Genomic DNA, 115343 nt, shown 5'->3' with positions numbered 1-115343 from the left:
TCATGATCGGCTTCTATGCCATCGCGGGCGGCGACGCCGACCTGTCGCGCGTCACGATCTTCGAGACGCCCGGCGACAAGTCGCTGCTGCTCAGCGTGAGCACGGCCACCTCGCTGGCCTTCTTCGCGATGGTCGGCTTCGAGGACAGCGTCAACATGGCGGAGGAGACCAAGGACCCGAGCCGGATCTTCCCGCGCACCATGCTCACGGGCCTCGGCATCACCGCCGTCGTCTACGTGCTCGTCTCGATCTGCGCCGTCGCCGTCGTGCCGATCGGCGAGCTCGCCGACAACGAGACCCCGCTCGTCACGGTGGTGAACACGGCGGCTCCCGGGTTCCCGATAGGTCAGCTGCTGCCGTTCATCTCGATGTTCGCCGTCGCCAACAGCGCGCTGATCAACATGATGATGGCGAGCCGGCTGCTCTACGGCATGAGCAAGCAGGGCGTGCTGCCCGGGTTCCTGTCGAGGGTGCACCGCACCCGCCAGACCCCGTGGGCGTCGATCGTCTTCACGACGGCGCTCTCGCTGTTGCTGATCGGCTACGTGTCGCTCAGCCCGGAGTCGCCCGTCGTCGCCGTGCTCGGCGGCACGACGTCGCTGCTGCTGCTCGTCGTGTTCGCGATCGTCAACGTCACCGTGCTCGTGCTGCGCCGCGACGACGTCGGCCGGCACCACTTCCGGGCCGGGCGCGTGCTGCCCGTCGTCGGCGTCGTCGCCTGCCTCTGGCTGGTGCTGCCGTTCTCGTCCGGCCGGGGCGGCGAGCAGTACCAGATCGCCGGCATCCTGCTGGCGATCGGGGTCGTCCTGTGGGTCGTCACGATGATCTCGCGGCGCGGACGCGGCGGCGGAGGAGGCGTCGATCGGGGAGCCGGCGGCGGCGCCCGAGCCGAGGAGGCGCGGGTCGCGTCGACCGGCGACGCGGGCGACCCCGAGGCGGTGCCGCCCGCCCGCTGACCGAGGTGACGTGCAGGATGCCTGCCGGGATCGTCCAGGACAGGGCCCTATATTCGGTCGGGTCCACCCCGTCCGACCCCGTCACCGCCCCGGGAGCCCGCCGTGCGCCGTCTCGTGATCGCCGCCTCCGTCGTGTTCTGCGGCGGGGTCGTCGCCCTCGTCGTGGCGCTCGTGATGGTCGTGGCGTCGCTGGCCCGCACACCGGACGAGCCGTCCGAGCCGGTCGCCGTGGGCGTCACCTGCCCCGACGTCGAGCCCGTCGTGGTCGGCACGATCAGCGTGCCCGCCGGGCCGATCGCGGGCTACTGCCAGGACAGGCTGATCAACGCCGCCTGGATCATGGAGGCGGCGAAGGCCCAGGGCATCGGCACCCACACCCAGGCGATCGGGGTGATGACCGCGATGGGCGAGTCGAGCCTCCGCAACATCGACCACGGCGATGAGGTCGGTCCGGACAGCCGGGGGCTGTTCCAGCAGCGGGACAACGGCCAGTGGGGCACCTACGAGCAGCGCATGGACCCGTACACGGCGGCGACGAGCTTCTTCACGAAGCTGGTGCGGATGCCCGGCTGGAAGGATCTGACGCCGACCCAGGCCGCGCACGCGGTGCAGGTCAACGCGGATCCCGACCACTACACGAAGTGGTTCGACGACGCCGAGACGGTCGTGGCGGCGCTGACCGCGAGCCCCGCGCCGTAGCGCGACGCCTCGGCGCGGCTACCAGCCGAGGGTGCCGGGGGCTCCCTTGAACGGACCGACGACGCGCGACGTGATCCAGCCGCCGTAGAAGTCGCCGTCCTGTGCCTCGACGACCTCGCCGTCGACCTCGCACGAGTCGAACCGGCTCGGGTACAGCGCGACGTGGTCGGCGAGCATCTCGTAGCCGGGCCAGGGGCTCGGGTAGGTCCAGCCGGCCGAGGAGGCGGTGGTCCCGCCGCCCCGGACGTCGAGGTAGCGCGCCGTCCCCTTGAACTCGCACATGCTCCGGCCCTCGCCCGCCGACAGGGCGCCGTCGACGAACGCCTCGCGGGGCACGTACCAGACCGGCGGGTGGCTGGTCTCGAGGACGCGGTAGGCGCTCGTGGTGTCGGCGACGACCTCGCCGCCGAGCCGGACGACGACGCGCTCGGGGCGCGCCTCGACGCGGGGCGGCCTCGGGTAGTCCCAGACGGATTCCTGGCCGGGCCCGGGCTCGACGCGCTTCGCTCTCATGGAGCCATCCTGCTCCCGGCGGCTGGACGACCGACCGTGCCTCCGCCTCCTGCGCGACCGGCGGCGGTGCCCGCGGCGCCGGCGCCTGGCAGGATGGCGGCATGAAGCTCGCCGAGGCCCTCATGACCCGTGCCGACCTGCAGCGACGGATCGCGCAGGCGCAGGAGCGGATCCGCCAGAACGCCCGCTACCAGGAGGGCGAGGAGCCCGCCGAGGACGCCGCGGCCCTCGTCGACGAGGTGTCGCGGTCGCTTGACCGCCTCGAGGAGCTGGTCCTCGCGGTCAACCTGACGAACGCCTCCGTGCTGCTCGCCGACGGTCGCACCATGACCGCCGCCCTGGCCCGCCGCGAGACGCTCCGGGCGCGGCACGGCCTCCTGTCGAGCGCGGCCGACGCGGCCCAGGGCGCCGGCGGCGGCGGGTTCCGTCAGCTGCGCAGCGAGCTGCGACAGTTCGCGGCGCTGCCCGTCGCCGAGCTGCGCCGACGAGCCGACGACACGGCCCGCGAGCTGCGCGAGCTCGACGTCGAGATCCAGCGCAGCAACTGGGAGGCGGACCTCACGACCTGAGACGAGGCACCACCGCGCGCGGAGAGTCGGTAGACGCCTCCCGGAGCGAGCACGAGCCGTGGCCGGCGGTCAACCCGGCCCCTGTCGGCGCGAGGGCAGCGCCATCCCCGCATGATGCAGCCCTGCACGCCGCACAGGTGACGTCTCATCGACGACGTCTCATCACCGTGTGCTGGCCGGGCGACGTCGAGGGCGGGATCGGGGACCTCTCCGCGCAGTGTCGTCCGTGTGCTGTCAGGCGTCTCCTCGCGCGGGCGTCGCCGCACGACGACAGCGTCGTGCACGGAAAGGGACGTGGTGGGCCGGGGCCCCCGTCTGCGACGTCCCTTTGCCGTCCTCATCCACGTCGGATGCCGCCTCGCGGGCGCGGGCGTGGGCGCGGGTCAGTCGGCGAGGTCGGTGACGCGCGGCGCCCGGATCTGGCCGAGCGCCTCGTCGAGGCCGCCGCGGGCCGGCCGGACGACCGGCAGGGCCGCCCCCACGTGCACCGTGCCGGCGAGCGACCGCGTGTAGCGCAGGGTGCGGGTGCTCGGGCCGCGGTTCGCCCGGCGATCGCCGGTCTGCTCGATCCGGGCGGCGGCGCGTTCCGCACGGGCCGAGACGACCGCGATGCGTCGCTCGAGCCGGTCGAGCTCGAGGTGCAGCTTCCGGTCGCGTCGGTGGGCCTTCCGCAGGTGCCGCCCGAGGTGCAGGAGGCGGTCGGTCGCGCTCGTGCCGTCGCGCAGCTCCGTGCGGTAGATCAGGTGCCCGATGCCGGCCATGACCACGCCGATCGCGACGCCCAACAGCAGCGCCAGGGGCAGGGGCGCCCCCGAGACCAGGGCGTCGTCGACGATCCGCACGCCGATCAGCACGCCGGGCAGCACGGTCAGCACGTGCACGTAGACGAGCTGCAGGCGGAGCTGCACCGCGCCGTCGGGCACCACGACCTCGCCGGAGTCGTCCTTGTGCACCCGGTGCGCGTGCCCGAAGTGGTGCAGTGCGTAGGCGACGCCGAGGGTGAAGAGCAGCGCGAACACGATCGACGTCGTGAAGGCGATCGGGTCGGTCGCCGGCATGAACACGTCGACGTTGAGCACGCGGGACATGAAGTAGGCGAACAGCGCGAAGTCGGCGAGCACGAAGAACAGCAGGAGGAGCTTGCGGGCCCGCGACTCGGTGCGGTGCTTCTCCGAGCCCGAGTCGAGCGACGCCTCGATGGCCACGGACAGCCGGTCGGCGGTCGCCCGGGCCTCGTCCCGGGTCACCGTACGGCCCGTCGTGTCGAGGAGGGGCTCGTCGCCCGAGCGGTCGAGGCGTCGGAGCACCTCGCGGTGCCGGGAGCTGTGCGCGGTGAGGCGGCGCGCCGCAGGGTCGAGCACCTGCCGCGTGCGACGGGCCAGCCACCGCTCGGCCGCGACCTCGGTGCGGAGCCGGAACGCCGCCTCCAACGGGGTGTGGTCGTCCACGCCCTCGGGCAGGTCGGCGCGCAGGCGCTCGTCGTGCAGGCGCGGGGCCGTGGCGACGTGCCGTGCCGGGATCGGACCGACGCCGACGAGCGAGAGGACGAGGTCGCCGGCGGGGATCGCCTCGACGGCGCGGGCCCGCGGGAGCGTGCCGGCCGGGCGGGGAGCCGTGAGCGGGGCGGGCGCCGTCGCCGCCGGCGAGGTCGAGGCGGATGAGCTCGGGGCGACGGCAGCAGGGACGGAGGCTGGCGGCACGGAAGCGGTCGGGACGGCAGCAGGCGGGACGGCAGCAGCCGGAGGGGCGACTGCCGGCGGGGCAGCAGGTGGGACGACAGCGGTCGGGGCAGCAGCGGTCGCCTCGAGCACCGTCGGCGCAGCGGAGGTCGCCGGGACGACTCGGGTCGGGGCGGCGCTCCGCCCGGTCGGGTCGTGGTCGGGCCGACCGGTGAGGCGGTCCCGCACGCGGGCCTCCCGCCAGGCGTCCAGTCGATCCGTCGGGCGGGGGCCCGTCCGGCCGGGCAGGGGCTCGGTGACCTGCCCGTCGGGCCAGCCGTCGAGGCGCTCGGTCACCTGCCCGTCGGGCCAGCCGTCGAGCCGTTCGGTGACGTGCGCGTCGGGCCGGCCGTCGAGACGCTCGGTGACCTGAGCATCGGGCCAGCTGTCGAGGCGCTCGGTGACCTGCGCGTCCGGCCAGCCGTCGAGGCGCTCCGTGACCTGGTCGTCGGGACGGGAGTCAGGGCGGGAGCCGGGGCGGGTGTCGGTCATGACGCGGTGTCCTCACTGCGGAAGGTGATCTCGACGCGGCGGTTCTGCGCCGCGAGCTGGTCGTCGAAGACGCCGCCGGGCAGGTCGTCGACCACGGGGTCGGCGTCGCCGCGGCCGACGACGTCGCCGAGCGTGCCGGTGGGGGCGCCGAGGCGCACGAGGGCGTCGTGCACGGCCTGCGCGCGGTCGAGGCTGAGCTGCTCGCCGTCGACGACGCCGGCGCGGGTGTCGGCGGCGTGGCCCACGACGTCGGCCGCGACCCCGGACGGGCAGCGGCCGAGCTCGTCGGCGACGCCCTGCAGGGCCGTGTCCGCGGTCGACCCGAGGGCGGCGGAGTCGCCGCCGAAGAGCACGGCTGCCGAGAGCACGAGCGGAGCCGTGCACGGCGTCGCGTCGCTCGTCACGGGCACGACGGGCACCGCCGAGGAGGCGACGGGCGCCTCCTGGGACGCGCCCGCTCCCCCGTCGGCGCAGCTCGTCGCCCCGGCGGCGTCGCAGATCGCGAGCCAGAGCTCGGACAGGCGGCTCGTGGACGAGATCGACGGCGCGGGCTGCGAGCCGGCCGTGCGGCCGAGCCCGACGAAGGTGACGGCGTGCCCGCCCAGGTCGGGCAGGGCGCCCTGGTCGGCGAGGGTCGAGGCGACCGCCGCCGGGTCGAACGACCAGCCGAGCTGTCGGAGGTCGAGGGGGTCCGCGGTCTGCACGCCGCTCGACACGACGACGATCGAGCCGCCGTCGTGCAGGGCCGCCGCGGAGGCGAGCACCGAGAGCAGGTCGAGGCCCTCGTCGCCGGCGGTGAGGCCGGCCACGTCCGAGCCGAGCTCGTCCAGGGCGTCGGCGACCGCCGCCTCCCTCTTGTCGGGGACCTGCTGCACGCGGTCGGCGGTCAGCATCGGGGTCAGGTCGTGGGCCGACGCGGACGACGTGCCCTGCACGACGACGTCGACGCTGCCCTCGGCGGGCTGGTGCGCCGCGAGCGCGTGGGCGGAGACGGCGTCGGCGGCTCCGGCCCCGAGCGAGGGCAGCGGCTCGGCGGACGTGGCCGTGAAGCCGAGGACGAGCGGCTCGGGCGACTCGAGGGTGCAGCCGGCGAGGGCCGTGAGCGCGAGGGCTGCGGCTGCCGTGGCGGCGACCGCGCGCAGGGCGGATCGGCGGGGACGGCTCGCGGGCCGCGGGGAGGCGGAGGGTCGTGGGGTCATGGCGGGTCCTCTGGATCGCGCGGGGCAGGCCCGCTCGGGGACGACGAACGTCCGGACCTCGAGCGTAGGAACGGGCCGTGCCCCGCCGCAGCCTGCCCAGGGATGACCGGGCCCCTCCTCCGGGATGAACCGGGCTCCTCCTCAGGTCGCGACGGCCGGCCAGGCCGACGTCCACACCGTCGACTTGCCCCGAACGGCTGCCCGCACGCCCGCTGACCGACGATCCGGGGCAAGTCGACCGCGCGCGTGCCCTCTCGGCGAGAGGGGCGGCGACCCGCCCTCGATGCAGAAGACCCGCCCTCGGGAGACGTGAAGCGCGTGCGGGGCGGGTCAGGCGCCGAGGCGGCCGGGCGGGGCGGCCCGCACGTGCATGCGCTCGCCCTGGCGGCCGAAGAGGCTGAGGAACTCGACGGCTCCGGGCCCGACCCGGCCGAACCAGTGCGGCGTGCGCGTGTCGAACTCCGCGGCCTCCCCTGCGGGCAGCACGAGGTCGTGCTCGCCGAGCACGAGCCGCAGCCGCCCGCGCAGCACGTAGAGCCACTCGTAGCCCTCGTGCACGCGGGGGTCCGGCTCGCCCGGCGGCACGTCGGCCTCGATGAGGTGCTTGAACGCCTGCAGGCCTCCCCCGCCGCGCGACAGCGGGACGATCGTCTGGCCGTGCATCGTCACGGGCCGCAGGTGGATCCGCGGGTCGCCGGTCTCGGGTGCGCCGACGAGCTCGTCGAGCGGGACGCCGTGGGCGCGGGCGAGCGGCAGCAGCAGCTCGAGCGCGGGACGTCGCTGGCCCGACTCGAGCCGCGAGAGGGTGCTCACCGAGATGCCCGTCGTCTCGGCGAGCTGGGCGAGGGTACGGCCGCTCGTCGCCCGCAGCGCGCGCAGCCGAGGGCCGACGGCCGCGAGCACGTCGTCGGTCGAGGCGTCGGCTCCGGCGTCGGACCCGCCGAGAGGGCCGTGAGGACGAGCAGGATCATGAACCATGCCGCGATCTTGCCACATCGGCAACAGAGCTTGCAGATCGAGGAGGTGCCGGTCGAGCATGGTCCCAGGAGGTCATCCACCATGACGAACGCCCCGCAGCACCCACCCCGCCCGCTCGCCACCACGACCGCGACGACCGCGGCGACCTACGACGTGGTCGTCGTCGGCGGCGGCGCCGCCGGCCTCAGCGCCGGCCTCACCCTCGCCCGCGCCCGCCGTCGCGTGCTCGTCGTCGACGCCGGCGAGCCGCGCAACGCCCCCGCCGCGGCCGTGCACGGCTTCCTCACCCGGGACGGCATCGCCCCCGGCGAGCTGACGCGGCTCGGCCGCGCCGAGGTGGAGCAGGTCGGCGGCGAGGTCGTCGACGGGACCGTGACGCGGCTGGAGCGGAGCGACAGCGACCCTGTCGACGCCTCGGCCGACGCCTGGACGTCGACCGCGGGGGCCAGCGCAGGAGGCGCCTCCTCGTTCACCGTCTCGCTCACGACGCAGGGCGACGACGAGCGCGTCGTCCGGGCCCGACGCGTCGTCGTGACGACCGGCCTCACGGACGAGCTGCCCGACGTGGACGGGCTCGCCGAGCGCTGGGGCCGCGACGTCGTGCACTGCCCGTACTGCCACGGCTGGGAGATCCGCGACCAGGTGATCGGCGTGCTCGGCACGACCCCGTTCGCCGTGCACCAGGCGATGATGTTCCGGCAGTGGAGCGACCGCGTGACGCTCTTCGTGCACGAGGCGCCCGAGCCGACCGACGACGAGTGGGAACGGCTGGCCGCCCGCGGCGTGCAGGTCGTGACAGGTCGCGTCCGGTCGCTGCGGGTCGAGGGCGACGCGCTGACGGGCGTCGTCGTCGACGGGGCGCCCGTGGTGCCCGTCGACGCGCTCGCCGTCGCGGCGGCGGTGCGCCCGAACGGCGACCTGCTCGAGCCGCTCGGCCTGGTGCACGAGCCGCACCCGATGGGGCTGGGGACCGTGATCGCCTCGGACCCGCTGACGGGGGCGACGACCGTGCCCGGGCTGTACCTGGCCGGCAACGTCGCCGACGCGCGGATGCAGGTGGTCACGGCCGCCGCCTCCGGCGTGGGGATCGCCGTCGCCGTCAACATGGACCTCATCACCGAGGACACCGACCTCGCCGTGGAGGAGCGACGCCGGCCGTTCGGCGTCCGCGCCGAGGCGGAGAACACGACCAGGGTGCTCGGCGACCGCCGGCACGGACTCGAGGGAGCACGACGATGACGCAGACGACCGGGCAGCACCCGCACGACGAGGACCGACCGGAGCACGGCCACGGGCGCGAGGACGAGCATGGACACGAGCACGGCGGGGACCAGCACGGGCAGCACGCCTCGGAGGAGTGGGGCCGCGACTACTGGGAGGACCGCTACTCGGCCCCCGGCCTGCAGTGGAGCGGGCGCCCGAACCCCGTCCTCGTCGACGAGGTGAGCGGGCTCGAGCCGGGTCGTGTGCTCGACGTCGGCAGCGGCGAGGGCGGCGACGCGATCTGGCTCGCGGGCCGCGGCTGGCAGGTGACCGCGATCGACATCGCGCAGGCCGCGCTCGACAAGGCGGCGACCCGGGCGGCCGACGTCGACGCGGAGGCGGCTGCCCGGATCACCTGGGAGCAGCACGACCTCGCGGAGTGGGCTCCCGCACCGGGGTCGGTCGACCTCGTGTCGTCGCAGTTCATGCACCTCGCCGACCCGGTGCGCGCCGCGCTGTTCCGGTCGCTTACGGAGGCGGTGGCACCCGGCGGGACCCTGCTCGTCGTCGGCCACGACCTGTCCGACCTGGCCGCGGGGGCCGGTCGGCACGGCAAGGAGGAGCTGATGTTCACGATCGACGACGTGCTCGCGGCCGTCCCGGACGACGGCTGGACCGTCGAGGTGGCCGAGTCGCGCGCGCGGCAGGTCCCCGCGACGGACGGCGGGACCACCACGGTGCGCGACGTGGTCGTCAAGGCGACCCGCGCCTCCTAGTCCGCTGCCCCGCCGCCTCCGGCCCCGCACATGCCGACCGGAAGCCAGATCTGGGCAGCACAGCACTCGCATTTCCCACGATTGGAGGGCCCGCGGTCGGCATTTGCGAGAGAACAGCGCGGAAGGAGGGGCGGGAGACGCCAGGTTCAGCGGCGGCGGCGCAGGCGGTCGAGCACGACGCGGCGGTCGCGCCAGGCGCCCGTCGACCAGAGCGCGACGAACACGAGCAGCGGCTGGAACGGGAGGCGCAGCCAGCGCTTGGCGTCGGTGTCGAGGCCGAAGGCACTCGTCCGGGTCACGAGCTGCGAGATGTTCCCCGGGAAGATCGCGACGAAGAACGCCGCCGCGACGAGCCCGACGGCGACTCGCCAGCGACCGAGCGCGATCAGCGAGCTGCCGAGCGCGATCTCGACGACGCCCGACGCGAGCACGACCGCGTCGTCGTCGATCGGCAGCCACTCGGGCACCTGCGCCTGGAAGTCGTCGCGCGCGAAGCTGAGGTGGCTGGCACCCGCGAAGACGAGCACGGCTCCCAGCAGGAGGCGGGCGACGGTCCGCGGGACGGATGTGGGACGGGCTGTGGTGCGCTTCGACATCCGACCAGTCTGCTCCTGCCGGGGGCGCCGAGTGGTCGGTTCCGGTCGTTCCGTGCTGCACGGATGACCAGGACTGACCACTCGGCGGGCCCGGACGGAGCTGAGCCACGGCCGGGGCCCGGGCCGGGCGGCCCCCTAGCCGAGCGCGGTGAGCCGCAGCCGCATCGACCGAGCCGACGGCCGCAGCACGTGCGGCGCCGACACGTCGGGCCCGCAGGCCCGCGAGCCGAGCCCGTTCTGCGCCGCGTCGAGCCACAGGTAGGTGTGGTCCGGCTCGGGCAGCTCGTGCGGGTGGCGGGCGGCGTCGACCTGCTGCGCGGTGTGGCGGCGCAGCGTGAAGCCGGGCAGCCGGCCGAGCTCGTCGCCGACGGCGTCGACCCGCAGCCAGTCGCGGCCGTCGGCGCCGGTCAGGTCGAGGCTCCGCAGGTCGCTGCGGTGGCCGCTCTCCTGCGGGCGGGCGTAGTCGACGACGAGGTCGTCGACGGCCGCCGTGTAGCGCCCGACAACGGCGGCGTGGCGGCTGTCCGGGTACGACTCGTGCGGCCCCGTGCCGAACCACGACGCGGTGGCGACGTCGGTCGGCAGGTCGAGGCGGACTCCCACGCGGGGCCAGGAGGTGTCCCAGCCGGCCGTCGGCACGAGGTCGAGCGCCAGCCAGAGCTCGCCGCCGTCGAGCGACCAGCGCTCGTCGACGGTCACGGCCTGGCGGGCGTCGGCCGCGGCCCAGCGGGTGCGGACGTGCACCTGCGACTCCGTCGCCGTGATCTGCTCCACACGCGGCGTCATGCGGTCGAGCCCGAGCCGCAGCCAGGTCGTCTCGGCGCTCGGCAGCTCCGCCAGCAGGTACTGGTCGGCGCGGTGCCGGTCGCGCATCACGTCGACGTCACGGTCGCGCGGCACCCAGCCGCGCCCCTGGTCGTTGTCGGTGGGCGCGCGCCAGAGCTCGAGCCGCGGCCCGTCGACGGGACGACCGGCCAGCGAGACGAGACGCCCGTCGACGAACGACGCCGGCCCGAGGTCGAGCCGAGCGGAGGAGGCGCCCGCCAGTCGGTCGGCGGCGGCACCGGGCACGCCGGGTCGCAGCGTCGACGGCGTGCGTCGCACCGCCGCGGCAGGCGTGAGGTCGAGCTGGGCGGTCGCGAGCACGTGCCCCGCGGGCGCCCACTCGGCGTCGGCGGCGGTCACGACCCGCACCGTCGCCCAGGTCTCGCCCGAGGACGCGACCGGCAGGCCGGGGACGGCCAGGACGACCGTCTCCCCCGCGGCGAGGGCGTCGTCGCCGACGCCGGCCACGGGGAGGTCGGCGACCAGCGCCTCCTCGCCGTCGTGCTCGACCGTGAGCCGGACGACCACGTCGGAGGCGTCGGCCGAGTGCCGCAGGTTCGCGACGGTCACGAGCGCCTCGGCGCCCTCGTCGGCGCTCTGGGCGTCGGTCAGGCCGAGGTCCTCGCCTGCGGCCAGCGACACGCGGATCGGCGCGACGACCTGCGCCCACTCGTACAGGCCGGACGACGGGGTGTCGTCGCTGAGGACCATCCCGTCCATCACGAAGTTCGAGTCGTGCACGACCTCGCCGAAGTCGCCGCCGTAGGCGAAGAACTCGGTGCCGTCGGCGGTGCGGTGCCGCAGGCCGTGGTCGCGCCACTCCCAGACGAAGCCGCCGTGCAGCCGCGGGAACTCGTCGACCAGCGCCTCGTACTCGTCGATCGCGCCCGGGCCGTTGCCCATCGCGTGCACGTACTCGCAGAGCAGGAACGGCTTCGACCGCTGGCGCGCCGCCTCGGCGGGCGTGCAGCCGAGCAGCTGCACCGACTCGTCGCCGCTGCCGATGGCGCGCGTCTCGTCGACGAACGAGTACATCCGCGAGTAGACGTCGGTGTAGGCGCCGGTGTAGTCGCCCTCGTAGTGCACGGGGCGACCGGTGTCGCGGGCGTGCGTCCACGCGGCCATCGCCGCGAGGTTGCGGCCCGTGCCGGCCTCGTTGCCGAGCGACCACATCACGATCGACGGGTGGTTCTTGTCGCGCTCGACCGTGCGCACCATCCGGTCGACGTAGGCGTCGTGCCAGGCGGCGTCGTCGCTGGGGTTCTCGGTCCAGGCGTCGCGCTCGAAGCCGTGCGTCTCGAGGTCGCACTCGAGCACGACCCAGAAGCCGAGCTCGTCCGCGAGGTCGAGGAGGCGCGGGTGCGGCGGGTAGTGCGACGTGCGGATCGCGTTGACGTTGAACCGCTTCATCTGCAGCAGGTCGCGGCGCGCCCACTCCTCGTCGAAGACGCGGCCGCGGTCGGGGTGGGTCTCGTGCCGGTTGACGCCGTGGAACACGACGCGGCGGCCGTTGACGGTGAACAGGTCGCCGTCGATCCGCACGGTGCGGAAGCCGAGCCGGAGGCTGACGACCTCGGCGCCGAGCGCGCTCGACACCGTGGCGTCGTAGAGCCGGGGCGTCTCGGCCGACCACGGCTCGACGCCCTCCGCCAGCTCGACGGGCGCGACGTCGGCAGCCGTGGCCCAGGTCACGTCCACGCCGACCTCGGGCACCGCGAGGGTGACCGGGAACGCGTCCGGGCCGGCCGTGACCTCGGGGACGATCGTCGCGCCTCCCACGGTCTCGCCTGCCGTGCCGTGCCAGGAGGTGCGCAGCCAGACGTCGTCGAGGCCGCCGACCGGGCGGGCCTGCAGCGTGACGCTGCGGAAGATGCCGGGCAGCCACCACTGGTCCTGGTCCTCGACGTAGCTCGAGGCGGACCACTGGTGCACGCGCACCGCGACGACGTTCTCGCCGGGGCGCACGGCGTCGGTGACGTCGAATTCTTGCGCGAGACGGCTGCCGACGCCGACTCCGACGTGAACGCCGTTGACCCAGACCACGTAGCGCGACTCGACGCCGTCGAAGCGGAGCAGCACCCGCTCGGCGCCGTCGAACGAGGCCGGCAGGTCGAAGCGGCGGCGGTGGTCGCCGCTCGGGTTCGCGTCGGGCACGAAGGGCGGCTCGGTCGGGAAGGGGAACTGCACGTTCGTGTAGATCGGCGCGCCCCGCTCGCCGTCTCCGGTCAGCACCCAGTGCGACGGCACGGCGATCGACTGCCACGACGAGTCGTCGAGGGCGGGGTCGCCCACGCCGTCGACGGGCTCGCCCTCGGGCAGCACGCCGCGGCCCCCGGGGGTGCCGGGTGCGCCGGGCAGCAGACGGAAGGCCCACTCGCCGTCGAGCGACAGGGTCGGCGCGTCGGTGTGCAGCCACGACCGGGCGGGGCTGCGGCGGCCCGTGCCGGGACCGGTGTCGGCGAGGTAGTCGCCGGGCGCCGGTGCCGCCGAGCTCGGCGACGCGAGGATCTCCGAGCTGGGGGTCGAGGAGCCGGCGGACGAGGAGGCGGGGGTCGTCACTTGACGGATCCTTCCGTGAGGCCGCCGCGCCAGAAGCGCTGGAGGACGACCATGGCGATGACCAGCGGGATGATCGACAGCAGCACGCCGCCGGTCGTCAGCTGGTAGAACTCGGGCAGCCGGTCGGTCTGGCTGAGCCAGTTGTTGAGGCCGAGCGTGACGGGGAACTTGTCGACGTCGCTCAGCATCACGAGGGGCAGGAAGTAGTTGTTCCAGATGCCGACGAGCTGGAACAGGAACACCGTCACCAGGGCGGGCGTGAGGATGCGCAGTCCCAGCGTGTGGAAGATGCGCAGCTCGCTCGCGCCGTCGAGGCGGGCGGCCTCCATCAGCGACGTGTCGACGGTCGCCTGGGCGTAGATCCGGCAGAGGAAGAGGCCGAAGGGCGACACCAGCGACGGCAGCAGGACGCTCCAGTAGGTGTTGGCGAGGCCCATCTGGCTGAACAGCAGGAACAGGGGCAGCGCCGTGGCCGTGCCGGGAACCAGCACGCCGCCGAGGATCGTGCCGAAGACGGCGTTGCGCCCGCGGAACTCGTACTTGGCGAGGGCGTAGCCGCCGGCCGCGGCGAAGTACGTCGCGATCAGGGCGCCGACCCCGGCGTAGAGCACCGAGTTGCCGAGCCAGCGCAGGAAGATCCCGTCGCCGTAGGTGAGCACCTGGCCGAGGTTGTCCCACAGGGCGAAGGTCGGGGCGAACCAGAAGCCGAAGGTGCCGAAGAGGTCGCCGGTGGTCTTCGTCGCGGCGACCACGACCCAGTAGACCGGGATGAGGAAGTACAGCGCGACGACGACCAGCACGGCCGTGACGATGATGGTGGAGGCGCGGCTGCGGCCCGCGGACCTGTCCGGCCCGCTGTTCGCCGACCGGCGGGCGGCGGCTCGACCCTCGCCGCGCCTCCTGCCCTGGCCGGCCGTGACGATGGACTCGGTGTCGGTGGGCTGCTCGGCGACCGAGGCGCTCGTCGCGCTCGTCGCGGAGCCCGAGGCACGGGGGCTCATGCGGACTTCCTGTTCGTGATGGTGAGGAACACGATCGACAGCGTGAACGCGACGAGCGCGATCAGCACGGACTGAGCCGCGGCGACGTTGTAGTCGTTGTAGGCGAACGCCGTCGTGTAGGCGCTGAGGTTCGGCGTGTACTGGCTGTCGATGGCCGGTGCGACGCGCTGCAGCACCTGGGCCTCGGCGAAGAGCTGCAGGGTGCCGATGATCGAGAACACGGCGGTGAGCAGCAGGGCCGGGCGGATCAGCGGCAGCTGGATGCTCGTCGCGACCCGCAGGGCGGAGGCCCCGTCGACCTTGGCGGCCTCGTACAGCTCGACCGGGATCGACTTCAGCTGCGCGATGATGATCAGCATGTTGTAGCCGGTGTAGCTCCACGTGACGATGTTGGCGATCGACCAGAGCACGGTGTTCGCGCCGAGGAAGTCGGGCGAGACGCCGACGACCTCGGCCACGTCGATGATCGGGCTGAGTCCCGGCACGTAGAGGAACGACCAGAGGATGGTCGCGATGACGCCGGGCACGCCGTACGGCAGGAAGTACGCGGCACGGAACACGCCCGGCCACTTGGCCGACGCCGACTCGAGCAGCAGCGCGAGCACCGTGCAGAGGATCAGCATGACCGGCACCTGGACGATGCCGAAGAGGAACATCCGGCCGATCGAGGCGACGAAGTTCGGGTCGCCGATCACCTGGGCGTAGTTGTCGAAGCCGGCGAACTCGGTGACGACGCCGGCCTCGCCGAAGAGGCCGCCGCGGGTCACCTTCGTGAAGCTCGACACGAGCGCCATGAGGATCGGGACGATGAAGGTCAGCGCGAACAGCGCGAGGAACGGGAAGAGCAGCACCCAGGGGGCTCGCTTGACGGCGCCGGACGACGCGCTCTTCCTGCGGGTGGCGTCGCCGCCTCCGTCGCGACCCAGGCCGGGCGCCGTGGCGTCCGTCGCCGCTGCCGTCTCGGACCGCGTCTCCATCCCGGCGCTCATGCGCTCGCCTTGCGGATCGACAGGCCCTTGTTCTGCATCACCGAGATGATGTCCTTCTCGGCCTGCGCGACGGCGTCGACGAGCGTGCCGCCGGAGGCCTTGCCGCGGAAGCCGTCGCTGAGGATGTTGAACGACTGCTGCGTGACGGGCCACCAGCTCCAGTCCTGGTTCTGGCTGGACTCCTCCGTGGCGGGCACGAACACCTCCTGGTTGTAGTTCTGGCCGCTGAAGAAGGCGCTCGGCTTCTCGCGGAGCGTGCCGACCACGTCCACGGCCGGCGACCAGCCGATGCCGCAGAACTCGATCAGGGCGTTGACGCCCTCAGGGGTGGTGGTCATCCAGACGGCGAACTCGAGCGCCTCCTGCGGGTGCTGGCTGTTCGCGAGGATGGCGGCGGTCGAGCCGCCGAGGAAGCTCGAGGCGTAGCCCGTGCCCTCCCACGTCGGCATGGACGCGACGCGCCACTTGCCCTCGGCACCGCTGACGCCCTGGATCAGGGCGTCGCCCCAGGAGCCGGTCACGACGGAGGCGATCTTGCCGTCCGCGGCGGCCGAGAACCAGGCCGGCGTGTAGGCGCCGTACGCGGTCGTGACGATGCCGTCGTCGATCGCCTTGTCGAAGAACGCCGCGACCTTGAGGGTGGCGTCGTCGGTCATGTCGATGACCCAGCCGTCGTCCTCCGCGGTGAACCAGGAGGCGCCGGCCTGCGTCGCGTAGGCGGCGAAGAGCGAGGCGTCGGCGAGCGGGAACGAGTCCATCAGCACGCCGGCGCCCTTGAGCTCGGAGCCGACGGCCGCCCACTCGTCCCAGGTCGCGGGCACGGCCGCGCCGACCTGGTCGAAGACGGCAGGCTGGTAGAACATGCCCATCGGGCCGCTGTCCTGCGGCACGGCGTAGATGCCGCCCGTGTAGCTCACCTGGTTCCAGAGCGTGGGGTCGTAGAGCTCCTCGTACTTCTCGGCGCCGTAGCGCTTGAGGTCGACGACGCCGTTGGCGAGCAGGAACTCGGGCAACGAGCGCATCTCGACCTGGGCGATGTCGGGCCCGGCTCCCGCGGCGAGCGCCGAGTAGAGCTTCTGGTACCCGCCCGCGTTGCCGCCGGGGATGAAGACGGTCTCGACCTGGACGCGGTCCTGGCTCTTGTTGTAGAGGTCGGTCACCTGGTCGAGGCCCTTGAGCCAGGCCCAGTACTCGAGGCGGACCTTGCCGGCGGCCGGCGGGATGGTCGGCAGGGTGTTGACCGAGGTCGTGCCGGGCGTGGCGCAGCCGGCGAGGACGGCGGCGGCGGACGCGCCGAGGCCGAGGCTCAGCAGCTGCCGACGACTGAGAGGACTCATCAGGACTCACTTCGTTGTGGACGGGACGAGACCGACCGTAACACGGTTTTTCGAGTGGTCGCTCGAATTTGAGACCCGGATGCGCACCGAGGAGGCGCGGGTCGTCGTAGGCTCCCGGTCATGACCGAAGGCGCTCCCGTGACGACCCGTGGCCGCGGTGCCCGCGGCGGCCGACGCGGCCCGTACGCGAAGTCCGCCGAGCGGCGGTCCGCCATCGTCGAGGCGGCGTTCGAGGTGTTCACCGCCCACGGGTACCAGGGCGGCTCGCTGCAGCGCGTCGCCGACGTGGTGGGCATGAGCCAGACGAGCCTGCTGCACTACTTCCCGTCGAAGAGCGACCTGCTGCTCGAGGTGCTCCGCCGCCGCGACCAGATGTCGAGCGGCGAGTTCGTGCGGGGGGACGGCGTGCAGCTCGCGGGCGACGTCGAGCGCCAGGCGCGGTACAACGAGGGCGTGCCCGGGCTCATCGGCCTCTACACGGTGCTGTCGGGCGAGGCGGTGACGGAGGGCAACCCCGGCCGCCGCTACGTCACGGAGCGGCTCGCCGGCCTGCGACGGGACTACGGCGCGGACTTCCGCGCCCTGGCCGAGGTCGGCCGGCTGCGCGAGGGCGTGGACCCCGACCGCGCTGCCGCCGGGCTCGTCGGGCTGTGGGACGGCGTGCAGCTGCAGTGGCTGCTCGCCCCGGACGAGGTCGACGTGCCGCGGCTGCTGCGCGACTACCTCGACCTGGTGATCCTGCCGGCCGCGGCCGATGAAGAGGCCGAGCCCGCGCCTCCTTCGGCCTGACCTACCTGACCGACCTGACGGTGTGGACGGGCCGGGGTCACTCGGGGAGCGCGGCCTGCCCCTCGCGCTCGTCGCCGGCGACGCCGGCCCGGAGCCCCTCGCCGCGGAAGAACGCGGGACGCAGCCGGGCGTTGACCAGCATCACCACGACGCCGCCCACCAGGATCGTGACGCCGAGCAGGAACACCAGCCCGACCCCGCCGATCTGCGAGCCGCTGCCGTAGTCGGGGTCCATGCTGTCGATCAGCGTGGTGACGAAGAGCACGGCGAGGATGAGCCCGCCGACGCCGGGAGCGACGATCTGGAAGAACAGGTTGCGGGCCCCGGTGCGCCACTGGTGCCGGAAGTACCAGACGCACGCGAAGGCCGTGAGCCCGTAGTAGAAGCAGATCATCATGCCGAGGGTCGTGATCGTGTCCCAGAGGACGTCCTCGCTGATGAAGCGCATCACCGCGTAGAAGACGCTCGCGACGACCGCGGAGGCGAGGGTCGCGTACCCGGGGGTGAAGAAGCGCGGCGAGACCCGGGCGAACTTCGGCGACAGCGCACCGTAGTGCCCCATGGCGAGCAGGGTGCGCGCCGGCGACACGAAGGTCGACTGGAGGGAGGCGGCGGAGCTGCTCAGCACCGCCAGCGACATGAGGATCGCGAGCGGCCCGAGCACGGGCCCGGCGAGCGCCGAGAACGCGTTGCCCTGGATGTCGGGGTTGCCGAGCCCGACCCCCTCGTCGCCGAGGCCGGCGAACGTCATGGAGGCGAGGGAGACGAGCAGGTACACGAGCACGATGATGACGACGGTGAGGGTGGCGGCGCGGCCGGGGGTCGTCCGCGAGCCGCTCGTCTCCTCGGACATCGTCAGGGTGACGTCCCAGCCCCAGAAGATGAAGATCGACAGCGAGAGCCCCGCGGCGAAGGCCGAGAAGGTCGGCACGGTCAGCGGGTTGAACCAGTCGAGCGAGATGGCCGTCGCGTCGAACGCCGAGCCTCCGCCGACCCGGACGAAGGCGACGATCGCGAAGCCGACCAGCACGAGCAGCTGGAACCCGACGAGCCAGTACTGCACCTTCTGGGTGGTCTGCATGTCGCGGTACGAGATGACGGTCGCCCCGGCCATGAAGGCCAGACAGGTGACGACGTTGATCAGCGGGTTCGCCGCCAGGTCGGCGATCGACGGATCCGAGAACACCTGCCCGAGCAGCAGGTAGAAGAAGTCGACGGCGATCCCCGCGAGGTTGCTCAGCACCACGATCGTCGCCACCACCAGGCCCCAGCCGGCCATCCAGCCGACCCACGGGCCGAAGGCGCGGACGCCCCAGGTGAACGAGGTGCCGCTGTCGGGCATCGCGCTGTTCAGCTCGCGGTAGCCGAACGCGACGAGCAGCATCGGGATGAACCCGACCAGGAAGATCGCGGGCAGGTGCGTGCCGACCTGCGCGATGGTCGGGCCGAGCGCCCCTGTCAGCGTGTAGGCGGGCGCGATGCACGAGATGCCGATGACGACGGCGCCGATCAGGCCGACGCTGCCGGCGCTGAGGCCCTTGGACGACAGGGTCTGGTCGGCGGCGACGCCGGACTTCTTGAGGATGCTCACGGGGTGGTCCCTTCGGGGTGGGCGCCGCCCGGGGCGACGCCGGTCCAGGTCGTGCGGGCATCGTGGTCACGAGGAACCACCACGAGGGGGACGGGGACGCCGCGCACGATCTTCGCGGCGACGCTCCCGAGGAACAGCCGACGGGGCTGGGCGAGACGACTCGAGCCGACGAGGGCGAGCTCGTCGTCGCTCCAGGTGAGGGCGTCGATCGCGTCGGCGATCCTCGGGCCCGGAGCGATCTCGACCGTGACGTCGAGGTCGGCGGGGACGCCGTCGAGGGCGATGTCGCGCATCCGCTCCGCGTGCTCTCGCGCCTCGTCGTTCAGGGCGCGCTCACGCTCGTCGCGGTCGCGGCGCTCGCCGTCCCCGACGGAATCGAGCGGCACGAGCGAGACGAGCCTCAGCGGGACGCGGGCGGCGGCGGCCGTGGCCACCGCGGTGTCGACGACCGCGCGGGCACCGGCCCGGGTGCCGACGGCGGCCGTCACGCTGCCGAAGCTGCGGACGCCGCGCTCGGCGAACCCGGCGGGCGCGATCGCCACGGGCACGGGCGCGGAGTGCACGAGGACTCCCCCGACGCTGCCGAGGTGCAGCCGGCCGAGGGTGCCCTCCTTTCCGGCGCCGATCACGATCGCGTCGGCCTCGAGGTCGGCGGCGGCCGCGACCAGGCCCTCCGCGAAGGTCTCCGCCCTGACCAGGTGCGTCGTGGACGTGACGCCGGCCGGGACCTCGGCCGCCGCCTCCTGCAGCCAGCCCTCGGCGAGGTCGTCGAGGTGCCGCTCGTAGCTGGGGGCGGTGGGGACGAGGGAGGCGCGGCCCTGGTCGTGCAGGACCATCACGAGGTCGAGGCGCACGCCGAGCGTGTGCGCGAGGGCCGTGCCGAGGGCCAGGGCGTCGTGCCCCGCGGGGGTGTCCAGGTACCCGACGACCACGCTCCTCACGAGACGGCCGCTCCGGCGTCGGCGTGCTCGGGCTGGCCCGCGGACGCGGCCTGCTCGGACGCGTCGGCGTGTGCGTCCCGCTCGGCGAGGATCTCGGCCGCGACGTCGTGACCGACGCGGATCGCGCCGTCGACGTGCTGGAACCCCTCCGCCGCGATGTCGCTCGACGAGAACCGGATCGGCCCGACGGGCACGCGCTGGTCGTGGCCCCAGCGCGAGAGGCCGCCGAGGTCGAAGCTCGTCGCGTACGCGCCGCCCGTCCACTCGTCGCTGGCCCAGTCGCTCTCGAAGTACACGACCGGCTCGGTCGCCTGCTCGCCGTAGTACGAGGCCAGCGACGCGAGGATCGCCGCGCGTCGCTCGTCGGCGGGCAGGGCGAGGAGGCGGTCGGCCTTCTCGTCGCTCACGAAGCCGACCAGGGTGCCCCGCGGGTCGTCGTGGTTCGAGTTGTCGTACGCCTCGTGCACCACCTGGTAGGGGCTGAACGCCGTGCCCGAGAGACCGGCGTCGCGCCAGAACGGCGTCTCGTAGACGGCGTGCACCTTGATGACGAGGCCGAGCGAGACGTGCTGGTGCCACTGCTGGCGCAGGGCGGGCAGAGCGGGCAGGTACTCGATGCGCGAGTAGAGGTTGGGCGGCACGGCGACGACGGCCCAGCGGGCCGCCACGCGCAGCTCGGGCGTCGACGCGACGACCCCGTCGGCCGACCACTCGAGCGTCTCGACCGGCTGGCCGAGGCGCACGGCGTCGCCGAGCTGCTCCGCGAGCGTCAGCGGCACCCGCTGCAGGCCGCCCACGACGCGCTTGTCGAGGATGAAGTCGGCGTCGACGAGGTTGCTGAAGCTGCCGGCGCTCGACGCCATCTGCAGCGCCTGGAGCAGCGAGAACGAGTGGGCGGGCTTCGTGAGCATCGCGTCGGCGATGAAGAGCGCGATGTTGGCCCGCGCCTCCGCGTCGTCGCTCTGCTGCTCGAGCCAGGCCGAGAACGAGACGTGGTCGAGCTCGGCGGCGCGTGGGTGCTCCCACGGTGCGGCGACGTCGGTCTCGGCGACGAGCTCGTCCATCACGACGATGAGCCGCTCGATCTCGGCCTGCGTGTGCTCGGAGGCAGGGAAGATGTCGCCCGTGAAGCGCGACGCCGTACCGTCGGCCGAGACGTAGACGCTCTCGCCCTCGCGCCACCGGGAGTACGTCTCGAGGCCGAGCTCGCCGAGCGTGGCGATCAGGGCCGTCTGGTCGGGCGACACCCACTGGCCGCCGAGCTCGAGCATCGCCCCGTCGATCGTCTCGGTGCGCAGCCGGCCGCCGACGCGGTCACGTGCCTCGAGCACGACCACGTCGAGGCCCGCCGCGCGCAGGTCGGCGGCCGCGGTCAGGCCGCTGGCCCCCGCGCCGATGACGACGACGTCGCAGGTGGTGGTGTCGGTCATGGGGTGGTCTCCGTCGCTGGTGCGGGCACCGGGTGGTGCCGGGTGAGTGTGGGGTCGGGCTCGGCCGGGGCGGTCAGGACGAGGCGCGCGGCGAGGCGTGCGCGCTCATCACGTGCTTGACCCGGGTGTAGTCCTCGAGGCCGTAGGCGCTGAGGTCCTTGCCGTAGCCGGAGCGCTTGAAGCCGCCGTGCGGCATCTCGGCGGCGAGCGGGATGTGCGTGTTGATCCAGACGCAGCCGAAGTCGAGGTCGCGGGCGAAGCGCTCGGCCATGGTGTGGCTGTCGGTCCAGACGCTCGAGGCCAGGGCGTAGGGCACGCCGTTGGCCAGCTCGAGCGCCTCGTCGGCCGTGCCGAACGACTGCACGGTGAGGACCGGGCCGAACACCTCGGCCTGCACGACGTCGTCGTCCTGCCGCACGCCCGTGACGATCGTCGGCGCGAAGTGGAAGCCAGTCGCGCCGACGCGGTGCCCGCCCGTCGCCACGGTCGCGTGCGGGGGCAGCGAGTCGACGACGGCCTGGACCGCGGCGAAGTGCCGCGCGTTGTTGAGGGGCCCGTAGGAGGCGCCCTCCCCGGCGTCGGGACCGGTCGTCGTCGCCTCCGCGGCGCGCACCAGGGCGGCGACGAGGTCGTCGTGGATCGACTCGTGCACGAGGACGCGGGTGACCGCGGTGCAGTCCTGGCCGGCGTTGAAGAAGGCCGCCTCCGCGATCTGGGGGGCCACCACGTCGACGTCGACGTCGGGGAACACGACGGCGGGCGCCTTGCCGCCGAGCTCGAGGTGCACCCGGGCCACGCGGTCGGCGGCGGAGGTCGCAACCGCGACGCCGGCCCGCACGGAGCCCGTGATGGCGACGAGCCCGGGCACGGGGTGCTCGACGAGGGCCCGGCCCGTGCTCGCGTCGCCGAGCACGACGTTGAGCACGCCGTCCGGCAGGATCCCCTTCGTCAGGGAGGCGAGCACGAGCGTCGACTCCGGCGTCGTGTCGCTCGGCTTCAGCACGATCGTGTTGCCCGCGGCGAGGGCAGGGGCGATCTTCCAGATCGCCATCATCAGGGGGTAGTTCCACGGCGTGACCTGCGCGACGACGCCGATGGGCTCGCGGCGCACCGACGAGGTGAGCCCGTCGAGGTACTCCCCCGAGGCGATGCCGTCGAGCCGGCGGGCGGCCCCGGCGAAGAAGCGCACCTGGTCGGCGCCGACCGCGACCTCCTCCGCGGCGATGATCGCCTTCGGCTGCCCCGTGTCGCGGTGCTGCGCCTCGACGAGCTCGTCGCTGTGCGCGTCGAGGGCGTCGGCGAGCGCGAGCAGCGCGGCCTGGCGCACCGACGGCGTGCTGCGGCTCCAGCCGGGGAACGCCCGGGCCGCGGCCTGCACCGCCGCGTCGACGTCGGCCGCGTCGCTCACGGGCGAGACGGCGACGACCTGCTCGGTGACGGGCGAGACCACGTCGATCGTCGCGGTGCCGTGGGCGACGACGTGCCGGCCGTCGACGAAGTTCTGCAGGGTCGCCATGGTGTCCTCTCGGTGGTGCTCGGTGCTGGTGCCGTGGTGCTCGGGGCCGTGCTGGTCGGGTCGCGTCGGGCGGTGCTGGTCGGCTCGGGCTCAGCCGTCGGGCTGGAGCGCGTAGGTCGTGTCGAGGTACTCGTGGATGCCCTCGCTGCCGCCCTCGCGCCCGAGGCCCGAGTGCCCCACCCCGCCGAACGGGGCCGCGGCGTTCGAGACCAGCCCGGTGTTGACGCCCAGCATGCCGGTGCGGAGCCGTCCGAGCATGCGTCGTCCACAGGCCAGGTCGGTCGTGAACAGGTAAGCGACCAGGCCGTACGGGGTGTCGTTGGCGAGCCGGACGGCGTCGTCCTCGTCGCGGAACGTCGTGACGGCGGCGACCGGGCCGAAGATCTCCTGGTGCATCAGGTCGGCGTCGCGGGGCACGTCGGCGAGCACGGTCGGCGCGAAGAACGAGCCGGGGCCGTCGATCGCCGAGCCGCCCGTGACGACGCGCGCGCCCCGGGCCACGGCGTCGGCGACGAGCCGCTCGCAGGTCGCGACGGCGCGGTCGTCGATCAGCGGGCCGAGGGTCGTCCCGTCGGCGGTGCCGGGCCCGACCACCATCGCCTCGACGCGCTCGGCGAGGCGACGCGTGAACTCGTCGGCGACCCGTTCGTGCACCAGCAGGCGGTTCGCGGCCGTGCAGGCCTGACCGCCGTTGCGGAACTTCGCCAGCATCGCCCCGTCGACGGCGGCGTCGAGGTCGGCGTCGGCCATCACGACGAAGGGGGCGTTCCCGCCGAGCTCCATCGAGGTGCGCAGCACGTTCTCCGCGGCCTGCGCGATCAGCACCCGGCCGACGGCGGTCGAGCCGGTGAACGAGAGCTTCCGGAGGCGCGGGTCGGCGAGGAGGGGCCCGGTCACCCCGGCCGCGTCCGTCGTGGTCAGCACGGTGACGACGCCGTCGGGGACGCCGGCTTCGCGCAGCAGCTCCGCGAACGCGATGGTCGTGAGCGGCGTGAGCTCGGCCGGCTTGACGACGACCGTGCAGCCGGCCGCCAGGGCAGGCGCGATCTTGCGGGTCGCCATGGCGAGCGGGAAGTTCCACGGGGTGACGAGGTAGCTCGGCCCGACGGGACGGTGCGTGACGATCATGGTGCCGGTGCCCTCGGGGACGGGACCGTACCGGCCCTGGACGCGCACCGCCTCCTCCGAGAACCAGCGGAGGAACTCGCCGCCGTAGGCGACCTCGCCGCGCGCCTCGGCCAGGGGCTTGCCCATCTCGAGCGACATGAGCAGGGCGAACGACTCCCGTCGCTCGACGAGGAGGTCGAAGGCCCGGCGCAGGGTCTCCCCGCGGACGCGCGGCGGCGTGGCGGCCCACTCGTCGGCGGCGGCCACCGCCCGGTCGAGGGCGCAGAGCGCGTCGTCGGGTCCCTGGTCGGCGACGAGCGCGAGGACCTCGCCCGTGGCCGGGTCGTGCACGGGGAAGGCGGGGACACTGCCGAGCTCGGAGGCTGCGGCAGCGGCGCCGCCTGCACCGTCGTCGCCGCCCTCTCGGACGAGCGCGACCAGGTGCGCGGGGAACCCGGGCAGCGCTGCGGCGTCGGGCCGCGTCGTCCGTGCGACCGTCGACACGTCGGTCATCAGGCCGACCCGAGTGCGGCGGCGACGACGTCGAGGCCGTCGTGCAGCAGCGCGTCGTCGATGGCGAGCGGCGGCAGGAACCGGATCACGTTGCCGAACGTGCCGCAGGTGAGGACGATGACGCCCTGGGCGTGGCAGGCGGCGGCGACCCGGCCGGTGAGCGCGGCGTCGGGCTCGCCGGTGAGCGGGTCGACGAGCTCGACCGCGATCATCGCGCCGCGGCCCCGGACGTCGCCGATGCGCGGGTCGCCCTGCTGCAGCTCGTTCAGGCGGCCGAGCAGCAGGTCGCCGATCGCAGTCGCGCGCTCGAGGAGGCCGTCGTGCTCGAACGACTCGATGGCCGCGAGGGCCGCGGCGCAGGCGATCGGGTTGCCCCCGTAGGTGCCGCCGAGGCCGCCGACGTGCGGCGCGTCCATGATCTCGGCCCGGCCGGTGACGGCCGAGAGCGGCAGCCCGCCCGCGATGCCCTTCGCCGTGACGACCAGGTCGGGCACGATGCCCTCGTGCTCGCTGGCGAACATGCGGCCGGTCCGGGCGAAGCCGGTCTGCACCTCGTCGGCGATGAAGACGACGTCGTTCTCGCGGCACCAGGCGACGATCGCGGGGAGGAAGCCGGGCGCCGGCACGATGAAGCCGCCCTCGCCCTGGATCGGCTCGATGACGACGGCGGCGAGGTTGGCGGCGCCGACCTGCTTCTCGATCTGCGAGATCGCGCGCGCCGCGGCCTGCGGCCCGTCGAGCCCGGCGTCCCGGTACGGGTACGACAGCGGGGCGCGGTAGATCTCGGGGGCGAAGGGCCCGAAGCCGCTCTTGTAGGGCATCGACTTGGCGGTGAGCGCCATCGTCAGGTTCGTGCGGCCGTGGTAGGCGTGGTCGAAGGCCACGACGGCGGACTTCCGCGTGTACGACCGCGCGATCTTGACGGCGTTCTCGACCGCCTCCGCGCCGGTGTTGAAGAGCGCCGAGCGCTTGTCCTGGTCGCCGGGGGTGAGCCGGTTGAGGGCTTCGCAGACCTCGACGTAGCCGTCGTAGGCCGTGATCATGAAGCAGGAGTGCGTGAAGCGCTGCACCTGCTCGACGACCGCCTCCACGACGCCGGGGGCCGAGTTGCCGACGCCCGTCACGGCGATGCCCGAGCCCAGGTCGATCAGGGTGTTGCCGTCGACGTCGACGAGCACTCCCCCGCCGGCCGCCTCCGTGAAGACGGGCAGCGAGACGCCGACGCCGGCGGCGACCGCGCCGCGCTTGCGCTCCATCAGCTCGCGGCTGCGCGGGCCGGGCACCTCGGTGACGAGACGGCGGCGCTGCTCGAGGCTGGGACCTCCGCGCGGGGTGGTGACTGTGGTGCTCGACATGCAGGCGCTCCTTCGACGTTGCGGCGACTCTAGGGAGCCGGGGCGCACCTCCTCGACTGACAGTTCGTCGCATGTTCACCTCGTGCCTGCCAGATCGGCAGGCCGGTGCTAGGTTCGGCGCGTGCGCCCCACCGTCCGAGCCCTCGTCCGCCAGGCTCCCCTCGGGCTGCGCCTCCTCGACCCGACCACGCGCACCGACGAGCCGCTCTCGTGGGTGCACAGCTCGGACCTGGTCGACCCGTCGCCCTTCGTCGCCGCCTCGACCATGCTGCTCACGACCGGCAGCCAGTTCCGGACCGACGCGACGCGGGACGACTACGACGCCTGGGTCGGGCGGGTCGTCGGCGCCGGCGTGGTCGCCCTCGGGTTCGGCGCCGGCGTGCACCGGCCCGACACGCCCGTCGAGCTCGTGCTCGCCGCCTCCGCCCGCGGGGTGCCCGTCGTCGAGGTCCCCTGGCGCACCCCCTTCATCGCCGTCGCCCGCTGGGCGGCCGACCAGCTGGCCGAGGAGGCGCGCGACCGCGACCGCTGGACGCTGCGGGCCCAGCGCGCCGTCTCCGTGGCGGCCATCGGCGACGGCGGGCTCGACGCCGTGCTGCGGGTGCTCGGCGAGCAGCTCGGCGGGTCGGTCGTGCTGCACGGGACGGACGCCGCGGCCGACCAGGGGCAGGGCGACCAGCGGCAGGTCGAGGCCGAGGTCGCGCGGCTCCTGCGCCGCGGGGCCCGGGCCGGCAGCACCGTGACCGTCCCCGGCGCCGTGGTGTCGCTGCAGACCCTCGGGCGACGCGACGGCCTCCGCGGCGTCCTCGCCGTCCGCACCCCCGCCGAGCTCGACACGGCGGCCCGGGCCGTCCTCACCAGCGTCGTCGCCCTCGCCGAGGTCACCCTCGAGCGCGACGTCGCCCGGCTGCGCGGGCAGCGCGAGCTCTGGCGGCAGGTGTGGTCGCTGCTGGTCGCCGGGCAGGTCGAGGTGGCACGGTCCATCACGCGGTCGGTCGGGGTGGGCATCGCGGCGGGACCGGTCGTCGTGGCCCTCGCCACGCCTCCTCGTGACTCGCCCGACCACGCGACCGAGGCCGTCGAGCGGCTCGCCGCCGGCCGCCCCGACGTGTTCGTCGCCCTCGTCGACGGGAGGATCGCCGTGCTCGCCGCCGAGGGCGCCGTCGACCTGCCCGCGCTTGCCGTAGACCACGGCCTGCGGATCGGCGTCTCGGACGTCACCGACCTCGACCACCTCGCCGGCGCCGCGGCACAGGCCGAGCGCGCCCTCGCCGTCGCGACGACGTCGGCCGAGGAGGCGGTGGTCACCTGGGCGAGCCTCGCGGCCGGCGGCCTCGTGGCCGCGCTCTGGTCGGAGGGGGCCGCCGAGCTCGCGTCGTCCCGTCTCGCCCCCGTGGTCGCCCTGCCCGACGGCCACGAGCTGCTGGCCTGCTGCCGGACGTGGCTCGAGCACAACGGCGCCTGGGACCCGGCCGCCCGCCGACTCGGCCTGCACCGCCACAGCCTCCGCGCACGGGTGGCCAAGGTCGAGTCCGCCCTGGGGCTGCCGCTCGACGGCTTCGCCGGGCGGGCCGAGCTGTGGGCGCTGCTGCAGGCCGCGGGCGCGGGGCCGGCGTCGGGGCGCCGGGCGCAGGCGTCGGCGCCGGGCCTCGCTGACGGTGGCCCGTGACAGCATGGCGGGATGACGACGAGCAGCACGGCCAGCACCGCGACCGAGATCGACGCCGAGGCCCTCGAGCTGCTGCGGGCCCTGACGGGCCGTGACGACGCCGTGTTCCACGACGGCCAGCTCGAGGCGATCCGGGCGCTCGTCGCCGACCGCCGCCGCGCCCTCGTGGTGCAGCGCACCGGCTGGGGCAAGTCGGCCGTCTACTTCATCGCGACGCTGCTGCTCCGACGCCGGGGCGGCGGGCCGACCCTGCTGGTCTCGCCCCTCCTCGCGCTGATGCGCGACCAGGTGGCGGCGGCGAGCCGTGCCGGCGTGCGCGCCGTCGCGGTCAACTCCGCGAACGCGCACGAGTGGTCCGACGTGCAGCAGGCCCTCGCCGCCGACGAGGTCGACGTGCTGCTCGTCTCGCCCGAGCGCCTGAACAACCCGCGGTTCCGTGACGAGCAGCTGCCGGTGCTGGTCGCCCGCCTCGGCATGCTCGTCGTCGACGAGGCGCACTGCATCAGCGACTGGGGCCACGACTTCCGGCCCGACTACCGTCGGCTCGCCGACCTCATCCGCACCCTGCCGACGACGGTGCCCGTGCTGGCGACGACGGCGACCGCGAACGAGCGGGTCGTCGCCGACGTCGAGGAGCAGCTGACGGCAGGGCCGGACGACCAGGTGCTGACGATCCGCGGCTCGCTGGCCCGCGCCTCCCTGCGTCTCGGGGTGCTCACGCTGTCGACGTCGCGCGACCGGCTCGGCTGGCTGCTCAGCCACCTCGACGACCTGCCGGGCAGCGGCATCATCTACACGCTCACCGTCTCGGCGGCCGACGACACGGCGCGCCTGCTCCGCGAGGCCGGGCACGCGGTGCGTTCGTACTCGGGCCGCACCGACAACGAAGAGAGGGAGGCGCTCGAGGGCCAGCTCAAGCGCAACGAGCTCAAGGCGCTCGTCGCGACCAGCGCCCTCGGCATGGGCTTCGACAAGCCCGACCTCGGCTTCGTGGTGCACCTCGGGGCGCCGTCGTCGCCCGTCGCCTACTACCAGCAGATCGGCCGCGCGGGGCGCGCGACCGACAACGCCGACGTGCTGCTGCTGCCGGGCACGGAGGACGCCGAGATCTGGCAGTACTTCGCGACCGCCTCGATGCCGTCCGAGGCCCGCGCGTCGGCGGTCCTCGCCGAGCTCGGCGACACGCCGCTGTCGACGCCGGCCCTCGAGGCCCGCGTCGACGTCAAGCGCTCGCCGCTCGAGCTGATGCTCAAGGTGCTCGACGTCGACGGCGCCGTCTCGCGCGTGCAGGGCGGCTGGGTCAGCACCGGGCGGCCGTGGGTCTACGACGCCGAGCGCTACGGGCGCATCGGCGAGGCCCGGGTCGCCGAGCAGCAGTCGATGATCGCCTACGAGCGAGCCACGACCTGCCGCATGCAGATGCTCCAGCTCGACCTCGACGACCCCGCTGCCGCGCCCTGCGGGCGGTGCGACGTCTGCGCCGGCGCCTGGTACCCGAGCGAGATCGGCGGCGAGGCCGCCGCGTCGGCCTCGACCTCTCTCGACCGGGTCGGCGTCGAGATCGAGCCCCGGGCCCAGTGGCCGACGGGCGCCGACCGGGCCGGCGTGCCCGCGAAGGGCAAGATCGCCGAGGGCGAGCGCGTCGAGACCGGCCGCGCCCTGGCCCGCCTCACCGACCTCGGCTGGGGCACGACGCTGCGCCAGGTCTTCGCGGCCGGTGCCGAGGACGCCCCGCTGACCAAGGCTCTGCTCGACGGGGTGGTCCGCGTGCTCAAGGAGTGGCCGTGGGCCGAACGCCCGGTCGGCGTCGTGTCGATGCCGTCCTCGTCACGCCCTCAGCTCGTCGGCTCGCTCGCCGAGGCCATCAGCACCGTGGGGCGCCTCCCCCTGCTCGGCTCGCTCACCCCGACGCGACCGTCAGCCGGTCGAGGCAGCGGAGGAGGCGGCAACAGCGTCTACCGGCTCGCCGACGTGTGGCAGGCGGTCGAGGTCGGTCCCGAGCTGGCCGCCGCGCTGGCGCAGGTGTCCGGGCCCGTGCTGCTCGTCGACGACCTCGTCGACAGCCGCTGGACGATGACGACCGCCGGGCGCGAGCTGCGCCGCGCGGGGGCGTCGGCCGTGCTGCCGTTCTCGCTGGGCGTCGTGGGCTGAGGGTCGTCCGTCGAGGGCCGTGAGGGCCGGGCGGGGCCCGTCGGCTAGCGGGCTCAGCGCACCGACACCGCGTGCTCGTCCCAGCCCTCCGCGCCGTTGGGCGCGGGCGGCAGCTCGGTCTCCGACTGGACGGTCCCGTCGGCGCTCGTCGCCCGCACGCGCAGCGTGTGCCCGCCCGACGACGCCGACCAGCGGTAGACCCACTGCACCCAGGTGTCGGGCGAGATCGACTCCGCCAGCTCGGCCTCGTCCCACGCGCCTCCGTCGACCTGCACCTCGACGCGCGAGACGCCGGTGTGCGGGTGCCAGGCCACTCCGGCGACGGCGACCGTGCCGGCGTCGACGGTCGTCCCGGCGGCGGGCACGTCGATGCGCGACTCGAGCTTGACCGGGCCGAGGGCGTCCCAGCCGCGGGGGGTCCAGTAGCCCTCGGCGTCGGCGAAGCGGGTCACCTCGAGCTCGGTCACCCACTTGGTCGCCGAGACGTAGCCGAAGAGGCCGGGCACGACGAGGCGGGCGGGGAACCCGTGCTCCTGGGGCAGGGGCTGGCCGTTCATGCCGATCGCGAGCAGCGCCTCCGTGTCGTCGTCCTGCAGCACCTCGAGCGGCGTGCCGGCGGTGAAGCCGTCGATGCTGCGGGAGAGCACCATGTCGGCGCCGGCCTGCGGCCGGGCCCGCGCGAGCAGCTCGCGGAGCGGGTAGCCGAGCCAGAGCGCGGTGCCGATCAGCGTGCCCCCGACCTCGTTCGAGACGCAGCTGAGCGTGGCCGTGTGCTCGACGAGGGGCAGGGCGAGCACGTCCTCGAACGTGAGCACCACCTCCTCGTCGACCAGGCCGTGGATGCGCAGCGACCAGTCCGCCGGGTCGATGCCGGGCACCCGCAGGGCGGTGTCGATGCGGTAGAACTCGTCGTTCGGCGTGATGTACGACGTGAGGCCGTCGACGTCGAGCGAGGCGCCCGCGGGCACCGCCTCCTCGGCGGTCGCCGCGGCGGGCAGGCGCAGGGCCGCGCGCAGCTGCGTCACGTTCGCCCGCGTCGCGTTCCAGGCACGGGCACCCGTGCCGAGCAGCACCGAGGCCGCACCGGCGGCGCCCACGAGCAGCACGAAGCTGCGGCGCTCCAGGCCGGGGCCGCGGAGGGGCGGCGCAGGCACCGAGGCCTCGGACCAGCCGGCGCGGGTGGTCGCCTGCCAGCGGGAGAGCCTCCGGACGAGCGCCGTGAGGAGGAGCAGGGCGACGAGCGTGCCCACGGCCGTGGGCACCCCGTTGATGCTCGACGAGTCGGCACGCGTGAGCACGGCGATCATCGCGAGCACTCCCCCGAGGCCGAAGACGACCTTGCCGGCCGGGGGCCGACGGAGCTCGGCGATGCCCGCGCCCGCCGTGATGACGGCGAGCAGCACGCCCATCAGGGTGAAGAGCGCGATCTTGTCGCCGGTGCCGAAGAGGGCGACCATCGTGTCCTTGGCCACGGGAGGCGCCAGGTCGATCACCGCGGAGCCGACCGCGTAGAGCGGGCTGCCGCCGGGGCCGGTCACGACGGCGGCGAGCTCGGCCGAGGCGAGGAAGGCCGCCGCCGAGACGACGCCGGCGACCGCGGCCCAACCCGAGGAGGCGCGGGTCGTCATGCCCTCGGCCTCTCGGCTCGAGGCTGCGGGTGACTCGAGGCGCACGGACATCTCGTCAGGCTAGGCGGCGCCGCTCGGGATCCGCTGGGGCCGGACGAGGCGACCGGGCATGCGTCGTCGGCCGGCTGCCGGCCGCCGTCAGCCGGCGGTCACGTGCGGTCGTCGGTCACTCAACGGTCACTCGTCGTCGTCGACGAGGCTCTCCATCAGCTCGACGATGAACGCGACGGACGACTCGGACCCGGCGGCCGGCTCGACGTCGTCGTCCGCGTCGACGACGAGCAGCGGGATGCCGGGGCCGACCACGAGCTGCGCCATGTGGGCCACGCCACCGAGGCGCGCGGCGACCGGCACGCGGAAGGTGCGGTCGTCGTCGCTGAACTCCATGGCGGCGGCGAGCAGCACCTCGGCCAGCTCGTCGGTCACGATCAGTTCCTGGCCTGCGTAGAACAGCGTCTTCATGGCTGCCACCCTACGGGCGCGGCGCGCACGTGCCGTAGCCTCGGGCGCATGGCAGAGAAGCGAGCACCCCAGGTCGAGACCGGCGACGCAGACGTGACCCGCGCCTCCTTGGAGCTATCGCTTCCGGTGTCGCTGCTGGCGGGCGTCGTGCGCCGCGCGGTGCAGTCGACTCCCGCGTTCTCGTTCACGTCGGCCGACGAGCAGGGCGCGCGGCTGATCCGCCGCTCGGCGACGGCGAGCGACGCCGACACCGTCCACCTCGTCTTCGAGGAGGCGGGCGCGGGCAGCCGCGTCTCCGGCGAGGTGCACGCGCCGGCCGGCACCATCGGCGTCAGCGTCAAGAAGCGCGACGCGGACACGATCGCGCTGTTCGACGCCATCGCCTCGGCGGCCGGGCCCTTCTAGCCCCTCGCCCTTGTCAGCGGAGCCGAGCCGCCCCAAGCCCGACCCCGAGACCGAGAACGGCCGGCCCCTCCCAAAAGGTGCCGGCCGCGTTCCCGAGGACGTCGAGCGCCGGGTGGTGGGCTACGACGCGGCCTCGTCGTCGTCGTGCCGGTCGGCGCTGATCGTCGGGATCGACGCCGTGATGACCGAGCCGTCGGCCCGGACCAGCCCGCGCAGGTCGCTCGTCGTCGGCACCCTCGTCGTGATGCGGGGCCCCTGGTCGTCGAGCGCGACGCGCACCGGGCGATCGCTCGGCACCTCGACGGTCTCGCCTCGGACGCTGACCGTCAGGCCCTCGCCGTCCTCGACGGTGAACACGATCTCGTCGGCGGCCAGCTCGACGCGGAGGCGGCTGCCCTTGACCGTGAGGCGGAACGTGAGCTCCTCCCAGTCGGCGGGCAGGCGCGGGTCGAAGCTGATGCCGCCGAGGTAGTCGCGCATGCCGCCGTAGCCGTTGACCAGGGCGCTCCAGATGCCGCCGGTCGACGCGACGTGGACGCCGTCGGCCGTGTTGCGGTGCAGGTCGGCGAGGTCGACGTAGAGCGACGACAGGAAGTACTGCATCGAGAGCTGGTGGTGCCCCACCTCGGCCGCGATGATCGACTGGACGACGCCCGAGAGGGTCGAGTCGCCCGTCGTCAGGGCGTCGTAGTACTCGAAGTCGCGCAGCTTCTGCTCGGCCGTGAACTCGTCGCCCTGGAGGAACAGCGCGAGCACGACGTCGGCCTGCTTGAGCACCTGGAACCGGTAGATCACCAGCGGGTGGTAGTGCAGCAGCAGGGGGCGCTTGTTGGCGGGCGTGGCGTCGAGGTCCCACAGCTCCTTGTCGAGGAACTGCGCGTCCTGCGGGTGGATGCCGCGGTGCTCGTCGTAGGGGATCTCCATCGCCTCGGCCGCGAGCTGCCACCCGACGATCTCGTCGTCGTCGAGCCCGAGTCGGGCGACCATCCGCTCGTGGGCGACCGGCGACTCCTCGGCGAGCCTCGCCACGTAGCGGACCGCGGCCCGGAGGTTCGCTCGCGCCATCACGTTCGTGTAGAGGTTGTCGTCGACGACCGTCGTGTACTCGTCGGGGCCCGTGACGCCGTCGATGTGGAACCGCTGGTCGCCGTTGGAGCGCCAGAAGCCGAGGTCGGCCCAGAGGCGGGCGGTCTCGACGAGGATGTCGACCCCGCCGCGCTCCATGAAGTCGAGGTCGCCCGTGGCCTGCACGTACTGGCTCAGGGCGTGGCTGATGTCCGCGTCGATGTGGTACTGCGCGGTGCCCGCCGCGTAGTAGGCCGACGACTCCAGGCCGTTGATGGTCCGCCACGGGAAGAGCGCCCCGCGCTGGTTCAGCTCGCCCGCCCGGTCCCGGGCCGCGTCGAGCATGCCCAGGCGGAAGCGCAGCGCGTTCCGAGCGACGTTCGGGGCCGTGTAGGTGAGGAACGGGAGCACGTAGATCTCGGTGTCCCAGAAGTAGTGGCCGCCGTAGCCGGAACCGGTCACGCCCTTGGCCGCGATGCCCTGGCCGTCGGTGCGCGCCGTGGCCTGGGCGAGCTGGAACAGGTTCCAGCGCACGGCCTGCTGGATCTCGGGCTGGCCCCCGACGACGACGTCGGTCCGGGCCCAGTAGTCGTCGAGCCAGGCGCGCTGCTTGTCGAACATCGCCTGGGGCGGCTCCTCCGCGGCGCGGTCGAGCGTGCGGTCGCAGCGGTCGGCGAGCTCGCGCGGGGGCACGCCGCGGCTCGTGTGGTACGTCACCGTCTTGATCATCCGCACGGGCACGCCGGCCTTGGCCCGCACCCGGTAGACGTGCTTCGAGAGGTCGTCGTCGATCGACGACGACTCGTCCCACTCGTTGTCCGTCTCCATCAGGTGGTCGGCGCCGACCGCGATGGTCATGCCCGAGTTCGTCGTGCGGTAGCCGAGCACCGCGCGGGCACCGCCGTTGCGGGCCACCACGGGCTGAAGCACGCGCTCCTCGAACGACTCGGCCCGGCGCGGGTCGAAGGCGTCGGCCGCCGCGCGCATGCCCGCGTGGTACTCGTCGCCCATGTCCTGGCGGTTGAGGATCTGGCTCGAGATCAGCAGCGACGCGTCGGCGTCGAGCACGGTGACCTCGTAGTCGATGACCGCGAGGTGGCGGTCCTCGAGGCTGACGAGCCGGCGGCTCGTCACGAGCACGCGCTTGCCCGACGGCGTGCGCCACTCGACCTCACGGCTGAGGACGCCGTCCTGGAAGTCGAGCCGGCGGCAGTGCCGCAGGATGTCGGCCTCGAACAGCACGAAGGGCTCGTCGTCGACGTAGAGCCGGATGACCTTCGCGTCGGGCACGTTGACGATCGTCTGGCCGACCCGGGCGAAGCCGAACGCCTCCTCGGCGTGGCGGATGGGCCACGTCTCGTGGAACCCGTTCACGTAGGTGCCGAACGAGTGGCCGCCCCGGCCCTCGTCGGGGTTGCCGCGCAGGCCGAGGTAGCCGTTGCCGACGGCGAAGATCGTCTCGGTGACGCCTTCGTCGCCCTGGGCGTACTCGTCCTCGACGAGCGCCCATTCGTCGACGGGGAACCGGTGGCGGTCGAGCGGGTCGGAGGTGATGTGGTTCACGGCTGTGCCTCGGGGGTCTCGGTGCTGGTCGTGTCGGTGGTGCTGGTCGTGTCGGTGGTGCTGTTCGTGCCCGTGCGGGCCGGGTCGGGCGTCGAGGAGGCGCGGGCCGAGCCGAGCGCGGCCACCACCTCCTGCAGGTCGTCGACGACCACGTCGGCGCCGGAGCGGAGCAGGGCGTCGCGGCCCGTGCCCCGGTCGACCCCGAGCACGAGGCCGAACGAGCCGGCACGGCCGGCCTCGACCCCGCTCGTCGCGTCCTCGACGACGACGCAGTCCGCGGCCGTGAGGCCGAGTCGGCGTGCGCCCTCGAGGTAGGTGTCGGGGGCGGGCTTGCCCGTGATGCCCTCAGCCGCGGCCACCGCGCCGTCGACGATGACGTCGAAGCGGTCGCGAAGGCCCGCGGCCACGAGCACCGGCACGGCGTTGCGCGAGCTGGACACGACGGCGACCCTCACGCCCAGGGCGATCGCGCGGTCGAGGAACTCGACGCTGCCCGGGTAGGGCTCGACGCCGTTCTCGTCCAGCTCGGCCGCGAAGACGGCGTTCTTGCGGTTGCCGAGGCCGCGCACGGTCTCGGCGTCCGGGCTGTCGTCGTCCGTGCCCTCGGGCAGCTCGACGCCGCGTGCGGCGAGCATCGCGCGGACGCCGTCGTAGCGGGGGCGCCCGTCGACGTGCTCGAAGTAGTCGGCGTCGGTGTACGGGTCCAGCCCGTGCGCCGAGAACCAGTCGTTGAAGAGGCGGGACCAGGCGCGCATGTGCACCTCGGCCGTGGGCGTGAGCACGCCGTCGAGGTCGAAGAGGAGCGCGCCGAGCTCGCCGAGGCGGGACGCGTCGCGCGGGAGGGTGGAGGCCATGCACAGATCCTTGGAGGAGGGGGTCGGTCAGAGGCGTTCGGAGCGCCCCGGGGCGACGACGGCCCGTGGTGCGTCACAAGTCTGGCACCAGGGCGAGCTCGTCGGCGACGAGGCGCGCAGGGCACCGCCGACCGGGCGCGCCGAGGCCTGGACGAGGACGGCGTCGATGTCGTCGGCACCTGACAGCATGGGGTCATGAACGCGTCCCCGGAGCCCGGTGCACCCGCGCCCCTGGTCGACGCCGTCGACGTCATCCGCCTGGTCGGGCCTCGCGCTTTCTCCCGCGCCAAGGAGTACGCGAGGGACGACCACGTCCTCTCCTCCTCGTGGGACGTCGAGGGGCAGGCGCTCACGGCCGAGGTGCGCGGCAGCGTTGCCGCGCCCTACCGGTGCCGCGTCGTCCTCGCCCCGGGCCGGGGCGAGCACGGTCGCCCCACGAGCAGCGAGTGCAGCTGCCCGCTCGGCGGCGACTGCAAGCACGTCGCCGCCGCACTGCTGGCCAACAACGCCAGGGTGCTGACGCCCGGGGCCGGGCTCGTGCAGACGGCCTCGACCGCAGGAGGCGCGGGCTGGTCGACGGGCGTCGCCGGCGGCGACGAGACGGTCGCCTCCCCCGGCGCTGCCGCAGGGGCCGCGATCTCGACCGCGGCCGGCCCCGGCACGGGTCTAGCCTCCACTTCCTCTTCCTCCTCCTCTGACTGGCGTTCGCGCCTGTCGCAGCTCACCGATCCGCCGCGGCCGGTCGACGCCCGCACCACCCGGATGGGCCTCCTCTTCGAGCGTCGACCGCGGGCACGGCCCTCGCGCAGCCGGTGGGACGCCCCCTCGCCCGCACCGCTCGTCGACGCGCACGACCGGGCCTCGGGCGGGCTGGGCCGGGGCGGACCGAGCGCGGGCGGGCTGGCGACGGGCGCCTCCCTCAGTGGGCCGGCGGGCGCCTCCTGGCGTCTCGGGGTGCGACCGGTCAGCCTCAGCCGCACGGGCAACTGGGTGCGGGGCGACCTCACCTGGACGTCGCTGCCTTACCAGATGAACCGGTTGCAGATCGCGGCCGACGTGCACGCCTGGTTCGGCCAGTTCGCGGCCCTGCACCGCTCGGTGCACGCGGCCTACGTGCCGGGCGAGAGCGACTGGTTGATGCTCGACGACTTCTCCAGTCCGCTGCTCTGGCCCCTGCTCGACGAGGCCGACCGGCTCGGGATCGCCCTGGTGACGGGCAAGCGGAGCACCGACGTCGCCGTCGCCGCGAGCGCCCGCGTGAGCGTCGACGCTCGACGCGACGACGACGGGGGCCTCGTCCTCGTGGCGGGCGTGACGGTCGACGGCGCGCTGCGCACGAGCGACGACACAGGCACGGTGGCCGACCACGGCGTCTACCTCGTGACGCCCGGCCCCTCCTTGTCGATCGTGCTCGCCCCGACGCCGGTGCCGCTCGGCGACGAGCAACGACGGCTGCTGACGTCGGCGCGCGAGGTCGTCGTGCCCGCCGCCGACGCGGACGAGTTCCTCCGCGACTTCTATCCCTCGCTGCAGCAGGCCGTGGCGGTGACGAGCAGCGACGACTCGGTCGTGTTCCCCGAGGTGCTGCCGCCGCAGCTCGTGCTGACGGCCACGTTCGGCACGGGCGACAGCCTCACTCTCGCCTGGCACTGGGAGGTCGCAGGCCGCGTCGTGCCCCTCGGCTCGGCGGCGCCGGCGCCCGGGGTCGTCGTGCCCGACGTCGAGTCGTGGGGCGTCCCCGCCCGGGGAACGAGGCTCCGCGGGGTCGCGGCGGCCGAGTTCGCGCACGCGCGCCTCCCCGACCTCGAGGCTCGACGCGACGTCCGCGTCGACGTCGTCGGGGAGCGCCCCGACTACCGCGAGCTCACGGAGGCGCCGCACCTGACCGTGACGACGATCGAGACCGACAAGCGCGACTGGTTCGACCTCGGCGTGCTCGTCACGATCGAGGGGCGCACCGTGCCGTTCGTCCCGCTGCTCACGGCGCTGGCCAAGCGGCAGCGCAAGATGCTGCTCGTCGACAAGTCGTACCTCTCGCTGACGCACCCGGCCTTCGACGAGCTCAAGCGCCTGATCGACGAGGCGACCTCGCTCCACGAGTGGGAGGTGGAGACGCCGCGCATCAGCCGTTACCAGGCCGGGCTCTGGGCCGAGTTCGACGACCTCGCCGACGCGACCGTGCAGGCCGAGAGCTGGCGGCGGACGGTGGGCGGGCTGCTCGCGCTGGCCGATGCGGCCGAGGGTGCCGACGGCGCTGAGGGCGCCGACCACGGTGACCGTGGCTCTGCCGGCGTCGTGGCCGCTGCCTCCTCGGTGTCGGTCCCCGCATCGGTGACGGCCACGCTCCGGCCCTACCAGCTCGAGGGCTTCCGCTGGCTGGCGTTCCTGTACGAGCACGGGCTCGGCGGCGTCCTCGCCGACGACATGGGGCTCGGCAAGACGCTGCAGACGCTCGCGCTGGTCGCGCACGTCCGCGAGACCGAGGCGGCGGCAGCGGCAGCGGCAGCGTCAGCGGCAGCGAGGATCGGCTCCTCCGGCGGCGACTCCCCCGGCGACGACTCGCCCGACGCCCCGACACCTGCCCCGTTCCTCGTCGTCGCCCCCACCTCCGTCGTGTCGGGCTGGGCGTCCGAGGCTGCTCGCTTCACCCCGGGCCTCACGGTCCACACGATCACCGAGACCGAGGCGAAGAGCCGCGGGGGCCTGCGGGGGGCGGCGGCCGAGGCCGACGTCGTGGTCACCTCCTACGCGTTGTTCCGTCTCGACTTCGCGGCGTACTCCGCGCACTCCTGGGCGGCGCTGGTGCTCGACGAGGCCCAGAACGTGAAGAACCCGCAGTCGCAGGCGCACCGCTGCGCCGTCGACCTCGACGTGCCGGTGACGATCGCCATCACGGGCACCCCGCTCGAGAACGGCCTGATGGACCTCTGGGCGCTGTTCCGCATCGTCGCGCCCGGGCTGCTCTCGACGAGCGTCCGCTTCTCGGACGACTGGCTGAAGCCCATCGCGACGGGTGAGCGTCCCGAGCTGCTGCAGGCGCTGCGGCGTCGGATCCGGCCGCTCATGCTGAGGCGCACGAAGGAGCTCGTGGCACCCGAGCTGCCCGAGAAGCAGGAACAGGTGCTCCGCGTCGACCTGGCGCCGGCGCACCGAGAGCTGTACGACGCGTTCCTGCAGCGGGAGCGCCTCAAGCTGCTCGACCTCATCGACGACCTCGACCGCAACCGGTTCATCGTGTTCCGCTCGCTGACCCTGCTGCGGATGCTCGCGCTCGACGCGGTGCTGATCGACCCTGCCTACGACGACGTGCCCTCGGCGAAGCTCGACCAGCTGCTCGACGAGATCGACGACGTCGTCGCCGGCGGCCATCGTGCGCTCGTGTTCAGCCAGTTCACGTCGTTCCTGTCGCGCGTCGCCGACCGACTCGCCGAGAGGGGGGTCACCCACGAGTACCTCGACGGGTCGACGAGGCGCCGGGCCGACGTGATCGAGCGGTTCCGCTCGGGCGGGTCGCCGGTGTTCCTCATCAGCCTCAAGGCCGGCGGGGTCGGCCTCAACCTGACCGAGGCCGACTACGTCTTCGTGCTCGACCCGTGGTGGAACCCCGCCGCCGAGTCGCAGGCGGTCGACCGTGCCCACCGCATCGGCCAGACGAAGCGGGTGATGGTCTACCGGATGATCGCGAACGACACGATCGAGGAGAAGGTCCTCGCGCTCAGCCGCAAGAAGGCCGCCCTCTTCGACGCGGTCGTCGACGACGACGCCGTCTTCAGCTCGTCGCTCACCGCGGACGACATCCGCGGCCTGCTCGACGCCTGACACGCGCTGCCTCCGAGACGCCGGACGCGCGCTGCCTCCGAGCTGCCTGACGATCGCTCGCGAGTGCGGCGTACGGTCGCCGCATGGACGACACGACACCGACCGACCGCACGCCCGAGCGCGACGCCGCAGAGCTCGCACTCGCGATCGTGTCCCAGGCCGCCGCCATCACGCAGGGCGACGACGAGGCGCTCGACGCCAGCGACGACAACCTGCGCGAGGTCATCGCCGAGCAGGCCGACGAGCCGCTGACCGAGCAGCAGGAGGCGGTCGTCTCGACCCTGGGAGCCGCCGGAGGCAGCCTCGCGGCCGGCCTCAGCGCCGCCCTTGCCGAGGCGCGCGGAGTCGACGCCACCGTGGTGCTCGGCGCCACGGCACAGTCGATCCTCGCCCACGCGGACGACGTGCCCCTCGCGGAAGGTGCCCCCCGCGTCGACGACGCGTCCGACGGCCCGGCGGACGACCCGCGCCTCCCCTAGCTCGCGACCCGCGCCTCCTCGATCCAGCCCCGTCTTCCGCAAATGCCGACCCTCGGCACCGCATCTGGCTTCACACACCCGGAAGAACCACTATTGCGGGCCGCGTGGTCGGCATTTGCTGTCCTCCAGCGGGCTAGCGGCCTGGGCCGATGTCCCGTACGGGAGTCTGCGGGCGCGGCGCAGCCGCGCTACGGCACCAGGCGTGCGGCGCGGTACCGGTCGAAGAGCTCGGTGAACGCGCGCTCCGTGCGGCGGAACCCGACGAAACCGGCCTCGCGGCTCTTGCCCATGTCGGTGACGACCTCCATCTCGCGGCCGAGGTCGGCGTCGGTGTGCCACCACGACGCGACGCGTGCCAGGTCGGGCTCGACGAGGCCGTGACGTGCAGCGAGCGCCGCCCAGTCGTCCTCGCGACCGGTCATCTGCACCTCGAGCGGCTGCGGTGCGCCGGAAGGCCCGGAGACCAGCGCCGCGTCCACGCCGAGGTGCGCGGCGAGGCGGGGCCACATCCAGCGCCAGCGGAACACGTCGCCGTTGACGACGTTGAACGGCTCGTCCGCGCCGGCGGGGTCGGTCGACGCCCAGACCATGTGGTCGGCGAGCAGGCCGGCGTCGGTCATGTCGGTGAGGGAGTTCCACTGCGTCTCGCTGCCCGGGAACACGAACGGCAGCCCGTGCTCGCGGCTCAGCGCGGCGGCGGCGGCGATGGTGAGGCCCATGTTCATCGCGTTGCCGACGGCGTAGCCGATCACCGTGTGCGAACGGTGCACCGACCAGGTGAAGCCCTGACGCGCGGCGGCGACGAAGACCTCGTCCTCCTGCGCGTAGTAGAAGTTCGGGGTGTCGAGGCGCGGCTCCTCCTCGTGGAAGGGCGTGTCGGGCATCTCGCCCGCGGCGTAGGACTCGAACGGGCCGAGGTAGTGCTTCAGGCCGGTGACCAGCGCGACGTGCTGCACCGGCGCGTGCGCCAGGGCGGCGAGCAGGTCGCGGACCATGCCCGCGTTGACCGCGATGTTCTCGGCCTCGGTCTCCTGGCGCGACCAGGCCGTGAAGAAGACGTGGGTGGGGCGTTCGCCGGCCAGCGCCTCCTGCAGGCTTTCAGCGCTGCGCAGGTCGGCCGCGATGCCGCGGACGCCGGGAGCCGAGGAGGCGCGGCGCGACAGCGCGAGGACGTCCCAGCCGTCCGCCGTGAGGCGCTCGACCAACGCGGTGCCGGTGATGCCGCTGGCGCCGACCACGAGCGCGGTGCGCGGAGCGGCGTCGGTCGGGGAGGCCGAGGGGAGACCAGAGGAGTCGGCGGTCGGGTCGGACGGGCGGGCTGTGTCGGCAGAGCTCATCCGTGGTGCAACCGCGACGGCGGCCGTGCATTCCCGTCGGTCGGTCCCGCGCACCGGCCATCCGCCTCCTGAGTTCTCGTCAGCTCTCGACTGGCGAGCCGGGCCGCCCTATGCTCACGCGAATGAGGAACCCGTTCCGGCGCTCGACGACGAGCCCGCAGGACACCGCGGTCGCACCCGAGAACGCGCCCGTCCCCGAGCCCGAGCCCGCTCGGGAACCGGCCCCCGAGCCCCCGGCCGGGCCCACGGCGCCCGAGTCCCCGGCCGGCTCGCCCGGCTACCACCTCCTGCCGTCGCCCCGCCCCGTCGCCGACCTGCCCGGCTGGGAGGGGCTGCACCGCTCGTACACCGACGTCGTCGGCTACTCGCACCTGGGGCACGTGTTCCTCCACGACCGGCGGCAGGGCACCTTCGGGGTGCTGCACCCGTTCCGCGACGCCTTCAAGGACTACGGCCGCTTCGACTCCCTCGAGCACTTCGACGCCATGGTCCTGTCCGACGAGGGCTTCGACGAGTTCGTCCTCCGCCGCCCCCACCTCGACGAGGTCGCCCGCCGCACGGGCCCCCTCGGCCCCGACCAGGTGTACGTGCCCGTGCCGTACCCGTTCCTCGGGGGCGACGAGTCGCCCGACAGCTACGACCGCGGCGACGTCTGGACGTTCCTCAGGATCGTCCCGCAGATGTTCGCCCGGCAGCGGGCGCAGGAGGCGCAGGCCGAGTCCGCGGGGGACGCGCCGGTCGCCGACGGTCGCAGCGACTCGCCGGGCGCGCCTGCCTAGACTCGTCCCGATGTCCGAACGCCCCGCCTCCGACCGACCTGCCGACCGCGACGGGACGCCGACCCGGGCGGGCACGCCCGGCTTCGCCGACGGCCCGCGGGCGTACGACCCGCCACCGAGACGAGCCGCTGCTCCCGAGGCAGGACCTGAGGCCGACGTGGCTGCTCACGGCGGCGCCCCGAGCGCCGCGACCGACAGGACAGGCGGCAGCGCCGCCGGCACGCACCAGGAGGTGCCGGGGACGACCCGGGACCCCGCGGCTCCCTGGATCCCCACCTACCGGACGCCGCCGAAGGCCCCGGCCAAGGCGTCGGGGCGGGGGGCGCCCAAGACGCCCTCGGCACCGCGTCCGGCGCGGGTGCGCCGTCGTCGGGTCGACGCGCAGGAGATGCGCGACGTCCGCGCCCGGCTGCGCGGCACGATCTACGAGGGCACGACGCCGGCCCACGGCCACCTCGGCGACCTCTACTCGCCGCGTCAGATCGTCGACTTCTGCCTCGACCTCGGCGAGGTGATGCTCGCCTCGGGCGCCGACGTCCGCACGGTCGAGGTCGCGATCGTCGCGGTCGGCACGAAGTGGAACCTCGCCCCGCTCGAGCTCGACATCACGGGCACCGCGATCACGGTGCAGTACACGCCCCTCGAGGGCCCGCCGCTCGTGAAGATGCGCGTCGTCGCGGCCGAGGGCAGCGACCTGCACCGGCTCTCGCTCGTCTACCAGATCGTCGACGAGCTGCTGCACGACGAGCGCGACATGACGAGCGCGGTCGAGGGGCTGGTGACGGTGCTGCGCTCTCCCCCGCGCTGGCCGACCTGGATCACGGACGCGGCCATGGGCCTCTTCGGCGTCTCCGTCTCGCTGCAGGCCGGCGGCTCGCTCGCCGGCGCGGCGGGCGCCTTCGTCCTGATGGTCGGCGCGATGGTCCTCGGGCGCTGGCTCACCCGCAAGGGCATCCCGAACTTCTTCATCGTCGCCCTGCAGTCGGCGAGCGTCGCCGCCGTGGGGTCGCTCGCGATCTGGGCGGGCGCGGTCGGCGCCGGCAGCGCCGCCGCGATGGTGGCGGCCGTGGTGGTGCTGATCCTGCCCCACGTGACGATCGTCACCTGGGCCCAGGACGCCATCTCGGGCTTCCGCGCGATGGCGTTGTCCCGGGCGCTGATCATCGCCTTGATCGTGGCGGGGATCGCCGTGGGCATCCCCGGCGGGCTGGCCCTCACCTCCGGCCTGTCGATCGAGGTCGACCCGACCGACATCACGCTCCGGACCCTGCCGATCTGGCTCCTCCTCGTCACGACCTTCTTCGCCGCGTCGGCGACGGCCGTCACGCAGGGGGCCAACGCCCGCGTCGTGCCGGTCGCGATCGGCGTCGCGCTCGTCGGCACCGTCACCCTGTGGTGCCTGAAGCAGCTCGAGGTGCCCCTGCTCGGCGCGACGTTCCTGGTGGCCACCCTGCTCGGGGCGCTCAGCACCGTCATCGCGGCGCGCCTGCGCGTCTCGGCGACCGCCATCGCCGTGCCCGCCTTCTGCGGCTCGCTCCTGCCGTCGCTCGCCGTCGCCTCGGCGCTGCTGAACGTCATGGCGGGCACGGGCGGCGCGGCGCTCGACGTGGTCGGCTCCGTCTCGACGACGCTCGCCATCGGCGCCGGCCTGGTGCTCGGCAGCCTGCTGGCCACCCCCGGCGCGCGGCGCTCGCTGCGACGCCGGGTGAAGCGCGTCGTCGTGCAGTCCGAGCGGCTCGACACCTCGCCGATCAGCATCGTCGGCCCGCAGACGCCGGCGCCGGGGACGACGGGCTCGGCAAGCTCGGGTGGTTCGGCCAGCCCGACCGGCGGCGCCTGACCCGACCCGCCGGGCACGTCTCGGCGACCCGCCCGCGCCGAGCGGCCGTGGGAGCCCGCGTAGTCCTCTACCCTAGAAGGATGAGCGACACCACCGAGAACGACACGATCGACGCCGATGCACCCGAGATCGGTCCGACGTTCTCGGACCTGGGTCTGAGCGACCAGGTGCTCAAGGCGATCAAGGAGATCGGCTACGAGACCCCTTCCGCCATCCAGGCGGCCACCATCCCCACCCTGCTCGGCGGACGCGACGTCGTCGGCCTGGCCCAGACCGGCACCGGAAAGACGGCGGCGTTCGCGCTGCCGATCCTGTCGCGCCTCGACGTCTCGGCCAAGAAGCCCCAGGCGCTCGTCCTCTCGCCGACGCGCGAGCTGGCCCTGCAGGTCTGCGAGGCGTTCGAGCAGTTCGCCAGCGGCATGCGCGGCGTCCACGTGCTGCCCGTCTACGGCGGCCAGGCCTACGGCGTCCAGCTGAGCGCGCTGCGCCGCGGCGTCCACGTCGTCGTCGGCACGCCCGGCCGCATCATGGACCACCTGGCCAAGGGCACCCTCGACCTGAGCGAGCTGAAGTACCTCGTGCTCGACGAGGCCGACGAGATGCTCAAGATGGGCTTCGCGGAGGACGTCGAGACGATCCTCGCCGACACCCCCGACGACAAGCAGGTCGCGCTCTTCTCCGCGACGATGCCGCCCCAGATCCGCCGCATCTCGAAGCAGTACCTCAACGACGCCGAAGAGATCACGGTCAAGGCGAAGACCACCACCTCGGTCAACACCTCGCAGCGCTACCTGATGGTCTCGTACCCGCAGAAGGTCGACGCCCTCACGCGCATCCTCGAGGTCGAGGCCTTCGAGGGCATGATCATCTTCGTCCGCACCAAGAGCGAGACCGAGACCCTCGCCGAGAAGCTGCGCGCCCGCGGCTACACCGCCGCCGCGATCAGCGGCGACGTGGCCCAGGCCCAGCGCGAGCGCACGGTCGGCCAGCTCAAGAGCGGCAAGCTCGACATCCTCGTCGCGACCGACGTCGCCGCCCGCGGCCTCGACGTCGACCGCATCACGCACGTCGTCAACTACGACCTGCCGATCGACACCGAGTCGTACGTGCACCGCATCGGCCGCACGGGCCGTGCCGGCCGCAGCGGCGCGGCGATCAGCTTCGTCACCCCCCGTGAGCGCCGCCTCCTCGGCGCCATCGAGAAGGCGACGCGACAGCCGCTCACGCAGATGCAGCTGCCCACCCTCGAGGACGTGAACGTCACGCGCCTCGCGCGCTTCGACGACCAGATCACGGAGGCGCTGAACCAGGAGGCACGGATCAGCGCGTTCCGCGACATCATCGGCCACTACGTCGAGCACCACGACGTGCCCGAGGCCGACGTCGCCGCCGCACTCGCCGTCGTCGCCCAGGGCGAGACGCCCCTGCTGCTCGACCCTGCCGATGAGCGTCCCGCCCGTCGGGACGACCGACCGGCCCGCGACGACCGCGGCGCAGGCTCCGGGTCGCGCGACGACCGTGGCGGACGTACCGACCGCGGCGACCGTGCCGAGCGCGGCCCCCGCACCTCGAAGCCGATGACCGCCTACCGCATCGAGGTCGGCCGTCGCCAGCGCGTCGAGCCCCGTCAGATCGTCGGCGCCCTCGCCAACGAAGGCGGCCTCAGCCGGGACGACTTCGGAGCGATCCAGATCCGCCCCGACTTCTCGATCGTCGAGCTCGCCTCGGACATCAGCCGAGACATGCTCGACCGCCTGGCCGACACCCGCATCAGCGGCACGCTGATCGAGATCAAGCCCGACCGTCGCAGCGGCGGCGCGCCCCGTCGCGACGGCGACCGCGACCGCAAGCCCCGCTACTAGCCGCCGGCCGCCGGCCGCGGGCGCGGCTGCGGCTGCGGCTGCGCTGCGCTGACCACGCGTAAAGGGACAAAATACCTTCGGGCCCGAGGGCGTTTTGTCCCTTTTCGCGAATTCCCCTTCGTCGAAGAGCGCGGGAGGCGCGGCGCCAGCACCGGAGGCGCGGCACGCGCACGGATCGCGTGGGGAGCTACGCGGCGCGCTGGCGACGTGCGCGCACCTGGCGCCGCACGAACTGGATCACGGCGAGCACGACCATCGCGGGCACGAGCACCGACAGGAGCCCGCTGAGCCCGCTCTCGAGCATGCCGAGCGACACCATGTCGTCGGTGACCTGCCGGGCGCCGACGAGCAGTGCGACCCCGATGAGGGCCGTGACGAGCGACAGCACGGCGGCGAGCCCGAAGACGCGGAGGCCGTCCCCGCGCACGATCTGGATCAGCCCGTCGAGCAGGAACGACCCGATGAGCGGCAGCGCGACCGCGAGGAGCAGGACTCCCACGATCATCAGCAGCAGGCCCATGAGGCCGGTGGCGTCGAACACACGACCCCCTCTCGTCGCAGCGACCCTAGCGACGTCGTCTGGGCGACGTCTGCCGTCCAGCCGTGAGCGAGCCCAGGAGCGCGACCCGCGCCTCCTCGGGTCTCCTCGGGACTCCGGTCTGCTGGTGACGGCGGCGACAAGGCAAGATGGTCGTGCGACCTTCGTCGCCCCTGCCTGCTCCGCCCCGATCCCGTGAGGACCGCCGTGAACACCCAGCCCGAGGGCGTGCCCGCCCTGTTCGGCATCGTCCAGCTCGCTCTGACGCTCGGAGCCGTGGTGCCGCTGTCCGTGGCCGTGCTGGCCGTCGTGCTCTTCGTGCCGAGGCAGAGGAGGCGCGCCACGGCGGACGACGCCCGTCGCCTGCACGACCTGGCTCGCGTCGGCCTGCTCGGCTCCGGTCTCGCGACCGCGGCGCTGCTCATCGGCCGACTGGTGATGTCGGCGTCGGGCGGCGCCTCGTTCGTGTCGGGGGTGTCGTCGCCGCTGCTGGTGGTCGCGGTGCTGACGGCGGTCGTCTCCGGGGTGCTGTTCTTCGTGGTGGCGCCCAAGCCGCAGGACTGAGGCTCGCGACTCGGCCCGGCGCCTCGACGGCGCTCTGGCCGGGCAGCTCCGCCTCGGGGCTGAGACTCGTGCGGCCCGGTGTCGGATGATCCGACCGGTCTGTATCGTTGCGCGGCATGGACTCCCCGTCGCTCCCGCCGTCGCCGACGCCGTCTCCGGCGAGGCGTCGCCGTGTGCGCGTCGCCCGTGTCGTCGCCGTGCTCGGCGGCCTCGTGGGCGTCACTGCGGCGATCCTGCTCGTGAGCGTGCCGTGGTCCGGGCCGGGGCCGATCGCCGCCGCGACGGCGCTGGTGGTGACGGTCCCGACGGCGGGGGCGGTCGGAGCCGTCGCGGCGGTGACGACGGTGCTCCCCTCGAGCGAGCCGGCGGAGCACGAGGCCGTCGACGTCGCCCTGCTCGTCGTCGACGTCGCCGTCGTCGTCGTCGTGCTGCCGGCCGTCTGGCTGGTCGGCGTCCTGCTCGGCGGCCCCTGACGCCCTGGTCGTGAGGGCTACGGGCGCGCTAGAAGGTGTCGAACGACGACTCGCCGTCCCTCAGCTCGAAGCACCGTGACGCGGACGACACGGTGAGGACGTCGGCGTCGTCCACGTCCGCGACGAACGACAGTCCGTCGGGGCCCGAGGCGACCAGCATGAGGGTCGTCGACCCGTCCCGGAGCCCCGCGGTGAAGCCGTCCATGTCGGCGAAGTCCGCCCCGACGGCTTCGAGGACGGCACGGCGGTCCCTGCTCCCGTCGAGCTGGAACGTCGTCCGTCCCGTCCACTGCCAGGTCGTGTCGGAGCACGAGAGCAGGACGCCGTCCGGCGCCTGCTCCGACGAGACGACCTCGCCGGCGCCCGACGCGTCGGCGACACCGCTCCCGAGTGTCTGGGTCTCGGACTTGGCCTGGTCGACGGTGAGCGCCTCCTCGTCCATGTCGGCGTCTCCTCCGGCGGTGCAGGCGGTGAGCGTCGTGCAGAGCATGAGGACTGCGGCGAGGGCAGCCAGGCGAGCGCGGCGGGCGGTTCGGCGTGACGACCCGCAGGAGATCACGGTGCAGATGTACCTCACTCGCTCGTCAGCCCCCGAGAACGCGATCGCTCAGTACGTGCTGAAGGGACTCTCGTCCTCGGACAAGGTGAAGCACCGCGACGCGGACACGACGCGGACCAGCGAATCGGCGTCCGTCCCCCCGACGAAGGACAGCCCGTCGGGACCGGACACCACAGCAGTTGGCCCACCGGTCTGCATGTCTCGGACCTCGGTCGAGAAACCTTCTCGTTCACTGAACGCGCTCGTGACGGTCGAGGCGACATCCTGCACGCTCAGCTCCTGACCCAGCGTGAGAATGATGCGACCCGTCCATTGGTAGCGCTCGTCTCCGCAGTTCAGCAGCACGCCGTCCGGCTTCTGGTCGACGGCGACGACTCCCACAGGCTCGAACGCATCGACGATGGACAATTCCAGCTGCTGGGTCTCGGCCTTCGCCTGGGTCAGCGTCATCTCACGGTCCACGGTCATCTCCTCAGAACGGGTGCAGCCGGCGACCACGAGAGCCATGACGACCATGAGGCTGCACGAGATCGTCGTCATCGTCCTCGGCAGACCGGCGACCGAGGGGGGCTTCATCGTGTGCCCCTCGCGAGGCGCCCGTCGATCTGTTGCAGCACACTCAGGTTGTCGGTCTGGCTGGTCGCGACGAGGTTGTGGTTGTCGACCAAGCCCGAGAGCGTCGTCACGTCGAGATCTGCGCCCGACGTCGGCAGTGTGCCGGGGTACTGCGATCCCGTAGGCAACACCAGCGTCCAATCGCCATCTCGGGAGTAGATCGTGGAATCGAAGTCGTCGCTGACGTCCGGGTTGTTCCCACCACCGACCACGTCCAGATCCTGAGCCACGGACAGGAAGTCCGTGTAGCTCTGGTGACTGTACGTCGTGTCGGGCTGTGCGGTCCAACCGGGAGGCATGTAAGCCCCCGCGAGGGACTCCACCTGGTCGTATCGAGCCCCCTTCGCCTCCGAACCAGTGACTGCAGCCAGGCCCCATGAGTGGCCGATGCCGACCTCGTAGCTCTGGGCCAGGACCGGATCCGACCGCACCTCGTCCTGGAAGGCGGCCAGGTCCGCGCCCGACCGCAGGGCGTAGTCGGTCTGGTTGGCTTCCCAGATCCCACCCGGCACAGTGTCACCGGGGCTGCCGCCGGGGAAATAGCCGTCCTTCCAGACGAAGGCGACTCTGGACGAGTCCTGGTCGACCAGCCATCGGCTCACGTCCTGGACCCCGTTCCCGTAGAAGGACTCCATCGTGGTGCCCGTCCCGGGACTGTAGGTGATCGTGGACTTCGTGTCCGGTCCCGGTGTGCCGACCATCTCGACGAGACGCGAGCGATCGCGGTCGTAGAGCATCAGCTGCACTTCGTAGGTGCCATCGGGCAACCTGGTCGTCGCTCGGTCGAGGTACGCCTTCTCCTTCTCCAGCCGGGCGATGTCGGCCTCGATCTGCTTCTCCACCTGCCCGGGCTGGTATCCGTAGGAGGTCGTGTAGCCCGAACCGTCGACGGGCCCGAGGCGCTCGCGGAGCTCGTCGAGCTCGGACTCGACGACGGCGAGCCTGGCCTCAGCAGTGTGCCGGTTCGCCTCGACGCGGGCCAGGGGCGGCACGCCTCCCAGGGCGCCCATGACGACCGGCGCTCCGAGCAGCAGGGCCGACTGGGTCGCGGACCACCCCACCGTGTCATCACCGACACCACCGCCGAGACCGTCCCACCACGCGCGGACGTCCGTCGGTTCGGGCGGGTGCTCCCGCAGCTGGTCGACCCACTCGGGGTGCTGAGCCAGCAGTCGTGAGACGGCGTCCGGGTCGTCCTGCGCGAGCCGGGCGAGGAGGGCGGACGACAGCTCGGCGTCGAAGTGCTCCTGTGCCTGCGACCACGAGGTGCTCGTCGCCGAGGCGTCGGCCACGCCGGTGAGGGACGACACGCCCACGGGCTCGGCCACGGACGCGAGGTCGCCCCGAGCCTCGTCGATCGCCGACTCGATGAGCTGCCGCACCGCCTCCCTCTCGGCGACGAGGCCGGCGTTGTGCTCGAACTGCCCCGGACCCCAGACGTCTCCCGTCTGGTCGGAGTCCACCTCGAGCAGCTCGGCCTGATCGGCCCGGAACGTGGCGACGGACGATCGGAACGACGTGATGTCCGCCCGCAGCGCCTCGAGCCTCGCCTCGGCACCCGCCAGGGCGTCCGCGCACGTCGTCAGGGTGCTCGCGACGGAGGCCAGGGCCTCGGTGAAGTCGGCGCCGGCCGTCCCGACGACGGTCATCTTGCCGACGAGCGCGGGCGACTCAGGGGTGTCGTAGCTCGTCAGCAGGCCCCGCCAGGACGTCGAAGCCTGGTCGGTGGCGGGCTGGACGAGTGCGGCCTTCGATGAGAGGTCGCTCGCCCCGGAGGAGAGCGACGCGACGTCGATGGTGATCTCGGGCAGGGAGGCCAGCGTGATGAGCGCCGTCATCGCGGGATCCCTCCGCCGAAGCGACCGGTGTACCGGGCCGTGGCCGCCTGTTCTGCGGCCGACGCCTGCCCCGAGGCAGCCTCCGTCGTCGTGGCCATCACCTCGTCGGTCTGCACGTACGAGAGCGCGTTGGCCTGTGCGACGGCGGTCAGGGCTCCTGCACGCGCGACCGCGTTCGGTCCCGTCGACCGTCTCGGGTCGACTGCGGCGGACAGGGCCCCCGCCAGTCCCCCCTCGCTGCTCACCGCCGACAGGGCGACGTCCGCGGCTGCCAGGGCAGCCACGATCGCCGCCGATGCGTCGTCCATCTCCCGCGCGACCGCCCGGGTCACGTCGGAGATGCCCCCCACGTCGATCGAGTACCTCATGGCGCCACGCTAGCGGAAGGAGGGGCCCGAACGACCGTTCCGTGAGGATTCGTCGCCGCCCCCGTCCCCCTTCGTCGTGCGCGTGCGTGCGCCCTCCCCGGCTCCCCTCGCTCACCAGTGTTCCCCAGAACAGGCCCGCGAGGTCTCGCCCTCGGCCGGCCCGCCTCGGCACGACGCCGAACTGACCCTGGCGGGCTGGCGAATGGTGCGTGTCTCAGAGCATGACCCCGTCGACGTCGCAACGGCGACCGTCGAGGCCGTCCTCGTCGCCGCGCAGCACGCCCGAGCCGCCGCCGCGAGGCGAAAGACGACGTGAGAGCGACAAGACGACGCGATGTTCCACGTTGCTTTGTCGTCTTCGGGTCGCCTAGGCCGGCTGCTGGCCCGGCTGGCCGCCCTCGACGAGCTCGATGAACCGCGACAGCAGCCCGAGACCGGCGATCGAGGTCGGCATAGACGACGCCAGCGCCGGCGAGTGCACGAGCCACGCCGCCCACTTCGCGCGCGAGATCGCCACGTTGAGCCGGTTGGGCATCAGCAGGAAGTCGAGCCCGCGCGGGATGTCGGCTGCCGAGGACGCGGCGAGCGAGACGATCGCGACGACGGCCTCCCGGCCCTGGAACAGGTCGACCGTCCCCACGGTCGTGCCGGCGTAGCCCGCGCGGTCGAGCAGCTCGCGGATCACCGCGCCCTGCGCGTTGTAGGGCGCGACGACGATCACGTCGTCGTCGGTCAGCGAGCGGCTGCCGTGCTCGTCGGTCCAGCGGCGGCCGACGACGTCCCGGACCAGGTCGACGACCCGCTCGGCCTCGTCGACCGACGACGTCGTGTCGCCCGCGTGCACGACCGGCGCGACGTGCAGCCCCGGCTCGACTCCCTCGAGCAGCCGGGACGGAGCGCGCGACTCGAGCTGCCCCGCGTACGAGAGCCGCGACACCGGTGCCGTGACCGCGGGGTGCATCCGATACGTGCGCGACAGGAAGTACCCGAGCTCGGCAGGCAGCACGTCGTGCCCGTCGGCCACCCAGCCGAGCGCCGACGTGTCGACGGGCTCGGGGTGCGAGCCCTGGCTGACCTGGGGCAGCTGCTGCGGATCGCCGAGCAGCAGGAGGCGCTGGGCCGCCACCGAGGAGGCGATGGTCGGGGCCAGCGAGAACTGTCCGGCCTCGTCGACCACGAGCAGGTCGAGCGACCGGCGGGAGATCGTGTCGCCGTTCGCGAAGGTCCACGCCGTGCCGCCGACGACGCCGCCCGTCTCGCCCGCCCCGGCGAGGAAGCCGGCCACCGCGGCGCCGTCCTTGACCGGGGTCCAGGCCGCCGCCTCCAGCGTCTCGGCATCGGTGCCCTTCTTGGGCACCTTGACGACGCGCGACGGGTCGACGCCCTTGGCGACGACCGCGTCGAGGAAGTTCTCGACGACCGCGTGCGACTGCCCGACGACCCCCACGCGCCAGCCGTGCTCGCTCACGAGGCGGGCGACGACGGTCGAGCCGACGTAGGTCTTGCCCGTGCCGGGAGGGCCCTGCACGGCGAGGAACGAGCGGTCGAGGTCGAGGAGCGTCCGGGTCACGGCCGCCACGGTGTCGTCGCCGACGACGGGCACGACTCCCCCGCGCGGCGGGACCCGGCGCAGCAGGTCGAGCGCCGGGTCCGGTCGCATCGCCGGCAGCTCATCGAGCAGGGCGCGCCCCCACTCCGAGATGGCCTCGGGCTGCGGGGCCGCCCGCGGCGGTGCGGCGGGCGTCAGCGCGAGCGGGAACTGGTGGTGCGGCTCTCCGCCGCTCGCCAGCGACTCCTTGACGAGCAGGGCGACGCTGTCTCCGTCCGCGTCGACGTCGAGCACCGTCGCGCGGGCGGTCGCCCCGCGGAGGCCGGGCCCGGCCGCCCGGACGGTGGGCGGCAGCGGGGCGTCGTAGACGAGGTGCGGCGACGGACCGCCCGCGCTGAGACGGCTGCCCGGCCCGAGCGAGCCGACGAGGCGCAGGTCGCGCGAGAGGGTGCGGGCCCGCGGCAGCTTCTCCCAGTCGCGGACCACCTCGGCACGCTCGACGACGAACACGTCACGGGTGTCGCCCCACTCGTCGACCGGGCCGCGCAGGCGGTCGAAGTGCTCTTGCCAGAACGTCTTGGCCTCGCGCCGGTGGTAGTCGATCGCCGCCGCCGCGAGCGCGAGCGCCGTCTGGTCGGCGTCGCGGTCGAGCGGGTCGACGTCGGCCATCAGGGCGGTGAGCTCGACGAAGACGGGATCGGGCTCGGCCTTGACGCGCTCGTCGTCGACGAGCGGCAGCAGGTCGTCCGAGGCCTCGACGTCGGTGGTGGCGGCGAAGCCGAGCAGCCAGTCGCGCAGCCGCAGGGTCGACCGGCAGTCGTACTCGTTGTAGTCGGCGACCTGGTCGAGGCGGGCCTGACCGGACGGGTCGCCCGCCCGGAGGGCCGTGATCGCCTCGACGTAGGCCGTGATGCTGTCCGCGGCGTTCACGACGCCCTCGTCGTCGCGCAGGTCGGCCCCCATGTAGAGCGGCTCGAGCTTCTTGATCGAGTAGCTGCGCGAGCCGACCAGCAGCGCCTTGCGCACGATCGGGTAGAGGTCGACGAGCACGCCGTCGCGCAGGAGGTCGTCGACCTCTTCCTCGCCGACGCCGTGCCGGGCGGCCAGCGACAGCAGGTGGGTCCGCTCGTAGGAGGCGTAGTGGTAGACGTGCATGCCCGGGTGCGCCGCCCGTCGCTCGCGCAGGTAGGCGAGGAACGCGACGAGCGCACGCCGTTCTTCTCGGAGGTCGTGCGCCCAGAACGCGGTGAACCGCGCCTCCTGGTCGACGAGGCCGAAGAGGTAGTCGAGGCCCCACACGCTGCTGTCGCCCTCGGTGTAGAGCGGGTCGCCCTCGAAGTCGAAGAAGACGTCGCCGGGGTCGGGCGCGGGGATCGCCGCGAGTGCACCGGCATCGACGAGCCGGACCTCGGGTCGGCCGTGCTCGCTCGCCAGCTGCAGCTGCGCTTGGCCCCGGAGGCGCGCGAGGGCCGCGCCGCCCACTCCCGGCACGCCGCCGGTGCTGACCGCCAGCTCGTCGATGCTGTGCACGCCGGCGTCGTTCAGCCGGGAGCGCTGCGAGAGCGTCAGCCCGGCGACCAGCACGAGGTCGCGGTGCCGCTCGACCTGCGCGGAGCACTGCGAGCAACGGCCGCACGCGGTGACGCCCGGGGCGCCCCAGGCCAGGGGCTCGGTCGCGCGCACCCGCTCGGCGACCACGGCCCGGAGCTGCGCCTGCTGGGCCCGGAACACGGGCGAGATGTCGGCCAGGTCGTGGGTCGACCGCGACCCGTCGCCGAGCACGAGGTGCACCTGCGCCCCCACCGGGATGCCGAGCGCCTCGATCTGCTCGGCGTAGGCGGCGAGCTGCAGCAGCGCGGGGATCTTCGCGTGCCGGGCCAGCTTGGTGTCGTACACCTCGTACTCACCGGCGTCGTTCCGCACCAGGAAGTCGCTGAACCCGATGAACGACCCGTCGAAGAACGTCGCCTGGTAGAGCACGTCGGCACCGGCCCGCATCACGTCGGCCGCCGCCCGCGCCGCCGCGGGGTACTCGTCGCGGGACGGCCGCTCGAACTCGACGACGTCGTGCGTCGCGCGCAGCTGCTCGAGGAACCGCACCTCGTGGTCGTCGCCGAGCCGAGCCGTGCGGTCGAGCATCGCGTCGACCTCGTCGACCACCGCGTCGATCCGTCCCAGCTTCGCGTCGAGCCGGCGGAGGAACGCCCACTCGCACGCGGCCCAGGTCGTGAGGTCGGTGGGGCTCGTCACTACGGTGTCATCGGCGATGTAGATGGGGGCCTCCTCGAGCAGGTCCGGCCGGGCGACGAGCGTAGCGGGGCGTGCTCGACACCGTAGCGGCCGCCTCCGACACGACCCGGCAGCAGGCCCGGCGGCAGGCTCGGCGGCAGGCCGGTCGGGACGCCGGTCCGCACGCCCGTCGGCAGCCCGACCCGGTGCCTCAGCCCTTGCGCTGGGCCCGGTACGCGACGGGCGTCAGCCCGTGCACTGCTCAGAACTGCTGGGAGAGGGCCTGCACCCCTCCGCCCACCTCGTCGAGCTCGAGGTGCTCGGTCCGCTGACGACCCTGGCGCCTGGCGTGACGTCGACCCTCGACGTCGCGTGGCAGGTCGGACACGCCTGAGGAGGGGCCGGCTCAGTCCATCGTGAGCACGCTGCAGTTCCACGACATCCTGCCCGGCACGTCGATCGCCTGGGTCCACCAGGAGGCGGAGGCGACCTACGCCGGCGTCGCGACCTCGCTCGAGGAGATCGTCGACACGGCCACGGCGGCTCTCGTCGGCTCGGGGGACACGGCGCTCGTCGCCAACGCCGGCCCGTACGCGCAGCACGGCGTCGCCGGCCTCGGCATCGGCGCGGCGGCGGCCCCGCGAGCCGCCGAGCCGTCCGCCGAGGGCGACCTGCTGGTGCTCGACGACGGCCTGCTCCGGGTGGCCTTCGACCGTCGGGGCGTCCTCGTCTCCGTGGTCGAGCGCGCCACCGGGCGCGAGGTGCTGCCGGAGGGCACGGCGGGCGGCGTCCTCCAGCTGCTGCGCGACACGCCGCGCGAGTGGGACGCCTGGGACATCAACGAGGAGGACCAGCGCTCCGGCCGCGAGCTCCTCGACCCCGTCTCGGTGGTCCCCGACGGCGACGCCGTCGTCGTGCGGCACGAGTTCGGGGCGTCGACGGCGGAGATCCGCGTGCGGCTGGTCGAGGGCCGCGTCGACCTCGCGTTCGACATCGACTGGCACGAGTCGCAGAAGCCGCTGAAGCTGGCCTTCCCCGTCGACGTGCGCGCCGAACGGGCCGCCTTCGAGATCCAGTTCGGGCACCTGCACCGTCCCGTGCACCGCAACACGTCGTGGGACGCCGCTCGCTTCGAGACCGTCGCGCACCGCTGGGTGCACGTCGGCGAGCCCTCCTGGGGGGTCGCCATCGCGCACGACGTCGTCTACGGGCACGACCTGCGCACGACCACGGCGCCGTCCGGCCGGCCGATGGTCACCGCCCGCCTGTCGCTGCTCCGCGCTCCCCTCTACCCCGATCCCGGCGCCGACCAGGGCAGGCACTCCTTCACGGTCAGCCTCCGTCCGGGCGGGATCGCCGAGGCCGTCGTCGACGGCTACCGGCAGAGCCTGCCGCCCCGCCCGCTGCGCGGCACCCCCGTGGAGCCGCTGCTCTCGGTCTCCGACCCGGCGGTCGTGGTGGAGGCGGTCAAGCTGGCCGAGGACGGCAGCGGCGACCTCGTGGTGCGGCTGTACGAGGGACACGGCGACCGGTCGTCGGCGAGCCTGACGACCACGGTCGACTGGGACTCGGTCGACACGACCGACCTGCTCGAGCGGACCGTCGAGAGCACCGCCGTCCGCGCCTCCGACGTGCGTCGGGTCGAGCTGGAGCTGCGGCCGTTCGAGCTGGTCACCCTGCGGTTCCGGGCGCCGCGGCGAGCAGGCTGACGAGCGGGTCGGGAGGGGGCTCGCGCCCGCGGTATCCTCGTCCGTCGACGATCAGGGAGGGACGAGCCCGTGGAAGAACCGTCGGGGCACGACGCCCTGAGTCGCGCCGACGTGCGCGGGGTCCATGCCGCCGACCCCACCTGGGCCCTGCTCCGCAGCTCGAACAGCCGCTGGGTCCTCCCCCTGTTCTCGCAGCACCTCGAGCGAGCCGAGGGCCCCGTGTCGGCCGACTGGTTCCACCAGGCCGTCGCCGAGGCGCTGGCCGAGAACGCCGCCGAGGAGAACGGCGCCGAGGAGGCGCCGCCCGCGCCGGCCCCGGACGGCCCCGCACCCGAGACGCGGGCCACCCCGGCCGACTACTGCCGCAGCTGGGTCGACGCCCGGTGGCTCGTCCGCACCCGCGCCTCCTCGTCGGACGATGCCCGGCCTGCGTACCGGCTGTCGCCGCACGCGCTGCGGGCGCTGCGCATCGTGCGCGAGCTCGTCGAGGCGGACAACGCCGTCAGCGAGGCGCGCCTCGGCAGCATCGCGAACGCCGTCCGGCAGCTGGCCGGGCTCGCCGACCCGAGCGTCGAGTCGCAGCTGGGCCGCATCGACGCGCAGCTGGCCGACCTGCAGATCCGCCGCGACCGGATCGAGCAGCACGGCACCGAGCCGGTCCCCCTCGACGCGCTGAGCCGTCAGCTGCACGAGGTCGTCCGGCTGACGGCGTCCCTGCCCGCCGACTTCCGTCAGCTGAGCGCGATGGTCGAGCAGCGGCACCGCGAGGTCGCCCGCGGTGCCGCGAGCGAGGACCTCGGCAAGGGCGCGCTCGTCGACCAGTACCTCCGCGAGAACGACCTGCTCGAGCAGACGCCCGAGGGGCGGGCCTACCGCGGCTTCGCCCAGATGCTGTCGTCGAGCGAGATCGACCAGATGCGTGCCGACATCGAGACGGTCCTCGCCCAGCCGGACGCCGCCTCCCAGATCGGCGAGCGCCAGCGCGCCCAGCTCGAGCAGCTCATCTCGTCGCTGCTCGCCGAGGAGCAGGCCGTGCAGGAGACGTACGGCCGCTGGACGTCGTCGCTCCGCCGGTTCCTCAGCCGCTCGGGCGCCGACCGGCACCAGCGGCTGCTCACCCTCGCCGACCGTGCCCTCGACGCGGGTGCCGCCTGGGCCGAGCAGCTCCCGGGAGCCGCCGTGCTGCCCGCCGACGTGCTCGGACTCGGCCCGCTCGACGCCGTCGACCTCACCCAGCTGCAGCTCTGGAGCGAGCGCGGCCGGCCCACCGTCGACGTGCAGGTCACCGAGGGCGACCTCGCCCTGCCCGAGGCCGACCGGGTGGCGCTGCGCCTCACCGCCGGCACGAGCCCCGCCGCCGTCGCGGGCACGCTCGACCGGCTCCTCGCCGAGCGTGCCGAGGTGTCGAGCACCGACGTGTGGCTCGCCACCGAGCCCGAGTTCCGCCGCCTCGGCCTCGTGCTCAGCATGCTCGACCTCGCCGTCGACCGGGGCCTCGTCACCGACGACCGCGAGTCCGTCGTGCTCACCGCCGACGAGGGAGGCACGGGCCGCGAGGTCGTGCTGCCGCGCCTCGTCTTCACGGCGCCGTCCTCCGCTGCGTCGGCGGGCGCCGCCTCAGCCGACGATGCTTCCCCGCTGCACCTCCAGGGAGACCCCTCATGACCGATGCCCCCGTCGACACGACGCCCGAGGTCGAGGACGCCGCACCGGACGCCGTTGCCGGCGATGCCACCGGTGCCGCCGACGTCCTCGCCGCCCCCGGCACGCTCCCCCTCGCCGGCCGTCGCGCGCTCGTCACCCTGCTGACCCACCGCTTCGTCTCGCGGGCGAGGCAGAAGGAGGCGTGGGCCGGCCTCCTGGCGCACGAGGCCGACATCCGCGCCCGCCTGTCCGAGCTGTTCCTCGACCTCGAGGTCGACCACGGCCACGAGGTCGCGTTCAAGCGGCAGTCGGGCGGCGACGACGCCCCCGTGCTGCTGCGCCGCGAGAAGCCGCTGTCGCGCGACGCGTCGTTCCTGCTCGTGTTCCTGCGGCGCGAGCACGCGTACACCGACGGCGACGACGAGGCCGTCGTCGTCTCGCGTGACCAGGTCGCCGAGTTCCTCGGGCGGTTCCACGACGACACGGGCCGCGACGAGGTGCGGGCCGACCGCCGCGTCGACGCCGCGATCGCCGCCATGGTGTCGCGCGACCTGCTCGAGCCCGAGCCCGACGACCCGCAGCTCTTCACCGTCTCGCCCGCGATCGTCCCCCTGGTCAGGCCTGAGCAGCTGGCGCACCTCGAGCAGGTGTACCTCGACGCTGCAGGAGGCGCGGGTCCCGACGTCGAGGTCGGTGACGACCTCGACGAGGCCGAGCTGGACCAGGACGAGGAAGACGCCCAGCACCTCCCCGACCCCACGGCGGTCGCGCTCGACCTCGACCTCCCCCGCGACACGGAAGCAGACCCGGCATGACCCCCGCCTCCCCCGCCGACGAGACGACCGACACCGCACCCGAGACCCCCGCGCTCGACGTCGACGTCGCCCCCGACGACGCTCCCGACCTCGGCATGTTCCACTCGGGCCAATACCGCATCGAGCTCGTGCAGCTGCTCAACTGGGGCAGCTACGCCGGCCTGCACCGCATGCCCGTCGGGCGCGGCGGCATCGCGATCCTCGGCCCGACCGGCCGCGGCAAGTCGACCGTGCTCGACGCGATGAGCGCCGTCATCATGCCGAACCCGCAGGAGTTCAACCGCGCGGCCCGCGACGACTCCCGCCAGCGCTCCGAGCGCACCGTCTACAGCTACGCCCGCGGCAAGACCGACGAGGTGCGCGACGCCGCCTCCGACCAGACGACGACGCGGTTCCTCCGCCCGCTCGGCGAGGCCTTCGCGAGCGGCTCGGCGATCACCTGGAGCACCGAGCTCGGCGAGACCCTCACCGCCGTCCGCCTCGCCTGGATCGGTCCCGAGACGTCGAGCCAGGACGAGGTCACCCAATCGACCGTCTACCTGCTCGTCCGCGGCCGCTTCGACCTCAGCCGCCTCACCGAGGCCCGCCGCGACCCCACCAGCACCTCCCCGCTGACGAAGAGCTCGCTCAGCCGCCTCGTCGACCCCGCGCACGACCTCGTGACCTACTCGCAGCCCGAGCTGCGCGTCCGGCTCTGCGGCGTGCTCGGCATCGGCGGCAGCGACGAGTCGCAGCTCAAGGCGCTGACGCTGCTGCGTCGTGCCCAGGCGTCGAAGGGCGTCTTCTCGATCGACGAGCTCTTCACGCAGTTCGTGCTGACGCAGCCCAAGGCCCTGAGCCGCTGGGAGACGACGCTCGCGACCTACCGCGAGGCCTCGCAGCTCTACGACGTCTTCGAGACGACCCGCAAGAAGCTCGAGGTGCTCGAGCCCGTGCCTGCCCTCGCCGAGCAGTGGCAGGCCGCGGGCGACGACGCGACGGCCAAGCGCCGGCTGCTGGCCGAGGGCGACGAGCCCGGCGCCGAGCCGAGCCGCCTCCGCGTCTGGCTGGCCGGCAAGGTCGGCGACTGGGTGGGCGGCGAGGTCGACCGCGTCCAGCTCGCGAAGCGCGAGGCGACCGAGACGAGGAGGCGCGCGGCCGACGACGAGGAGGTCGCGCTCCGTGCCCGCGAGCAGGCCCTCGCGCAGATCGCCGACCTCGGCGGCGACCCCTCGCACTCCCTCCGCGAGCAGGTGCGCTGGGCCGAGGACGCGCTCGCCCGCGTCGAGGCGCAGCACCGGCGCTTCGCCGCGCCGCTCGAGGGCGTCGGCGAGGCCGTGCCGACCTCGGCCGACGAGCTCGAGGCCCTGCGCGGTCGCGCGTCCTCGCTCGCCGCCGAGGAGAAGTCCGCCCGCCGCGAGCACGACGAGCTGCGCGGCGAGCTCGCCGCCCGGATCGCCGAGACGCGTCGTGCCGTGGGCGAGCGCCAGCGCCAGAAGGAGTCGTTCGAGCGACGCCGCAGCAACGTGCCCGACGAGGCCGTCGAGCGTCGCCGCCGCATCGCCGACGGGACGGGCGTCCCCGTCTCCCGCCTGCCCTACGCGGGCGAGCTGATGGAGGTCGCCCCCGAGCACCGCGACTGGAGCACCGCCGTCGAGCGGGTCCTCGGCGAGCTGGCGACGCACCTCCTCGTCGACTCGGACGACTTCGCGGCCGTCCGCCGGTTCGTCGACGCCGAGGACATGCGCGGCCGCGTCACCCTCGTGCCCGCGCCCCCGGGCCTCACGCCGCGCCTCACGCCGATCGCCCGCACGGTGCCGTCGATGCTCGTGCTCGACGAGGCGAGCCCGTTCCGCGGCTGGCTGCACGACGAGCTCGTCGCCGAGCGCAGCGTGCTCTGCGTCGAGGGCGCCGACGACCTCGACGCACCGCTGCCCGACGGCGCACGCGGGGCCGTGACTCGGGCAGGCCTCCGCACCGGAGGCGGTCGTCGCGTCACGAAGGACGACCGTCGGATCCGCTCGTGGATCGGCCTCGACAACGCCGCCCGGGTCGCCGAGCTGGGCGACGAGATCGACGAGCTGACCCGTTCGCTCGATGCCGCCCGTGCCGAGTGGGACGCCGCCGAGACCGTCGCGGGCGCCCGCCGCCGCGTCGTCGAGACCATCGAGCGCGCCGTCGAGACGAGCTGGTCGGACGTCGACGCCGCACCGGCCCGTGCCCGCCTCGACGACCTGCGCGGCCAGCTCGAGCGGGTCGCCCTCGAGCGACCCGAGGTGGCGACGCTGCAGGCCGCCGCGGCCGAGCACGACGAGGCCCGGCTCGAGGCGGTGCGCCGCGGGGCCGAGGTGCAGCAGGTGCTCGACCAGCTCGAGCAGACGCACGCGACCCTGGTCGACATCGAGGACGCGTTCAGCGACGCCCTGCACGGCGCCGACCCACTCGACGACCACGAGCGCGCCCTGCTCAGCACGCTGCCGTTCACCGCGCCGCGCGAGGCAGCCGACGTCGAGCGCTCGCGTCGCGACGCCGCCGCCCAGCTGCGGTCGCAGATCGACGCGCACGACCGCGAGCGGGGCCAGCACGAGCTGACCCTCGAGCTCGTCTTCGCGCGCTACCTCGAGCTCGACCGCAACGCCGGGATCGACGCGACGATCGACAGCCTGCCCGCCGTGCTCGCGATCCACCGCGGGCTCGTCGACGACGACCTGCCGCACGCCAAGGAGAGCTGGCTCGAGAAGGCCGGCAGCGACATGGGAGACAGCCTCCGTGCGCTGCTCGTGCAGATCGAGGAGGACGGCCACGTCATCCGACGCGGCGTCCGCCCCATCTCGGAGGCGCTGCGGGCGATCGAGTTCCGTGAAGGGTCGACGCTCGACATCGAGCCGCGTCCCGTGTCGAACAGCGACCTGGCCGACTTCCGGCGCACGCTGCGCGAGCACCTGGGCGACGCGCGCGGGTCGGTCCCTGCGGCCGGCACGTCGTCGGGATCCGGCTCGGGGACGGTCGCAGGAGGCGCGGGCGCGACGGGTGCAGCCGCCCCGTCTCGGGAACCGGCCGAGGTCGAGCGACGGTTCCTCCGCCTCCGGCGCGACCTCGCCCACCTCGAGGAGCGCTCTAAGGTCGGCGACGCGTGGCGCCGCCGGGTGCTCGACGCGCGGGAGCACTTCCAGTTCCGGGCCATCGAGACGCGGGCCGACGGCACCCAGATCGTGCACGAGGGCGTGGCCGGCAAGTCGGGCGGCGAGGGCCAGGAGCTGATCGCGTTCGTGCTCGGCGCCGCCCTGCGGTTCCGGCTCGGCGACGGCACCGACCGGGTGCCGACCTACGCGCCGATCGTGCTCGACGAGGGCTTCGTCAAGGCAGACACGGAGTACACCGGCCGCGCCCTGTCGGCCCTGCGCTCGCTCGGGTTCCAGCTCGTCGTGGGAGCCCCGCGCGACAAGGTCGCCGCCTTCGAGCAGCACGTCGAGAGCGTGGCCTACATCTCGAGCGACCCGACCCGCCCCGAGCTCTCGCGCATCTGGCCGCTCACGATCCGCGAGGCGATGGAGGTCGAGCGCCACGGCCTCGACCCTGCCCTGCTCGGCTAGCCCGGCCCGCCTCCGCCCCCAGACGCGGCCGAGTGGTCAGGAACGGTCCTCCCCCGTCATGGGAAGGACCGTTTCCGACCACTCGGCAGCGCACACCTCGTGGACGCCTCACGCGCGGACGCCCTAAGCGACTTGCCCCGAACTGTTGCCTCGCAGGGCACGAGGCGACGATCCGGGGCAACTCGATCGTCTCGGGGGGCGAAGGTCGAATCGCGCGCGGGGCGCCGTCGTCAGACGTCGCGGGTGGGCGGGCCCGTGTAGTCGACGAGGAACCCCTTCGGCAGCGGGCCCTTGATCCGCTGGCCGGACTGCGACTCCTCCCAGGCGTGCGCGAGGATGCCGACCGACCGCGACAGCACGAAGAGGCCGCGCGCGAGCTCGGGCTCGATGCCGAGCTCGCCGTAGACGACGGCCGAGACGCCGTCGATGTTCATCGGGACGTCCTTGGCCGCCAGCTCGTCCTCGATCGCCAGGGCAGCCGCGAGGTGCCTGCCCGCCACGACGCCGTCGTCGCGTGCCCGCTCGATGAGCGTCAGCAGCGGGTCGCGACGCGGATCGCGCGGGTGCCACCGGTGGCCGAAGCCCGGCACGAATGCGCCCCGCGCCTTGTACGAGGCCACGAGGGAGGCGGCGAGCTCGTCCAGAGGACGCGCCGCACCCAGCCCGTCAGCCCCGCCGGATCCACCCGCACCCTCGTGCGCCGCGACCATCTCGTTCAGCAGCGCGACGCACTGCTGACCCGCGCCTCCGTGGGTGTCGCCCAGCACGTTGACCCCGTTCGCGATGGCCGAGTTGAGGCCGACGCCCGAGGTCGCCGCCATCCGCGCGCTCGCGATCGACGGCGCCTGCGGTCCGTGGTCGACGCTCGCGACGAGGGCGGCCTCGAGAAGAGCGGCCTGCTCCGGCGACGGCAGTTCGCCGCGGGTCATCAACCACACCGTGCTGATGAAGTCGACGTTCCCGATCAGCTGCTGCACGGGGTAGCCGCGCAGCTCGATGACGCCGGGCTCGATCCTCGTGATGGCGGTCGACCACCATGCCGTCGTCGACGCGAGACGCGCCTCGAGCCGAGCGTTCTCGGCCTGGGCGGCGGCCAGCTGCTCCTCGAGCGAACCAGCGGCAGCACCAGCACCAGCACCAGCACCAGCAGCAGCAGCAGCAGCAGCGGCACCCGCACCCCCCGCGCTCACACCGCACCACCCTCGTGCAGCGCCCGGATCTCGGCCGCGTCGTACCCGAGCTCGGCCAGCACCTCGTCCGTGTGCTCCCCGAGCAGGGGCGGCGACACGGTGGGCCTGCCCGGCACCCCGTCGATGCGGATCCCGTGCCCCATGACGCGCAGCGGGTCGTCGCCGTCGGCTCCCCCGGGGAACGGCAGCGAGTGCACCAGCTCCCGGTCGCGCACCTGCGGGCTGTCGAGCATCTCGGCGACCGTGAGCACGGCGGCGGCCGGCACGCCCGCGTCGCTCAGCGCTTCCTCCCACGAGGCCGCGGACCGCGAGGCGAGAGCCGCCTCGAGCGCCACGGTGAGCGCCGCTCGGTGCGTCTTGCGCGCCTCCCGCTCGGCGAACCGAGGGTCGGCGACGAGGTCGGGGCGGCCGACGACGCCGCAGAGCAGCTCGAACTGCTCCTGCTTGTTGGCGGCGATGTTGAGGGCGCCGTCGCCCGTCGCGAAGGTCCCCGACGGGGCGGCCGTGCCGTTGTCGTTGCCGAGCGGACGCGGCTCGGTGCCCGCGACGAGGTGGTTCGAGACGACCCAGCCCATCGCGGTCGCGGCCGTCTCGAGCATGGACACGTCGATGACCGAGCCGACTCCGGTCCGTTCCCGCCCGAGCAGGGCCGACGAGATGGCGAAGGCGGCGGCGAGCCCGCCGAGCGTGTCCGCGATCGGGTAGCCGGCCCGCAGCGGCGCGGTGTCGGGGGTGCCGGTGACGCTCATCATCCCCGAGCTGCCCTGGATGATCTGGTCGTAGGCCGGCTTCGAGCGCAGCGGCCCGGTCTGCCCGAAGCCCGAGATCGCGGCGTAGACGAGCCGCGGGTTGATCGCGCGGAGCGCGTCCCAGCCGAAGCCGAGCCGCTCGAGCACCCCGGGCCGGAAGTTCTCGAGCAGCACGTCCGACTCCGCGACCGCCCTGCGGAGCACCTCCGCGCCTCCTTCGGTCTTGAGGTCGACCGTCAACGAGCGCTTCTGGGCGTTCTGCGCGAGGAACGAGATGCCGAGGAGGCGCCCGTTCAGCTCTGCAGACGCGCCGAGCTGGCGGGCCAGGTCGCCGCCCCTCGGCGTCTCCACCTTGATCACGTCGGCTCCGAGCAACGCCAGCTGGTAGGCCGCGTACGGCCCGGCCAGCACGTTCGTCATGTCGAGGACGCGGATCCCCTCGAGCGGGCGAGGGCCGGCAGACGAGCCAGGCCCAGCCGCGGCTCCAGCTCCTGCAGGTGGGGCGTCGGTCACGCGTTCTCCTTCTCTCGGGCGTCGAGCGCGTCACCGGAGGCGGCACTGCCGCGCGCAGCCCGGCGACGTGCACGGATCTTCGTGAACGCGGCCCCCGCGACGGCGATCACCAGAACCACGTACAGCGTCACCGTGATCCCGCTCGACACGAGGATCGACGGGTCGCCCTCGCTGACGAGCAGCGCCCGGCGGAACTCCGTCTCGGCGAGCGGGCCGAGGATGATCGCGATCAGCATCGGCGCGACCGGCAGGCCGTAGCGGCGCATGAGGAACCCGATCAGCCCGATCACGGTGACGAGCGCCAGGTCGAGGATCTTGCTGCTCGTCGCGTAGACGCCGAGCATCGCGAAGACGGTGATGCCCGCGTAGAGGTAGTGCCGCGGCACCTTGAGCAGCTTCGCCCAGAGCGGCGCGAACGGCAGGTTGAGGATGAGCAGCACGACCATGCCGACGAAGAAGCTCGCGAGCAGGGCCCAGACGAGGTCCGGCGCGCGGTCGAACAGCAGCGGTCCCGGCTGCAGGCCGTACTGGCGGAACGCGGCCAGCAGGATCGCCGCGGTGGCCGACGTGGGGAGGCCGAGCGCCAGCAGCGCGCCCATCGCGGTGCCGGCGGTCGCGTTGCCGGCCGCCTCCGGTCCGGCGACGCCCTGGATCGCGCCGCGGCCGAACATCGGCGACTTGCGACGTGCGTCGAGGCGCTTCTCCGTGCCGTAGGCGAGGAACGTCGGCACCTCGGCCCCGCCGACCGGGATGATCCCGAAGGGGATGCCGATCGCCGTGCCGCGCAGCCAGGCGGGCGCGGCGAGCCGCAGCTCGCGCCGCGACAGCCAGAGGCGACCGGTCGAGCGCAGCAGCTGGGTCTCGTCGCGGGAGCCGCGGCGGGCGGCGACGCTGAACACCTCGCCGAGGGCGAGCAGGCCGACCGTGATGACGACGATGTCGATGCCGTCGAACAGCTCGGGCACGCCGGCCGTGAAGCGCGAGGCGCCCGAGATGCCGTCGATGCCGACGACCGAGATCGCCAGGCCGATCGCGAGGGCGCCGAGGCCCCGGACGACCGACTCGGTCACGACCGCCGAGATCGCCACGAAGGCGAACACTGCCAGCGCGAGGTACTCGGCCGGCCCGAACAGGGTGGCCAGCTCGGCGAGCCGCGGCGCGAAGAACACCACGAGGATCGACGCGATGATGCCGCCGATGAAGGCGCCGATCGCCGACGTGGCGAGCGCCTGGGCGGCCCGCCCGCTCGTGGCCATCTTGTGGCCCTCGATCGTGCCGGCGATGGCCGTGCTGTTGCCCGGGGTGTTCATCAGGATGCCCGAGATCGAGTCGCCGAACAGGCCGCCGAAGAGCACCCCGGCGAACATGATGAAGGCGCCGATCGGGTCGAGCGAGAAGGTGACCGGCAGGAGGAGCGCGACGGCCATCGCGGAGCCGAGGCCGGGCAGCACGCCCACCGCGGTCCCGAGCAGGGCGCCGATGAGCACCCAGAGCATGTTGATCGGCGTGAGGACGGTGACGAAGCCGTCGCCGAGGTTCGCGAGCGACTCCATCAGAGGATCCCTCCCAGGACGCCCGGAGGCAGGTTGAGGCCGAGACCGGCCGAGAAGGCGAGCTGCACGATCGAGGAGATCGCGAGCGACAGGGGGATGTCGAACAGCGGTCGCTGGCTGCCCAGCGCCCGGGCGACGCCCCAGAACAGCAGGGCGCCCGAGAGCAGCCAGCCGAGCGGGGTGAGCGCCGCGATGAACACGACGACGGTGAGCAACGCGCCGAGCAGCGCGCGGTGGTTGCTCGTCGGGCGGAGCGCCTGCGGCTCCCCCTCCTCGTCGAGCACGAGGTCGTCGTCGGGCTGGCCGGGCGCCGCGGGCTGCGCGACCTCGACGCTCTCCGACTCCGGCTTGCGGAGCACGTCGATCGCGAGCAGCAGGGCGAGCACGATCACCAGCGCGGCGATCAGCGAGGGGAAGACCTGCGGGCCGGGCGAGGCCGTGTTGGCGGGCACCTCCATCGTCACCGTGCCGACCACGAGGCCGAGCCCGATGACGAGCATGAGCGCCGGGACGATGAGCCCGGTGCGGCGGCGCCAGAAGCCGTCGGCGACGACCACGGCGCGGCGGGTGACCGAGACGGTCCGGATGACGCCGCTCACAGGCCCAGCTCCTCGATGATCGCGTCGACACGGGCCTGGTCCTCGGCGATGAACTCGACGAAGTCGTCGCCGGTCACCACCGCCGGCTCCCACGAGTTGCGGCGCAGGGTGTCCTGCCACTCGTCGGACGCGACCATCTCGTCGATGATCGCGACGAGCTCGTCCCGCTCGGCGGTCGTGATGCCGGCCGGGGCGACGATGCCGCGCCAGTTGGGCAGGTTCACGTCGATCCCCTGCTCGATGAAGGTGGGGGCGTCGATCCCGTCGACGGGCTCCTCGGCCGAGAGGGCGAGGGCGCGCAGGTTGCCGGCCTCGATCTGGTCGCTGAACTCGTTGTAGCCGCTCACGCCGATCTCGACCGTGCCCGACAGCAGCGCGGTGAGCACCTCGCCGCCGCCCGGGTACGAGACGTAGTTGATCTCGCCGGGGTCGACGCCGACCTCGCGGGCGAACAGCCCCGCGAGCAGGTGGTCGGTGCCGCCCAGCCCGCCGCCGCCGATCGCGTGGCTGGAGGGCGCCTCCTGCCAGGCCTCGACGAAGTCGTCGATGGTCTCGTAGGGCGAGTCCTCGGGCACGATGAAGACCTCGTAGTCCTCGGCGAGCTTGGCGATCGGCGTCGTGTCCTCGAGGTCCACGGCCGACCCCTGCACCGTGATCGCGCCCTCCATGACCGTGCCGGTCATCATGAGGTTCGTCGGGTCGGGGTCGAAGTCGGCGAACTGGGTCAGGCCGATGGTGCCGCCCGCGCCGGGCACGTTGACCACCTGGACGTTGTTCACGATGGAGGCGGCCCGCAGCGCCTGCTGCGCCTCCCGGGCCGCGAGGTCCCAGCCTCCGCCGGGCGCGGCCGGGGCCATCACCGTCAGCTTGGCTCTCGGATCGGCTCCCGCGGTGCCGTCCCCGGCGTCCACGGCGGCGAAGCCGACGAGCGCGGCGGTGACGGCGACGCCGACTCCCCCGAGCAGGCGGCGCCGCGTCTTGTCGTTCGGTCTGGCCACGTTCACTCCCTTGTGACGTCGGACGGGCATCCACTAGGTGGATGTCTGTGTCCGCCTGATGGTAGCTTCGCGTCGAGACATCGTGCAAGGCGGACCGCACAGGACGGTCCGGAGGCGCGGGTCGGGACGAGAGGTCGGCGATGGTCACGGAAGCGAGCGGGGTCCGCGCCGTCAGCCGCGCCCTCGACGTGCTGCAGGCGTTCACGCCCGAGCGCACCTCCCTGTCGGTCGGCGAGCTCGTCACGGCGTCCGGGCTGCCCCGGACGACCGTGCTGCGCCTGGTCGAGACCCTCGTCGCCGAGCGCATGCTGCAGCACGTCGCCGGCGGCCGCGTGGCCGTCGGCACCCGGCTGATCCGCTGGGGCGCCTTCGCCGCCGCCGCCTGGACCGTGCCCGAGGCGACCGCCGCACGCATGGCCGAGCTGGCCGCCGAGACGGGCGAGACCGTCAGCCTCTACGTGCGCAACGGCACGACCCGCGTCGTCGTCGCCCAGTCGCCGAGCCCGCACTCGCTGCGGCACGTCGTCCAGGTCGGCGACGAGCTGCCGCTGTGGAAGGGCGCCGCCGGCATGGTGCTGCTGAGCTCGGTCGCGCCGGAGGAGCTCGGCGCCGAGGTGGCGGCGCTGGCCGCTGCGGTCGCCGGGTCGAGTGCCAGTGCCGCGTCCGGATCCGGGGCCGGCCCGCATGTCGGGTCCGCTGCCGAGGACGTCGACGAGGAGGCGCTTGTCGCCCGCGTCGAGCAGGCCCGGGCCGCCGGGTGGTCGCTGTCGCACGGCGTCCGCGAGCCGGGCAACAGCGGCATGGCGGTCCCGGTCCCGAGCCGCGACGGAGCGCAGCCCGTGGCGCTGGCGCTCGGCGGCCCGACCAGCCGGTTCACCGACGAGGCGACCGCGGCTTTCCTCGGGGCGCTGCAGGCCGCCTCCTCGGACATCGCCCGCACCGGGCTGCCGCCCGCCCTCGACTGACCCAGGCCCCCGGCCCGGGCGACGTCGCCGCGGGTCACCACCCCGACCGACAGGAGCGACGATGCCCCAGCCCGACCCGCAGCAGCCCGAGACCGCCGGATCCCCCGCACCCGGGCCCGTCGACACCGGGCCCGAAGCCTGGCCCGCCGCGGGCGAGCTGCCCGTCGCGACGATCTCGGACGCGATGGAGCGCTTCGGCGTCGCCGACGGCATCCGTCCGCTCTGGCGCGGAGCAGCCCTGTCGGGGCGCGCCTTCACCGTCTGGACCCGCCCCGGCGACAACGCCGGCCTGCACGCCGCGTTCGAGCAGATCAGGAGGGGCGAGATCCTCGTCGTCTCCGGCGGCGGCGACGAGACGCGGGCGCTGATCGGCGAGCTCGTCGCCGAGAAGGCGCTCGCGCTGGGGGTCGGCGGCATCGTGCTCGACGCGGCCGCCCGCGACGTGGTCGAGCTGGAGCGGGTGGGAGTCCCCGTGTTCGCCCGGGCCGTGACTCCTGCCGGGCCGTGGAAGACCGGCCCGTACCGGCTCGGCGAGACCGTGGCCGTCGGCGGGGTCGCCGTGGCTCCGGGCGACTGGGTCGTCGGCGACGACGACGGTGTGGCGATCGTGCCCGCGGGTCGCGTCGAGGACGTGGTCGCGGCGACGCACGAGCTGCTGCGAGGCGAGGGCGAGCGGCGCGAGGCGAACCGGCGGCTGGTGCCGCGTGGCTGAGAGCGCGGCCGAGTCCGCCCGGCCCGTCGTGTGGGTGCCGCGGCCGATCGACGACGCGGTCGTGGAGTCCCTGGCGGAGTGGGCCGACGTGCGCCTCGGCTGGGGCGCGACGGCCGCCTCCTGGGCTGACGTCGCTCCGGAGGTGCAGGGCGTCCTGCTCCGCACCGCCCGCGTCGACGGGGCGATGATGCGCGAGGCCCCGCAGCTGCGGATCGTGGCGCGGCACGGGGTCGGGCTCGACACCGTCGACGTCGCCGCGGCTGCCGAGTTCGGCATCGAGGTCACGACGACGCCCGCGGCCAACAGCCGGTCGGTCGCGGAGCTCGCCGTCGCGCTGCTGATGATCACGCGCCGCGGGCTGGGCCCGGCGCTCGCGACAGCCGGTTTTGGTGCTGGTGCTGGGTCGAGTGGGACCGCGCCTGCCGATCGGGCGTCGATGACCGGACGCGAGCTCTCCGGAGCCACCCTCGGCCTGCTCGGCTACGGCCGCATCGCGCAGCTCGTCGCCGGCATCGCCCGCGACGGACTCGGCATGCGCGTCGTCGCGCACGACCCGCACCTCGACGACGAGGCGATCCGCGAGGCCGGAGCCGAGCCCGCCGGTCTCGACGACCTGCTCCGCACCTCCGACGCCCTCAGCGTCCACGTGCCCCTCACCGACGCGACCCGCGGTCTGCTCTCGGCCCGCGAGCTGGCGCTGCTCCCCGCGGGAGCGGTCGTGGTCAACACCTCCCGCGGAGGCATCGTCGACGAGGAGGCGCTGGTCGCCGCCCTGGAGTCCGGTCACCTCGCGGGAGCCGGCCTCGACGTCACCTCGGTCGAGCCCCTGCCCGGCGACCACCCCCTGCGGCACCGCCCCGACGTCGTGCTCACGCCGCACGTCGGCGGGCAGACCCGCGAGGCGATGTCCCGCGTCGGCCACGAGGCCGCCGCCCACCTCCGGCGTGTGCTCCTCTCGCCCAGCTGAACCGGCAGGAACTGCTGCCCGCCGCCCCCTCCCGAGCGTTCTCCGACGGCTCACCGATCGAGTGGTCAGGAACTGCTGTTCTCGGCCCCACGAAGAGCACTTCCTGACCACTCGACGCCGGCGCGACTCCCCCGCCGCTCGACGAGAGTCCCCAGATCGACTTCCCCCGCACCTCCCGAGGTCGATCTGGGGCCTCTCGTCCACCCCGCCCCCGCGAGTGGTCCGAATTCGGTCCTCCGGCAGCCCCCTGAGGACTCTTCCTCCCGGCACACCGACCGAGTGGTCTGGAACTGTTCTCTGCCACCCCATGAGGAACCTTTCCTGACCACTCGAGCGACGAGGGCGAGCCGGTCGGCTAGCCGACGACGGCGAGGACGCCCGTGGCCACGAGGGTGATGGCCGTGGTCCAGACGACGATGGCGACGGCCTGCCAGAGGATCACCCACCCCTTCGGCACTCCCGACGCGACGAACGTGGCGGCCGTGATCATGGTCGGCAGCGCCAGCGGGGCGAGGAGGCTCGCTCCGGGCACCCCGAACTTGACGAGCCAGCGCCGCAGCCGCGCCTTGCCCTTGCTCTCGGGCACCGCCTCCGTCGGCTCGACCGATCCCGCCGCGACGGGAGCCGGTGTCGATGCGGCAGCGCCGGCACGTCCCGACGCAGACGCAGCCTCCCCCGCCGGGGCCGGCGCTGCCGTGGACTCGGCCTGCCCCTCGGACCACGAGCCGGCGGGCACGGCGACCGCCACCGCACCCGAGGCCCCGGCCGCCTGCGCACGGCGACCGGCACGCCTCCGGACCACCGCCTCCCTGATCCGCGACCCCAGCAGCACCACGACGACGACGCACAGCAGGTTGCCCGCCATGCCGGCGAGCGCCGCGACGACCGGGTGCACGCCTCCGATGACGCCCAGTGCGGCGGAGGCCTCGCCCTCGATGAACGGGACGGCTCCCGCGAGGGCGATGACGAGCGGCTGCACCGCGTCGGGAACCTGGCTCATGAGTTCCTGGACCCAGCCGAACGTGTCGGCGGTGGACGTGACGGTGGCCGTGACGGCCGGGATGCCGGCAGCCGAGGAGGCGATGAGGACGGGGCGGGACATGGAGGTCTCCAGAGAGGGTCTCGTGCAGGACGGTAAGGGGGAAGGGCGACGAACGGGCGGGCGAAGTAGGGGGGCGAAGAACCGAAGGAGGAGGGGCGCGGGACCGAGCAGCGGCTCAGTCGCGCAGCGACGGCAGCACGACGCTGACGAACAGCGTGTTCGAGAGCACGGAGGCGGCGACCGCGGCAGCCGAGGCCGCGACGGCCTCGCCCGTGGCGGCGGCACCCCACTCGCCGCGCTGCAGCTGCTGCCCGCGGGTGTAGAGCGCGCCCGACCAGGGCAGGTCGCGGTGCAGCGCGGGCAGCGCGCCGCTGGCCGAGAGCAGGGCGGCGAGCGCCCCGGACCGCGGCGACGGCACCTGGTCGTCGAGCAGCACGGGCCGCACGAGGGCGAGCAGTTCGTCGCGCCGACCGGTGCCGCCGTCGACCAGGGCGGTCATCGGGATGAAGCCGAGCATCTTGCGAGCCTCGCGCCGCAGCGTCCCGCGCTCGACGACGCGGTCGATCATCGGCGCACGGAGCCCCGGTCCGATCTCGAGCACGAGCGACCGCAGGTCGGTCGGCTTGCCGGCGAGACGCCGCCAGGTCGCCGCGATCAGCGGATCGGCGGGCTCGCGTCCCTCGACGGCGTGGACCAGGCGTCCCCGCAGCGCCGACGTGTGCTCGTCGATGGCGACGGCGCCGTCGAGCGCGAGCTCGGTGAGCACGGCCCCGGCGAGGGTGTGCATGAGCGGCATCCCCTCCGAGCGGATCGTGCCCGACTCCGGGTCGAAGAGCAGCACGAGCACGTCCTCGGCGAGCAGGGGCGCGGTCGCGAGGGAGGTGGCGGAGGGGTCGGTCTCGGTCATGGTCGTGTCCTCGGGTCGTGTTCGGGTGCAGGCGCAGGCGCAGGCGCAGGCACTCCCCCGGCAGCGGCGGAGGCGGAGGCGGAGGGAACGGAGCCGGAGGGCACGGACGCAGCCGGCCCGCCTGCCTCCGCCGCGTCCAGCGCGGCCTCGAGCGCCTCCAGGTCGTCGTCCTTGCCGGCCGAGACGAGGTAGGCGCGGTAGAGCACCTCGAGCTGGGCCTGGTTGTACAGCTCGGTGACGGCGGCGCCGACCGTGGCGGTCGCCGACTCGACGCCGTGGACCGCCTGCTCACGCGGGTCGGTGAGCCACGGGTAGGTCTCGAACAGCCGGCCCATGGCGGGGGCGAGCGAGGCTCCGAGACGGCGGCGGGTCGCTCGATCGGCGTCCGGGGTCAGCGCGTCGAAGGCGTCGTCGTCGGAGGTGCGGGGCTCGTCCCGCAGGATCGTCCGGAGGTCCTGCATGGCCGACTCGTCGTAGACCCGCGACCAGATCATCACGAGCGACCGGTCGGCCTCGCTGAGGTGGCGGCCGACGTCGCTGAAGCCGGCGGGCAGCTCGGCAGGCGAACGGTGCTGCATGATCAGCGCGAGCTCGCCGCGGATGCGCTGCAGCCGTCCGATCGTGGCCTCGAGCTCGGCGTCGAGCACGCGGAAGGCCCCGTCGGGGTCGTCGCCGGCGTTGCCGAGTGCTTGGACCTGGGCGAGGGGCACGCCGAGCTCGGTCAGCCGGGTGATCTGCAGCAGGCGGACCAGGTGCCGCACCTCATACTGCTTGTAGCCGTTGCCGAGCCGTTCCGGCTCGTCGAGCAGCCCGAGCTGGTGGTAATAGCGGACGCTCTTGACGGTGGTGCCGGCCATCTCGGCCAGCTGTCGTGTGCTCCAGGCCATGGTCGCCTCCTCGTCGGTGTCTGTGCCGACGCGTGTCGGCGGCTACTGACGAGTAGAGACCATGCCCCCGGGGCACGGTCAAGCGTCGATCGGAGAAGTCGCCGACCGGTCGAGCCCGCCCTCAGCCGAGCGGTCGAGAACGGTCCTCCCCCGACCGGCGGAGGACCGCACCTGACCACTCGACGAACGCGGGCAAGGTCGCCACGTCGCTCCGAGGCCTCTCACCCTGCTGCGCGACCGGTGAACCGGCAGACATCGCTGCCCCCGGCCCCGACGAGAGCACTTCTCGCCGGTTCACCCGCCGAGCAGCCGAATCCCTCCGGCTCACCGCCGCCCCCTAGGCTCAGCCCGTGTTGTTCTCGCCGCCGCCGGAGCCGGCGCCCTCCGACCCCGTGCTGGTGGCACCGACCCTCTACCGGATGTCGCTGCCGAGCGACCCCGGAGTCGTGCGCGGCTGGTTGTCCGTAGCCCGGGAATGGACGTGGGATGTGGAGGGCCCCTGGTGGAGCCGGCGGCGCGTGCGGCCCCACCTCTTCGCGGAGTGGGCGCTGAACTGGACCGAGGACCTGGACTACGGCAGCTTCTACTCCGATCCCGACTACGAGAATCCACACTCCTGTGGTCTGCCGCTCGGCACGGCGGACCTCGAGGAGGTCGACCGTGGCGAGTTCACGTTCGGCGGGCACGTCCTGGCCCTGGACCTCGTCGACCCCCAGGACGAGCCCGAGGTCTGGCACGCGCGATGGGACTCCTGCGCCGGTTGACCTCGACCTCCGATCTGGGCCCTGAACCGGCGGGAACGGTTCTCGGAAGGCGCTGAGACAGCACTTCGTGCCGGTTCACGCAGCCGGGCAGCCCGAGCCGAGCTGTCACCCCCGCTACACCTGTCGTCCACATCCCCCTGCTCTGATGCCCGAGGCCCGCCCCGATCACGGGGGCGGCGCCTCCACGACCACGAAGGACCAGGATGACCACCACCCCCACCGCCGCACGACGCCCGCGCCACCGCGCCCGCGTCGCCGCGGCGCTCCTGCTCGTCACGGCCACCGCCGTCGGAGCCACGAGCACCGCCACGTCGGCCCGTGCCGACGACGCCGTCCCGCTGCTGACCACCGAGTCGACCGCGTGGAGCTACCTCGAGACCGGGGTCGACCCCTCGGCCGGCAGCGCCGACCCGCTCAGCTGGACCGCCGACGACTTCGACGACTCCGCCTGGAAGAACGCCCAGGGCAGCTTCGGCGCCAAGGGCGGCAAGGCGACCGGCATGGGCGGCGGCTACGCCGTCGACACCCTGCTGCAGCAGTACCTCCCGGGCGGCACCGTCGACGTGCCGACCTACTTCTTCCGCAGCTCCCTCGACCTCACCGCCGACCAGCTCGCGGGCTGGAAGTCGCTGACCGCGGACGTCGTCTACGACGACGCGCTCGTCGTCTACGTCAACGGCACGAAGGTCGTCGGCTACGAGGACTCCCGCGTCGCCGAGCACGACGGCAACGTCGGCTACGCGGGCGACGGCGGCGGCGACCCCGACCGCTCGACGTTCACGATCGACCCGGCCCTGCTGCACGCGGGCGAGAACACCGTCTCGGTCGCGCTCTACCAGGACCGCTCGACCAGTTCGGACATCTACTTCGACTTCCTCTCGCTCACCCCCGTCTCGGCGAGCGCCGAGGCCACCATCAGCGACGTGTTCCTCAACATCGGGGCCGACGAGTCGCAGCGTGCGGTGTCGTGGTACTCCGACTCGACCAGCGCCGAGGAGGCGCAGCTCGCGCTCACGAAGGACGTGACGGGCGGTGCCTTCCCGGCCCGCGCCTCCTCGTTCCCCTCCACCAGCGGGACCGCGACCGACGGGCAGAACTGGCACCACGCGACGCTGACCGGCCTCGTCCCGAGCACCTCGTACAGCTACCGCGTCGGCAGCGACGCCGACGGCTGGTCGGAGACGTACACGTTCGAGACGCAGGCGACCGGCGACTACGGCTTCCTGTTCATCGGCGACGCGCAGATCGGCGCGGGCGAGACCGTCGCCGACACGGCCGGCTGGGTCGAGACGATGGGCAAGGCGTCGGGCGAGTTCCCCGACACGAGCTTCGTGCTGAGCGCGGGCGACCAGGTCAACACGGCCTCGAACGAGCTGCAGTACGACGGGTTCCTCGCGCCGTCGCAGACGAAGTCGCTGCCGTTCGCGACGAACATCGGCAACCACGACGTCGCGAGCAAGGCCTACGAGCAGCACTTCGCGATGCCGAACGTCAGCGAGACGGCGGGCCGGCCGGACGCGAACCGGGCCGGCGGCGACTACTGGTTCCTCTACCAGGACACGCTCTACATCTCGTTCAACTCGAACGACCGTGACGACGCCGGCCACGCCGACTTCGCCCGGAAGGTCATCGCCGAGCACGGCGACGAGGCCCGCTGGACCGTCGTCACGTTCCACCACTCGGTCTACAGCGTCGCCTCGCACGCGACCGACGGCGACATCGTCACGCGTCGTGCCGAGCTGCCCCCGGTGATGAGCGAGCTCGACGTCGACCTGGTGCTGATGGGCCACGACCACGTCTACGTCCGCAGCTACCTGATGAGCGGCATGACGCCGGTGCACACCGACGAGCCGGTCGACGGCACGGTCACGCCCGAGGGCGACGAGGTGCTCTACGTCACGGCGAACTCGTCGAGCGGCAGCAAGTACTACGACATCCAGTCGCAGGACTTCGCCTTCAGCGCCGTGCAGAACCAGGAGTACACGCCGAACTTCACCAACGTCGAGGTGACCGCCGACTCCATCGCGATGACGACGTACCGCACCGCGGACCTGTCGGTCGTCGACGAGGTGACGCTGTCGCGTCCGGCCGACCCGACGGAGCCTCCCGTCGATCCGACGGACCCGACGACCCCGCCGGTCGACCCCACCACGCCTCCGGTCGACCCGACGACGCCGCCCGTCGACCCGGGCACCGGCGAGCCCACGGCGGTGCCGCTCTCCGAGCTGACGGAGGCGACGCACACGCTGGTCGTGACCGCCGTCGACGAGGCGGAGGGCACGCTCACCGCGACCGTCCCACGTCGTCTCGCCGGTGCGGCGCTCGACTGGTTCGTCCACTCGGAGCCCGTCTACCTCGGTGACGACCCCAGCGACGACGACGGGGTGCTCACGCTGCGCCTCCCCGAGGGCCTCGGAGCCGGCACCCACACCCTCGTCGGCCAGACCGACGCCACGGGAGCCGAGACCTGGGGCACCTTCGAGCTGACGGCCGCCTCCGACCCGCTCCCGGGCACGCCGGGTGCCGGCGCGGGTGCGGGTACGGGTTCCGAAGCCGGCACGGGTGCGGGCACGTCGGCCGGAGGCTCGACCGCCACGGCGCAGGCCGACGGCACGCTCGCCTTCACCGGCAGCGACGCCCTCCCCCTCGCCGCGGGTGCCCTGCTCGTGCTGCTCGCCGGTCTCGCGCTGGTCGTGAGGGCCCGCCGCCGCCGCGCGTAGCGCCGGCGCCCTCCCTCGAGAGGCCCCGAATCGACCTCCGAGCCCCTCGGAAGGTCGATCCGGGGCCTCTCGTCCGTCCGCGTGGCGGTGAACCGGCGCGAACGGTTCTCGGGAGGCGCCAGGACAGCAGTTCGTGCCGGTTCAGCGCCTATAGAAGGGCCTCAGGCGAAGGAGGCGCCCGTCTCGTGCCCGAGGAACGTCCACATCCACGTCAGCGCCAGCTCCGACGTCAGCCCTGGGGCCTTCTGTGCGAGCTGCGTCGCGACTCCGTCGCTGTATGCGGCTAGCTTCAACGCCACCTCCGACGCACGATCGGCGGGCCCCTCGTCCGGGCCGGCAGCCCAGACGCCGTCCGGACCAGCGGCCCCGGCCCCGTCCGGACCAGCAGCCCCGGCCGCGGCCCCGTCACCGTCCGGACGCGCAGCTCCAGCTCCGGCCCCGGCCCCGAGCGCCGGGAACGCGCCCGACTCGGCCCCGCGCCGCAGCGTCCGCGTGAGGCATGCCTCCCAGACGCGGATCCGTTCCACGTACTCCGCGGCGACCGCGGGCTTCCGCGCGACGGCCGTCCAATAGTCCGACCAGAGCCGCCAGTGCTCGTCGCTCGCGTCCGTCGCGGCGAAGAGCGGCTCGACGAGCATCCGCACGCCGGCGACCGGGTCCGGCTCGGCGTCGACGGCCTCGATGATCGACGAGTAGAAGCGGGCCGTCTCGAGCACGACCACCTCGTTCAGGATCTCCGCGACGCTCTCGAAGTGGTAGGTCACCGTGCCCACCGAGACGCCCGCCTCCCCCGCGATGTCGCGCAGCCGCGTGCCGCCGAGCCCCTCGCGCAGGATGACGCCGCGCGCCGCCTCCACGATCAGCGCCCGCCGCACGGCCGGCTTCTGCCGCCCGCCGCCCGCGGCGACAGCTGCGCCCGTAGACACGCCCGCAGTAGCACCAGCGCCGGTACCGCCACCGGCACCGGCACCAGCAGTGCCAGCCGCACCCGCACCCGCACCCGCACCCGAGGAGGCGCGGGTCCCGTCCCCGGCCCCGCTCACGCCGACGTCCTCGGCACCCGGTCCTCGAACTGCCGCGAGGCGACCACGACGACCGGCGCCTCCGGCCCGCCGTCGCGAGCCCAGGCCTGGACCGTGTTGACGACGACGAACTCGTCCCGCGTCGCCGTGAGCCGCAACGTCGTCTCGAGCCACGCCTTCCACCCGGGCTTCTCGAGCCCGATCGCCCAGCGCGACTCCGCCGAGGCCGACAGCGGGTCGCCGTCGGTGATCCGGTAGGTCTCGCGGCTGTCCTCGGTGAAGACGAGCCCGTCGGGATAGGCGCGACCGCCGCCGTAGCCGGGGTCGACGTCGAGCACCCACTCGCCGGTGCCCACGTCGTGCGAGACGCTGCGCTGCGGCAGGTCCGACGCGGCGGGCAGCGCCCGCACGGCGAGCGGGGTCGCGCGGGTCGGCTCCTCGAAGCGCACCCCGTCGTCGCCGCTCCGCGTCCAGACCGGCAGCGTCACCGAGCTGTGCCGCGGGTCGATCGTGAGGGTCGCCTCGTCGGGGTGCGGCCAGATCCAGGGCCAGTAGGCGGACGAGACGGCCACCCGGAAGCGGTGGCCGACCGGGAAGGAATGTCCGGTCGAGACCAGCGCGACCTGCACGTCTTCCTCGACCCCCGCCTCCATCGGGTCGTTCTGATCGCGACCGTGCCGCTTGTTCAGGTTCAGGACGCCGCGGGTGACGAGCGTCGAGCTGCCGTCGGGGGCGACGTCGCAGAGTCGGACGATGACCGTGGCCGACGTCCGGTCGCTCGTCAGCGCGAGGTCGACGACGACGTTCCCCAGCAGGTCGAGGGGCGCCTCCGTGACCAGCAGGTCGAAGCACGCCGAGCGGCCGTCCTCACCGCGCTGGTCGGGCGGCAGGTCGGTGGCGTTGCCGAAGGGGAAGAAGCGTCCGGCGTCGAGGCCGGTGCTCTGCGGCGAGCGCACCGACACCGGTCCGTGCTCGCCGCCGGTGAGCAGCTCGAGCGACTCGACGTGCGCCGAAGTCGCCTCCGACGGCCACGCCTCGGCGGCGACCCAGCGGCCGGTCCGCTCGGCGTAGAACGTCGCTGGAGGCTCGGAGTCGTTGATCCAAGCCCGCAGCGCCGGCTCGTCGTCGACGCCGTTCGACTCGTCGAGCAGCCAGCGGTCCCACCAGCGCAGGGTCTCCTGCAGGAACCCGATGCCCGGCCCCGGAGCCAGCCCCCGGTCCGGGTACTGGTGCGACCACGGCCCGACGATGCCCCTGACGGGTGCGTCGAGGTTCGAGACGAGCCGCAGCACGGCGTCGCGGTACGGGTCGGCCCAGCCGCCAACGGCGAGCACGGCGGCGGTGATCGACGAGTAGTCCTCGCAGACGCTGCCGTGCCGCCAGTAGTCGTCGCGCTCCTGGTGGGCGAGCCAGGTGGGAGTCATCGGCCGGTTGTGCTCGAGCCGCTCGCGCCACCGCGCGATCCAGTCGGCGCCGACGACCTCGGGCCGTGGCGGGCGGGAGTTGAACGCGAACATCGTCCCTCCCCAGGCCGCCATGTCGATGCCCAGCACCGCGCCGCCCATGTAGTGCACGTCGTTGTCGTACCGGTCGTCGGTCGAGCACACGGTGACGATCGCCTTGAGCGCGGCGGGTGCGCGACCGGCGAGCTGGAGCGCGTTGAACCCGCCCCACGAGATCCCGAACATCCCGACGGCGCCCGTCGACCACGGCTGGGCGGCGAGCCACTCGATCAGGGCGAGGCCGTCGTCGAGCTCCTGCACGGAGTACTCGTCGTCGAACAGCCCGTCGCTCGACCCCGTGCCCCGGATGTCCACCCGCACCGACGCGTACCCCCGCGCCGCGTACCAGGGGTGCCGTTCACTGTCGCGCGGAGCCGTCCAGTCGTCGAGCCGGTACGGCAGGTACTCGAGCAGCACCGGCACCGGGTGCTCGACCCGCGGTGCCCAGATCCGCGCGTGCAGCCGCGTGCCGTCCGGCAGCGGCACCCACTCGTCGCGCACGTCGACCTCGTGCAGCACTTCGGGATCGCGAAGGAGGCGCGGGTCGCGACCGGCGGACCGGTCGCCCTGGCGCCCCTGGTCGCCCGGGTCGCCCTGGTCGCTCACGACACGCCCCCGTCGCGGAGGTGCCCGTCGCCGTCGGTGCCGTCGCCGTCGGTGCCGTCGTCGTCGGTGCCGTCGGGGCCCGGCCCGTCGGTGCGACCGCGACCGGGATCGAGGTCCTGACCGGCACCTCCTGCGCCTGCTCGGCTCCGGGCTTGCTCGCGCTCCCGCTCGCGCAGGCGGTGCAGGATGTGCTCCTCGGCGGCGATGCCGCCCTCCGCCTCCTCGTCCCTGGCTCGGTCGAGCAGGCGTGGGCCTCCGTGGACGCTGGTCCTCACGGAGCCCCTGCTCGCCACGCCCCGATCTGCGGCCTCACTGGCTCGGCCGTGCGTCCTCGGCCCACCACCGCGCAGGGTCGAGTCGCCCCTTTCGGTGTCGTGCCTGCCCCGGTCGTCCGTGCTCACGTCGTTCCTGCTCACGTCGCTGCTGCTCCTGCCGCCCGTGCTCACATCGCCTCCCAGCGTTTGATCCGGTGTCCGTCGCCGTGGTCGTCCCAGCCGTCGGCGTCGCGCCAGCGCGGGCGGCCGTCGCCGACGCTCGGCAGCTCGGTGGTGCCCGGGTCGAGCGTCGCGTCGAGCAGCGTCTGCGTGTACGGATGGTTCGGGCCGGAGAACACGGCGTCGGCCGGGCCGACCTCCACGATCCGTCCGCCGGTCATGACGGCGACGCGGTCGGCCACCCCGCGCACCACGGCGAGGTCGTGGCTGATGAAGAGGCAGCTCAGCCCCTTCTCGTCGCGGAGCCCCGTCAGCAGGTCGAGAACTCCCGCCTGCACGCGCACGTCGAGCGCGGTCGTGATCTCGTCGGCGATGATCAGCTCGGGGCCGGCGGCGAGAGCCCGGGCGATGCCGACGCGCTGGCGCTGTCCGCCCGAGAGCTGCGCCGGCAGCCGTGCGGCGAAGTCCGGCGACAGCCCGACCTCGACCAGCAGCTCGGCGACGCGATCGGCCCGCGCGGAGCCGGTCAGCCCCGTGAACAGCGTCAGCGGTCGGGCGATCGCGGCGCCGACGGTGCGTCGCGGGTTGAGCGACGTGTCCGCGTTCTGGAACACCAGCTGCACCGACCGCCGCAGCTCGGCGGTGCGACGGGCGACGGGCTGGGTGAGGTCGCCCTCGACGCCGTCCGTGCCGCGGAACGTGAACGACCCCGACTCCGCCGGGATCAGCCCCGCCATCGCCGTCGCGAGCGTCGACTTGCCGGAGCCCGACTCCCCCACCACGGCCAACGTCTCGCGCCGCCCGATCTCGAGCGACACCCGGTCGACGGCAGCGGGCAGCCCGCGCCCGTACCGCACGACGAGGTCGCGCGCGACGACGACCGCCTCTGCCTGCTCGCTGGGCGCTGCTTTCTCGCTGCCGGTGGCGTGCCCGGCGCTGTCAGCGCGACCCGCACCTCCCGCGAACCCCGGAGTGGACGATGCACCCCGCAACGACGGGGTGTTCGGTCCTCTCGAGGGTGCATCGCCGTGCCCGGTCCCGGTCCCGTCGGCGCGACCCGCGCCTCCTTCGAACCGTGTTCCGTTCAAAGAACCGCGCTGCAACGAGGTTCTTTGAACGGAACGAGGTTCGTCGGCAGCAGACTCACCCGCAGGAGGCGCGGCGCCGTCCCCGGCACCGCCCACCACGCGACTCACCAGCGCCAAGAACCGCGTCCCGAACGATGAACCGCGTTCTATCGCGGTTCTTGGTTCGGAACCCGGTTCATGGTGGTCAGCAGCGTCAGCATCGGCGCCGCCCACGCGCGGGATGCTCGCGAGCAGCTCCCGCGTGTACGGGTCGCGCGGGTCGGCGAACAGGTCCGCGGTGGCCCGGTGCTCGACGACGACCCCGTCGCGCATCACGGCGATCTCGTCCGCCATGCTCGACACGACGCCGAGGTCGTGGCTCACGAGCAGGATCGCCATGTCGAGCTCGACGGCGAGGTCGCGGATGAGCTCCAGCACGGCCGACTGCGTGACGACGTCGAGCGCGGTCGTCGGCTCGTCGAGCACCAGCAGCTTGGGACGCGCGGCGACGGCCATCGCGATCGCGATGCGCTGCTGCTGCCCGCCGGAGAGCTGGTGCGGGTACCGCCGCACGATCCCCTCGGGGTCGGGCAGCCGCACGTGCCGGACGAGCTCGAGCACGCGCTCGTGTCCGCCGGGCAGTCCGTGGCTCTCGAGCGCCTCGCGCAGCTGGCGGCCGACGCGCATCGACGGAGTCAGCGCCTGGCCGGCGTTCTGGGCGACGAGTGCCGCGGTGCCGCCGCGCAGTGCACGCCGTGCACGCTCGTCGAGCGCGAACACGTCGTCCCCGGCGACCGTGACGCTGCCACCCACGATGCGCGAGCCCCGTCGGAGGTGCGCCAGCAGCGTCCGAGCCACCGTCGACTTGCCGCTGCCGCTCTCGCCGACGAGGCCGAGTGCGCGACCGGCGGCGATGTCGAAGCTGACGCCGCGCACCACGGGCACCTCGCGCCGTCCGGCGGAGTACGAGATCGAGAGGTCGTCGACGCGCACGACGAGGTCGCGGGCGGTCTCGTCGACCGCACCCGCGCCTCCCCGGCTCGCCCCCGCCGCAGCGCCAGATCCGACCGCAGGAGGTGCGGCTGAGCTCCCCTGCGCTGATCCGTCACGAGACGGATCAGCGCCCGCAGGAGTGTGCCCGGCCGTTCCGATGCGAGCGCTCATCAGATCGCCCCCTTCTGCGCGCGGTCCACGCCGAGCGTCTTGCTGAGTCCGTCGGCGCTGAGGTTGAGGCCGATCACGAGGGTGGCGAGCGCGACGACGGGCGCGAGGGTCCCGAGCGGCACGACGGTGAGGGCGGTGCGGTTCTCCTGCACCATGAGCCCCCAGTCGGGAGTCGGCGGGTTCGCGCCGAACCCCAGGAACGACAGCGTCGAGATCAGCAGCACGATCCAGGAGGCGCGCATCGCGAACTCGACCAGCACCACGTCGGTGACGTTCGGCAGGATCTCGCGGAACACGATGCTGAGCGCTCCCTCGCCGCGGGCGCGGGCGGCGGTGACGTAGTCCTGGGTGATGACGGTGCGGGCGGCTCCGCGGACGACGCGGGTCACGGCCGGTGCGTAGACGACGGTGACGGCGAGCACGATGACCCACAGCCCCGAGTCGAACACGGTCACGACGACGAGCAGCGCGAGGATCGACGGCACGCTGAGCAACGCGTCGACGACGCGCATGACGACCTCGTCGAACCAGTTGTCGGCGTAAGCGGTGACGCAGCCGAGCACCGTGCCGATGCCGACCGCGATCGTCGTCGCGAGGAACGTGACGAGCAGCGCGTACTGCCCACCGTGCAGGGTGCGCGAGAGGATGTCGCGGCCGTACTGGTCGGTGCCGAGCCAGTGCGACCAGCTCGCGCCGCTGAGCGCGGCGGTCGAGTCGGTCATGACGGGGTCGTGCCCCGAGATGAGCGGGGCGAGCACGGCGAGCAGCACGTGCAGCGCGATGAGCCCCAGCCCGATGCCGAGGGCCGAGGAGGCGCTGATGCTGCTGCCGAGACCGGTCCAGACCGAGCGCAGCCGCGTCGCGATCGGAGCAGGCCCGGCAGGCGACACAGGACCAGAGGCAGGAGGAGGCGTGATCGTGCTCATGAGCGGGCCTTCCGTCGGGTGCGCAGCCGCGGGTCGAGCGCAAGGGCGATCAGGTCGGCCGCGAGGTTGCAGACGACGTAGACGAGCGCGCTGACGACGGCGATCGCCTGGATGGTGGGCAGGTCGCGGTTGAAGACCGACTCGAGCATGAGCTTGCCCATGCCCGGGTAGTTGAAGACGTTCTCGACGACGACGACTCCCCCGAGCAGCCACGCGACGTTGAGGGCGACGACGTTGAGCGTCGGCATCAGCGCGCTCGGCACCGCGTGGCGCCAGACGACCTGGCGGGTCGAGAGGCCCTTGAGCTCGGCGGTGGTGACGAACTCCGAGGCCATCACGTCGATGGTCGACGAGCGTGCCGTCCGGACGATGTAGGCCGCCATGGCGAGGGTCAGCACGATGGCGGGCAGCCAGACGCTCGGCAGCAGCTCCGTCACGGTGGCGCTGTCGCCGCGCAGCACGACGGCGGGGAAGATCGGGATCGCGACCGCGAACAGCAGCACGAGGATCGTGGCGACCATGAACTCCGGCACGCTCATCACGACCAGGCTGATCAGCGAGATGGCGTGGTCGCTCGGCCGGCCGCGGCGCACGCCCGCGACGACGCCGAGGGTCAGCGACAGCGTGACGCCGACGAGCAGGGCCGGCACGGCGATCAGCATGCTGTTGCGGAACGCGACGAGCAGGTCGGGCCCGACCGGAGCCCCGCTGACCAGCGAGATGCCGAAGTCGCCGTGGCTGGCTCCGACGAGCCACTGGCCGTAGCGGGCCCAGACGTTCTGGTCGAGGCCGAGCGTCTCGCGCAGGGCGGCGACCGCGTCGGGCGTCGCGTCCTGGCCGAGCAGCTGCTGCGCGACGTCGCCGGGCAGCGCCTGCACCGCGAAGAACACGAAGAAGGAGGCGAGCAGCACGGTGAGCAGGGCGGTGCCGACCCGGCGCAGCACGAGCAGAGCCGTCGTGGCGGCCGCGCTGCCGGGTCGGGAGCCTCCTCGAGGCGAGGGGGCGCCTCCTCGGCCCTGCTTCTGGGCGTCCGTCGACGCCGAGCCGGGCTGGGTGGTGATCTCGGTGCTCATGCGCGCAGTCCGATCTGCAGGTAGTCGAACTCGAAGCCGTACTCGCGGTAGTTGACGACGTCGCGGCCGAGGCCGACGAGGCGGTCGCCGAACATCGGGGTCATGTCGGCGGAGTCCTCGACGATGACGCGCTGGGCGTCCTGGTAGAGCATCCGGCGACGGTCGTCGTTCATCTCGGCGCGGGCGGAGTCGAGCAGCCCGTCGAAGGTGGGGTTCGACCAGGCGCTCTCGTTGTACGACGAGCCGCTGCGGAAGATCTGGTTCAGCAGCTGGTCGATCGGGCGTCCGGTGAACCAGTAGCTGACCATCAGCGGCTTCTGCATCCAGATCTGTGTGTAGTACGAGTCCGAGGAGGCGTTGCGCACGACGAGATCGATGCCCGCCTCCTTCACCTGGTCGCGGTACGCGACGGCCATCGGGGTGAAGACCGACTCGTAGCTGGACGTGTAGATCTCGGTGCGGAACCCTTCGCGACCGGCTTGCTTGAGCAGGGCGCGGGCCTTGTCGGGGTCGTGCTGGCGCTGCTCGTCGAGCCAGACGGCCTGGGTGGGAGGCACGGGGTTGTCCCACCCCGGCGAGCCGGTGCCCTGCAGGGCGGTGTCGACGATGGCCTGGGGGTCGTAGGCGAGCTTCATCGCCTGGCGGACCAGCGGATCGCTGAACTCGGCGGAGGTGAACAGCATCGGGATCGTGTACCACTGCGCGTTCGCGCTGCGGGCGACGGTGGCGGTGCTCGAGGCGCTGACGACCTGGGCGGTGGCGAAGTCGAGGTTGGTCTGCGAGATGAGGTCGATCTGGCCGGCGAGCAGGGCGTTGACGCGGGCCGTCGTGTCCTGGATCGAGTAGAAGTCGATGCCGTCGAGCACCGGACGTCCGGCGAAGTGGTCCTCGAACGCCTCGATGCTGCCCGTGCCGGCGGGCTCGAAGCTGCTCAGCTTGAACGGCCCGGTGCCGATGCCTGTCGTGCCGATCCCGTTCGGGTCGCCGGGCTCGGCGCTGCCCTCGGGGACGATGTAGCACTGGTACGCCGTCAGCAGCGAGGGGAACTCGGCGTTGGCGGTCAGCAGCTCGAAGCGGAGGGTGAGCGGGTCGGGGGCGCTCATGCTGCCCGGGCCGATCATCGCGGCGAGCACCTCGCCCTGGGGCGACCCGGTGTCGGGGTCGAGGATGTGCTCGATCGAGTAGATGGCGTCGGCGGCCGTGAAGCGGCGTCCGTCGTGGAACGTGACGCCCTGGCGCAGGCGGAAGGTCCAGGTGACGCCGTCGGGGGTGGCGGACCACTCCTCGGCGAGGTCGGGCACGGTGACGCCTTGCTCGTCGAGCTTGACGAGGCGGTTGTAGAGGGCGCCGAGGTACTCGTAGGCCGAGAGCGAGCTGGCCGAGTCGAGGGTCTCTGCGGCGGAGGCGGCGGGTCGGGCGATGCGCAGGCGTCCGCCTCGGGCGGCGGTGCCGGTGGCGGCGGCCTCGGGGATGGTCGGGTTGCTCCGGGCCGGACTGCAGCCGGACAGGCTGAGCAGGCCCAGCCCGGCGAGCCCGGCGGCGCCGGCCAGCACGGTGCGCCGACTCAGGCCGGGTCGGTGTTCAGGGACGATCGGTGTCATGCGGGGATGGCCTTCCGTTTATCGTTCCGCTGAACGATAAGGGACTTACGTCCCTGCCGCGAGGCCGTCAGACCGCAGGAGGCGCCGCCTGCGTGCGCACTCTGCACCCCGCGATCCCCGCAGCTACAGGCCTCGGCCCGCCCCGGCGCCCTCCCCCTCCCGCCCCGAAGCTTCACGCACTCGTTACACGGGGCCTCCAGTGCCACTGCCTAGCCAAGTCCTCTGAACGCCCGGAAGGGCGTCCGGGCGCTGCCTCTTGGCAACACCCCGACGCCCTTCGTCCTCGAGTGGTCAGAAAAGGTCCTCCATCGAGTGACGAACGACCACTCTCGACCACCCGACCAACTGGCCCCGACAGGAAGTCCTAGTCGCAGGCGATGCCGTCGCCGTCGCGATCGAGGTCGTAGACGTCGTAGCCGACGACACTCACGGGTCCCCGCACGTAAGCGGGTCCGTTGCCGCTGCCGCCTTCACAATCCACGTCGGAGGCCACAGGGACACAGGCACCTGAGTAGTTCGAGTCGCAGCCCTGAGCCGCGGGTGCGGGGGCAGGTGCGGGTGCGGGTGCCACGTAGGGCTGCCTGGTCCCTCTACTTGTGACCTGCTGGACCGGAGGCGCCGAGATGGCCTCGCTGGCGAGCGATCGTGACGTCTCGATGCCATCCGTGTAGGTGACTTCGTACGTCTTGACGCGAGTTCCGTCCTGACCGGTCGTGGTGACGGCGTCCTGTCCGATATCACGTCCGGCGTCGTCGACCGTGACGGCGTCGAACGGTATCGCCTCGCTGACGTCGACGTTCTCCGTGGTGACCACGGGCGTCGGCGTCGGCGTGGGACTCGCCCACGCTGCCCTCTGGGCATCGGCGTCAGCAGGCGCCGAGCCGTTGCTGCTGTCCGGGGCGATGAGCGTCCCCATGACTAGCAGAGCGGCGACTCCCCCAGCTCCCGTCAGGAGACGCCCTTTGTTGGTCAGACCGTTCCACCAGCTTTTCATCGCGAGAGACACGTCGGTCTAGGCCATCGCCGGCGTGACGGCGACCGGGGCGCCAGCCTGGGCACTGTTCATGCGCGCCTGCACGATGGCCTGGCCGATGCCGCCCAGAAGGAGGAGCAGCGCGTAGTTGCCGCCTGTTCCGAGTCCCGTGGCGACGTTGATGCCCTTGGCCAGCGACCAGAGGTACCAGAAGAGGCCGAAGGGGCAGAGAATCCACCAGGTCGTGATGGCGCTCGCACCGCTCGCGTTCACCTCTCCGCGAGTCTTGGCGTACCAGACGATGGAGTAGATCCCGAAGGTGACGAGAGGCAGGAAGAAGACGGCCGCAGCAGAGCGATGCTGGAGGTGAACATTGTTCGACATCTGCGAAAAGTACCGTCTAGTCGGTTATGACTTCGCGCCCCCGTTCGGGGAAGGCCGGACCCCTCGCTCCCGGCGAAACGTCGAACACGCATCCACCCCTCTACTGGGTCCCCGCACCCCACTAGCCCAGACGGCCGAGCATGTGAGCATGGTTCACAGACCGCGCCCCGACCAGACGCGGCCTGACCTCGGGGGAACGACATGGCCGCAGCAGGAGCATCCGCACGCGACGAAGCGCGTCGTCGGTTGGCACGCGCGGAGGCGCATGAACAGGCAGCAGCTGAGGACCGCGACGCTGCAGCGCGCTTCGGTCTCGCAAGCGTCACGGAAAGCCGTGTCGCCAGCATCCTCGCCCCGCTCGCCGCAGTTGGCTACACGCTCCTGCCCGACCGAGCCTGGCCGGGAAGCCGCCGCAGCGGTGCCCAGGTCGACCTCATCGTCGTCGGCCCCTCGGGCGTCCACATCGTCGACACCAAGGCGTGGAAGGAGGTGTCGATCCGGGGCGGTCGCATCTTCCGTGGTCAGGCGGACGTGTCCGACGACCTCGCGAACATGGCCGACCTCGCCCACAACACCGAGGCGCTCCTCGCCGAGGTGGGGCTCGGCGCGCTCGAGGTGCACGCCGTGGCGGTCTTGGCGGGCCGGAGGGGCATCAAGGAGAAGGTCGGCCCCGTGTCGGTCATCGGCGAGCATGACGCCCTCCGCCACGTCACCTCCCCCGGCGCCCGCCTGACACCTCAGCAAGTCGACCTGGTGTTGCGTCGCGTCCTCGACCACTTCCCCGTCCTGCGGACGTCCTCCGCCATCGACGTCACCGTGCCCGAGCCGGTCCTGACCCGGCCGACCGACCCTGTCGACGCAGCCGAGCTCATGACGGCAGAAGAAGTCAACGCGGCCCTTCTCGACGGTGTCCTCGAAGCTCCCATCGAGGAGTGGATGTCGTTCCTCGACCCGGCGCAGGCAAAGCTCGCTCGCCGCAGCTTCAACGGACCGGCCCGCATCCGAGGATCAGCCGGCACCGGCAAGACAGTGGTCGGCCTCCACCGCGCCGCATACCTGGCCCGCGGAGGCCAGGGCAAGGTTCTCTTCACGACCTTCGTGAAGACTCTCCCCGTCGTGCTCGAGAACCTCTTCGGCAGGATGGCGCCCGAGGTCGCCCACCAGGTCGAGTTCACCAGCATCCACAAGCTGGCCCTCGGCATCCTCCGAGATCGGGGCACGTCCGTCCGCATCGACCCTAAGGCCGCCAACGCAGCGTTCACCGAGGCGTGGGCGGGCAGAGGCGAAGGAGGCGCGCTCGGCTCCTCGAGAATGTCCTCCGACTACTGGAAGGACGAGATCACCTACGTCATCAAGGGCCGCGGCATCCGCACGTTCGAGCAGTACGCGGACCTCGCGCGCGTAGGCCGTCGACACCGTCTCACGATCGATCAGCGCCGGCTCGTCTGGTCCCTCTACGAGCGGTACGACCAGGCGCTCCGCCGCCGAAAGGCGGTCGACTTCGCCGACGTCATCTTGATGGCCCTTGCGAGTGTGAAGCAGAAGCCGCTGGCGGGGTACGGCGCCGTCATCGTCGACGAGGCCCAGGACCTCACCTGCTCCATGGTCGCGCTCCTCCACAGCCTGGTCGGCAACCGGCCCGACGGTCTCACCCTGATCGGTGACGGTCAGCAGACCATCTACCCTGGCGGATACACGCTCTCCGAGGTCGGCATCTCGCTGAGCGGTCGAGGAGTCGTCCTCGACGTCAACCACCGCAACACGGCCGAGATCCTGGCCTTCGCCAACGCAGCGGTGCTCGGCGACGAGTACACGGACATCGAAGGCACAGGACAGAGCATCGACGGGGTGAAGGCCGTCACCCGCACGGGGTCTGATCCCGTCCTTGCGCGCCATGCGACCTGGTCTGAGCATGACGCTGCCCTGGTGGCGAGGGTGCGCGAAGTGATGCACCTCGTCGGAATGTCGTTGGGCGACATCGGGGTGCTTACCGCGACGAACTGGGATGCAACCGCCACGAAGGAAGCGCTGGTCGCCGCAGGCCTGCCCGTGGTCGACCTCCTCGACTACGACGGTCAGCCCACCAACGCTGTGAAGGTCGGAACGGTGAAGCGGGCCAAGGGCCTCGAGTTCAAGCAGGTCCTGCTGGCGCGAGTGAAGCGCGAGCTACTGCAGCGCAACGCGTCTGCTCCGTCGTCCGAGACTGAGCGCGAGCGCCGCGAGCTCGACCGACGCGAACTCTACGTGGCGATGACCCGAGCCCGCGACGGCCTCTGGGTAGGCACGCGCGTCTAGCTAGCAGCAGCTCGACCTGGCTCGGGCCGGTACAGGCGTCGCCGATGTACGACCTGTGCCGTTTCGATGCTCAAACTCGAGGTGACCCCCGAAGAGGCGCTCACGGATGCATCCCGCGCTCTGGCAGAGTCGAACTTCTGTCACATGACGTCTGGTCATGTGACACCTGCCAAATCCTGGGGGATCTCGCCGTGCCGAAAGCACTCTTCATCATCCTGCTCATCGCGAGCCCGATCCTGGTGATCTCAGCCTCGGGAAGCTTCTGGCTCGGCGTCCTCTCGTTCTTGCTCGTCCTGATCGCGAATCCGATCGTGCGCTCGATACGCGCGGCGCGGTACTTCCGCTCGGATCACTTCAAGGGTCTGCGCGAGGCTGTGGCGTCATTGGTCGCCGAGCACAACGCTGTCGTGGACTACGTGGCCGAGATCAGGGCCCAGGGCTCATTCGAGCTCGGTGCGTCCTCGACAGGACAGCATGCTCACCTCGCCACCTTCGTGAACGACTCGTCATGGAACAACCGCCGTGACCGCAACGTCGCCGAGTACGCCCCGCACGTTCACAACGCCTCACTGCAGGTCGTCCGGAACGCGAGTGCCGAGCCCATTAAGTACCTGATGAAGTACTTCCACGTGCAAGCGCAACAGGACACTCTCGCCGACGTCCAGAGGGTGGCGAGCGACATATCCCGGCTGGAGGAGGCGGCCGCCAACGTCCGGGGACGAGAAAAAGACCTCCTGAACCGAATCGCGCCGCCCAGCTTCATCCAGAAGCACTACCGCAAGGAATTCTGGGACCAGATCGGGGCTCACCTGTCGGCGATAGCGATGCCCTACGCGCAGTACAAGTTCCAGTACACGTCAGCCGGCGGCAACAGCGCTCAGACCACCCGCATCCAGCTCGACTCAGCGACCCTCGAAGCTCTCTCCGCGGTACTCGTGGAGAAGATCCGATGGGCCAAGTCGGCGGCGGGCCAGCGAGCCCTCATGACGAGAAGCCTCCGGTCGTTCATCAAGACCCGCGACAACTTCACCTGCCGCTACTGCGGGATCTCGGTCGCGGCTGAACCCCACCTTCTCCTCGAGGTCGACCACATCATGCCCGTGTCGCGAGGCGGCCTCAGCACGCCCGACAACCTGCAGACACTGTGCTGGCGCTGCAATCGGACCAAGGGAGCGACCGTCGTCGCGTAGGGCGGTGCACGCCGTCGCACCGGCGACCGCGGTTCACGCGCATCGTCATCAACCCACTCACCTCTCCCGGCGGTCCGTTCAACAAGGCTCCAGCTACTGAGGACGCCACCCGAACAGGGTGCGACTCATGGCCGGGACAAGCACCACGCTGCCTCAAGCATGAAATAAGGTCATGAGACAACGTCACAAAGGGGACAACGATGGAGTTTGCCGAGCGGCTCGCCGCACTTGCACTGAAGGTCAAGAACCAGCGCGAGGCCATCCAGACCGAGGAAGCGACGAAGAACGCGTTCATCATGCCGTTCATCTCGACGATCCTCGGCTACGACGTGTTCAACCCTCTCGAGGTGGTACCCGAGTTCACGGCAGATGTGGGCGTGAAGAAGGGCGAGAAGATCGACTACGCCATCATGCGAGACGGCGAAGTGCAGATCCTCATCGAGTGCAAGAAGTCGACTGAGCCGCTCAAGATCGAGCACGCGTCGCAGCTCTTCCGCTACTTCGCCGTCACCAACGCGCGGATCGCCGTGCTCACGAACGGTGAGAGCTACCACTTCTACACGGACCTCGACAAGCCGAACCGCATGGATGAGAAGCCCTTCCTGGTACTCGACCTGTCGGACATCGACGAGACCCTCCTCCCCGAGCTCAGCAAGCTGACGAAGGACGTCTTCGACCTCGATTCGGTCATCAGCGCCGCCGAAGAGCTGAAGTACGTAGGCCAGCTCAAGCGTGCCATCGCGGCTCAGTTCCGTGACCCGTCCGACGACTGGGTCAAGTTCGTCACGACCCGTGTCTATGAGGGCTCGTTCACGCAGAAGGTGCGCGACCAGTTCACGCCTCTCGTCACCAAGGCGTCGAAGCAGTTCCTGAACGACCAGGTCAACGACCGTCTCAAGACGGCGCTCGGCTCGTCGAGCTTCCCCTCGATCCCCGTCGATGCGCCGGCAGGTGCCGTTACAAGCGAGCCCGCTGTCGAGGCCGACCTGGACCGGGACACTGAGACGGAGACGACTCTGGAGGAGCTCGAGGGCTACCAGATCGTCAAGGCCATCGCGTGCAGCGAGGTGAAGCCCCAGCGGGTCGCTCACCGTGATGCCAAGTCCTATTTCGCGGTCCTGCTCGACGACAACAACCGCAAGCCGATCGCGCGCCTCCACTTCAACGGCAAGAAGCAGAAGTACCTCGGCATCTTCGATGCCGACAAGGTCGAGACCCGACACGCGATCGAGTCCCTCGACGGCATCTACGAGCACGCGGACGCGATCCGTAGCGTCATCAAGTCCTACGCCTGATCACGTCGCGCACTTTCACCTGACCTCGCGACTGCTTGACACGAATGGAATCGACTGTGCCCACCGAACCGACCCTGCTGTTCCTTCACGGTGTGGGTCCGAGCGACAGAGAGGACACCTGGCGAGGTTTCCTATCCAGCAGCCTCCAGAAGCTGGGGTACCCAGCCTTGAGGGACGAGCAGGTGATCGCCCCCAAGTACAGCCATGCGCTGATCGGTTGGGACGTAAAAGAGGACCTACCCGACGTCACGGTAAAGGCTGCGACTCGCGATGCCGCCAGGCAGAATCGACGAGCGTTCGAGGCGCGGATGGGTGCTATCGAGTCTCGACTCGGCCATCACGTGCCCGGGGAAGGCATCCCCGGTCTCGACACCGCCGTCGGCGCAGCCACCGCACTCCCTTTCTTCAAACAAGCTCGCAACTACCTCTCGAATCCCCAGATCCGGGCTCAGGTCTTGAACCGCATCCTGGCCACCCTGCCGGCATCCGGCCAGCTCGTGATCGTCGGCCACAGCCTCGGTTCGGTGATCGCTGCAGACCTGCTTCGACGCTTGCCTGTCGGGATCGAGATCGCAGGAATGGTCACCATCGGAAGCCCTCTGTCGAACGGGGCCTTCGACATCGACAAGCTCAGGGATACGCTTCGCGAGCCCCCCACGAACTTGTCCTGGTGGGTCAATTTTTGGAACGCATCAGATCCGGTGGCTGCTCGTCGCGGACTCTCCTCAGCGTTTCCGTGGATGGTCGATTTCCGGATCGAGACGACGTGGGATGTAGTCCGGGGTCACTTCGCCGAGGAGTACCTCAGCTCAGAGACCGTCGGTGCCGCCATCGGCTTTGCTCTCTTCGGTTCGACATCGAAGGAGGTCGCACGACGTGAGGTCGGAGTGGACATCGTCCTCGACGAAGCCGAATCCCTTGCTCTGATGGCCTTGCGCTACGCGCACCTCATGAGGAGACAGCTCAAGGGCGACGACCTGGATCGGTTCAGCGGGGCCCTGCGCCAGGTCCAAGCTGCCGCCGTGCGCGACATCGTTGCTAGGAACGAGAGCGTCGGGAGACAGGTGCCCGCCGACGTGATGCGCCTCGCTGTCGACCTCGCAGACCCCACAGAACCGCTGGTGGAGCCGCATCCGAGTCGTTACCTCACTAAGGACGAGGCCGTCACTCTCTTGACCGTCCTAGCCGCCGAGAACGTCATCCGACCGTTCGAGATAGATCTGCCGCGAGACAAGTGGCAGGCGGCCATGAAGGAACTCTGCGCGGAGATCGGCCTGGGGACACAGTTCGGAACCGACGTGTTCGAGGCCGGGAAACGAGCCCGAAGCGAGTTGACCCCCGGCCGTGGCGTCAACTGGATCAAGTGGAGCGCCCTCGGCGTCGGCGCTGCGGCGCTTGTCGTCGCGACAGGCGGACTCGCACTAGCGGCGGCCCCCGGCCTCGCTGGAGCCGCGGCGATCACCAGCGCCCTGGCGACGTTCGGGCCAGGAGGCATGATCGGCGGCCTGCTGACCGCTGGCACTTTGGTCTCAGCGGGCGGAGGGGGCATCGCCTACGGGCTGGCCGGTCAGGGCACGAGTGCTGAGACCTTCGAAGCAGTGGTGGAGCGGCGACTCGCCGCCACGATCCTGCGACAGAGCCAGCGGCTGGACCAAGACCCTGCAGTCTGGAGCGTCCTCACCGAAATCGAGCGTCAGGTACGCCGCCAGCTTGAGCGAATGGACGAATTCAGCGACGACACGGCGCCCGGCATCAAGAACCTCAGGCGCAAGGTCGCGACGGTCGAGCTGGCCTTGCAGTATTTGACACGGAACGGCCTGCAACCCGGCGCTCACCTGGAGCAGGAGTAGCCGGAAAGCGTCGGGCGGTTCACGGCTCTCGCGGCACGAGCCCCGCATGTGCCATGGCCTGCCGGTAGGTCTCGACCATGTCTTCTTCTGCGTCTCGACGCTGCTGCGGCGAGAGGATGAAAGCCCGGTTGCTCGTGTGACGCGCATCCCAGGTGTGGATGCCCCGCCGACGCACCACGGGGCCCACGATGCGCGCCGAGCGAAGGAGTTGAGCACATCGATGAGCGTCACCGCCGTGGGCGACGATGGAGACGATGTTCGGGCACAGGTCGAGAAACCGGCTGAGGACATGGACGCCTTGCTCGATGTAGTCAGATGTCAGGCCGTTGGGGAGCTGCTCGTGGACGAACCATGGAAAGGCATTCCACGGGACCACGTCTTCGTCCCGAATCCCGGCGGCTGCATAGACCTTGAGCATCCGTTCGGCAGACGCGTCGTCGTTCTGGACAGACAGCAGCCCTGATCCCTTTTCCCCGCCAGCGCGCGGTCCAGGGTTCGACGATAGCGACAGGATTCGAGCAGTCTCGGGGCGATAGTGAGGCGCGACGAATGGCACTCCTGCGAGCTCCTGCCGTTCTGCGCTGAGACAGCTGATGAACTCCGTGACGGGGGCTATGTGCTCGTCGTGGACGGAGTCGAGTTGGCTCTGGCGATACTTGGGGTCCTTCATCCGACGTGGGATCATGACGTTCCGCCCACCAGACGGAGTGACGACTGACTCATAGTTCTTCGAAGTCCGTGTTCTTGGGCCGCTGCCGGTTCCACAGAGGCTCGGCATCGAGCGACCTCAGCACATTTGACTCGAGAGCCCGGGCGAGAGCCGCATCGCCGCTGATCGACCACCGAACCTCGACGTCTGCACGTTCGATGGCAGCCTTGGCCCATTCTTTGGTCCTGGCGCCTTCCGACTTACTGAGGAGCTCAAGGCGACGTGTCACCCACGCGACGTCGGACAGGGCCCTGTCCAGCGCAGCCTCTCCGAAACCCGATACAGCTCCGCGCCCGCGCAGGTAGATGTCGAGTCTTCCCCGCAGCCCCTTGCCGCTGCGCTCGCCGGCCATGCCGACGTAGACGACTTCGGACGTCGTCCGGGCACGGAACATGTAGACACCAGGCGCCGTCGGAGCCGCCTTGGCGGCGGCAAAAAAGGGCACCCACGACGTCCAGTCGGCGAGCGAGTCGGTCGGATGCGGGTCTGGGCCGCAAGAAAAGTATGCGCGGCCGGCATCGGCTTGAACGTCATCGAGCTGCCATCTCTCGTAGTCGGAATGCCCGTCGGCGTGATGAGCCCGCAGGTATTTGCGGATGGCCTGGCCCGGGACGGCGATTTCCCGGGAGAGCTCCTGCGGTGTCACCATTCTGGCGGTCATGCCGTGAAGTACCTCTCGATGTAGACCCGCATCCCAGGGTCGACGGCGTACACGTAGGTGCCCCTGATTCCCCGGGTCAGCAGCACCCCGTAGATGTTGCTGATGAACTCGCGTAGTTCGGCATCCGTGTAAGAGCGACCGAGCTGCTTGTTGTTCTCCGCCCCCTTCGTGTCAAAGTAAGAGCCTCGATCAATGAAGAGCTCGTCTAGGTCGACGTTGTAGCGGAGGTCGCCGCCGATGATCACGCCGGCGTAGTTCAGGTCGTAGCCCTGCACGGTGTGGATCGAGCCGACCTCCTCCAACGCACCCCTGGACGCGATCCAGTCCTTGGACGTCCGATTCCACTGCAGAGCTACACCATCGACTTCGATGTCGGCCGCTTCGGGGTCTTTCCTCGAGGCCCACTTCCACGAGTAGCCCGCTACGAGTCGAGCGAGGCCGTGATCGGCATCCCTCGCGCGGATCTCCGCGTGCATCTCGCCTAGATCGTCGAAGACCCGCAGGTCGTACCCCTCGAAGGACCTGGGCGACACGCTCCCCGAGACGTGGCCCGAGCGAGGCACGCGAAGGACGTCCCGCACGTAACCGACGTAGTCGGCGCCGGCCTTGACCCGCATCTGCGTGGACAGCCTGTAGTGCCGGCGCCGGGCACGAGCGTCCTCGAGGAGCGCGACGACGGACTCCTTGGACAGGTCTGCCGGTCGCACACTCTGGGCCTCGTCGACCAGCAGGATCTGGTGGCGGCTCTTCGCACGGATCCAGTCGAGTTGCGTCTTCGCGAGGTCGTCGGCCCCGAAAAGACGCTCGTTGATGACCGGGAACTTGGCATTGAGCACACCCGTCGACTGGTTGGCCCGTTGATTGAGCCGGTGTGCCTCATCGACGAGAAGCAGGTCCCACTCTCCATCCGCCTGCCCGACCTCGAACGGCGTGAGCACCATGGCCGGGTCAAGACCAGGCGTCTTGCGGAACACGCGCTTGATCGACTCGCGCAGCGATTGCTGCGGCACAACAATCCCGACACGCAGGCCCGCCAAAAGAGCCGGGTACTCGCCCAGGAAGAAGTCGGCGAAGAGCGAGTCTCCGTCGAAGTCGTCGGCAGGAGGCGCGGAGCCGATATCGACCAGCAGCTTCAGCAGGTAGATGGCCACGACGGTCTTGCCCGTACCTGGATGCCCCTGGATGACGATAGTGTCGCCCCTCTCGTCGCGGAGGTCAGCGAAGAGGCCTTCGAGAATGTCCTCAAGAGCCGCGGCCTGGTCTTGCGTCAGGGCCTTGAACGGCGACAGCTTAAAGAGGTCGCTGTTCTCGATCTCCGGGATGGGCCGCGTGAACACCCCCTCGGATCGGAGCTGCTGCACGACGTCCGCGAACACGCCCCGATACCGCTCACGGTCGTAGTAGTTGGCCGAGGTGATGCCATCGTTGCGATTCAGGACGCTGTAAGCGCCATCCGCGGAGAGCAACTGGATCAGCCTCGACTCGAGGTCCAAGCACGCCGACTTGTTGAAAGTCTCGTCGACAACGACGCGGACGGTGTCGAGCTGACTCTTGTCGGGGTTGGCGAGATGCTGACGCATCCGCCCGGCGGCGTTGCGAGTCTCGCCCACGTAAATGTCGCGGAGAGATTCTTGAGGATGCCGGCCGGTCCGCCGGGGCCTCGCCTGATCGAGGACGTAGACAACAGGCCAGTCAACGTGCCGCGCGTCGGCCAGCGCCCAGAGGTCGAGCGCCTCCCGGTCAAAGGGCACCCGGACGATGCTAGAGGGCATCGTATTTGGTGCTCCGCCCCCGAGCCTTGTCGACGGGATACTTTTCCCGCGTGACGGAGAGCTTTTGCAGAACGATTGTCTCCGGGTCGAGGGCGAGCTTGTCAGCCAAAAGCAAGCAATAAGTCAGCACGTCCGCCAGCTCGTCCCGGACTCGGTCGCGATCAAAAGCGGATCCCCACTGGAAACATTGCAGGAGCTCGCCAGCCTCGATCGAGATGCTTTTCGCGAGGTTTTCTTCAAGGTGGAACTGCCCCCATTCGCGTTCCGCAACAAGCTCCTTGATGGCGGCGGTCGCTGCATTCTCGCTCATACGAAGCAAGGTAGCAGCGCTGGGACTTCCCGACTCCTTTCATGCCTAGCTTCTGCGCACCGAGCCCTTGTTCCCATGGTTCACCCGTCGGAGGCCTTAGAACCACCCGATCACCTATCGGCGATATCACATTCATCCGTTTGCATAGCCACATGACCCCTTCCTGGCATCTCAGGCCCGGTGACAGTACTACGCGGGCCGAGCTCGTTGCGCGCTATGGCGGCAGCGTCCAGTCGGGCGGCATAGTGCCGTCGAGGACGAGCAGCTTTGTCATGGTGTTCTCTGATGCCGATGAGGGCGCACACTTCGGCTACTCGCAGCACGACGGCGTCACCGACGACGGCTACGGTTTTGACTACACGGGAGCGGGCCAAGAAGGAGATCAGGTATTTCTCCGAGGCAACAAGACTCTTCTTGACCACATGGATGACCAAAAACGTCTTCAGTTGTTCATTTCTGCGGGAACCGTCCCCGGCTCCAGTACGAAACGGCAGGAGTACGTCGGTGAGTACGCTGTCCGAGATGACGATCGTGGACCTTTTCGATACGCGCGAGCCCCCGACAAGAACGGGCATGATAGGACCGTCGTCGTCTTTCACCTTCAGCGCCTCGGCAGTGGGGTAGCACCGCTGGACATACCCCGCACCGACCCCGCGCTCGAAGCCGGTTCGCCCTTTCTAGTACCTATCGAAGTGGACCGAACCTACATATCTGCGCGAAAAGCTTCCAAAGCTGGGACGGCAAGCCGTCGCGAGGCGGAACTCACAAGAAAGTTCACTTCGTGGCTGGAGTCCCGATCCAGGTCAGCCAGGCGATGGGCTATACCGGTCGCTGGTGGAACGTCTCTCATGACTGACTACTTTACCGAGGACGATAAGACCCTGTTTGAGGCCAAGGCCTCGTCAAGTCGAAGCGACGTGAGGATGGCGGTCGGGCAACTTCACGACTACAGACACAATCTTGGCCTGGACGGTCTTCGCTGTGCGCTGCTCCTACCGAAGGCGCCAGCATCCGATCTACTGGCCTTGCTGGAGACTATCGGCTTTGGATGCCTTGTCGAGGTTGACGACGAGTTTGTCTGGCTTGTGGAGGCTTCTTAGTAGGAATTGTGCGGGAGCCGCAACGCCCGGCATCACAGTCTTGCCTGGTGGACTAGGTGTGACTCAGTCACATGGCCGGCTGCTTGATCGTCCTGACAGTTTGATGCGTATGTCCTGGCAGCGAACGAAGCAGGGAGGTATCTGCGGAACTTCGGGGTTGCCCGAGTAGCGTTCAAGCAGTGCCTTTTTTGGTCGGGCTGACAGGATTTGAACCTGCGACCCCTTGACCCCCAGTCAAGTGCGCTACCAAGCTGCGCCACAGCCCGAGAAATCCGTTGCTGAGCAACCGACTTCTTGGTGTTGCCCCGACCGAGGCAACTCGAACAGCATAGCGGATCTCGAGACCTGGGACGAACCACGCTGGCCAGCAGAGTCCGACGGGCGAGCGCCAGGCGGCCACGAACCAGACCACCACTGTTGCGCCGGGTTACAGCTCGCGCGACAGCAGCTGCCACCCCGCCATAGCGTCGGGACATGCCCGCCTCCTCGACGACCGCCCCCCGCGCTCTGCCGTTGACCCTGCGCGGTGTGGGCCGGCGGTTCGACCGGCCGGTGCTGCACGGGGTGGACCTCGACGTGGCCGCCGGCGAGATCGTCGCCGTGCTCGGGCCGAGCGGGTGCGGCAAGTCGACGTTGCTCCGCCAGCTCGGCGGACTCGACCAGCCCGACACCGGCACCGTCCGGATCGGCGACGAGCCCGCCCGCCACGCCGACCAGCGCTGCGCCGTCGCCTTCCAGGAGCCGCGCCTCCTCCCCTGGCGCACCCTCCGCGACAACGTCGCCCTCGGCCTCCCGAAGCCGAGCAAGCAGAGCGCCAAGACCAGCACGGCCAGCAGGACCAGCCGCACCACCACCTCCCCCAGGCTCACGAAGCTCGAGCGCGACGCCCGCCTCACCGAGCTGCTCGACCTCGTCCACCTCGGGCCCGCCGGAGCCCGCCGCCCCCGCGAGGTCAGCGGCGGCATGGCCCAGCGCGCCAGCCTCGCCCGGGCCCTCGCCCGCCAGCCCGCGGTCCTCCTCCTTGACGAGCCGTTCGGCGCCCTCGACGCCCTCACCCGCCTCCGCATGCAGGACCTGCTCCTCGACGTCCACGACGCCCTCCCCACCACGGTCGTCCTCGTCACCCACGACGTCGACGAGGCCCTCTACCTCGCCGACCGCATCGTGCTGCTCGCCGACCTCGGCCAGCAGCCTGCCGACCAGGCCGACCCGGCGAGCGCCGACTCGACGCACGCCGACACCGCAGGAGGCGCCACCAGCATCCAACGGATCGTCACGGTCCCCGGAGCCCGCCGTCGAGACCGCGACGCCCCCGAGCTCGCCGTCCTCCGCCAGGAGCTGCTCGAGGGCCTCGGCGTCCACCGCGTCCCCGCGGGCCACACGCGCGCCGCCGACCACGCCAGCCTCACCGGCCACGCCACGGCGTGATCCGTCTCGTGACGTATCAGCCACAGCAACCACGCCACAGCCTGATCCGTGTCGTGACGGAACAGCCACAGCAGACGCACCTCTCCCGCACCGCACACCTCGAGCACCACGCCATCCCCGACACAGCACCGGAGACGACACCATGACGCACGACACCGACACGACCGGCTCCACGACCGGCACAACCGGCACGACGACCGGCCGCAGCAGCAGCACCGCCACCACGACCCGCACCTCCCCCGCCCGCCGCAGCCGCGCCTCCTTCGCCGCCCTCGCGCTGGGCGCAGCAGCAGCCCTCGCGCTCACCGGCTGCGTCGCCGGCGAGGACGCCCAGGGCGAGCCCGCCGAGGCCGCGGGCGGCGACGCGAGCGCGTCCAGCGGCGAGTGGAGCACCGACACGCTGAACATCGACTTCGCGACCTACAACCCGCTCAGCCTGATCGTCAAAGATCAGGGCTTCATCGAGGACGCCCTCGGCGACGACGTCACCGTCACCTGGACCCAGTCCGCCGGCTCGAACAAGGCCAACGAGCTGCTGCGTGCCGGAGCCGTCGACGTCGGCTCCACCGCTGGCTCGGCCGCGCTGCTTGCCCGCTCGAACGGCTCCCCCATCCACACGATCGACATCTACTCGCAGCCCGAGTGGTCGGCGCTCGTCGTCCCCGGCGATAGCGACATCGCAGACGTCGACGACCTCAAGGGCAAGACCATCGCGGCGACCAAGGGCACCGACCCCTACTTCTTCCTGCTGCAGGCGCTCGACGAGGCCGGCCTGAGCGCGAGCGACGTCACCATCGAGAACCTGCAGCACGCCGACGGCCGCGCCGCCCTCGAGAACGGCAGCGTCGACGCCTGGTCCGGGCTCGACCCGATCATGGCCGCCAGCGAGGCCGAGTCGGGCACGAAGCTGCTCTACCGCAACGTCGACTTCAACACCTACGGGTTCCTCAACGCGACGGAGTCGTTCCTGACCGAGTCGCCCGACGTCGCCCAGGTCGTCGTCGACTCGTACGAGAAGGCCCGCGCCTGGGCCGAGGAGAACCCCGACGAGACGGCGACCATCCTCTCCGGGGTCGCCGGCATCGACCCCGCCGTCGCCACCACCGTGCTCGACCGCACCCACTTCGACGTCGACCCTGTCCCCGGAGCCGCGCAGGCCGACGTGCTGAAGACCGTCGGCCCGATCCTCGTCGAGTCCGGCGACGTCGCCTCGCAGGACGCCGTCGACGACGCCCTCGACACCCTCTTCGACGACACCTTCGCCAAGGACGCCGACGCTTCATGACGTACCCGCTGAGCGGCAACGAGAAGGAGGCGGACGCCCGCCAGGTGGTCGAGCGCAGCCGCGAGGCGGCCGAGCGCGGCGGTCGCGACGGCTACGGTGCGGGCGGCCGCAGCAGCGGTCGTGACGGTCGTGGGGGCGGCCGCAGCAGCAGCGGTGCCAGCGCGAGCAGCGGATCGCAGGAGGCGCGGGTCGGCTCGACCCCCACCTCCCGCGGTCCGCGTCGCGGCCTGGCACTGCTCGGAGCGATCGTTCCCGCGGCCGTCCTGCTCGCGTGGGTGCTCGCGACCGAGGTCGTCGACGTGCCGAGCTACAACCTCCCCTCGCCGTCGGACGTCTGGCTGGCCGGCGTGCAGCTGGCGCAGGCGGGGCTGCTCGGGCAGTACGTCGCGATCTCGGTGCAGCGCGTGCTGATCGGCTTCGCGATCGGGGCCGGCATCGGGATCGTGCTCGGAGCCGTCGTCGGCCTCTCGCGGGTCGGCGAGGCCCTGCTCGCCCCGTCGATCGCCGCCGTGCGGGCCGTGCCGTCGCTGGCGTGGGTGCCGCTGCTGATCCTCTACCTCGGCATCGGCGAGGACTCGAAGATCACCCTCATCGCGATCGGCGCCGCGTTCCCCGTCTTCACGACCGTGGCGGGCAGCCTCCGCCACGTCGACCCCCAGCTGGTCGAGGCGGGCCGCGCGTACGGACTCGGCCCCGTCTCGCTCTTCACGACGGTGCAGCTGCCGGCGGTGATCCCGTCGCTCGTCTCGGGCCTGCGCCTCGCACTCGCCCAGGCGTGGCTGTTCCTGGTCGCGGCCGAGCTGATCGCGTCGTCGATGGGACTCGGCTTCCTGCTCACCGACTCGCAGTACAACGGACGCGTCGACCGCATGTTCCTCGCGATCATCCTGCTCGCCTTGCTCGGGACGCTGACCGACTTCGTCCTCAACGCCGCCCAGCGCGTGCTCCTCCGCCGCTGGCGCTAGCCCGGCCTCCCCCGGTCCCCGGCCCGCGCCTCCTGCGCTGCTGGCCCCGCGCCTCCTGCGCTGCGGGCCCCGCGCCTCCTGCACCGAAGAACCGCGTTCCGTTCAAAGAACCGCGTTGCAACATGGTTCTTTGAACGGAACGCGGTTCGATGCCAGTGGCACACGTCTCGCGTGCTCGCCCCGCGCCTCCTACGCGGTCAGCTCGTCGACGTAGTCGCCGTGCTCCGCCATCCACTGGCGCACCAACGGCTCGTAGTCGCTGCCGCGGTTCTCGTTGAAGAGCACGTTGCAGAGCGAGAGCAGCTCGTCGTCGCTCATCGAGAAGTCGCGCAGCCAGCCGCCCGCGGTCGCGAAGTCGTCGTCGAAGGTGGGGCTGCCGAGCGCGTGGATCTCCTCGGCCGCACCCATGGCGCCTTCCGGGTCCTCGAGGTCGCGCAGCCCGTACGCCTCGTACGCCCAGTGCGGGCGGGCGAGGGTCGCGACGATGTTCTCGCCCGCGGCGTCGGCGGCCTGCAGCTCGGTGAGCAGCGCGGCGGTCGACGACGTGAGGAACTCCATGTCCTCGAGGCCGTAGGTCGGGATCGCCTGCTCCTCGGTGATCTTCGTCAGGCCGGCGCCGGGCTCGAGGCCGACGATCCGGTTGCCGAACAGGTCGGCGTTCGCGGCGAGCTCGTCGAGGGAGGTGATCGGCGCGTCGTCGTTGACGACGATCGTGTTGCGCGCGTCGGTGTACCAGGGGCCGAGGTCGGTGAGGTCGTCCCCGAACTCGTCGAGGTAGGCGGCGTGCGTGTCGGGCAGCCACGAGTCGAGCACCAGGTCGTAGTCGCCCGACGCCACGCCCGAGTACCCCGGAGCCACGTCGATGTCCGTCAGCGTCACGTCGTAGCCCTCGTCCTCGAGCACGGCGCTCCACAGCTCGGACGCAGCGATGCCCTCCGGCCAGCCGGCGAACACGGCGATGGTGATCTCGCCCTGGTCGCCGTTGTCGAGGGCAGCGGCGGGAGGCCCTCCGGGTGAGCACGCGGTCAGTCCGAGCGAGAGGGCGACGGCGGCGCCGCCCAGGGCCGTGGCGAGTCGGGCGTTCTTCTTCATGCGGGTGGTCTTCTTCATGGTGGACCTTTCGTCTGCTCGGCACACGCCGGCACCGAGACGAGGAGGTGCGGTGCGCGCGACTCGACGACGTCACGGACCGCAGACGGCCGCGTCGGTCGCGGCCGCCGAGACGAGCCGCACGGCACCGACCGGCGAGCGCGCGTCAGCGCGGCGGTCGGGTGCCCGGGCGGCTCAGGGGCGTGGCGAGACCGCGCCGAAGTGCACGGTGCGACGCGACCAGACGACGCCGGCGCGGCGGACGACGGAGCCGAGAGTGCGGACGCCGGAGGCGAGGCTGCGGACGCCGGAGGTGGTGGTGCAGTCGACGGGAGCGCGGACGCCAGGGGTGCGGTCGACGGAGGCAGCTCCGGCCCGGGGCGCACACGGTGCCATGTCGGATCCTCCGGGCTCGTCGGGCTGGTCGGGGCTGCTCTCGTCACGCTCGACGACAGTCGTCGCCGAGTTCTGTGACGCAGCCACGGTAGTCCCGATCACGCCCGCTGGCGAATGCGCTGCTGCTCGCGCCTCCTCGCCTGCCTCGCCCGCGCCTCCTGGGTCCCCGGCCCGCGCCTCCTCGCTGCGATGCCGCGTTCCGGACAAGATGCCGCCGTCCAGCGCGGCACGTTGTCCGGAACGCGGCATGACGCCCACCGCTGCCCGACCCGAGCCCCCTCGCCTGCCCAGCACGCACCTCCTCGGCACCTCGGCCGTCACCCGCGCACGACGACCCGCGTTCCGTTCGAAGAACCACCGTGCAACGAGGTTCTGTGAACGGAACACGGTTCGATGCCCGCGGCACACGGTCGGTGTGCCCGGCGCGCGCCCCTACGCCGCGACGCGCCCGCGCTCGCGCTCGCGCCGGCGCCGCCCGCCCATCACGACCACCACCGTCACCATCGCGGCGAGCGCCAGGCCCATGATCGCCGGAGCACCGACGTCGACGGCGCTCTCGAGCCCTCCGCGGGTCGCCTGCGCGCCCAGCCACAGCGCCGTCGCCCCCTGCACCAGGTACGCGACGAGGTACACGGCCGACAGCGTCCCGGCACGGTGGTGCTCGGGAGCGAACCGCGACACGATCCCCAGCCCCGACGCGAAGAACAAGCTGTAGCCGACCCCCGACAGCACGCAGAACACCAAGAACAGCGCGAGCGACTGCTGCGCCGCCGCCAGCACCAGCGCGGTGAAGCTGGCCGCCGTCGCGACCGCCGCCACGACGACCGCGATCACGACGGGCACCCGCCGCGACGCGAGCGCCACGACCGCGATGACGACCATCGACAACGCGATGATCGCCCCGGTCACGAACGAATTCGAGCTGCCGATCAGCGTCGCCCCGATCTCCGCACCCAGCGACAGCACCACCGCACCCAGGGCGTAGGAGGCGCTGACGCAGACGGCTGCGGCGCCCACCGCCCCGAGGAGCCCCCGCGGCACGCTCAGCCCCCGTGGCCGCCACCGCCCGGCCTGTGCGTCCCGGTCGCGGGGCAGGCGCCACACGAGCGCGAGCACCCCGAGCTCGACGACGAGCAGCACCCAGTAGGTGAGGTGCAGCGGCTCCGGCGCGTACTGGACGAGCGCGCCGCCGAGCAGCGTCGCGAAGACGAGGCCGACTGCGGTGGAGGCGGTGCTGATGGCTCCGGTGCGGGCCGAGTTGACGGGCCCGGCTACGTCGATCATGGCGGCGGTGGCCGGGCTGAGCGAGAGTCCGACGCCGAGGCCCATGAACGCACGCCCGACCAGCACCCAGCCGACGTTCGGCGCCAGCGCGAACAGCAGCACCCCCACGATGGAGTTGGTGACTCCGAGCAGGATGCTCGCCCGGCGTCCGATGGTGTCGCTCAGGCTGCCGAAGACGAGCAGGACGACGACGAGCACGAGCGGGTAGACGGCGAAGATCGCCGTCGTGACGAACGGCGTGAGCTGCCAGTCGGTCGCGTAGAGCGGGTAGACCGGCGTCGCGGCGCCGCTCGTCCACAGGGCGAGGGCGAGGACGGAGGCGCAGGTCCAGAACGCGAGGCGCTGAGCGTGGGGCATGAGCGCGACGCTAGCACCCTGGATACGAAAAGCCTATCGAGGTAGGGTGACCGCATGGCAGCTCGCACTCCCCTGGACCCGCGCTGCGGCATCGCCCGCAGCCTCGACGTGCTCGGCGAGCGCTGGGCGCTGCTCGTCGTGCGCGAGGCCTTGCTCGGCCACACGCGGTTCTCGCAGTTCCGCGCCCGGCTCGGCCTCTCGCCCGACGTGCTGACGGCACGCCTCGAGTCTCTCGTCGCCGCCGGGGTGCTGCAGCCCTCGACCTACCGCGAGGACGGAGCCCGCGAACGCGTCGAGTACCTCCTCACCGACGCCGGCCGCGACCTCGCGCCCGTGCTCGCCGCGCTGGCCGCCTGGGGCGACGAGCACGACCCCCACCCCGACGGAGCCGCCCGCGAGTTCACCGCCGCCGACTCCGGCGAACCGGTGCGCGTCGCGTTCGTCACCGACGCCGGACACGTCGTCGACCCGGCCGCCGTCGAGATGCTGCCGCGCGTCGGCAGCTGACCCGCAGCTCCTGTGCTGCCGGCCCGCGCCTCCTCGGCCGCCCGGCCCGCACCTCTTCTGCACCCTGCCGCGCCTCCGATGCACCCCCGAGTGGACGATGCACCCCGACACGACGGGGTGCATCGTCCACTACGGGGTGCCACGCCGTTGCGCAGCCAAGCGCGCCCCCGAGAGCCGCGCAGCCGGCGCACCGAACCGGGTTCCGGTCACAGAACCGCGTTGCTTCGCGGTTCTGTGAACGGAACGCGGTTCGCCGCCACCCCGCGCGCGATCGACCCGCGCACCGCGAGCCACATCACGCCCCCGGCGACGAGCACGAGCACCTCGCTCACCGTGAGCGACCAGACGATCCCCGCCAGCCCGAACACCGCGTTCCCGACGAGCACGATCGGGATGAACAGCACCCCCTGCCCCATCGACAGCACGATCGCGGGCACGGCCCGACCGGTCGCCTGGAACAGCGACGTCAGCAGCCCGGTGAACCCGTTCGCGACCGCGGCGACGAGCTGCGCCGTGAGGATCGTCACGCCGATCGCCAGCACCGACGGATCGGCCGAGAACGCGCCGAACACGGCCTCGCGGAACACGAACACGACACCGGCGAAGACTCCGATCACCAGCGCGACCGCCACGACGGAGGCGCGGAGCGCGGCCCGCAGACGAGCCCCGTCGCCCTTGCCGAACGAGTACGCGAGCAGCGGCAGCACGCCGAGGGTGATCCCCATCACGAGGAACTCGGGCACCTGGGCGATGCGCACCGCGACGCCCATGGCGGCGAGCGCCCCGTCCCCGTAGGCGGCGGCCAGCCGGTTGAGCACGAGCGACGTCACGATGAGGAACGACGCCTGCAGCAGCTCGCTCGCCCCGACCGAGAACACCGGCCCGGTGACGCGGCGCGCCAGCGTGACCCAGCGCGGAGCCAGGCTGACGTGCTCGCCGTGCCGACTCAGCCACACCGCGAAGTACGCGACGGCGACGGCGTTCGCGAGCCCCGTCCCGAGCGCGGCGCCGGCCACGCCCCAGTGCAGCACCAGGATGAACACGACGTCCAGCAGCACGTTGGCCACCGTCGAGATGATCAGGCCGATCATCGTCTGGCGGGCCGCTCCCCCGGCCCGGACGATCTGCTCGAGGCAGAACGCGGCCGCGAGCACCGGCACGAAGGCGAGCATCACGGCGACGTAGCTCGTCGTCTCGGCTCGGGCGGCCTCGTCGGCGCCGAGTACGGCGACGAGCTGGGGCAGCAGGAGGAGCCCCACGGCTCCCAGCACCGCTCCCGTCCCGACCGCGCCCCAGAGCGCGAACGCCGACACGTGCTTGATCTCGCCCGCCTTCGCCGGGTCCGTCTCGGAGGCGCCGAGCAGCCGCGAGATCAGCGCGCCGCCGCCGACGCCGAACACGCCCCCGACGGCCATGACGAGGCCGAGCAGCGGGGTGCCGAACGTGACGGCGGCGAGCATCGCGGTGTCGCGCTGCGACCCGATGAACCCGGCGTTGACGACGTTGTAGAGCGCGCCGACGATCAGCGCGGCGGCCATCGGCACGCAGAGGTGCACGAGGGCCCGGACGATCGGCGCGGCCGAGAGGTACCAGCGGTCGGTGCCGGGCTCCGGTGCGGAGGGCGGATCGCTGACGGCGGCGCCGGAGACGCGGGTGCTGTCGGCGGTGCCGACGGCGTCGGTGACGGCAGTGCCGGCTGCGACGGTGGTGGTGGACGAGGGCTCGACGGAGTCCATGACTGCTCCTCTCCGGGGCAGGCTGGAGCGCGCGCCGACGGACGCCGGCACGGCGAGGGGGTGGAACGGACGGGAGGAGGCGCGGCGTCGCTCAGGACGCCCCGCCGCCGGTCACCGGCGCGGCGGGGCCAGCTGTGCGGTGATCGTGGTGAGCAGGGCGAGCAGCTGGGCCTGCTCGTCGTCGTCGAGCGGCGCCAGGATGGCGTCGTCGACCTCGGCCATCGCCTCGGTGAAGCCCGAGACGAGCTCGGCCCCCGCGGCGGTGGCGTAGACGCGCTTGCGGCGTTCGTCGCCGTCCTCGCTGCGTCTCTCCACGAGGAGGCGGCGCTCCAGCCCCTGGACGAGGCTCGACACGCTCGCCGCGCTCGTCCGCGTCATCTCGGCGATGTCACGCTGGATGACTCCGGGGGTCTGGACGAGGTACCCGAGCACGAACGCCTGCTCGGGAGTGAGGTCGCGACTGCGCACCCAGTCCTCCCCGCCCTTGCGCTGGGCCCAGGCGATCCACCGCACGAGTCCGAGCGGGGTGGTGCGCATGCCCTCGGATTCATTCATGGTCAGGACTCTAACTGTTAGCTATCTAACTGTCAACGTGTCGATGACTCGTCACGACCGCTTCGGCGCCCGCCGCCTTCGCCGGCCGCGGGAACGCAGCCCGCATGTGGTCCGTCGTCAGCAGGTCGCCGATGCCGATCATGAGCAGCGAGAACACGATCTGCTCGACGACCATCCAGCCGGGGTAGAGCCCGGGGATCGTCGCGACGATCAGCGTCACGATCGGGAAGATCCGGCTGAACAGCCTGAGCCGCGAGTACGCCCACCAGTAACCGAGCTGCGCCCGCCAGGCGAAGACGTAGAGCGACGCCGTGATGAAGAGCACCACGGTCGAGCGGAACCACACGGCCCACGGCACGTGCTCGCCTCGGCTCCACAGCACGGCGGCGATGAAGATCGCGGTGAGCCCGACGACGGTCTCGCCGAGCAGCAGCCACCGGATGCCCACGAACGCCCGGACGGTCCGCGGGTGCTCCCGCATGTCCTCGTGGATGACGTGCTCGGCCTGACGCCCTCCCGCGATCCTGTCCAGCCGGAGGCGCCTCCACAGCCGGTCGGCGGAGTCGCTGAGGGCGCTGGTCGCGTCCACACCGTCCCGGGGCCCGACCACCCCGCCTCGCACCGTCCGCACCACCCCATCGTGCCGCATCCACGTCTCGGCACCGTCACTCAGCAGCGATGTCCCAGGCGTATCCGTCGCGCAGAGGGTCGTAGGCGAAGCACGCCGAGAACGACATGACTTGCAGGCCGTCTTCCACACGCCTCACCCAGTACTGCCCCAGGGACTTGCTCCTCAGGAGGAGCCGGGGGTTCCCCGTCGGGCCCTCCGAACGCTCGAACTCGAAGTCAGCAGCGCGTGGCCACCCCGCCTTGAGGTCCCTCTCAAGCTGGTCGAGGTCGAGATGCTCGGTCATGACGACCGCCGTGGAGCTGCCCCAGTTGACCCCGCCGGGGCAGTCGAGGATGGACCCTCCCGGCTTTTCCTGGAGCTCGATCACGAGGTCGACAGGTACGAACGAGGCGATCTCGACCTCGATCGCCTTCACCACGGGCTTGATCTCGGCGAGGGTCTGTTGCGAGACGACCGGCGCGGGCTTCTCGGGGTAGGGAACGGGCATCAGGCTGCAACTTCCGATCAATAACGGGACGGACAGCACGACGGTCGCCGTGCCGATGTTGCGTACGGACCATCTCAACGCGGATCCACCTCCAACAGCTCATCGAGAAGATCGACGAAGACTTGGTTGTTCTCCGCTGAGTCCGAGGCGATCAGCGCGTGGTTGCTGACGAGGGACTCACCCCAGGCCTGCACGGAGTTCCACCTCAGGGCGCGATCGGCGTCGCTCTCGTACTCGTGCTGCTGGAACTCGGGGATGTACTGCGGATTGCTGCCCTTGTAGACGAACCCCGTCGCCTGGGCTGCACCGAGGAAGTCGTCGTAGCGGAACGAGTCGTACTCGGTGTCCTCGTTCGGCAGCCACTCCCGGATCGTGCCCGCACCGGCGAGCGACACGACGTGGTCGAAGCGGGCCCCGGCGACCTCCGCCGCCATGACGTTGGCGGTTCCCCAGCTGTGGCCGATGCCCACGGATCGAGGCAGATCAGCCCCGTCCGAGCCGCCCGCGACGTCGAGACCGCCCTGGAACGCCGCCAGCCGCTGGCCTGCCTCACGGGCGATCGATGTGGTGTTGGCCTCCCCGAGGCCGTCCGCGACGCCCTTGATGCTGTCGGGAGCCACCCCCTCGTCCCCGCCGGGGAACCGTCCGTCCTTGTAGACGAAGGCCACGCTGTCCAGCCGATCGTCCTTGATCATCCGCGCCGCGAACGACTGGACCCCTCCCTTGCCCGACCAGAAGTCGGCCATCTTCGAGTACGTGCCCGGCACGTACGTGTACACGCGCTCAGGCGCACGCCCGACAGGCCACTCCCCCAGCATCTCGACGATCCGGTCGGCGTCCCGGTCGTACGTGTAGAGCTGCACCCTCGGCGGGACGGCCGTCGCACCCCGCAGGTACGCGTTCTCCCGTTCGAGCTCCGCCATCAGCTCCCGGGCCCGAGGGTCGTCCAGGGGGTGTCGCGCGATGTCGTCGATCACGCGCTGGTTCTCGACGACCTGTCCCGCAGCCGTGGACGCGTTGGCCTTGATGCGCGCGAGCGGCGGTACACCGTCCAGGTTGCCGATCAGCCACGGGACCGCGAGCACCAGCGCCTGCTGCGCCACCGACAGGCCGTCTCCCTGGAGTGGACGCAGCCGCGCGAGCGAGTCCCACCACTCGCGCACCGCCTCCGGCGACGCCTGCGCGATCAGACCGGCGAGGAGCGGGTTCTCACCGAAGAGGAGCGCGAGCTCGACGACGGAGAGACCGTCCAGCCGGCGCAGCGCCTCCTCCGGCGTCGTCGACTCGCGGATCTCGACCGCGGCAGCCAGGAACTCGCCTGCCGCCGCGCCGTACAGGCCCGCGATGCAGGCCCCGTCCGCCGCGTCCCGACGCTCGACCAGCTCGGCCCACCTCCGCCCGACCCAGGCCAGCTCGGTGCGGTCAGCCTCCTCGCCGCGGCGGAGAGCCTGCCTCTCGACGTCGCGCAGATCGGATCCGGAGAAGGGCGACGCCGCCTCCTCCGCCTCGAGCACGAGGAGCGAGTCGGACGTGCGGCGCAGAGCCGCCGCGACCTCGGCCCGGCGACGCTCGAGCAGTCGCTGCACCGAGGCGATGTCGCCGACCTCGACCCCGTACGCCTCGAGCACCACGCCGTGCTGCTCGACGGCGTCCATCAGCGTCGCGAACTCCGTGACGAGCAGCTCGCACGCGTCGCAGAAGGCCGACCCCGCCTCGGCCCGCCACTCCGTCGCCGCCCAGCGCAGACAGGACTCCAGGCGGTGCCGGCCGAGCCCCAGGTCGTCGTGCTTCTCGCGCCGCACCCTGGCGAGGCGGGCGATCCCGGCGGGGTCGCCCTTGCCGGGGTCGACCTCGTCGACGCTCATCGGTCGACCTCGGGCGACGCCCCGGAGCCCGCGTCCACCTGCGCCGCGAGCTGCGCGTCGACCTCTCGGACCCCGGCCGCGAAGGCCGTGGCCGTCGCGGCGAGCCGCTCGAGCAGCTCGAGCGTCAGGTCGACGCGTCGCGCGAGGTGCACCGTCACCTCCCCCAGCACGCTGGCCACGCCCCTGCTGCCCAGGGCCGCCGAGCAGTCGCCGGTGAGCACGTGCGAGAAGGGCAGCCCGTCCCGGGCCGTCCGCGCCGTCGCGGCCATCCCCTCCAGAGCCTCGAGGTCCACGTCGATCGTCGCGGTCATGCATCGCCTTCCGTCGGAGGTGGTCGCGTCGACGATATGTCAATGTCTCACGCGAGACCATCACAGTAGCAATGCGAACGCCCGGCCGGGGACGGATCCACAACCGGGCGTTCAGCGCACGGGGGCGCGGGGAGAGACGAGCTACGGGCGCTTGCGCTTCTCGCGCACGCGCATGTTCACCGTGATCGGGGTGCCCTCGAAGCCGAAGATCTCGCGCAGGCGACGCGTGATGAAGCGGCGGTACTGCGGGTCGAGGAAGCCGGTCGTGAAGAGCACGAAGGTCGGCGGGCGGTTGGCCGCCTGGGTGCCGAACAGGATGCGCGGCTGCTTGCCCGAGCGCAGCGGGTGCGGGTGCTCGGCGACGAGCTCGGCCAGCAGGGCGTTGAACTTGCCCGTGGGGATGCGGGTGTCCCACGACTCGAGCGCGAGCTCGAGGGCCGGCACGAGCTTCTCGAGGTGACGACCGGTGCGGGCCGAGATGTTGACGCGAGGCGCCCACGAGACGTGGTCGAGGTCCTGCTCGATCTCGCGCTCGAGGTAGCGACGACGGTCGTCGTCGAGCAGGTCCCACTTGTTGAAGGCGAGCACGAGCGCGCGGCCGGACTCGAGAACGAGGTCAATGATGCGCAGGTCCTGCGTCGAGATGGGCTCGGTGACGTCGATGACGACGACGGCGACCTCGGCCTTCTCGAGCGCGGCCGAGGTGCGGAGCGACGCGTAGAAGTCCGCGCCCTGCTGCAGGTGCACGCGCTTGCGGATGCCCGCGGTGTCGACGAAGGTCCAGATGCGCCCGGCGATCTCGACCTGCTCGTCGACCGGGTCGCGGGTGGTGCCGGCCAGCTCGTTGACGACGACGCGCTCCTCGCCTGCGGCCTTGTTCAGCAGCGAGCTCTTGCCGACGTTCGGTCGCCCGAGGATGGCGACGCGGCGGGGTCCGCCGATCTCCTCCTTGGCGACCGTCGAGACGGCGGGGAGCTTCGTCATGATCATGTCGAGCAGATCGGCGACGTTGCGGCCGTGCAGGGCCGACGCGGGGAACGGCTCGCCGAGCCCGAGGGTCCAGAGCGAGGCCGCCTCCAGGTCCTTCCGGGCGTCGTCGCTCTTGTTGGCGACCAGGATGACCGGCTTGTGCGAGGCGCGCAGCATGCGGACGACGTGCTCGTCGGTGGACGTGGCCCCGACGTTGACGTCGACGACGAACAGGACGGCGTCGGCGAGGTCGACGGCGATCTCGGCCTGCATGGCGACGGACTTGTCGATGCCGATCGCGTCGGGCTCCCACCCGCCGGTGTCGACGAGGGTGAAGCGGCGTCCGCCCCACTCGGCCTTGTACGAGACGCGGTCGCGGGTGACGCCCGGCTTGTCCTCGACGACGGCCTCGCGGCGGCCGAGGATGCGGTTGACCATGGCGCTCTTGCCGACGTTCGGTCGGCCGACGATGGCGAGCACCGGCAAGGCCGGGGCGTACGTGAGGGCGTCGGGGTCCCACTCGCCGCCCTCGAGGACGTCGACGTCTTCGTCGTCCAGCTCGTAGTCCGACAGACCGGCACGCAGGGCGCGGGCGCGCTGCTCCGCGTCCTCGTCGGGCATCGCCTGGATGCGGCCGACCATCTGGTCGTCGAGCTCGGGGTACTTGTCGTCGTCTGCCATGGAGGCTCCTAGCGTGTGGGGGTGCTCGCTCGCACGAGCTCGACCACGGCCTGCACCGTCTGGTCGAAGTCGAGATGGGTGGAGTCGACGGTCGACACGCCCTCGGCGGCGGTCATGAAGTCGACGACCTTGCTGTCCAGCCGGTCGCGGGTCGACAGCTGCCGAGCGGTCTCCTCGGCGGACTGCCCGGTGACCTCGGCGGAACGCCTGGCCATCCTAGCCTCTTCGCTCGCCGTCAACAGGATGCGCACCTGGGCGTCGGGCGCCACGACCGTGGTGATGTCGCGGCCCTCGGTCACGATGCCGGGCCGGTCGGTCGACGCGATGATGCGACGGAACAGGTCGACCATGAAGCGCCGCACCTCCGGCAGCTTGGCCACGTGGCTGACGGCGCCGGTCACACGGGGCGTGCGGATCTCGTCCGTGACGTCCGCGCCTCCCACGGTCACCGAGGAGGCGCGGGCCGGGTCGATCTCGATCGCGTACTCGAACGAGGGCAGTGCCCCGATCACCGCGTCCGGGTCGTCGAGGTCGACGCCGCTGTCGAGCGCGTGCAGGGCGAAGGCGCGGTAGGCCGCGCCCGTGTCCTGGTAGTCGTAGCCGAGGGCCACGGCGGAGGCGCGGCTCACGCTGGACTTGCCGCTGCCGGCCGGGCCGTCGACGGCCACGACGACGTGCCGGTGCACCGCCTCCGCGGTCCGCTCGCGCAGCTCGGCGGTGTGCGCCTCGCCGGCGGGGCCGCCCACGCCGTGCTCGCCGGGCGTGCGCTCGACGTCGGTCTCGACGGGCGAGCCTGCGGAGCCAGCCGAGCCGACGGGCCCGGTCGTGCCCTCGGCGCTCATGCGAACGCCCCGGACACGGTCCAGCCGCGCCCCTCGAGCTCGGCGACGAGTCGTTCTTCTTGTTCGGGCACGATGCTGACCTCCGCGAGTCCCACCTGCGCGCCGGGCGAGTGCTCCAGCCGCAGGTCTTCCAGGTTGACGCCGATGTCGCCGATGTCGGCGAGCAGGCGGGCGATCTGGCCCGGGGCGTCGTCGACGATGACGACGACCGAGCTGAACCGTGTCGACTGCCCGTGCTTGCCGGGCAGGCGTGCGACGCCGGTGTTGCCGGCGCCGATGGCCTCGGCCACCGTGCGGCGAGCGCCCGGGGCCGAGGGGTCGGCGAGCGCCGCGATCACGCCGTCGAGGTCGTCGCGCAGCTCGCGCAGCACCTCCACGACGCGGGACGCGTTGGCGCCGAGGATCTGCACCCACAGGGTCGGGTCGCTGGCGGCGATGCGCGTGACGTCGCGCACTCCCCCGCCGGCGAGCCCCAGGGAGGCGTCGGTCGCGTCGCGCAGACGCGTCGCCATGAGGCTCGACACGACCTGCGGCACGTGGCTGACGAGGGCGACGCCCGCGTCGTGCTCCTCGGGCGTCATCTCGATCGGGGTGGCGCCGAGGTCGAGGGCGAGGTCCTCGACGGCCGCGGCGCGGCGGTAGCTGATGTCGTCGTGGCCGGCGATGACCCACGGACGGCCGGCGAACAGGTCGGCGCGGGCCGAGATGGCGCCGCCGCGCTCGCGACCGGCCATGGGGTGCGAGCCGATGTAGCGCGAGACGTCGGCGCCGCGGGCACGGAGCTCGTCGAGCGGCGCGACCTTGACCGAGGCGACGTCGGTGACCAGCGCCTCCGGGTACGCGTCGAGCTCGCGGTGGACGATCTCGGCCGTGACGTCGGGCGGCACCGCCACGACGACGAGCACGGGGGCGTCGCCGTCGGCGGCCACGCGACCCGCGCCGTAGTCGACGGCGAGGCTGCGGGCCGCGGGCGACGCGTCGTCGAGGATCACGTCGACCCCGTGCTCGCGCAGCCGCAGCCCGATGCTCGTACCGAGCAGGCCCGAGCCGACGATCCGCACCTGACCGTCGAGACGACGGGTGCCGCCGACGAGGTCGTCGACGGTCACGCCGGTCCGTGCCGGGTTCGTGCCGGGCTCAGCGTCGCTGAGATCAGTCGAGGAGGCGCGGGTCGGGTCGGTCACGACCGCCCGCCCCCGCGGGGACCACGTCCCCCGTCGTCGGGGCGGCCGCGGAACGGACGGTCGCCGCCGCGCTCGGGGCGTCCGCCGCGGTCGTCGCGACCGGAACGGTCGTCGCGACCCTGGTAGCCACCACCCGCAGGACGACCACCACGGTCATCGCGACCCTGGTAGCCACCACCCGCAGGACGACCACCACGGTCATCGCGACCCTGGTAGCCACCACCCGCAGGACG

Annotated in this window: 95 protein-coding genes, 1 tRNA gene and 1 pseudogene (1 of these 97 cut by a window edge); 36 read left to right on the top strand and 61 right to left on the bottom strand. The window is 72.2% G+C overall.

What is annotated here, in order from left to right; all coding sequences use genetic code 11:
- Together ITJ48_RS00550 and ITJ48_RS00545 are read left to right on the top strand one after the other, a co-directional pair.
- Positions 1-956: the 3' portion of an APC family permease gene (locus ITJ48_RS00550; RefSeq protein WP_194612015.1), read on the top strand. 616 nt of this gene lie to the left of the window's left edge; 956 of the gene's 1572 nt are visible here — the last part of the coding sequence; the start codon falls outside the window, past its left edge; it ends in the stop codon at positions 954-956.
- A 102-nt stretch (positions 957-1058) separates the two neighbouring features.
- Positions 1059-1655, top strand: coding sequence for a hypothetical protein (locus ITJ48_RS00545; protein ID WP_194612014.1), 597 nt, complete (start codon positions 1059-1061; stop codon positions 1653-1655).
- Positions 1656-1673: 18 nt separating this feature from the next.
- On the opposite strand, the gene ITJ48_RS00540 is transcribed toward ITJ48_RS00545, so the two are convergent.
- The gene (locus ITJ48_RS00540; protein WP_194612013.1) at positions 1674-2168 is read right to left on the bottom strand and encodes a DUF427 domain-containing protein; all 495 of its coding nucleotides are present in this window, start codon (positions 2166-2168) and stop codon (positions 1674-1676) included.
- Positions 2169-2269: 101 nt separating this feature from the next.
- Here ITJ48_RS00540 and ITJ48_RS00535 point away from each other — a divergent pair, with 101 nt between their 5' ends.
- Complete coding sequence (locus tag ITJ48_RS00535; RefSeq protein WP_194612012.1) at positions 2270-2737, top strand: DIP1984 family protein; 468 nt, start codon at positions 2270-2272, stop codon at positions 2735-2737.
- Between the two features lie 383 nt (positions 2738-3120).
- Here the strand turns inward: ITJ48_RS00535 and ITJ48_RS00530 are convergent, their stop codons facing one another.
- The 3 genes from ITJ48_RS00530 to ITJ48_RS00520 form a co-directional block, all read right to left on the bottom strand.
- Positions 3121-4947: a hypothetical protein gene (locus tag ITJ48_RS00530; protein ID WP_194612011.1), complete on the bottom strand. Its 1827-nt coding sequence runs from the start codon at positions 4945-4947 to the stop codon at positions 3121-3123.
- A complete protein-coding gene (locus ITJ48_RS00525; RefSeq protein WP_194612010.1) occupies positions 4944-6146 on the bottom strand; it encodes an OmpA family protein in 1203 nt (400 codons plus the stop codon). Before ITJ48_RS00525 ends, ITJ48_RS00530 begins: the two co-directional genes overlap by 4 nt.
- A 330-nt stretch (positions 6147-6476) precedes the next feature.
- On the bottom strand, positions 6477-7124 hold the full coding sequence (locus ITJ48_RS00520; protein ID WP_194612009.1) for a helix-turn-helix domain-containing protein: 648 nt from the start codon (positions 7122-7124) through the stop codon (positions 6477-6479).
- Positions 7125-7205: 81 nt separating this feature from the next.
- Between ITJ48_RS00520 and ITJ48_RS00515 the strand changes: the two genes are divergently transcribed.
- Together ITJ48_RS00515 and ITJ48_RS00510 are read left to right on the top strand one after the other, a co-directional pair.
- Positions 7206-8363: an NAD(P)/FAD-dependent oxidoreductase gene (locus ITJ48_RS00515; RefSeq protein WP_194612008.1), complete on the top strand. Its 1158-nt coding sequence runs from the start codon at positions 7206-7208 to the stop codon at positions 8361-8363.
- Positions 8360-9103: a bifunctional 2-polyprenyl-6-hydroxyphenol methylase/3-demethylubiquinol 3-O-methyltransferase UbiG gene (locus ITJ48_RS00510; protein WP_194612007.1), complete on the top strand. Its 744-nt coding sequence runs from the start codon at positions 8360-8362 to the stop codon at positions 9101-9103. Before ITJ48_RS00515 ends, ITJ48_RS00510 begins: the two co-directional genes overlap by 4 nt.
- 146 nt (positions 9104-9249) lie before the next feature.
- On the opposite strand, the gene ITJ48_RS00505 is transcribed toward ITJ48_RS00510, so the two are convergent.
- The 5 genes from ITJ48_RS00505 to ITJ48_RS00485 form a co-directional block, all read right to left on the bottom strand.
- Entirely contained in the window at positions 9250-9699 is a 450-nt protein-coding gene (locus tag ITJ48_RS00505) for a MauE/DoxX family redox-associated membrane protein (protein ID WP_194612006.1), read from the bottom strand.
- A gap of 135 nt (positions 9700-9834) precedes the next feature.
- A complete protein-coding gene (locus ITJ48_RS00500; RefSeq protein ID WP_194613256.1) occupies positions 9835-13032 on the bottom strand; it encodes a glycoside hydrolase family 2 TIM barrel-domain containing protein in 3198 nt (1065 codons plus the stop codon).
- Between the two features lie 47 nt (positions 13033-13079).
- The gene (locus ITJ48_RS00495; RefSeq protein ID WP_194612005.1) at positions 13080-14084 is read right to left on the bottom strand and encodes a carbohydrate ABC transporter permease; all 1005 of its coding nucleotides are present in this window, start codon (positions 14082-14084) and stop codon (positions 13080-13082) included.
- Positions 14081-15073: a carbohydrate ABC transporter permease gene (locus tag ITJ48_RS00490; protein ID WP_228506173.1), complete on the bottom strand. Its 993-nt coding sequence runs from the start codon at positions 15071-15073 to the stop codon at positions 14081-14083. Before ITJ48_RS00490 ends, ITJ48_RS00495 begins: the two co-directional genes overlap by 4 nt.
- A complete protein-coding gene (locus ITJ48_RS00485) occupies positions 15070-16410 on the bottom strand; it encodes an ABC transporter substrate-binding protein (RefSeq protein WP_194612004.1) in 1341 nt (446 codons plus the stop codon). Before ITJ48_RS00485 ends, ITJ48_RS00490 begins: the two co-directional genes overlap by 4 nt.
- Positions 16411-16530: 120 nt before the next feature.
- On the opposite strand from ITJ48_RS00485, the gene ITJ48_RS00480 reads away from it, so the two are divergent.
- On the top strand, positions 16531-17199 hold the full coding sequence (locus ITJ48_RS00480; protein WP_228506172.1) for a TetR/AcrR family transcriptional regulator: 669 nt from the start codon (positions 16531-16533) through the stop codon (positions 17197-17199).
- A 37-nt stretch (positions 17200-17236) separates the two neighbouring features.
- Here ITJ48_RS00480 and ITJ48_RS00475 read toward each other — a convergent pair whose 3' ends face one another.
- The 6 genes from ITJ48_RS00475 to gabT all read right to left on the bottom strand — a co-directional run bounded on the left by ITJ48_RS00475 (position 17237) and on the right by gabT (position 25652).
- A complete protein-coding gene (locus ITJ48_RS00475) occupies positions 17237-18790 on the bottom strand; it encodes an APC family permease (protein WP_194612003.1) in 1554 nt (517 codons plus the stop codon).
- Positions 18787-19722, bottom strand: a complete 936-nt coding sequence (locus ITJ48_RS00470) for a universal stress protein (protein WP_370544706.1) — start codon at positions 19720-19722, stop codon at positions 18787-18789. The genes ITJ48_RS00475 and ITJ48_RS00470 overlap by 4 nt, the downstream gene beginning before the upstream one ends.
- 5 nt (positions 19723-19727) lie before the next feature.
- Positions 19728-21161 (bottom strand): NAD(P)/FAD-dependent oxidoreductase, encoded by a 1434-nt coding sequence (locus tag ITJ48_RS00465; RefSeq protein ID WP_194612001.1) that lies wholly within the window; start codon positions 21159-21161, stop codon positions 19728-19730.
- Positions 21162-21234: 73 nt separating this feature from the next.
- Positions 21235-22677, bottom strand: coding sequence for an aminobutyraldehyde dehydrogenase (locus ITJ48_RS00460; RefSeq protein WP_194612000.1), 1443 nt, complete (start codon positions 22675-22677; stop codon positions 21235-21237).
- Positions 22678-22767: 90 nt separating this feature from the next.
- The gene (locus tag ITJ48_RS00455) at positions 22768-24297 is read right to left on the bottom strand and encodes an NAD-dependent succinate-semialdehyde dehydrogenase (protein ID WP_194611999.1); all 1530 of its coding nucleotides are present in this window, start codon (positions 24295-24297) and stop codon (positions 22768-22770) included.
- On the bottom strand, positions 24297-25652 hold the full coding sequence (gene gabT / locus ITJ48_RS00450; RefSeq protein ID WP_194611998.1) for a 4-aminobutyrate--2-oxoglutarate transaminase: 1356 nt from the start codon (positions 25650-25652) through the stop codon (positions 24297-24299). Before gabT ends, ITJ48_RS00455 begins: the two co-directional genes overlap by 1 nt.
- A 121-nt stretch (positions 25653-25773) precedes the next feature.
- Between gabT and ITJ48_RS00445 the strand changes: the two genes are divergently transcribed.
- Positions 25774-27321 (top strand): PucR family transcriptional regulator, encoded by a 1548-nt coding sequence (locus ITJ48_RS00445; RefSeq protein WP_194611997.1) that lies wholly within the window; start codon positions 25774-25776, stop codon positions 27319-27321.
- 12 nt (positions 27322-27333) lie between these two features.
- Positions 27334-29472, top strand: coding sequence for an ATP-dependent DNA helicase RecQ (locus ITJ48_RS00440; protein ID WP_194611996.1), 2139 nt, complete (start codon positions 27334-27336; stop codon positions 29470-29472).
- 53 nt (positions 29473-29525) lie between these two features.
- Here ITJ48_RS00440 and ITJ48_RS00435 read toward each other — a convergent pair whose 3' ends face one another.
- Complete coding sequence (locus ITJ48_RS00435) at positions 29526-31151, bottom strand: molybdopterin-dependent oxidoreductase (protein WP_370544705.1); 1626 nt, start codon at positions 31149-31151, stop codon at positions 29526-29528.
- Positions 31152-31277: 126 nt separating this feature from the next.
- Entirely contained in the window at positions 31278-31562 is a 285-nt protein-coding gene (locus tag ITJ48_RS00430; RefSeq protein ID WP_192041525.1) for a hypothetical protein, read from the bottom strand.
- A 48-nt stretch (positions 31563-31610) separates the two neighbouring features.
- Between ITJ48_RS00430 and ITJ48_RS00425 the strand changes: the two genes are divergently transcribed.
- The gene (locus ITJ48_RS00425) at positions 31611-31967 is read left to right on the top strand and encodes a hypothetical protein (protein WP_192168974.1); all 357 of its coding nucleotides are present in this window, start codon (positions 31611-31613) and stop codon (positions 31965-31967) included.
- Positions 31968-32087: 120 nt separating this feature from the next.
- Here the strand turns inward: ITJ48_RS00425 and ITJ48_RS00420 are convergent, their stop codons facing one another.
- Together ITJ48_RS00420 and ITJ48_RS00415 are read right to left on the bottom strand one after the other, a co-directional pair.
- On the bottom strand, positions 32088-34595 hold the full coding sequence (locus ITJ48_RS00420; RefSeq protein WP_194611995.1) for a glycoside hydrolase family 65 protein: 2508 nt from the start codon (positions 34593-34595) through the stop codon (positions 32088-32090).
- Positions 34592-35449 carry an HAD family phosphatase gene (locus ITJ48_RS00415; protein WP_194611994.1) on the bottom strand — a complete coding sequence of 286 codons (858 nt, stop codon included), beginning with the start codon at positions 35447-35449 and terminating at the stop codon, positions 34592-34594. The genes ITJ48_RS00420 and ITJ48_RS00415 overlap by 4 nt, the downstream gene beginning before the upstream one ends.
- Positions 35450-35644: 195 nt before the next feature.
- Between ITJ48_RS00415 and ITJ48_RS00410 the strand changes: the two genes are divergently transcribed.
- Positions 35645-39268 carry a DEAD/DEAH box helicase gene (locus ITJ48_RS00410; protein WP_194611993.1) on the top strand — a complete coding sequence of 1208 codons (3624 nt, stop codon included), beginning with the start codon at positions 35645-35647 and terminating at the stop codon, positions 39266-39268.
- An 83-nt stretch (positions 39269-39351) separates the two neighbouring features.
- On the top strand, positions 39352-39747 hold the full coding sequence (locus tag ITJ48_RS00405; protein WP_194611992.1) for a hypothetical protein: 396 nt from the start codon (positions 39352-39354) through the stop codon (positions 39745-39747).
- A gap of 188 nt (positions 39748-39935) precedes the next feature.
- Here the strand turns inward: ITJ48_RS00405 and ITJ48_RS00400 are convergent, their stop codons facing one another.
- The gene (locus ITJ48_RS00400; protein WP_194611991.1) at positions 39936-41084 is read right to left on the bottom strand and encodes an SDR family oxidoreductase; all 1149 of its coding nucleotides are present in this window, start codon (positions 41082-41084) and stop codon (positions 39936-39938) included.
- Positions 41085-41206: 122 nt separating this feature from the next.
- Between ITJ48_RS00400 and ITJ48_RS00395 the strand changes: the two genes are divergently transcribed.
- From ITJ48_RS00395 to ITJ48_RS00385, 3 genes are all read left to right on the top strand, one after another.
- A complete protein-coding gene (locus ITJ48_RS00395) occupies positions 41207-41863 on the top strand; it encodes a T6SS immunity protein Tdi1 domain-containing protein (protein WP_228506171.1) in 657 nt (218 codons plus the stop codon).
- A 10-nt stretch (positions 41864-41873) separates the two neighbouring features.
- The gene (locus ITJ48_RS00390; RefSeq protein ID WP_228506170.1) at positions 41874-43703 is read left to right on the top strand and encodes a threonine/serine exporter ThrE family protein; all 1830 of its coding nucleotides are present in this window, start codon (positions 41874-41876) and stop codon (positions 43701-43703) included.
- Positions 43704-43783: 80 nt separating this feature from the next.
- Positions 43784-45565 (top strand): DEAD/DEAH box helicase, encoded by a 1782-nt coding sequence (locus ITJ48_RS00385; protein ID WP_194611990.1) that lies wholly within the window; start codon positions 43784-43786, stop codon positions 45563-45565.
- A gap of 187 nt (positions 45566-45752) precedes the next feature.
- Here ITJ48_RS00385 and ITJ48_RS00380 read toward each other — a convergent pair whose 3' ends face one another.
- Positions 45753-46106, bottom strand: a complete 354-nt coding sequence (locus ITJ48_RS00380) for a hypothetical protein (protein WP_194611989.1) — start codon at positions 46104-46106, stop codon at positions 45753-45755.
- A 204-nt stretch (positions 46107-46310) separates the two neighbouring features.
- Between ITJ48_RS00380 and ITJ48_RS00375 the strand changes: the two genes are divergently transcribed.
- Together ITJ48_RS00375 and ITJ48_RS00370 are read left to right on the top strand one after the other, a co-directional pair.
- On the top strand, positions 46311-46667 hold the full coding sequence (locus ITJ48_RS00375; protein WP_194611988.1) for a hypothetical protein: 357 nt from the start codon (positions 46311-46313) through the stop codon (positions 46665-46667).
- Between the two features lie 116 nt (positions 46668-46783).
- Positions 46784-47140: a hypothetical protein gene (locus tag ITJ48_RS00370; protein ID WP_194611987.1), complete on the top strand. Its 357-nt coding sequence runs from the start codon at positions 46784-46786 to the stop codon at positions 47138-47140.
- 28 nt (positions 47141-47168) lie between these two features.
- Here ITJ48_RS00370 and ITJ48_RS00365 read toward each other — a convergent pair whose 3' ends face one another.
- The 5 genes from ITJ48_RS00365 to ITJ48_RS00345 all read right to left on the bottom strand — a co-directional run bounded on the left by ITJ48_RS00365 (position 47169) and on the right by ITJ48_RS00345 (position 54319).
- Positions 47169-47582, bottom strand: coding sequence for a hypothetical protein (locus ITJ48_RS00365; protein ID WP_194611986.1), 414 nt, complete (start codon positions 47580-47582; stop codon positions 47169-47171).
- Between the two features lie 165 nt (positions 47583-47747).
- Positions 47748-48275 (bottom strand): hypothetical protein, encoded by a 528-nt coding sequence (locus tag ITJ48_RS00360; protein WP_194611985.1) that lies wholly within the window; start codon positions 48273-48275, stop codon positions 47748-47750.
- Complete coding sequence (locus ITJ48_RS00355) at positions 48272-50152, bottom strand: hypothetical protein (protein ID WP_194611984.1); 1881 nt, start codon at positions 50150-50152, stop codon at positions 48272-48274. The genes ITJ48_RS00360 and ITJ48_RS00355 overlap by 4 nt, the downstream gene beginning before the upstream one ends.
- A complete protein-coding gene (locus ITJ48_RS00350) occupies positions 50149-50520 on the bottom strand; it encodes a hypothetical protein (RefSeq protein ID WP_194611983.1) in 372 nt (123 codons plus the stop codon). The genes ITJ48_RS00355 and ITJ48_RS00350 overlap by 4 nt, the downstream gene beginning before the upstream one ends.
- Before the next feature lie 367 nt (positions 50521-50887).
- Entirely contained in the window at positions 50888-54319 is a 3432-nt protein-coding gene (locus ITJ48_RS00345) for a TM0106 family RecB-like putative nuclease (RefSeq protein ID WP_370544704.1), read from the bottom strand.
- A gap of 232 nt (positions 54320-54551) precedes the next feature.
- Here ITJ48_RS00345 and ITJ48_RS00340 point away from each other — a divergent pair, with 232 nt between their 5' ends.
- From ITJ48_RS00340 to ITJ48_RS00320, 5 genes are all read left to right on the top strand, one after another.
- The gene (locus tag ITJ48_RS00340) at positions 54552-54692 is read left to right on the top strand and encodes a hypothetical protein (protein WP_194611982.1); all 141 of its coding nucleotides are present in this window, start codon (positions 54552-54554) and stop codon (positions 54690-54692) included.
- A 22-nt stretch (positions 54693-54714) separates the two neighbouring features.
- Positions 54715-56007 (top strand): glycoside hydrolase family 38 C-terminal domain-containing protein, encoded by a 1293-nt coding sequence (locus ITJ48_RS00335; RefSeq protein WP_370544703.1) that lies wholly within the window; start codon positions 54715-54717, stop codon positions 56005-56007.
- A gap of 69 nt (positions 56008-56076) precedes the next feature.
- Positions 56077-57672 carry a DUF3375 family protein gene (locus ITJ48_RS00330; protein WP_194611981.1) on the top strand — a complete coding sequence of 532 codons (1596 nt, stop codon included), beginning with the start codon at positions 56077-56079 and terminating at the stop codon, positions 57670-57672.
- Positions 57669-58466 carry a DUF4194 domain-containing protein gene (locus ITJ48_RS00325; protein WP_194611980.1) on the top strand — a complete coding sequence of 266 codons (798 nt, stop codon included), beginning with the start codon at positions 57669-57671 and terminating at the stop codon, positions 58464-58466. The genes ITJ48_RS00330 and ITJ48_RS00325 overlap by 4 nt, the downstream gene beginning before the upstream one ends.
- Positions 58463-62038 (top strand): ATP-binding protein, encoded by a 3576-nt coding sequence (locus ITJ48_RS00320; RefSeq protein WP_194611979.1) that lies wholly within the window; start codon positions 58463-58465, stop codon positions 62036-62038. The genes ITJ48_RS00325 and ITJ48_RS00320 overlap by 4 nt, the downstream gene beginning before the upstream one ends.
- A gap of 230 nt (positions 62039-62268) precedes the next feature.
- Here the strand turns inward: ITJ48_RS00320 and ITJ48_RS00315 are convergent, their stop codons facing one another.
- The 5 genes from ITJ48_RS00315 to ITJ48_RS00295 form a co-directional block, all read right to left on the bottom strand.
- A complete protein-coding gene (locus tag ITJ48_RS00315) occupies positions 62269-63228 on the bottom strand; it encodes a citryl-CoA lyase (RefSeq protein WP_370544702.1) in 960 nt (319 codons plus the stop codon).
- Complete coding sequence (locus ITJ48_RS00310) at positions 63225-64412, bottom strand: CaiB/BaiF CoA transferase family protein (protein WP_370544846.1); 1188 nt, start codon at positions 64410-64412, stop codon at positions 63225-63227. Before ITJ48_RS00310 ends, ITJ48_RS00315 begins: the two co-directional genes overlap by 4 nt.
- Before the next feature lie 74 nt (positions 64413-64486).
- Positions 64487-66043, bottom strand: coding sequence for a tripartite tricarboxylate transporter permease (locus ITJ48_RS00305; protein WP_194611977.1), 1557 nt, complete (start codon positions 66041-66043; stop codon positions 64487-64489).
- Positions 66043-66642 (bottom strand): tripartite tricarboxylate transporter TctB family protein, encoded by a 600-nt coding sequence (locus ITJ48_RS00300; RefSeq protein ID WP_370544701.1) that lies wholly within the window; start codon positions 66640-66642, stop codon positions 66043-66045. Before ITJ48_RS00300 ends, ITJ48_RS00305 begins: the two co-directional genes overlap by 1 nt.
- Positions 66639-67640 (bottom strand): Bug family tripartite tricarboxylate transporter substrate binding protein, encoded by a 1002-nt coding sequence (locus tag ITJ48_RS00295; protein WP_370544700.1) that lies wholly within the window; start codon positions 67638-67640, stop codon positions 66639-66641. The genes ITJ48_RS00300 and ITJ48_RS00295 overlap by 4 nt, the downstream gene beginning before the upstream one ends.
- 140 nt (positions 67641-67780) lie before the next feature.
- Between ITJ48_RS00295 and ITJ48_RS00290 the strand changes: the two genes are divergently transcribed.
- The 3 genes from ITJ48_RS00290 (at position 67781) to ITJ48_RS00280 (ending at position 70284) form a co-directional block, all read left to right on the top strand.
- Positions 67781-68605, top strand: a complete 825-nt coding sequence (locus ITJ48_RS00290) for an IclR family transcriptional regulator (RefSeq protein WP_194611975.1) — start codon at positions 67781-67783, stop codon at positions 68603-68605.
- Between the two features lie 61 nt (positions 68606-68666).
- A complete protein-coding gene (locus ITJ48_RS00285; RefSeq protein WP_194611974.1) occupies positions 68667-69317 on the top strand; it encodes an RraA family protein in 651 nt (216 codons plus the stop codon).
- A complete protein-coding gene (locus tag ITJ48_RS00280; protein WP_370544699.1) occupies positions 69310-70284 on the top strand; it encodes a hydroxyacid dehydrogenase in 975 nt (324 codons plus the stop codon). Before ITJ48_RS00285 ends, ITJ48_RS00280 begins: the two co-directional genes overlap by 8 nt.
- 355 nt (positions 70285-70639) lie before the next feature.
- Here ITJ48_RS00280 and ITJ48_RS00275 read toward each other — a convergent pair whose 3' ends face one another.
- The 3 genes from ITJ48_RS00275 to ITJ48_RS00265 all read right to left on the bottom strand — a co-directional run bounded on the left by ITJ48_RS00275 (position 70640) and on the right by ITJ48_RS00265 (position 73120).
- Positions 70640-71386, bottom strand: a complete 747-nt coding sequence (locus ITJ48_RS00275) for a small multidrug efflux protein (RefSeq protein ID WP_228506169.1) — start codon at positions 71384-71386, stop codon at positions 70640-70642.
- A 115-nt stretch (positions 71387-71501) separates the two neighbouring features.
- A complete protein-coding gene (locus ITJ48_RS00270) occupies positions 71502-72233 on the bottom strand; it encodes a GPP34 family phosphoprotein (protein ID WP_194611973.1) in 732 nt (243 codons plus the stop codon).
- Positions 72230-73120 carry a MerR family transcriptional regulator gene (locus tag ITJ48_RS00265; protein WP_194611972.1) on the bottom strand — a complete coding sequence of 297 codons (891 nt, stop codon included), beginning with the start codon at positions 73118-73120 and terminating at the stop codon, positions 72230-72232. The genes ITJ48_RS00270 and ITJ48_RS00265 overlap by 4 nt, the downstream gene beginning before the upstream one ends.
- A gap of 350 nt (positions 73121-73470) precedes the next feature.
- Here ITJ48_RS00265 and ITJ48_RS00260 point away from each other — a divergent pair, with 350 nt between their 5' ends.
- Both ITJ48_RS00260 and ITJ48_RS00255 read left to right on the top strand, forming a co-directional pair.
- Positions 73471-73884 (top strand): hypothetical protein, encoded by a 414-nt coding sequence (locus tag ITJ48_RS00260; RefSeq protein ID WP_194611971.1) that lies wholly within the window; start codon positions 73471-73473, stop codon positions 73882-73884.
- Between the two features lie 203 nt (positions 73885-74087).
- Positions 74088-76604 carry an FN3 domain-containing metallophosphoesterase family protein gene (locus tag ITJ48_RS00255; protein WP_194611970.1) on the top strand — a complete coding sequence of 839 codons (2517 nt, stop codon included), beginning with the start codon at positions 74088-74090 and terminating at the stop codon, positions 76602-76604.
- 161 nt (positions 76605-76765) lie between these two features.
- Here the strand turns inward: ITJ48_RS00255 and ITJ48_RS00250 are convergent, their stop codons facing one another.
- The 9 genes from ITJ48_RS00250 to ITJ48_RS00210 form a co-directional block, all read right to left on the bottom strand.
- Positions 76766-77530, bottom strand: coding sequence for a TetR/AcrR family transcriptional regulator (locus ITJ48_RS00250; protein WP_370544698.1), 765 nt, complete (start codon positions 77528-77530; stop codon positions 76766-76768).
- A 113-nt stretch (positions 77531-77643) separates the two neighbouring features.
- Positions 77644-79734, bottom strand: coding sequence for a CocE/NonD family hydrolase (locus tag ITJ48_RS00245; protein ID WP_370544697.1), 2091 nt, complete (start codon positions 79732-79734; stop codon positions 77644-77646).
- Positions 79731-80009 carry a hypothetical protein gene (locus ITJ48_RS00240; protein ID WP_194611969.1) on the bottom strand — a complete coding sequence of 93 codons (279 nt, stop codon included), beginning with the start codon at positions 80007-80009 and terminating at the stop codon, positions 79731-79733. The genes ITJ48_RS00245 and ITJ48_RS00240 overlap by 4 nt, the downstream gene beginning before the upstream one ends.
- Before the next feature lie 167 nt (positions 80010-80176).
- Positions 80177-82228, bottom strand: a complete 2052-nt coding sequence (locus ITJ48_RS15965; protein WP_370544696.1) for a dipeptide ABC transporter ATP-binding protein — start codon at positions 82226-82228, stop codon at positions 80177-80179.
- Positions 82229-82398: 170 nt separating this feature from the next.
- Complete coding sequence (locus ITJ48_RS00230; RefSeq protein ID WP_194611968.1) at positions 82399-83325, bottom strand: ABC transporter permease; 927 nt, start codon at positions 83323-83325, stop codon at positions 82399-82401.
- Complete coding sequence (locus tag ITJ48_RS00225; RefSeq protein WP_194611967.1) at positions 83322-84398, bottom strand: ABC transporter permease; 1077 nt, start codon at positions 84396-84398, stop codon at positions 83322-83324. The genes ITJ48_RS00230 and ITJ48_RS00225 overlap by 4 nt, the downstream gene beginning before the upstream one ends.
- Positions 84395-85999, bottom strand: coding sequence for an ABC transporter substrate-binding protein (locus ITJ48_RS00220; RefSeq protein WP_194611966.1), 1605 nt, complete (start codon positions 85997-85999; stop codon positions 84395-84397). Before ITJ48_RS00220 ends, ITJ48_RS00225 begins: the two co-directional genes overlap by 4 nt.
- Positions 86000-86363: 364 nt before the next feature.
- The gene (locus tag ITJ48_RS00215) at positions 86364-87005 is read right to left on the bottom strand and encodes a G5 domain-containing protein (protein ID WP_370544695.1); all 642 of its coding nucleotides are present in this window, start codon (positions 87003-87005) and stop codon (positions 86364-86366) included.
- A gap of 6 nt (positions 87006-87011) precedes the next feature.
- Positions 87012-87356 carry a DUF4234 domain-containing protein gene (locus tag ITJ48_RS00210; protein WP_194611965.1) on the bottom strand — a complete coding sequence of 115 codons (345 nt, stop codon included), beginning with the start codon at positions 87354-87356 and terminating at the stop codon, positions 87012-87014.
- Between the two features lie 201 nt (positions 87357-87557).
- On the opposite strand from ITJ48_RS00210, the pseudogene ITJ48_RS16565 reads away from it, so the two are divergent.
- From ITJ48_RS16565 to ITJ48_RS00190, 5 genes and pseudogenes are all read left to right on the top strand, one after another.
- A pseudogene (locus tag ITJ48_RS16565) lies at positions 87558-87932 on the top strand (nuclease-related domain-containing protein); the annotation flags it as partial.
- 240 nt (positions 87933-88172) lie between these two features.
- The gene (locus tag ITJ48_RS15950; RefSeq protein WP_370544845.1) at positions 88173-89651 is read left to right on the top strand and encodes a UvrD-helicase domain-containing protein; all 1479 of its coding nucleotides are present in this window, start codon (positions 88173-88175) and stop codon (positions 89649-89651) included.
- Between the two features lie 191 nt (positions 89652-89842).
- Positions 89843-90841: an HNH endonuclease gene (locus ITJ48_RS00200; protein WP_370544694.1), complete on the top strand. Its 999-nt coding sequence runs from the start codon at positions 89843-89845 to the stop codon at positions 90839-90841.
- A gap of 200 nt (positions 90842-91041) precedes the next feature.
- Complete coding sequence (locus ITJ48_RS00195; protein WP_194611962.1) at positions 91042-92136, top strand: type I restriction endonuclease; 1095 nt, start codon at positions 91042-91044, stop codon at positions 92134-92136.
- A gap of 182 nt (positions 92137-92318) precedes the next feature.
- A complete protein-coding gene (locus ITJ48_RS00190) occupies positions 92319-93986 on the top strand; it encodes a hypothetical protein (RefSeq protein ID WP_370544693.1) in 1668 nt (555 codons plus the stop codon).
- 19 nt (positions 93987-94005) lie between these two features.
- Here the strand turns inward: ITJ48_RS00190 and ITJ48_RS00185 are convergent, their stop codons facing one another.
- Genes ITJ48_RS00185 through ITJ48_RS00170 form a run of 4 tightly spaced genes read right to left on the bottom strand, consistent with a single transcriptional unit; the run spans position 94006 to position 97438 of the window.
- A complete protein-coding gene (locus ITJ48_RS00185; protein WP_194611960.1) occupies positions 94006-94656 on the bottom strand; it encodes a hypothetical protein in 651 nt (216 codons plus the stop codon).
- Between the two features lie 49 nt (positions 94657-94705).
- Complete coding sequence (locus ITJ48_RS00180) at positions 94706-95356, bottom strand: hypothetical protein (protein WP_194611959.1); 651 nt, start codon at positions 95354-95356, stop codon at positions 94706-94708.
- A complete protein-coding gene (locus ITJ48_RS00175; RefSeq protein ID WP_194611958.1) occupies positions 95353-97128 on the bottom strand; it encodes a DUF2075 domain-containing protein in 1776 nt (591 codons plus the stop codon). Before ITJ48_RS00175 ends, ITJ48_RS00180 begins: the two co-directional genes overlap by 4 nt.
- Entirely contained in the window at positions 97118-97438 is a 321-nt protein-coding gene (locus ITJ48_RS00170; RefSeq protein WP_194611957.1) for a MazG-like family protein, read from the bottom strand. Before ITJ48_RS00170 ends, ITJ48_RS00175 begins: the two co-directional genes overlap by 11 nt.
- 152 nt (positions 97439-97590) lie before the next feature.
- Here ITJ48_RS00170 and ITJ48_RS00165 point away from each other — a divergent pair, with 152 nt between their 5' ends.
- Positions 97591-98538, top strand: coding sequence for a hypothetical protein (locus tag ITJ48_RS00165; protein WP_194611956.1), 948 nt, complete (start codon positions 97591-97593; stop codon positions 98536-98538).
- Between the two features lie 189 nt (positions 98539-98727).
- Here ITJ48_RS00165 and ITJ48_RS00160 read toward each other — a convergent pair.
- Positions 98728-98804 (bottom strand) — tRNA-Pro (locus ITJ48_RS00160).
- A 208-nt stretch (positions 98805-99012) separates the two neighbouring features.
- Between ITJ48_RS00160 and ITJ48_RS00155 the strand changes: the two genes are divergently transcribed.
- From ITJ48_RS00155 to ITJ48_RS00145, 3 genes are all read left to right on the top strand, one after another.
- Positions 99013-99966 carry an ABC transporter ATP-binding protein gene (locus ITJ48_RS00155; protein WP_194611955.1) on the top strand — a complete coding sequence of 318 codons (954 nt, stop codon included), beginning with the start codon at positions 99013-99015 and terminating at the stop codon, positions 99964-99966.
- Positions 99967-100108: 142 nt separating this feature from the next.
- A complete protein-coding gene (locus ITJ48_RS00150) occupies positions 100109-101251 on the top strand; it encodes an aliphatic sulfonate ABC transporter substrate-binding protein (protein WP_194611954.1) in 1143 nt (380 codons plus the stop codon).
- The gene (locus ITJ48_RS00145) at positions 101248-102216 is read left to right on the top strand and encodes an ABC transporter permease (protein ID WP_194611953.1); all 969 of its coding nucleotides are present in this window, start codon (positions 101248-101250) and stop codon (positions 102214-102216) included. Before ITJ48_RS00150 ends, ITJ48_RS00145 begins: the two co-directional genes overlap by 4 nt.
- Positions 102217-102405: 189 nt before the next feature.
- Here ITJ48_RS00145 and ITJ48_RS00140 read toward each other — a convergent pair whose 3' ends face one another.
- The 3 genes from ITJ48_RS00140 to ITJ48_RS00130 form a co-directional block, all read right to left on the bottom strand.
- Entirely contained in the window at positions 102406-103326 is a 921-nt protein-coding gene (locus ITJ48_RS00140; RefSeq protein WP_228506165.1) for a glycine betaine ABC transporter substrate-binding protein, read from the bottom strand.
- 174 nt (positions 103327-103500) lie between these two features.
- Positions 103501-103701 (bottom strand): hypothetical protein, encoded by a 201-nt coding sequence (locus ITJ48_RS00135; protein ID WP_194611952.1) that lies wholly within the window; start codon positions 103699-103701, stop codon positions 103501-103503.
- A gap of 432 nt (positions 103702-104133) precedes the next feature.
- Entirely contained in the window at positions 104134-105342 is a 1209-nt protein-coding gene (locus tag ITJ48_RS00130) for an MFS transporter (protein ID WP_194611951.1), read from the bottom strand.
- A 54-nt stretch (positions 105343-105396) separates the two neighbouring features.
- Here ITJ48_RS00130 and ITJ48_RS00125 point away from each other — a divergent pair, with 54 nt between their 5' ends.
- Positions 105397-105849: a helix-turn-helix domain-containing protein gene (locus ITJ48_RS00125; protein ID WP_194611950.1), complete on the top strand. Its 453-nt coding sequence runs from the start codon at positions 105397-105399 to the stop codon at positions 105847-105849.
- 206 nt (positions 105850-106055) lie between these two features.
- Here ITJ48_RS00125 and ITJ48_RS00120 read toward each other — a convergent pair whose 3' ends face one another.
- From ITJ48_RS00120 to ITJ48_RS00075, 10 genes are all read right to left on the bottom strand, one after another.
- Positions 106056-107585, bottom strand: a complete 1530-nt coding sequence (locus ITJ48_RS00120; RefSeq protein WP_194611949.1) for an MATE family efflux transporter — start codon at positions 107583-107585, stop codon at positions 106056-106058.
- Positions 107586-107696: 111 nt separating this feature from the next.
- Entirely contained in the window at positions 107697-108140 is a 444-nt protein-coding gene (locus ITJ48_RS00115; protein ID WP_194611948.1) for a MarR family winged helix-turn-helix transcriptional regulator, read from the bottom strand.
- 25 nt (positions 108141-108165) lie between these two features.
- A complete protein-coding gene (locus ITJ48_RS00110) occupies positions 108166-108729 on the bottom strand; it encodes a hypothetical protein (RefSeq protein ID WP_194613239.1) in 564 nt (187 codons plus the stop codon).
- Positions 108730-108805: 76 nt separating this feature from the next.
- Positions 108806-109258, bottom strand: a complete 453-nt coding sequence (locus tag ITJ48_RS00105; protein ID WP_194611947.1) for a hypothetical protein — start codon at positions 109256-109258, stop codon at positions 108806-108808.
- Positions 109259-109332: 74 nt separating this feature from the next.
- A complete protein-coding gene (locus ITJ48_RS00100; protein ID WP_194611946.1) occupies positions 109333-111123 on the bottom strand; it encodes a hypothetical protein in 1791 nt (596 codons plus the stop codon).
- Positions 111120-111434, bottom strand: coding sequence for a hypothetical protein (locus tag ITJ48_RS00095; protein ID WP_194611945.1), 315 nt, complete (start codon positions 111432-111434; stop codon positions 111120-111122). The genes ITJ48_RS00100 and ITJ48_RS00095 overlap by 4 nt, the downstream gene beginning before the upstream one ends.
- A 141-nt stretch (positions 111435-111575) precedes the next feature.
- Positions 111576-113084, bottom strand: coding sequence for a ribosome biogenesis GTPase Der (gene der, locus ITJ48_RS00090; protein WP_123545333.1), 1509 nt, complete (start codon positions 113082-113084; stop codon positions 111576-111578).
- 8 nt (positions 113085-113092) lie between these two features.
- Positions 113093-113926, bottom strand: coding sequence for a (d)CMP kinase (cmk, locus tag ITJ48_RS00085; protein ID WP_228506164.1), 834 nt, complete (start codon positions 113924-113926; stop codon positions 113093-113095).
- A complete protein-coding gene (locus ITJ48_RS00080; protein ID WP_194613237.1) occupies positions 113923-115035 on the bottom strand; it encodes a prephenate dehydrogenase in 1113 nt (370 codons plus the stop codon). Before ITJ48_RS00080 ends, cmk begins: the two co-directional genes overlap by 4 nt.
- 43 nt (positions 115036-115078) lie before the next feature.
- Positions 115079-115343: hypothetical protein (locus ITJ48_RS00075; RefSeq protein ID WP_228506163.1), on the bottom strand; the 265-nt coding region annotated here is incomplete at its 5' end.

Origin of the sequence: Frigoribacterium sp. VKM Ac-2530, from assembly GCF_015350835.1 — a bacterium.
Lineage (GTDB): Bacteria > Actinomycetota > Actinomycetes > Actinomycetales > Microbacteriaceae > Frigoribacterium.
Note: the sequence above shows the minus strand (reverse complement) of the source record. Positions and strands in the feature narration are given on the sequence as shown.

Excerpts from the sequence above, each read along its gene's own strand:
- ITJ48_RS00540 (WP_194612013.1), bottom strand. The coding sequence starts at position 2,168 with ATGAGAGCGAAGCGCGTCGAGCCCGGGCCCGGCCAGGAATCCGTCTGG.
- ITJ48_RS00535 (WP_194612012.1), top strand. The coding sequence starts at position 2,270 with ATGAAGCTCGCCGAGGCCCTCATGACCCGTGCCGACCTGCAGCGACGG.
- ITJ48_RS00530 (WP_194612011.1), bottom strand. The coding sequence starts at position 4,947 with ATGACCGACACCCGCCCCGGCTCCCGCCCTGACTCCCGTCCCGACGAC.
- ITJ48_RS00525 (WP_194612010.1), bottom strand. The coding sequence starts at position 6,146 with ATGACCCCACGACCCTCCGCCTCCCCGCGGCCCGCGAGCCGTCCCCGC.
- ITJ48_RS00520 (WP_194612009.1), bottom strand. The coding sequence starts at position 7,124 with ATGGTTCATGATCCTGCTCGTCCTCACGGCCCTCTCGGCGGGTCCGAC.
- ITJ48_RS00515 (WP_194612008.1), top strand. The coding sequence starts at position 7,206 with ATGACGAACGCCCCGCAGCACCCACCCCGCCCGCTCGCCACCACGACC.
- ITJ48_RS00510 (WP_194612007.1), top strand. The coding sequence starts at position 8,360 with ATGACGCAGACGACCGGGCAGCACCCGCACGACGAGGACCGACCGGAG.
- ITJ48_RS00505 (WP_194612006.1), bottom strand. The coding sequence starts at position 9,699 with ATGTCGAAGCGCACCACAGCCCGTCCCACATCCGTCCCGCGGACCGTC.
- ITJ48_RS00495 (WP_194612005.1), bottom strand. The coding sequence starts at position 14,084 with ATGAGCCCCCGTGCCTCGGGCTCCGCGACGAGCGCGACGAGCGCCTCG.
- ITJ48_RS00490 (WP_228506173.1), bottom strand. The coding sequence starts at position 15,073 with ATGAGCGCCGGGATGGAGACGCGGTCCGAGACGGCAGCGGCGACGGAC.
- ITJ48_RS00485 (WP_194612004.1), bottom strand. The coding sequence starts at position 16,410 with ATGAGTCCTCTCAGTCGTCGGCAGCTGCTGAGCCTCGGCCTCGGCGCG.
- ITJ48_RS00480 (WP_228506172.1), top strand. The coding sequence starts at position 16,531 with ATGACCGAAGGCGCTCCCGTGACGACCCGTGGCCGCGGTGCCCGCGGC.
- ITJ48_RS00465 (WP_194612001.1), bottom strand. The coding sequence starts at position 21,161 with ATGACCGACACCACCACCTGCGACGTCGTCGTCATCGGCGCGGGGGCC.
- ITJ48_RS00460 (WP_194612000.1), bottom strand. The coding sequence starts at position 22,677 with ATGGCGACCCTGCAGAACTTCGTCGACGGCCGGCACGTCGTCGCCCAC.
- ITJ48_RS00455 (WP_194611999.1), bottom strand. The coding sequence starts at position 24,297 with ATGACCGACGTGTCGACGGTCGCACGGACGACGCGGCCCGACGCCGCA.
- gabT (WP_194611998.1), bottom strand. The coding sequence starts at position 25,652 with ATGTCGAGCACCACAGTCACCACCCCGCGCGGAGGTCCCAGCCTCGAG.
- ITJ48_RS00440 (WP_194611996.1), top strand. The coding sequence starts at position 27,334 with ATGACGACGAGCAGCACGGCCAGCACCGCGACCGAGATCGACGCCGAG.
- ITJ48_RS00435 (WP_370544705.1), bottom strand. The coding sequence starts at position 31,151 with ATGTCCGTGCGCCTCGAGTCACCCGCAGCCTCGAGCCGAGAGGCCGAG.
- ITJ48_RS00430 (WP_192041525.1), bottom strand. The coding sequence starts at position 31,562 with ATGAAGACGCTGTTCTACGCAGGCCAGGAACTGATCGTGACCGACGAG.
- ITJ48_RS00425 (WP_192168974.1), top strand. The coding sequence starts at position 31,611 with ATGGCAGAGAAGCGAGCACCCCAGGTCGAGACCGGCGACGCAGACGTG.
- ITJ48_RS00415 (WP_194611994.1), bottom strand. The coding sequence starts at position 35,449 with ATGGCCTCCACCCTCCCGCGCGACGCGTCCCGCCTCGGCGAGCTCGGC.
- ITJ48_RS00410 (WP_194611993.1), top strand. The coding sequence starts at position 35,645 with ATGAACGCGTCCCCGGAGCCCGGTGCACCCGCGCCCCTGGTCGACGCC.
- ITJ48_RS00405 (WP_194611992.1), top strand. The coding sequence starts at position 39,352 with ATGGACGACACGACACCGACCGACCGCACGCCCGAGCGCGACGCCGCA.
- ITJ48_RS00400 (WP_194611991.1), bottom strand. The coding sequence starts at position 41,084 with ATGAGCTCTGCCGACACAGCCCGCCCGTCCGACCCGACCGCCGACTCC.
- ITJ48_RS00395 (WP_228506171.1), top strand. The coding sequence starts at position 41,207 with ATGAGGAACCCGTTCCGGCGCTCGACGACGAGCCCGCAGGACACCGCG.
- ITJ48_RS00390 (WP_228506170.1), top strand. The coding sequence starts at position 41,874 with ATGTCCGAACGCCCCGCCTCCGACCGACCTGCCGACCGCGACGGGACG.
- ITJ48_RS00385 (WP_194611990.1), top strand. The coding sequence starts at position 43,784 with ATGAGCGACACCACCGAGAACGACACGATCGACGCCGATGCACCCGAG.
- ITJ48_RS00370 (WP_194611987.1), top strand. The coding sequence starts at position 46,784 with ATGGACTCCCCGTCGCTCCCGCCGTCGCCGACGCCGTCTCCGGCGAGG.
- ITJ48_RS00365 (WP_194611986.1), bottom strand. The coding sequence starts at position 47,582 with ATGGACGAGGAGGCGCTCACCGTCGACCAGGCCAAGTCCGAGACCCAG.
- ITJ48_RS00360 (WP_194611985.1), bottom strand. The coding sequence starts at position 48,275 with ATGAAGCCCCCCTCGGTCGCCGGTCTGCCGAGGACGATGACGACGATC.
- ITJ48_RS00355 (WP_194611984.1), bottom strand. The coding sequence starts at position 50,152 with ATGACGGCGCTCATCACGCTGGCCTCCCTGCCCGAGATCACCATCGAC.
- ITJ48_RS00350 (WP_194611983.1), bottom strand. The coding sequence starts at position 50,520 with ATGAGGTACTCGATCGACGTGGGGGGCATCTCCGACGTGACCCGGGCG.
- ITJ48_RS00325 (WP_194611980.1), top strand. The coding sequence starts at position 57,669 with ATGACCGATGCCCCCGTCGACACGACGCCCGAGGTCGAGGACGCCGCA.
- ITJ48_RS00320 (WP_194611979.1), top strand. The coding sequence starts at position 58,463 with ATGACCCCCGCCTCCCCCGCCGACGAGACGACCGACACCGCACCCGAG.
- ITJ48_RS00305 (WP_194611977.1), bottom strand. The coding sequence starts at position 66,043 with ATGGAGTCGCTCGCGAACCTCGGCGACGGCTTCGTCACCGTCCTCACG.
- ITJ48_RS00290 (WP_194611975.1), top strand. The coding sequence starts at position 67,781 with ATGGTCACGGAAGCGAGCGGGGTCCGCGCCGTCAGCCGCGCCCTCGAC.
- ITJ48_RS00285 (WP_194611974.1), top strand. The coding sequence starts at position 68,667 with ATGCCCCAGCCCGACCCGCAGCAGCCCGAGACCGCCGGATCCCCCGCA.
- ITJ48_RS00275 (WP_228506169.1), bottom strand. The coding sequence starts at position 71,386 with ATGTCCCGCCCCGTCCTCATCGCCTCCTCGGCTGCCGGCATCCCGGCC.
- ITJ48_RS00270 (WP_194611973.1), bottom strand. The coding sequence starts at position 72,233 with ATGACCGAGACCGACCCCTCCGCCACCTCCCTCGCGACCGCGCCCCTG.
- ITJ48_RS00265 (WP_194611972.1), bottom strand. The coding sequence starts at position 73,120 with ATGGCCTGGAGCACACGACAGCTGGCCGAGATGGCCGGCACCACCGTC.
- ITJ48_RS00255 (WP_194611970.1), top strand. The coding sequence starts at position 74,088 with ATGACCACCACCCCCACCGCCGCACGACGCCCGCGCCACCGCGCCCGC.
- ITJ48_RS00230 (WP_194611968.1), bottom strand. The coding sequence starts at position 83,325 with ATGAGCACGATCACGCCTCCTCCTGCCTCTGGTCCTGTGTCGCCTGCC.
- ITJ48_RS00225 (WP_194611967.1), bottom strand. The coding sequence starts at position 84,398 with ATGAGCACCGAGATCACCACCCAGCCCGGCTCGGCGTCGACGGACGCC.
- ITJ48_RS00220 (WP_194611966.1), bottom strand. The coding sequence starts at position 85,999 with ATGACACCGATCGTCCCTGAACACCGACCCGGCCTGAGTCGGCGCACC.
- ITJ48_RS00210 (WP_194611965.1), bottom strand. The coding sequence starts at position 87,356 with ATGTCGAACAATGTTCACCTCCAGCATCGCTCTGCTGCGGCCGTCTTC.
- ITJ48_RS00195 (WP_194611962.1), top strand. The coding sequence starts at position 91,042 with ATGGAGTTTGCCGAGCGGCTCGCCGCACTTGCACTGAAGGTCAAGAAC.
- ITJ48_RS00185 (WP_194611960.1), bottom strand. The coding sequence starts at position 94,656 with ATGAAGGACCCCAAGTATCGCCAGAGCCAACTCGACTCCGTCCACGAC.
- ITJ48_RS00180 (WP_194611959.1), bottom strand. The coding sequence starts at position 95,356 with ATGACCGCCAGAATGGTGACACCGCAGGAGCTCTCCCGGGAAATCGCC.
- ITJ48_RS00175 (WP_194611958.1), bottom strand. The coding sequence starts at position 97,128 with ATGCCCTCTAGCATCGTCCGGGTGCCCTTTGACCGGGAGGCGCTCGAC.
- ITJ48_RS00170 (WP_194611957.1), bottom strand. The coding sequence starts at position 97,438 with ATGAGCGAGAATGCAGCGACCGCCGCCATCAAGGAGCTTGTTGCGGAA.
- ITJ48_RS00165 (WP_194611956.1), top strand. The coding sequence starts at position 97,591 with ATGACCCCTTCCTGGCATCTCAGGCCCGGTGACAGTACTACGCGGGCC.
- ITJ48_RS00155 (WP_194611955.1), top strand. The coding sequence starts at position 99,013 with ATGCCCGCCTCCTCGACGACCGCCCCCCGCGCTCTGCCGTTGACCCTG.
- ITJ48_RS00150 (WP_194611954.1), top strand. The coding sequence starts at position 100,109 with ATGACGCACGACACCGACACGACCGGCTCCACGACCGGCACAACCGGC.
- ITJ48_RS00145 (WP_194611953.1), top strand. The coding sequence starts at position 101,248 with ATGACGTACCCGCTGAGCGGCAACGAGAAGGAGGCGGACGCCCGCCAG.
- ITJ48_RS00140 (WP_228506165.1), bottom strand. The coding sequence starts at position 103,326 with ATGAAGAAGACCACCCGCATGAAGAAGAACGCCCGACTCGCCACGGCC.
- ITJ48_RS00135 (WP_194611952.1), bottom strand. The coding sequence starts at position 103,701 with ATGGCACCGTGTGCGCCCCGGGCCGGAGCTGCCTCCGTCGACCGCACC.
- ITJ48_RS00130 (WP_194611951.1), bottom strand. The coding sequence starts at position 105,342 with ATGCCCCACGCTCAGCGCCTCGCGTTCTGGACCTGCGCCTCCGTCCTC.
- ITJ48_RS00125 (WP_194611950.1), top strand. The coding sequence starts at position 105,397 with ATGGCAGCTCGCACTCCCCTGGACCCGCGCTGCGGCATCGCCCGCAGC.
- ITJ48_RS00120 (WP_194611949.1), bottom strand. The coding sequence starts at position 107,585 with ATGGACTCCGTCGAGCCCTCGTCCACCACCACCGTCGCAGCCGGCACT.
- ITJ48_RS00115 (WP_194611948.1), bottom strand. The coding sequence starts at position 108,140 with ATGAATGAATCCGAGGGCATGCGCACCACCCCGCTCGGACTCGTGCGG.
- ITJ48_RS00105 (WP_194611947.1), bottom strand. The coding sequence starts at position 109,258 with ATGCCCGTTCCCTACCCCGAGAAGCCCGCGCCGGTCGTCTCGCAACAG.
- ITJ48_RS00100 (WP_194611946.1), bottom strand. The coding sequence starts at position 111,123 with ATGAGCGTCGACGAGGTCGACCCCGGCAAGGGCGACCCCGCCGGGATC.
- ITJ48_RS00095 (WP_194611945.1), bottom strand. The coding sequence starts at position 111,434 with ATGACCGCGACGATCGACGTGGACCTCGAGGCTCTGGAGGGGATGGCC.
- der (WP_123545333.1), bottom strand. The coding sequence starts at position 113,084 with ATGGCAGACGACGACAAGTACCCCGAGCTCGACGACCAGATGGTCGGC.
- cmk (WP_228506164.1), bottom strand. The coding sequence starts at position 113,926 with ATGAGCGCCGAGGGCACGACCGGGCCCGTCGGCTCGGCTGGCTCCGCA.